This window comes from Streptomyces sp. NBC_01268, from assembly GCF_036240795.1.
Lineage (GTDB): Bacteria > Actinomycetota > Actinomycetes > Streptomycetales > Streptomycetaceae > Streptomyces.
Map to the genome: position 1 here is coordinate 5,901,303 of NZ_CP108454.1, position 115,343 is coordinate 6,016,645.

Genomic DNA, 115,343 nt, shown 5'->3' on the forward strand with positions numbered 1-115,343 from the left:
GGTGCTGGCCCTCCACTTCCGCCGCTCCCACATCAACCGCTCGGCGATCAACACCGCCATCGCGGCCCTCGCGCTCACCGTGCTGTGCGACGCCCTGTTCACCTCACCGCTGCTGCGCGAGCACTACAGCTCCGGCCAGATCCTCGACGCCGGCTGGTTCGCCGGCTCCCTGCTGCTCGCCTACGCGCCCTGGGGCGCCCGCCGCACCGTGGACCCGGCCGCCGCCCGCGCCCGGCATCCGCACAGCCGCCCCCTCGCCGGGTCGCTCGCCGCCCTCACGCCGTACCTCGCGGCGGCGGTCTGCACGCTCGGCATCCTGTACAACGTCGTCGAGGGACGCAGAGTGGACCGCGTGGTCGTCCTCACCGGCTGCACGGTCGTGCTCGCCCTGGTCCTGCGGCAGGGCATCATGCTGCTCGACAACATCGCCCTCACCCACGAACTGGCCCAGAAGGAGAACCACTTCAGGTCCCTCGTGCAGGGCTCCAGCGACGTCATCATGATCGCCGCGCCCACCGGGATACTCCGCTACGTCAGCCCCGCCGCCTCCGGGGTGTACGGCCGCGAGGCGGAGGAGCTGATCGGCTCCGAGCTGGCCTCCCTCATCCACCCCGAGGACCTCGGCGGCGTCGTCCACGAAGTGCGCCGCTTCCTCGCCGCACCGCCCTCCGAGGAGCCCACCACCCGGATCGAGTGCCGCTTCCGCTCCGGCCGCGGCGACTGGCTCAACGTCGAGTCCACCGTCAACCGGCACCAGGGCGGTCTGATCTTCAACAGCCGGGACGTGACCGACCGCGTCCGCCTCCAGGCCCAGCTCCGGCACAACGCCGAGCACGACCCGCTGACCGACCTGCCCAACCGCGCGCTGTTCACCGAGCGGGTCCGCGGAGCCCTCAGCGGCCGCCGCGCCTCCGACCCCGGCACCGCCGTGCTCTTCATCGACCTCGACGGCTTCAAGGGCGTCAACGACCGCCTCGGCCACCAGGCCGGCGACGAGCTCCTGGTGCAGGCCGCCCGTCGCCTCCAGGACTCCGTACGGGCCGGCGACACCGCCGCCCGGCTCGGCGGCGACGAGTTCGCCGCGCTCATCCTCGGCGACGGCAACCGGGACCGGGCCGCCCGCGAGTGCCAGGTGCACGAGATCGCCGACCGGCTGCGCCTCACGCTCTCCCAGCCGTACCGCGTCGACGCCGCCAACGAGGTGCGGGTCGCCGCCTCCATCGGCGTCGCCTTCGCCGAGCCCGGCATCGGCGCCGGCGACCTGCTGCGCAACGCCGACCTCGCCATGTACCGCGCCAAGGCCGCCGGCAAGAACCGCGTCGAGCTCTACGCCCCGCAGATGCAGGCCGAGGTCGTCCGCCGCACCGAGCTCGCCGCCCGGCTGCGCACCGCGCTGCACGACGGCGAGTTCGCGCTGCTGCACCAGCCCGTCGTGGACCTCGGCACCGGCCGGATCGCGGCCGTCGCCGCCCAGGCCCGCTGGCGCTCCGCCCAGGGCATCCTGTTCACCCCGGCCGAGTTCCTGCGCGTCTCCGACGGCAGCGAGCGCAGCGCCGAACTCGGTCGCTGGCTCCTCGAAGAAGCCGTCGAGCAGGCCGCCGAACGCGCGGGCATCGGACACCGCACCCCCGTCACCGTCCGGCTCTCCGCACGCCGGCTGCTCGACCGCTCCCTGCCGCTCGGCTCCGTCGAGGCCCTGCTGACCCGGCACGGGCTGCCCTCCGGCTCCCTCGTCATCGAGCTGGCCGAGAGCGACCCCCGGGACCCCCGGGTCAACTTCGACGAGCTGGAGCAGCGCCTCGCCGCCCTGCGCCGCCTCGGCGTGAAGATCGCCCTGGACGGATTCGGCAGCGGACACGCCGCCATCAACGCCCTGCGCCGCCTCCCCGTCGACATACTGAAGCTGGACCGGGGCCTGGTCGAAGGCATCGTGGAATCGGCCAGGCTGCGCAAGATCACCAGCGGGCTGCTGCGGATCGCCGGCGACCTCGGCATGCAGTCCGTGGCCGAGGGCGTGGACGTGCCCGAGCAGGTGCTCGCCCTGCGCTCGATGGGCTGCACCCATGGTCAGGGCATGGCCTTCGCGGGCCCGCTGGACGAGTACCGGCTGCGCCGGGCCCTGGTGCGGGACGAGTACCCGCTGCCCGGACCCGTCCCGGTGAGTGTCGGAAACCGTCCCCCGATCCGGTCACATACTGAGACGCCCGTCCCACCCACTTGACAGTGACTGTGCGTCGGGGAGAGGGTCAGTGCCATGCGCACCCGAATTCTCGTACTTGGAAAGCGCGTCGGCTGAGGCAGGGCCAGAGAAGGCCCGCCTGTAAACGCACCCGACGCGCTCCCCTCGCTTGCCTCCCGGCACGAGGGGTTTTTTGTTGCACCGACTCCCCCCGAAGTCGTAACGAACCCCCGCAAAACGCCTCGCACACCACCTCGCACCAACCCTCTGCTTCGAGAAGAGAATGCTGATGACCGAGCAGGCCACCGGGCACCATCCGCAGCCGCGGCCCCGTAACGGCGCGCAGCCCGCCACCACCGTCGAGCACGTCACGGGTGCGCAGTCCCTCATCCGCTCTCTCGAGGAAGTGGGCGCCGACACCGTCTTCGGCATTCCGGGCGGAGCGATCCTCCCCGCGTACGACCCGATGATGGACTCGAAGCGGGTGCGACACGTCTTGGTCCGGCACGAGCAGGGCGCGGGCCACGCCGCCACCGGTTACGCGCAGGCCACCGGCCGGGTCGGCGTCTGCATGGCGACCTCGGGCCCCGGTGCCACCAACCTGGTCACGCCGATCGCCGACGCCCACATGGACTCCGTCCCGCTGGTCGCGATCACCGGCCAGGTCTCCTCCAAGGCGATCGGCACGGACGCCTTCCAGGAGGCGGACATCTGCGGCATCACGATGCCGATCACCAAGCACAACTTCCTGGTCACCAAGGCCGAGGACATCCCGCGGACGATCGCCGAGGCCTTCCACATCGCCTCCACCGGCCGCCCGGGCCCGGTCCTGGTCGACATCGCCAAGGACGCCCTCCAGGCGAAGACCACCTTCAGCTGGCCGCCCACCACGGACCTGCCCGGCTACCGCCCGGTGACCAAGCCGCACGCCAAGCAGATCCGCGAGGCCGCCAAGCTGATCACCAGCGCCAAGCGCCCCGTCCTCTACGTCGGCGGCGGCGTCCTGAAGGCCGGCGCCACCGCCGAGCTGAAGGTCCTCGCGGAGCTCACCGGCGCCCCGGTCACCACCACCCTGATGGCGCTGGGCGCGTTCCCCGACAGCCACCCGCTGCACGTGGGCATGCCGGGCATGCACGGTGCGGTCACCGCCGTCACCGCGCTGCAGAAGGCCGACCTGATCGTCGCCCTCGGTGCCCGCTTCGACGACCGCGTCACCGGCAAGCTGGACAGCTTCGCCCCGTACGCCAAGATCGTCCACGCCGACATCGACCCGGCCGAGATCGGCAAGAACCGCGTCGCCGACGTCCCGATCGTCGGTGACGCCCGCGAGGTCATCGCCGACCTGGTCCAGGCCGTCCAGGCCGAGCACAGCGAGGGCCACCGCGGCGACTACACCGCCTGGTGGAGCGACCTCAACCGCTGGCGCGAGACCTACCCGCTCGGCTACGACCTGCCGGACGACGGCAGCCTCTCGCCGCAGCAGGTCATCCAGCGCATCGGCGAGCTCGCCCCCGCCGACACCATCTACGCGGCCGGCGTCGGCCAGCACCAGATGTGGGCCGCCCACTTCATCAACTACGAGCGCCCGGCCACCTGGCTGAACTCCGGCGGCGCCGGGACGATGGGCTACGCGGTCCCGGCCGCGATGGGCGCCAAGGCGGGCATGCCGGACCGTCCGGTCTGGGCGATCGACGGCGACGGCTGCTTCCAGATGACCAACCAGGAACTGGTCACCTGCGCGCTGAACAACATCCCGATCAAGGTCGCCATCATCAACAACGGCGCCCTCGGCATGGTCCGCCAGTGGCAGACCCTGTTCTACAACCAGCGCTACTCCAACACGGTGCTGCACTCCGGCCCGGACGACGTCAACCCGGGGGCGCGGGGCACCCGCATCCCGGACTTCGTCAAGCTGTCCGAGGCCATGGGCTGTGTCGCGCTGCGCTGCGAGGACCCTGCCGACCTGGACAAGGTCATCGAGCAGGCCAACGCCATCAACGACCGCCCGGTCGTGGTCGACTTCATCGTCCACGAGGACGCCCAGGTCTGGCCGATGGTCGCCGCCGGCACCTCCAACGACGAGGTCATGGCCGCCCGGGGCGTCCGCCCCGACTTCGGCGACGGCGAAGACGACTGACGAGCGAAGAGCTGAAGAGCCAAGGGAAGTGACCCACACCATGTCCACCAAGCACACGCTCTCCGTCCTGGTCGAGAACACGCCCGGCATCCTCGCCCGGATCGCCGCCCTGTTCTCCCGCCGCGGCTTCAACATCGACTCGCTCGCCGTCGGTGTCACCGAGCACCCCGACATCTCCCGCATCACCATCGTGGTCAATGTCGAGGACCTGCCCCTGGAGCAGGTGACCAAGCAGCTCAACAAGCTGGTCAACGTCCTGAAGATCGTCGAACTCGAGCCCAGCGCCGCGATCCAGCGCGAGCTCGTCCTGGTGAAGGTCCGCGCCGACAACGAGACCCGCTCCCAGATCGTCGAGATCGTCCAGCTCTTCCGCGCGAAGACGGTCGACGTCTCGCCGGAGGCGGTCACCATCGAGGCCACCGGTTCGAGTGACAAGCTGGAAGCGATGCTCAAGATGCTGGAGCAGTTCGGCATCAAGGAGCTCGTGCAGTCCGGCACCATCGCCATAGGGCGTGGCGCCCGGTCCATCACGGACCGGTCCCTGCGGGCCCTCGACCGCAGCGCGTGACACTCCCGACCGTCAACGGGCGCTGACCGCCGGTCCATCCGGCGGTCCGCCTGGCGAGACCCGAAATCCTTCCTCCCGCACCCCGCCGTACGGTGGGACGCAACACCAGCACCTCAAGGAGATACCCAGTGGCCGAGCTGTTCTACGACGCCGACGCCGACCTGTCCATCATCCAGGGCCGCAAGGTCGCCGTGATCGGGTACGGCAGCCAGGGCCACGCCCACGCGCTGTCGCTCCGCGACTCGGGTGTCGACGTCCGTGTCGGTCTGCACGAGGGCTCCAAGTCCAAGGCCAAGGCCGAGGAGCAGGGCCTGCGCGTCGTCACCCCGGCCGAGGCCGCGGCCGAGGCCGACGTCATCATGATCCTGATCCCGGACCCGATCCAGGCCCAGGTCTACGAGGAGTCCATCAAGGACAACCTGAAGGACGGCGACGCGCTGTTCTTCGCCCACGGCTTCAACGTCCGCTTCGGCTTCATCAAGCCCCCGGCCGCCGTGGACGTCGCCCTGGTCGCCCCGAAGGGCCCGGGCCACCTGGTCCGCCGTCAGTACGAGGAGGGCCGCGGCGTCCCCGCGATCGCCGCGGTCGAGCAGGACGCGACGGGCAACGCCTTCGCGCTGGCGCTCTCCTACGCCAAGGCCATCGGCGGCACCCGCGCCGGTGTCATCAAGACGACCTTCACCGAGGAGACCGAGACCGACCTCTTCGGCGAGCAGGCCGTCCTCTGCGGTGGCGCCTCCGCGCTCGTCAAGGCGGGCTTCGAGACCCTGGTCGAGGCCGGCTACCAGCCGGAGATCGCCTACTTCGAGTGCCTCCACGAGCTGAAGCTGATCGTCGACCTCATGTACGAGGGCGGCCTGGAGAAGATGCGCTGGTCCGTCTCCGAGACCGCCGAGTGGGGCGACTACATCACCGGCCCGCGGATCATCACCGCGGACACCAAGGCCGAGATGAAGAAGGTCCTCACGGACATCCAGGACGGCACCTTCGCCAAGAACTGGATGGACGAGTACCACGGCGGTCTGAAGAAGTACAACGAGTACAAGACCCAGGACGAGCAGCACCTCCTGGAGACCACCGGCAAGGAGCTGCGGAAGCTCATGAGCTGGGTGAACGACGAGGAGGCGTAAGCCCCTCGGTGCGGGGCCGGACAGGGTGTCCGGCCCCGTGCCACATCGTTGGACACCCCGTCCAACCACGGACGGGTGATCCTTCCAACGAGGCGTATGAGCTGCGCCGACGCACCACTACACTGCTCAACAACATACGCGTCAGGCCCACAGCGTCGTGCGCTTTCACGCGGCAAGCCCCCTCCACGCCTGCGGCCGTCGGGACGGCCGTCCGCACTGGATCTGTGAGGACTCACGTGAGCTCGAAACCTGTCGTACTCATCGCTGAAGAGCTGTCGCCCGCCACCGTCGACGCGCTGGGCCCGGACTTCGAGATCCGGCACTGCAACGGCGCCGACCGCGCCGAGCTGATCCCCGCGATCGCCGACGTCGACGCCATCCTGATCCGTTCCGCGACCAAGGTCGACGCGGAGGCCATCGCCGCCGCGAAGAAGCTCCGGGTCGTCGCCCGCGCCGGTGTGGGCCTGGACAACGTGGACGTCTCCGCCGCCACCAAGGCCGGCGTGATGGTCGTGAACGCCCCGACCTCGAACATCGTCACGGCCGCCGAGCTCGCCTGCGGCCTCCTGGTCGCCACCGCGCGCAACATCCCGCAGGCCAACACGGCGCTGAAGAACGGCGAGTGGAAGCGCTCGAAGTACACGGGCGTCGAGCTGAGCGAGAAGACCCTCGGTGTCGTCGGCCTCGGCCGCATCGGCGTCCTGGTCGCCCAGCGCATGTCCGCCTTCGGCATGAAGATCGTCGCGTACGACCCCTACGTGCAGCCGGCCCGTGCCGCCCAGATGGGGGTGAAGCTGCTGGCCCTGGACGAGCTCCTGGAGGTCGCCGACTTCATCACCGTCCACCTGCCCAAGACCCCGGAGACCGCCGGTCTCATCGGTGACGAGGCGCTGCACAAGGTCAAGCCCTCGGTCCGGATCGTCAACGCCGCGCGCGGCGGGATCGTGGACGAGGCGGCGCTGTACTCGGCACTGAAGGAGGGCCGGGTCGCCGGCGCGGGCCTCGACGTGTACGCGAAGGAGCCCTGCACCGACTCGCCGCTCTTCGAGCTCGACGAGGTCGTCTGCACCCCGCACCTGGGCGCCTCCACCGACGAGGCCCAGGAGAAGGCCGGCATCGCGGTGGCCCGTTCGGTGCGCCTGGCGCTCGCCGGCGAGCTCGTCCCGGACGCGGTCAACGTGCAGGGCGGCGTCATCGCCGAGGACGTGAAGCCCGGTCTGCCGCTGGCCGAGAAGCTGGGCCGGATCTTCACGGCGCTGGCCGGCGAGGTCGCGGTGCGGCTGGACGTCGAGGTGTACGGCGAGATCACCCAGCACGACGTGAAGGTGCTCGAACTCTCGGCGCTCAAGGGCGTGTTCGAGGACGTGGTCGACGAGACCGTGTCCTACGTGAACGCCCCGCTGTTCGCGCAGGAGCGCGGTGTCGAGGTCCGCCTCACCACCAGCTCCGAGTCGCCCGACCACCGCAACGTGGTCACCGTGCGCGGCACCCTCTCGGACGGCCAGGAGGTCTCGGTCTCCGGCACGCTGGCGGGCCCCAAGCACCTGCAGAAGATCGTCGCGGTCGGCGACTACGACGTGGACCTGGCGCTCGCCGACCACATGGTGGTGCTGCGCTACGAGGACCGTCCGGGCGTCGTCGGCACGGTCGGCCGGATCCTCGGCGAGGCCGGTCTGAACATCGCGGGCATGCAGGTCTCCCGTACGGAGGAGGGCGGCGAGGCGCTCGTCGTGCTCACCGTGGACGACACGGTCCCGGCGGCCGTGATCGCCGAGATCTCGGAGGAGATCGGCGCCACCTCGGCCCGCTCGGTCGACCTGGTCTGACGCGCGGGTCCGCTCGGACGCGTTCCCCGTACCCGGTCGATAGACGCTCGTCTTACACGGATGTCTATCGGCCGGGTACAGTGCTGTCCATGGGACACAAGGAAGACCTGCTCGAAGGTGCCAAGCGCTGCCTCCTGGAGAAGGGCTACGCCCGCACCACCGCCCGCGACGTCGTGGCGGCCTCGGGTACCAACCTCGCCTCCATCGGCTACCACTACGGCTCCAAGGACGCCCTGCTCCAGCAGGCCTTCCTGGCTCTCACCGAGGAGTGGGGCCAGCGGGTCGGCGGGGCGGACTCCGAGGGCGGCGGGGAGCCGCCCGCCGATCCCTACGAGCGCTTCCGCGCCGTCTGGGAGCCCCTGATCGGGGCCGCCGAGGGCAGCCGCCCGGTCTGGAAGCTGCAGACCGAGGTCGTCACCCGGCTGGACGACGACGAGAAGCTGCGCGAGGCGATCAAGGAGCCGCAGCGCGAGGGCCGGCTCGGCATGGCCGAGGGCATGCTCGGCCTCGACCCCGAGGCGGACCCCGAGAAGGCCCGCGTCGCCGGGCTCCTCCTCCAGGCGCTCGCGACCGGTGTGATGATCCAGTGGGTGGTCGACCCGGAGACCGCACCGAGCGCCGACGACCTCACCGCGGGGCTCAAGGTGCTGATGGGGGAGCGGGACTGACGTTCCGTCCGTCCGGTAACGGTCACCGGCCGCGCGGAGCCGTCGTCTCCGGCGCTCGGGTCACGGCGGAGCCCGTCGGGGCCTGAGCTCCGCCGCCGCTACAGCTTCGCCGCCTTCAGAGCCATGTGCAGCAGCAGCCGGTCCTCGCCCGCGTCCAGGTCGAGGCCGGTGAGCTGCTCGACGCGGGAGAGGCGGTAGTAGAGGGTCTGGCGGTGGATGCCGAGCGCGGTGGCCGTGCGGCCCGCCTGGCCCGCGTGGTCGAGGAACACCTCGGCGGTGCGGGCCAGTTCGGCGTGGGACGGGGCCAGCAGGGTGCGGACCACCGGGTCGGGTTCGGTCGGCGGGAGCGCGGTCAGCAGCCGGTACGGGCCGATCGCGGACCACTCCGCCAGCGGGCCGAGGTGCGGCTGGGCGGTCGCCGCGCGGGCGGCCGAGCCGGCCTCGCGCCAGGACACGTCGAGGTCCGCGAGCCCCCGGCGGGGCGTGCCGACCCCCGCGACGGCCGCCGGGCCCGCCGTGCCGCGCAGCCGGCCGGCCGCGGTGACGGCGGGGGAGAGGTTGTCGGCCGAGCGGAGCCGGACGAGCGCGGCGAGCGCGCGGGGGACGGCGCCGGGGACACCGGCCGGTGGCGCCGCGGGCCGCCACGGCACCGTGCACAGGGCCGCCGCGCCCGGCACCGTACGCGGCGACGGGGAGTCCTCCGCGGGCCAGGGCGCCAGGCAGACCAGGGCGTGCAGGCCGTCCGCGTCCGGTCCGAGCGCCGTGCGCAGGGCGGCGAGCGCCATGTCGTACTGCCAGCCGCGCTCGGCCGACAGGGCGGCCCGCAGCTCCCGGGAGAGGTCCGCCCCGGCCCGCTCCTCGTCGGCGAGCAGGTCGCCGATCCGGGCGGCGACCTCCATGGCGGCGGTGAGCTGGGCGTGTGAGGGGCCGGGCTCGGCGTCGAGCAGCCAGACGTAGCCGAGGACGACACCCCGATGGCGTACCGGCAGGCAGATCCGGTCCCGGAAGACGCCCGCGTCGGGGGCGGCCGGGATGCGGACCGGGCCGGTCGCCCGGGTGATGCCGAAGCCCTCGAACCAGGCCCGCACGGCGGGGGTGGACTTCCGGGTCAGGATCGACCGGGTGCGGACCGGGTCCATCGCCTCGTCGTCGTCACTGTCGTGCGCGCCGAAGGCGATCAGCCCGAAATCCCGGTTCTCCAGGGTCGCGGGGGCGCCGAGCAGCGCCGAGATCTCGTCCACCAGCTCCTGGTAATCGCCCTTCACGGCGCCATTCTCGCACCGCCCGCGCCTTCCTTCAGACAGATGTCTGAGAGCGTGGCCACGGATGCGTGACAGCTGTAGATGGCGGACGATCGGAGCGGTCCTTAGGTTTCACGGTGGTTCTTCGTGCTGTTCCCGATTGCTTACGAAAGTTCGGGTAGAGCACCTTTCGTCACCCTGCCCTCTGGAGGTACCCGTGCTGGGTCCCGTGATCCTCGCCGCGTCGCGCAGCGACAAGATGCGCCGTTTCGTGTCGGCCGCCCCCGGGACCAAGCAGGTCGTGGCACGCTTCATCGCCGGCGAGTCCGTCCATGACGTCGTCCCGATCGTGCAGGACCTGGCGGCCCGCGGCCTGGAGGTCACCCTCGACGTGGTCGGTGAGGACATCACCACCGTCGAGCAGTCCCACGCCGCCCGCGACGCCTACCTGGAGCTCATCGGGCGTCTCAAGGAGCTGGGTCTGGGCGCCCGCGCCGAGATGTCCGTGAAGCTGTCGATGTTCGGCCAGTCGCTGGAGAACGGCCACGAGCTGGCCCTCGCGAACGTGCGCCCCGTCGTCGCGGCCGCCGCCGAGATCGGCACCACGGTCACCCTGGACGCCGAGGACCACACCACCCTCGACTCGATGTTCGCCATCCACGAGGAGCTGCGGAAGGACTTCCCGCAGACCGGCTGCGTCATCCAGGCCTACCTCTTCCGCACCGAGGAGGACGCCCGCCGCCTCGCCGCCGACGGCTCGCGCGTGCGGATCGTGAAGGGCGCCTACAAGGAGCCCGCCGAGGTCGCCATCCAGGACAAGCCGGAGATCGACAAGGCGTACGTCCGGATCATGAAGATCCTGATGGAGGGCGAGGGCTACCCGATGATCGGGTCCCACGACCCCCGCCTGATCGCCGTCGGCCAGGAGCTCGCCCGCCGCGCCGGGCGCAAGCTGGACGAGTACGAGTTCCAGATGCTGTACGGCATCCGCAGCGAGGAGCAGAACCGGCTCGCGGCCGAGGGCCACCGGATGCGCGTCTACACCGCCTACGGCACCGACTGGTACGGCTACTTCATGCGCCGCCTCGCGGAGAAGCCGGCCAACCTGCTCTTCTTCGTCCGCTCCATCCTCACCAAGGGCTGAGCCCCACCTCTCAAGAAGGAGTCCCGCGACCCATGGACGCTGTCACCCAGGTCCCCGCTCCGGTCAACGAGCCGGTGCACGGCTACGCCCCCGGTTCCCCCGAGCGCGCCCGTCTGGAGGTCAAGCTCAAGGAGCTGGCCGACAACCCGCGCGAGCTGCCGATGACCATCGGTGGCGTCAAGCGCATGGGCGGCGGCGAGCGCGTCGACGTCGTGCAGCCGCACAACCACAAGTCCGTCATCGGCACCTTCGCCGGCGCCACCCAGCAGGACGCCCAGGACGCGATCGACGCCGCCCTGGCCGCCGCCCCGGCCTGGCGCGCGATGGCCTTCGACGACCGCGCGGCGATCATCCTGCGCGCCGCCGAGCTGCTCGCCGGCCCGTGGCGCGAGACCCTGGCCGCCTCCACGATGCTCGGCCAGTCCAAGACCGCCCAGCAGGCCGAGATCGACACCCCGTGCGAGCTCGTCGACTTCTGGCGCTTCAACGTGGCCTACGCCCGCCAGATCCTGGCCGAGCAGCCGCCGGCCAACTCCCCGGGCGTGTGGAACCGACTGGACCACCGCCCGCTGGAGGGCTTCGTCTACGCGATCACGCCGTTCAACTTCACGGCCATCGCGGGCAACCTGCCCACCGCGCCCGCCCTCATGGGCAACGTGGTGGTCTGGAAGCCGTCCCCGACCCAGACCCACTCCGCCGTGCTCCTCATGGAGCTCCTGGAGGAGGCCGGTCTGCCGAAGGGCGTCATCAACCTGGTGACCGGCGACGGCATCGCCGTCTCCGAGGTGGCCCTGAACCACCGCGACCTGGCCGGCATCCACTTCACCGGCTCGACCAAGACCTTCCAGCACCTGTGGAAGACGGTCGGCAACAACATCGAGACGTACCGCTCCTACCCGCGGATCGTCGGCGAGACCGGTGGCAAGGACTTCGTCGTCGCGCACCCCAGCGCCGACCGCGCCATCCTGAAGACCGCGCTGACCCGTGGCTCCTTCGAGTTCCAGGGCCAGAAGTGCTCCGCGTCCTCTCGTGCGTACGTCCCGGCCTCCATCTGGAACGACGGGTTCAAGGAGGAGTTCGCGGCCGAGGTCGACGGCATCACCATGGGTGACGTCACCGACCTGTCGAACTTCATCGGCGCCGTCATCGACGACCGCTCGTTCGCCAAGAACAAGGCCGCGATCGACCGCGCGAAGGCCGACGCCTCCTGCACGATCGTCGCCGGCGGCACGTACGACGACTCGGAGGGCTACTTCGTCCGCCCGACCGTCATCGAGTGCAGCGACCCGGAGAACGAGGTCTTCACGACCGAGTACTTCGGCCCGATCCTCGCCGTGTACGTCTACGACGACGCGAAGTACGACGAGATGCTGACCCAGATGGAGTCGGTCTCGGACTACGCGCTCACCGGCTCGGTCATCTCCGGTGACCGCGCGGCCGCCGCGTACACGATGGAGAAGCTCCGCTTCGCCGCGGGCAACTTCTACATCAACGACAAGTCGACCGGCGCCGTCGTCGGCCAGCAGCCCTTCGGCGGCGGCCGTGCCTCCGGCACCAACGACAAGGCCGGCGCCCCGCAGAACCTGATGCGCTGGACGCTGACCCGCGCCATCAAGGAGACGCTGGTCCCGCCGACCGAGTACGGCTACCCCCACATGGGCTGACGCCCCCGCCTCCCCGGAGGCCCCTGATCACCGCCCCCCTCCTCGGTCCCCCAACTGAGGACGGGGGCGGTTCTCATTCCCCCTTCACCACGCGCCGCGTCAGGAAGTCGTCGATCAGCGACGCGATCCGCGGGGCGTGGGTCTCCAGGGCGAAGTGGCCGGTGGGCAGGAGGTGGACCTCGGCGTCCGGGAGGTCGCGGCGGAAGGCCTCGGCGCCGGCCGGGACGAAGACCTCGTCGCCCTCGCCCCAGACGGCCAGGAGGGGGACCCGGGAGGTGCGGAAGTACTCCTGGAAGGCCGGGTAGAGGGCGAAGTTGGCGCCGTAGTCGGCGATCAGGCCGAGCTGGATCGCGTCCTGCCCCTCGCGGGACATGAGGGCGGCGTCGTGGTGCCAGGCGTCCGGGCTGAGGAGCTCGCGGAACTCGGCGGGGACGCCCGTCTCGTACTGCCAGCGGATGCCGTCCAGGGAGCGGATCGCGCGGACCGGCTCCTCGGTCTCGGGGGTCCGCTCGGCGATCAGGGCGAGGACCGGGGCCCAGGCGTCGGCGCCGAGGCCCTCCTCGTAGGCGTTGCCGTTCTGGCTGACGATCGCGGTGATCCGCTCGGGGTGGGCGAGGGCGAGGCGCAGGCCGATGGGGGAGCCGTAGTCCTGGATGTAGAGGGCGAACCGGTCGAGGCCGATGGTCTCGGTGAACTCGGACGTCAGCGCGGCCAGTTCGGCGAAGGTGTAGGGGAAGTCGGCGGCGTCCGGGGCCGCGCTGCGGCCGAAGCCCAGGTGGTCGGGGGCGATCAGGCGGTAGCGGTCGGCGAGCCGGGGGATCAGGTCGCGGAACATGTGCGAGCTGGTCGGGAAGCCGTGCAGCAGGAGCAGCGCGGGGGCGTCGGCGGGGCCCGCCTCCCGGTAGAAGATCTCGTGGCCGCGGACGGTGACGGTGCGGTGGTGGACGGGCAGCACGGACATCTCTTCTAACCCCTCTTCGCGCTCTGAATGGTTACGAGGAGAGTCAAGCCGTTGTGCGGCTAACCTGTCAATGCGCGCTGAGGGGTTAGGTGAGGGTCGGGGTGCCGCCGGTCACTCCGCGGCGCCCTCCGGGGCCGCCGCGTTCTTCGCCGCGACCTTGCCCCGGTCCGTCTCCAGCTTGGCGGTGTACACGGCCGACAGGGCCCCGCCCAGGGCGACCAGCATCGCGAGGGCCGGCAGTCCGAGCGACAGGTAGCCGGCGCCGCAGGCCACGGCCCAGACCGCGAGCAGCGCCCTGGCCCGGCGGCTCAGGAACAGGCGCTTCTCCGGCATGGCGGGCACCGACCCCAGGGCTCCCGCGGGGCCGGTGGTCGCCGCCTTGGGGCGCTTGAAGTAGCCGTACACCAGCCACTCGCCGCACAGCTCCCAGCCCTCCGGGTCCAGCCCGTCGAGCACCTTCGCGCGACGCCGGCCGCTGATCACCTCGCGCCGGTACTCCCAGGCGAGCGGCGCACCGGGCGCCCGGCGGCAGACGAAGCGGCCCAGCGAGTCGAGGTGCTCGACCTCCCAGCCCTGGTCGCCGTGGACCGCCAGCATCCGGCGGTCGTTGAAGAGGTCGGCCGTCCAGGTCCATCGCTCGGCCGCCCGGTCCGGTTCCCCGGGCGCCGGCGCGAGCCCGCCGAGCGAGGCCGCGAAGCGCGCGGCCGGGCCGAACTCCTCCTCCGGCGCGGTGCCCGACTCCGCGAGGTGCCCGCGCAGCTCGTCGGCCGTCCGGGTGATCTGCTCCTCGGGCACCCCGGCGGCGCGCAGCGCGCCGCTGAGTTCGGCGAAGTAGGAGTCGGTGCTCATCGTGTGGTTCCCCCTGCGTGCAGCTTGGTCCCTACGGCCCGGTGGAACTGCGTCCAGGCCTCGCTCTCGGCCGCGAGATGGGTCCGCCCGGTGTCCGTGAGCCGGTAGTAGCGGCGTCCGGGGCCCCGTTCGGCGGCCCGGAACTCGGCCTCGACGAGGCCGGCCTCCTCCAGGCGGTTCAGCACGGGATACAGCGTCCCGCCCTTGATCTCGCCGAGTCCCGCCCCGGCGAGCGCCTTGGCGATCTCGTACCCGTAACTCTCACCGTCGGTCAGGCAGGAGAGGACGAGCAGGTCGAGGACTCCCTTGAGCCAGCTGGATCTGCGGTCTGCGGCCATGACAGCATTCCATCACTACCTAGGTAGGAATGCAATCTAGGTAGCCGGTCGAGTGCCGTCTCAGATAGTAGGAAGTCCGAGTAATTGTGGAGACAGTTCGGGTGAGCTGTCCTAGCTTTGTAGGAGCCGAACGTCCCGCTCCATCGAGCGCAGGGCGGTCGAGAGCGTCACGCCCCGAGCAGGCAACCCCTGCGGCGACGCTCCCCGCCCCTTCCGGCGCCTTCGATCACCACCGATCTCGCATCACCGTGGATCTCGGATCAACGCTGATCTCAAGGAGTCGATCTCTCATGGCCGCTCAGACCGCCCGCCGCGTCCGCCACTCCGCCGCCCGCCCCAGCGACGACGCCCGCAAGAACGCCGCCGCCGCCCTCCAGCGCGCCCTCGACCGCCGGGACAACGGCGGCGAGACCGGTCACTGACCCGACCGCGTCCACCGGGTGAGACGCCCGCGGTCCGCCGCCCGCCGCATCGGCGGGCCGGCCCGCCCGCGGGCTCCCTCCCCGGCGCGCCTTCCCCGCCGCCCGGGAGGATCGTCCGCATCCTGGACATGATGTGTCAGACGATGGGACGAAGAGTAGGGTGCCGACATGTCTCACAGCATCGATCTCGCAGTCATCCCCGGCGACGGCATCGGCCAGGAGGTCGTGGCCGAGGGCCTCAAGGTCCTCGCGGCCGTCCTTCCCCAGGATGTGAAGCTGGAGACCAAGGAGTACGACTTCGGCGCCCAGCGCTACCACGCCACCGGTGAGACCCTCACCGACGCCGACCTCGACGCCCTCAAGGGCCACGACGCGATCCTGCTCGGCGCGATCGGCGACCCGTCGGTCCCGTCCGGCGTCCTGGAGCGGGGCTTCCTGCTGAAGCTGCGCTTCGCCTTCGACCACCACGTCAACCTGCGTCCCTCGAAGCTGCTCCCCGGTGTCGCGACCCCGCTCGCCGGCCAGCCCGAGATCGACTTCGTCGTCGTGCGCGAGGGCACCGAGGGCCCGTACACGGGCAACGGCGGCACCATCCGCAAGGGCACCCCGCACGAGGTCGCCACCGAGGTCTCCGTCAACACCGCCTACGGTGTCGAGCGCGTGGTCCGGGACGCCTTCGCCCGCGCCCAGGCCCGCCCCCGCAAGAAGCTCACGCTGGTCCACAAGAACAACGTGCTGACCTTCGCGGGCCACCTGTGGACGAACATCTTCACCAAGGTCGCGGCCGAGTTCCCCGAGGTCACCACCGACTACCTGCACGTCGACGCCGCGACGATCTTCCTCGTCACCGACCCGGCCCGCTTCGACGTCATCGTCACCGACAACCTCTTCGGCGACATCATCACCGACCTCGCCGCCGCCGTCTCCGGCGGGATCGGCGTCGCCGCCTCCGGGAACATCAACCCGGGCGGCGAGTTCCCGTCCATGTTCGAGCCGGTCCACGGCTCCGCACCGGACATCGCGGGCCAGGGCAAGGCCGACCCCACGGCCACCGTGCTCTCCGTCGCGCTGCTGCTGCGCCACCTCGGCTACGAGGCCGAGGCCGCCCGCATCGAGGAGGCGGTCGCCGCCGACCTCACCGAGCGCGGTGACACGCCCCGTACGACGGCCGAGATCGGCGACGCGCTCGCGGTACGCGTAGCGAGCTGACCCGCCGCTGACCGTTCCACCCCAGCCGCCGGGTCGCACTCCGCACCCGGCGGCTGTACCTATGCGGTCGCAGGGTGCCACCATCGAACCCTGGACCGCATCACACCGTTTTCGTGCAGCGGCCCCCACGAGCGATAATCGAACGTGGGGCCGCGGCATGCGGGAAAGCTCGGACGTCCTAGCAGTACTGCGGAGCGGCGTGAGCGCGGTCCGACACACACAACCGGTGAAGGACAAGCACTCATGACGACGCCCACCATCGAGCTCAAGCCCTCCTCCAGCCCGCTGTCCGACGCGGAGCGCGAGGCGATCCTGGCCAACCCGGGATTCGGCCGCCACTTCACCGACCACATGGTCACCATCCGCTGGACGGAGGGGCGGGGCTGGCACGACGGGCAGCTGGTGCCCTACGGCCCGCTCTCCCTCGACCCGGCGACGAGCGTCCTCCACTACGCCCAGGAGATCTTCGAGGGCCTGAAGGCCTACCGCCGTCCCGACGGTTCGGTCGCCACCTTCCGCCCCGACGCCAACGGCCGCCGCTTCCAGTTCTCCGCGCACCGCCTCGGCATGCCGGAGCTCCCGGTCGAGACCTTCATCGAGGCCTGTGACGCCCTGGTCCGCCAGGACGCGGCGTGGGTGCCGGCGCACGGGGGCGAGGAGTCCCTCTACCTGCGTCCGTTCATGATCGCCACGGAGGTCGGCCTCGGCGTCCGGCCGGCCAACGAGTACCTCTTCGTCGTCATCGCCTCCCCGGCGGGCGCCTACTTCCCGGACGGCGTCAAGCCGGTCGCGATCTGGGCCTCCGAGGACCGCGTCCGCGCCGTCCCCGGCGGCGTCGGCGACGCCAAGACCGGCGGCAACTACGCCGCCTCCCTGCTCGCCCAGGCCGAGGCCGCCGAGAAGGGCTGCATCCAGGTCGCCTACCTCGACGCCGTCGAGCACAAGTGGGTCGAGGAACTGGGCGGCATGAACCTGTACTTCGTGTACGGGAACAAGATCGTCACCCCGACCCTCACCGGCTCGCTGCTCGCGGGCATCACCCGCGACTCGCTGCTCCAGGTCGCCCGCGACCTGGGCTACGAGTCGGAGGAGGCCCGCGTCTCCATCGACCAGTGGCAGGCGGACGCCGCGGACGGCAGCCTCACCGAGGTCTTCGCCTGCGGCACCGCCGCCGTCATCACCCCCGTCGGCACGGTCAAGTCCGCCCGCGGCGAGTGGCACCACTCGGGCGGCGAGCCCGGCGAGGTCACCATGAAGCTGCGCGAGGCCCTGCTCGCGATCCAGACCGGCAAGGCCGAGGACACCCACGGCTGGGTCCACGAGCTGGGCAAGTAGGCGGCGGGGAAGACCGGCTAGGACTCCGAGTCCACCAGGACGCCCGGGACGGTCTCCGTCCCGGGCGTCCGCCGTGCCGGGGACGGCGTCAGCACCGCGTACAACGCGCCGCCGACGATCCCCGAGAAGACGAAGCTGCAGTCGATCCCGCCGGTCAGCGCGAGCAGCGGGCCCTCGTAGAGCGGCGTGGACACCGCCGCCAGGCCGACCGCCGCGCCGATCGCCCAGGAGGCGGTGGCGCGCGGGTGCCAGCCGGCCGCGTACCAGTAGACGCCGCCGCGCGAGCGCCGGTTGTAGACCTGGAGCGCCTCCGCGTCGTACCGGCCCCCGCAGCGCACGTGCCCGATCAGGGTGATCACCGCCCAGGGCGTGCCGATCGCGGTGAGCAGCAGCACGAACGAGGTCATCGCGGTCTGCGCGTCCGAGGCGAAGTGGCCGAGGAAGACGAAGGCGGTGGCCACCGCCGCCACGACCAGCGTGGCCCGGGCCCGGGTCGCCCTCGGCAGGATCGCGTCGAGGTCCAGGCCCATCGAGTAGAGCATGAGACCGGCGTTGCCGACCGAGCCGGCGGTCGCCGCGATCAGCAGCGGGACCAGGTACCAGACAGGCGAGGCCGCGACCAGCGGCCCGGCGTACTCCACGCCGCCGCGGGCCGCCAGCGCCGTGTACGTGCCGAAGAGCTGAGGGATCAGCAGGCCGACGACGAGGCCCAGGCAGGTGGCGCGCCAGACCTTCTTCGGGCTGTGCTTCGCGGGCGAGATGTAGCGGGTGTAGTCGCCGAGCAGGGTGATGAACGCGACCGGCCCGCTGAGCCCGGCCGCGACCGCGGCGAGCAGCCAGGTCGGCCAGAACGAGCCCAGCAGATACGGGGTCTCCGGCACCGCGGCGGTGGTGAAGTCACCGGCGTACGCGACGAGTCCGAGCCCGAGCAGCAGGGTCATGCCGATGGCGAGGGCCTGGCTCAGCTTCAGCAGCAGGCGGTAGCCGTAGACCGCGCCGACCACGGTGAGCGCGGCGAGCAGGGCGTACACGAGGGTGTGCGCCAGACCGCCGGTCGGCAGGCCGACCAGGCGCTCCAGGGTGCCCACCATCACGTCGCCGCCGATCCACAGGGTCAGCGCCGTGTAGCCGAGCGACAGCAGCAGGCCCACCACCGAGCCGACGAGCCGGCCGCGGACGCCGAAGAAGGCGCCGGAGGAGGTGGAGAGGTTGGTGGCGGTGCGCAGCGAGATCAGCGCGAGCGGGGCGGTGACGGCCACGCCGACGAGCGTGCCGGTGACGACCGAGGTGACCGAGGCCCACAGGCCGAGCCCGAAGGACACCGGCAGCCAGCCGAAGACGATCACGCCGAGGCAGAGGTTGGAGCCGAGCAGGATCGAGACGAGGTCGCGCGGACCGCTGGTGCGTTCCGCTTCGGGGATGGTGTCGACTCCGCGCTGTTCTATCGCCATGGGGTCTCCTGGGGGAGGGGCGGGGCAGGGGGGGCGTGGGGGGTGAATTTAGAGCGACGCTCAATGTGACCCACGTGAACTACGGACGTCAATGTTTGGAACCTGTGGTTCCAGCATTTAGAGTGTCGCTCAAACAGGAGGTGTTTGGCACGTGCGACTGACCCCCACGGAACGCGACCGGCTGCTGCTCTTCGGTGCCGCCGAGCTCGCCCGCGCCCGCCGGGCGCGGGGTCTGCGGCTCAATGTCCCCGAGGCGACCGCGCTCATCGCGGACACCGTCTGCGAGGCGGCCCGCGACGGCAAGCGACTCGCCGAGGCGATCGAGGCGGCCCGATGCGTCCTCGGCCCCGAGGACGTCCTGCCGGGCGTCGCGGACGTCGTCACGGAGGTCCACGTCGAGGCCGTCTTCGACGACGGTTCACGGCTCGCGGTGGTCTCCGCGCCCATCGGCGGCGGCTCCCTCGGGGAGCGGGCGCCGGGCGCGCTGCTGCCGGGGCCCGAGCACGCCGACCGCGAGCCCGACCTGCTGCTCCGGGTCCGCAACACGGCGGCGGTGCCGGTCAGCGTGACCTCGCACTTCCATTTCTTCGAGGCGAATCCGCGTCTCGCGTTCGACCGTGCGGCGGCGTACGGGATGCGGCTGGCGATTCCGGCGGGTGCGTCGTTCCGTTTCGACCCGGGTGGCGAGGCCGAGGTGGGTCTGGTCCCGATCGGGGGTGCGCGGGTGGCGATCGGTTTCGCGGGTCTGGTCGACGGTCCGCTCGACGCCCCGGGGGCGAAGGAGGAGGCCCTGCGCAGGGCCGCGGCCTGCGGCTACCTGGGCGCCGGACCCGGTGCGCCGGGCACGCCGGACGGCCCCGGCACGTCCGCCGCCCCGGGCGCGCCTGGTGCGTCCGGCACGTCCGCCGACCCCGGCACGCCCGGTGACGCGTCCACCGAGGAGGAGAGCTGATGGATCCCTACGAGTACGCCTCCGTGCACGGACCCCGTGCCGGCGACCGGGTCGTCCTGGGCGACTCCGGCCTCGTCGTCCGGGTCGAGTCCGACTCCCAGAGGCCCGGCGACGAGTTCCTGGCCGGCTTCGGCAAGACCGCCCGCGACGGACTCCTCCTGAAGGCCGCCGCGGTCCGCGAGACCTGCGACGTCGTCATCAGCAACGTGCTGGTGATCGACGCCGTCCTGGGCATCCGCAAGGTGTCCATCGGCATCCGCGAGGGACGCATCCACGCGATCGGCCGGGCCGGCAACCCCGACACCCTCGACGGCGTCGACGTCGTCGTCGGCACCGGCACCTCGATCGTCTCCGGCGAGGGCCTGATCGCCACCGCCGGTGCCGTGGACACCCATGTGCACCTGCTGTCGCCGCGGATCATGGAGGCCTCGCTCGCCAGCGGCGTCACCACCATCATCGGCCAGGAGTTCGGCCCCGTCTGGGGCGTGGGCGTCAACTCCCCCTGGGCGCTGCGGCACGCCTTCAGCGCCTTCGACGCCTGGCCGGTCAACATCGGCTTCCTCGCGCGGGGTTCGTCCTCGGACCCGGCCCCGCTGGTGGAGGCCCTTGCCGAGGGCGGCGCGTCCGGTTTCAAGGTGCACGAGGACATGGGCGCCCACACCCGGGCCCTGGACACCGCCCTGCGGGTCGCCGAGGAACACGACGTGCAGGTCGCGCTCCACAGTGACGGGTTGAACGAGTGCCTGTCGGTCGAGGACACCCTGAGCGTCCTGGAGGGGCGCACGATCCACGCCTTCCACATCGAGGGCTGCGGCGGCGGACACGTACCGAACGTCCTGAAGATGGCGGGCGTGCCGAACGTCATCGGCTCCTCCACCAACCCCACGCTCCCCTTCGGACGCGACGCGGTCGCCGAGCACTACGGCATGATCGTCTCCGTCCACGACCTGAAGACCGACCTGCCCGGCGACGCCGCCATGGCACGCGACCGGATCAGGGCCGGGACGATGGGCGCGGAGGACGTCCTGCACGACCTCGGCGCCATCGGCATCACCTCCTCCGACGCCCAGGGCATGGGCCGCGCCGGCGAGACCGTCCGACGCACCTTCGCCATGGCCGGCAAGATGAAGGCCGAGCTCGGCCCCCTCGAAGGCGACGGCGCGCACGACGACAACGCGCGCGTGCTCCGCTACATGGCCAAGCTGACCATCAACCCGGCGATCGCCCACGGCCTCTCCCACGAGATCGGCTCCATCGAGGTCGGCAAGATGGCCGACCTCGTGCTGTGGCGGCCCGAGTACTTCGGCGCCAAGCCCCAGATGGTGCTCAAGTCCGGCTTCCCCGCGTGGGGCGTCACCGGCGACCCGAACGCCGCCACCGACACCTGCCAGCCGCTCGTCCTCGGCCCGCTGTTCGGCGCCCACGGAGCGACCCCGGCCGACATCTCGGTCGCCTTCGTCGCCCAGGCCGCCGTCGACCTCGGCTCCGACCGGATGCCGACCCGCCGCCGCCGCGTCCCCGTGCGCGGCACGCGCGGCATCGGCCCGGGGAACCTGCTGCTCAACTCCCGGATCGGCGACGTCCAGGTCGACGGCCACAGCGGCCTCGTCTCGCTGGACGGCTCCCCGATCCGCTCCGAGGCGGCCGAGTCCGTCTCCCTCAACCGCCTCTACTTCCTCTGACCCGCTAGGACCGCAGCCCATGACGTACCGCATGCCCGCCGAGTGGACCCGCCACGAGCGCACCTGGATGGCCTGGCCCAGCCCCAACCCGACCTTCACCGACGCCGAGGAGCTCGCCGAGGCGCGGACCGCCTGGGCCTCCGTGGCCCGCGCCGTGCGCCGCTTCGAGCCGGTCACCGTGGTGGTCGGCCGAGGCGACGCCGACTCCGCCCGCGCCCTCCTCGGCGCGGACGTCGACCTCGTCGAGCGCGAGCTGGACGACGCCTGGATGCGCGACATCGGTCCGACCTTCGTCACCGACGGCACCCGCCTGGCCGCGGTCGACTGGGTGTTCAACGGCTGGGGCGGCCAGGACTGGGCGCGCTGGGAGCACGACTCCAAGATCGCCCGCCATGTCGCCGACGCGGCCGGCGTCCCGGTCCTGTCCTCCCCGCTCGTCAACGAGGGCGGCGCGATCCACGTCGACGGCGAGGGCACGGTCCTCCTCACCGACACCGTCCAGCTCGGCCCGGGCCGCAACCCCCAGTGGACCCGCCTCCAGGTCGAGGAGGAGATCCACGCGAAGCTGGGCACCACCAAGGCGATCTGGCTCCCGCACGGCCTGGCCGGCGACTACGGCCTGTACGGCACCCAGGGCCACGTCGACATCGTCGCCGCGTTCGCCCGCCCCGGCACCGTCCTGGTCCACAGCCAGCAGGACCCGGCCCACCCGGACCACGGGCGCTCCCGGCTCTACGTCGACCTCCTGCGCGGCCAGACCGACGCCCAGGGCCGCCCCCTGGAGGTCATCGAGGTCCCGGCCCCGACCGTCCTGAAGGACGAGGAGGGCGACTGGGTCGACTACTCGTACATCAACCACTACCTGTGCAACGACGGCGTGGTCCTCTGCGCCTTCGACGACCCGCACGACGAGGTCGCGGCGGAGATCTTCCGCGGTCTCTTCCCGGAGCGGGAGGTCGTGCTGGTGGACGCGCGCACGATCTTCGCGGGTGGTGGGGGCATCCACTGCATCACGCAGCAGCAGCCGGCGGTCTGAGCGGTCCGGCGCCCGGCCCGCCCCCGCGGAAAACGGGTGGTGCGGGCCCGGTCGGGCGCCCTAGGATGATCGTCAAGGGCGGGGTCGTAGCACAGAGGTAATGCGCCGCGATGGCATCTCGGAGGACGCCGGTTCGAATCCGGTCGCCCCGCCCCCTTCTCTCCCCGGCCGGTCCGCCTTCGGGCACGGACCCCTCGGCCGGATCATGTAGAACGTACGAGTGAGTCAGAGCAACGACCCGACCCCCCACCCCCGCCGCCGCAACCAGGCCGCCCCGCCCCGCGAGGACGTGCTCGCCGCCGCCATGGACACCATCGCCGAGCGCGGGCTCGACGGGCTGACCATGGCCGGGCTCGGGCGCCAGGTCGGGATGAGCAGCGGGCACCTGCTCTACTACTTCCGCACCAAGGACGAGCTGCTGCTGCGCACCCTGGAGTGGAGCGAGGGGCGGCTCGGCGCCGAGCGCAGCGCGCTGCTGTCCGGACCGGGGACCGCACGGGAGCGGCTCGACGGCTACGTGGACGTGTACGTGCCGGTGGGGCCGCGCGACCCGCACTGGACGCTGTGGCTGGAGGTCTGGAACCGGTCGCAGAACGCCGACGACGACGCCCGGGCCCGGCAGGCCGCCATCGAGGGCGCCTGGCACCGGGACCTGGTGGCGATCCTGGCCGAGGGCGTCTCGCGCGGTGAGTTCCGGGCCGTCGACCCGGACCGCTTCGCGCACCGGATGCGGGCCCTCCTGGACGGCTTCAGCGTCCACGTCGCGGTCGGCATCCCCGGCACCGGACGGGAGCAAGTCCTGGGCCACGTAAGGGAGTTCGTCGAGCAAACCCTGATCGCGCGATCTTAAGGCACGTAAGTACTCCCGATCGTTGTGCGGTGCGGCCTTGTTGGCGACGCGCTTCCTCCGGCACGGTTCCTGCCCATGGGACGAGAGCACTGGAAGAAGATCTGGGTCGGTTCTGCGGGCAACATGGTCGAGTGGTTCGACTGGTTCGTCTACGCCAGCTTCGCGACCTACTTCGCGGGGGCGTTCTTCCCCGAGGGCAACGACACCGCCAAGCTGATGAACACCGCCGGCATCTTCGCCGTCGGCTTCTTCATGCGCCCGGTCGGCGGCTGGCTCCTCGGCCGGGTCGCCGACCGCAAGGGCCGCAAGACCGCGCTGACCCTCACGGTGACGCTGATGTCCGCCTCGGCCGTCCTCATCGCCGTCGCCCCCACCTACGCCGTCGCCGGATACGGCGGCGCGGCCGTCCTCCTCGTCGCCCGCCTGCTCCAGGGGCTCTCCGTCGGCGGTGAGTACGCCGCCAGCGCCACCTACCTCACCGAGGCCTCCGCCCCGGAGCACCGCGGCTTCGCCTCCAGCTTCCAGTACGTGTCGATGACGGCCGGCCAGATCGTCGGCCTGGGGCTCCAGATCGTCCTCCAGCGCACCATGTCCGCCGAGGCCCTGCACAGCTGGGGCTGGCGCATCCCCTTCATCGTCGGCGCCCTCGGCGCGGGCGTCGTCTTCTACCTGCGCCGCACCATGCTGGAGACCGAGGTGTACGAGGAGTCCGCCGACTCCGGGGTCGCCCGCGGCGAACAGGGCACCCTCAAGGCGCTGTGGGCGCACCGGCGCGAGGCCTTCCTGGTCGTCGCGCTCACCATGGGCGGCACCGTGGCGTACTACACGTACACCACCTATCTGACGAAGTACCTGTCCAACTCCGCCGGGCTGCCCAAGCAGACCGCCACCCTGGTCTCCTTCTGCGCGCTGATCGTCTTCGCCTGCCTCCAGCCGCTCGCCGGCCGCCTCTCCGACCGGATCGGGCGCCGCCCGCTGCTCATCACCTTCGCGGTCGGCTCCACCCTCCTGACCGTCCCGATCATGACGATGCTCCGGCACGCGGGCTCCTTCTGGCCGGCCCTCGGCCTCTCCCTGCTCGCGCTCGTCGTGGTCACCGGCTACACCTCGATCAACGCCTGTGTGAAGGCCGAACTCTTCCCGACCGGCATCCGCGCCCTCGGCGTCGCCCTGCCGTACGCGATCGCCAACGCCCTCTTCGGCGGCACGGCCGAGTACGTGGCGCTCTGGTTCAAGGACGCCGGGATCGAATCCGGCTTCTTCTGGTACGTGGCGGGCTGCGCGGCGGTCTCGCTGGTCGTCTACCTCACGATGCGCGAGACCCGCGACATCGACCTGGGCCGGGTGGGCGGCGCCGTGCCGTCCCAGCGGGCCGACGGACCGGAGAAGGCGTCCGCCGCGGCGTCCTGAGCCGACGGCCCGGGCGCGCCGCCCGGCGCGCGGCCGCGACGTCGCGGCCCGGGCCGGCTCTCCGAGCCGGCCCGTGGACCGGTCGCCCGCATGCTGAGATCCCGCCCCGTTCGGCCACCGGGCTGTGGCAGACTGCGGGCGTGCTCGCTACCACCATGATTATCGGCAGCAGCGCGCCGGTCCGCAGTGGCCGCTGACGCGTGGAACAACCCCCACGCAGGCGGACACCGTGCCCCAGACCCGCGCGCAGACCTCTCGCACCCGCGAGGGGTTTTTTCGTTTTCCGGCCCCACCACCGCCGAAAACGGACCGCGCGTGAGAATGGGGGCAAGTGGATCCAGACTTCCGGAGCCACATCCGACAGGAGCCATCACAGTCATGACCACGGAGAACGGCGAGAGCCCGCGCCTCGACGACAGCTTCCATGTCTTCGACACCACGCTGCGCGACGGCGCCCAGCGCGAAGGAATCAACCTCACCGTCGCGGACAAGCTGACGATCGCGCGGCACCTCGACGACTTCGGCGTCGGCTTCATCGAGGGCGGCTGGCCCGGCGCCAACCCGCGTGACACCGAGTTCTTCGCCCGCGCCCGGCAGGAGATCGCGTTCAAGAACGCGCAGCTCGTCGCCTTCGGCGCCACCCGCAGGGCCGGCGGCAGCGCCGCCGAGGACCCGCAGGTCAAGGCGCTGCTCGACTCCGGCGCCCCGGTGATCACCCTCGTCGCCAAGTCGCACGACCGGCACGTCGAGCTCGCCCTGCGCACCACCCTCGAAGAGAACCTGGAGATGGTCCGCGACACCGTCTCCCACCTGCGCGCCCAGGGCCGCCGGGTCTTCGTCGACTGCGAGCACTTCTTCGACGGCTACAAGGCCAACCCCGGCTACGCCAAGGACGTCGTCCGCACCGCGCACGAGGCCGGCGCCGACGTCGTCATCCTCTGCGACACCAACGGCGGCATGCTGCCCGCCCAGGTCCAGGCCGTCGTCGCCACCGTCCTCGCCGACACCGGCGCCCGGCTCGGCATCCACGCCCAGGACGACACCGGCTGCGCCGTCGCCAACACCCTCGCCGCGGTCGACGCGGGCGCCACCCACGTCCAGTGCACCGCCAACGGCTACGGCGAGCGGGTCGGCAACGCCAACCTCTTCCCCGTCGTCGCGGCCCTGGAGCTGAAGTACGGCAAGACGGTGCTGCCCGAGGGCTCCCTCCCCGAGATGACCCGGATCTCGCACGCCATCGCCGAGGTCGTCAACCTCACCCCCTCCACCCACCAGCCGTACGTGGGCGTCTCCGCCTTCGCCCACAAGGCGGGCCTGCACGCCTCCGCCATCAAGGTGGACCCCGACCTCTACCAGCACATCGATCCCGAGCTCGTCGGCAACACCATGCGGATGCTCGTCTCCGACATGGCCGGCCGCGCCTCGATCGAGCTCAAGGGCAAGGAGCTCGGCGTCGACCTGGGCGGCGACCGCGCGCTGGTCGCCCGGGTCGTCGAGCGGGTCAAGGAGCGCGAGCTCAAGGGCTACACGTACGAGGCCGCCGACGCCTCCTTCGAGCTGCTGCTCCGCGAGGAGGTCGAGGGCCGGCCGCGCCGCTACTTCCGCACCGAGTCCTGGCGCGCCATCGTCGAGGACCGCCCGGACGGCACCCACGCCAACGAGGCCACCGTGAAGCTGTGGGCCAAGGGCGAGCGGATCGTCGCCACCGCCGAGGGCAACGGCCCCGTCAACGCCCTCGACCGGGCCATCCGGGTCGCCCTGGAGCGGATCTACCCGCCGCTGGCCAAGTTCGGCCTCGTCGACTACAAGGTGCGCATCCTGGAGGGCCGCCACGGCACCGAGTCCACGACCCGGGTCCTGGTCACCACCAGCGACGGCAACACCGAGTGGGCGACCGTCGGCGTCGGCGGCAACGTCATCGCCGCCTCCTGGCACGCCCTGGAGGACGCCTTCACCTACGGGCTGCTCCGGGCGGGCATCGACCCGGCCGAATAGCCCCTCTATGTCCTGTTCGGTGCCGTTCGGGTAGCGTCGAACCATGAGGACCAGGGCGATACCCGTATGGTCGGCCCTCGCCGGGCTGACGCTTCTGCTGCTCCTGGTCCTGGCCCCCTCCGCGGGGGCCAGGGCCACGGGCCTCTCCGACGCCGCCGCCGCCCTGAAACAGGGCCCGGTGTACGTGGACCCCGCGGCCGCCGCCCAGCTGTCGAAGGCCGACGCGGACGCCCTCGCGAAGAAGATCAAGGACGCGGACAAACCGCTGTTCGTGGCGGTGCTCCCGGCGAACGCCCAGTTCCCGCCGGAGAACCTGCTGCGCAACCTGCGCACCGAGACCGGCGTGACCGGGCTCTACGCCGTACGCCTCGGCGACGGCTTCAACGCGGCCGCCGACCGCTCCGTGATGTCCCGCGACGCCGTGGGCAACCTCGTCACCGACGTACGGCAGCCCGGCGTCGACGCGAAGACCGAGCTGAACAACTTCGTCGACCAGGCCCTGCCCACGATGCGCGGCTCCGCCCCCGCCACCTGGGGCGCCACCGGCTCGGGCTCCGGCGGCGGCGTCCCGGTCGGCGGGCTGATCGCCCTCGGCGCGGTCGTCGTGGCCGGCGGTGCCGGCCTGTACGCGGTGTCCCGCCGCAAGCGGCTCCGCAAGGAGGCCGAGGAGCGCGCCGCCCTCGACCGGCTGCGGGTCGTCGTCGACGAGGACATCACCGCCTTCGGCGAGGAGCTGGAGCGGCTCGACTTCCACCCGGCCGAGGCCGGCGCCGACGACACCATGCGCGGCGACTACGAGCGCGCCCTCGACTCCTACGACCGGGCCAAGTCCCAGATGGACGCGGCCACCCGCCCGCACGAGGTGCGCGGGGTCACCCAGGCCCTGGAGGACGGGCGCTACTCGCTCGCCGTTCTCGCCGCCCGCCGCGAGGGGCGGGCGCTGCCCGAGCGCCGCCCGCCCTGCTTCTTCGACCCGCGCCACGGCCCCTCCACCGAGGACCGCACCTGGACCCCGGCCGGCGGCGGCGCCCGCGAGGTCCCGGTCTGCGCCGCCGACGCGGCCCGCCTGGACGACGGGCTCGACCCGCAGGCCCGCACGGTCGAGACCGACGGCGGGCGCCGCCCCTACTGGGAGGCGGGACCCGCGTACGGCCCCTGGGCGGGCGGCTACTTCGGCGGCGGCATGCTGCCCGGCCTGCTCGTCGGCACCATGCTCGGCTCCATGCTCGCCACCCCGGCCTACGCCGCCGAGTACGGCGGCGGCGACTTCCAGGGCGGGGACTTCTCCGGGGCCGACTTCGGCTCCGGCGACTTCGGGTCGAGCGACTTCGGTGGCTTCGACGGCGGCGGTGGCGGCTTCGACGGGGGCGGCGGTTTCTGACCGTCCGGACCGCTCCGGCGACGGACCGCCCCCGCGTCCGCCGCTGCCCCGCCCCCGTCAGACCAGCGGCTTCACCGACATCAGCAGATGCCGGTGGGTCCCGCCCTCCCCGTCCGTGATCAGCGCCCGCTGGCCGGGGCCGAGCAGCTGGAGGCGCAGCTCCGTGGCGTCGAAGGAGCTCAGGGCGTCGAGCAGATAGCCCGGGTTGAAGGCGACCGTCAGCGACTCCGCGCCGGTGAGCGTGGCCGAAAGCCGCTGGGAGGCGATGTCGTCCTCGTACCCCGCCTGGAGGTGGACGCCGGTCGCGTCGAAGGTCAGCTGGACCGGGCTGTCGCCCTCGGCCACCACCGCGACCCGCTTCACCGCCTCGACCAGCGGCGCCCGCCCGGTGACGGCCACCGCGTGCTCGCCGAGCGTGAACAGCTTGTCGTGCCGGGGGAGCCGCCCGTCCAGGAGCCGGGTGGTGGTCCGCATGCCGCCGCTCTCGAAGCCGATCGAGCCGTGGTCGAGGGCGAGCCGGAGCGGCCCCGCGCCCGCGAGGGAGCGGGCGATCTCGGTGAGCCGGCGCGCCGGGACCACCACGTCGGCGGCCTCGGCGCCGGCCGAGGGCGCCTCCTCCGGCGTCCACTCCAGGGTGCGCACCGCGTACCGGTAGCGGTCCGTGGCGGCCAGGGTCATCGTCGTGCCGTCCAGGCCGAGCCGTATCCCCGTGAGCACCGGCAGCGCGTCGTCCCGCCCGGCCGCCACCGCCACGTGTCCGACGGCCGCCGCGAAGGCGTCCGCGTCCACCGTGCCGCGCAGCGCGGGCAGCGCGGGCGGGGCCGGGTGGTCGTCCAGGGGCAGCAGCGAGAGCCCGAACCGGGCGTCGCCGCCGGTCACCGAGAGCCGGGCCCCCTCGACCGCGCAGCCCACCGTCCCGGCCGGCAGCACCTTGCAGATGTCGAGCAGCCTGCGCCCGAGCACCAGGGCGCGCCCGTCCCGCAGGGTGTCGGCGTCCACCTCGATCCGGGCGGACGCCTCGTAGTCCAGCCCGGAGACGCGCAGCCGGCCGTCGGCGGCCTCCAGGAGCAGGCCGCCGAGGACGGGGACGGGGGAGCGGGCGGGCAGCACCCGGGCCGCCCAGGCGACGGCGTCGGTCAACAGGCCGCTGTCGATACGGAATTCCATGCGGCCGACGCTATCGCCGGGCACTGACAACGGCGGGAATCCCGCCCGGACCTTGATCGTTCTGTCCTGTGCAGGCGATGCGGAGCGGTCCATCGCGCCATGACGAGGGGGAGAGTGCGATGAGCGAGGTCCACGGCGAGGTCCACGGCACGGTGGCGCCCGGATTCGAGTCCGTACGGGAGGAGTTCGCCGGCGTCGTCGCCGACGAGGCGCGGGACGGCGGCGCCCAGCTCGCGGTCTACCACCGCGGCCGGCGGGTGGTGGACCTGTGGGGCGGCGACGGGGTCGACGGCGACTCGCTGCTCGCCCTGTACTCGTCCAGCAAGGGCGCCACCGCCCTGGTCACCGCCCTCCTCGTGCAGGAGGGCGCGCTCGAACTCGACCGCGAAGTGGCCTCCTGGTGGCCGGAGTTCGCCGCCGAGGGCAAGGGCGGAGTCACCCTGCGGGAGCTCCTCGCGCACCGGTCCGGCTCGATCGGTGTCGACGGCGGCTTCACCCTGGACGAGCTCGCCGACGACCGGGTGGTCGCCGCCCGGCTCGCCGCCCACCGCCCGTACTGGGAGCCCGGCACCGGGCACGGCTACCACAGCCTCACCTTCGGCGCGCTGGTCGGCGAGGTCGTGCTGCGGGCCACGGGTCGCACGGTCCGGGAGCACTACGAGGAGCGGATCCGCGTCCCGTACGGGGTGGACTACCACCTCGGTCTGCCCGAGGCGCTCGAAGCGCGCTTCCGCACGGCCCTGCCGATGCTGCCCACCCCGGACCAGCAGGACTTCCTCGACGCGCATCCGACCGTCCCCGACAGCCTGATGGGCATCGCGTTCGGCCTGCACGCCGATCCGCCGCTCGACCTCGTCGCGTACGGCAACTCCCGGGCCGTGCTGGCCGGGGCGCCGCTCTCCGGCGGCGGCGTCGGCAGCGCGCGCGGGCTCGCACGGATGTACGCGGCGGTGGCCGGCGAGCTCGACGGCCGGGCGCCGCTCCTGAAGCCCGACACCCTCGACGTGTTCTCGCGCGTCCACTCCAGCGGCACGGACCTGGTCCTCGGGGTCCCCCACGACTTCGCCCTCGGCTTCGCCCCGCTCGCCACCCGCCACCCGGAGCTCGGCGCGACCGCGGTGGGTCACAGCGGCGCCCCCGGCTCCCAGTCCTTCGCCGACCCGAGCCGGGCCCTCGCGTACAGCTACACCCGCCGCCGCTTCGCCTTCCAGGGCGGCCCCGGCGCGCCCGAGAACGCCCGTCTGGTCACCGCGGTGGCCGCGGCGGCCGACCGGCAGGGGTCCTAGACCGCGAGACCGCGAGACCGCGAGACCGCGAGACCGCGAGACCGCGAGACCGCGAGACCGCGAGGCCCCGGGCCCAGGGGCCCGGCCCCCGCCCGCAAGGCCCCCGGAAACGCCGAGCGCCCGCCTTCCGCAACAGCGGAGAGGCGGGCGCGCTCGTTGTCCGGGCCGGACGGCGGGTGACGGGCCGGACGGCGGTGCGGGGGCGGAGCCCCGGGGATCAGGCGGCGTTCTTGATGGCGGAGATGTCGAAGTTCAGCTTGACCTTGTCGCTGACCATGACGCCACCGGTCTCCAGGGCCGCGTTCCAGGTCAGGCCCCAGTCGGAGCGCAGGATCTCGGCGTTGCCCTCGAAGCCGACCCGCTCGTTGCCGTAGACGTCGGTCGCGGTGCCGTTGAACTCCAGGTCGATGGCGAGCGGCTTGGTGACGTCCTTGATGGTCAGCTCACCGGTGACGCGGTACTTGTCGCCGCCCAGCTGCTGGGCCTGCGTGGAGCGGAAGCTCATCAGCGGGAACTGCTCGGCGTCGAAGAAGTCGCCGCTGCGCAGGTGCCCGTCACGGTCGGCGATGCCGGTGTCGATGGAGGCGATCTTGACGTCGATGGCGGCGGTGGAGGAGGCCGGGTCCGAGCCGTTCAGCTTCAGCGCGCCCTCGTGCTCCGCGAAGCTGCCGCGGACGTTGGTGACCATGGCGTGGCGGACGGTGAAACCGATGCTGCTGTGGGCCGGGTCGATCGTGTAGTCGCCGGTCAGGGCGGCGAGGGCCGGGTCCACGGGGAGGGTGGCGGTGGCGGTGGTGGCGGTCTCGTTGTTCCTGCGGCCGAAGATGCCCATGACGTGCTCCTTGATCAGATTTCCCGGCGGGGGTGGGGCCGGATCCCGTGTTGTTGAACCTTCAACGAGAACGACGATAGACCTATTCCGTTCAACTTTCAACATCTCCGGAAAGTGTTCACCCGCACGACCCCGACGCCCTCTGGCGGACGCGCGTAGAACTGCGGCACCATCTCCCTGCGCGCCCAGCGCCACCGCACCACCTGCACAGCCGTCCCCAACCGTCACGGTCATCAGCAGGAGGCACCCCGCATGCAGCCCGTCACGCAGCCCCGTACGCCGTCCCGCAGGACGTACCGCTCCGTCCTCACCGCTCTCGCGCTGCTCCTCGGCGCCCTCTTCGCCCCCGGCTTCGGCGCCCTGTCCACCGCCGGCGACGCCCACGCCGCGGTCACGGTCACCAAGATCAGCCACGCGACCGCGACCTCGATGTTCCGCTCCTCCGGGATCACCTGGTCCTCGTCCGGCGGCTGCTCGGACCGCTCCAACCCCACCTGCACGTCCTTCGAGCAGCTCAACCTCGCCACCGCCCAGGGCGCCCAGACCCTGAAGAGCGCCAGCGGCTGCGCCCTGAACATCACCGGCGGCACCGAGACCGGCCACGCGAGCGGCACCTACTCGCACTGGAACGGCTACAAGCTGGACCTGGCCAAGGCCACCTGCGTCACCAACTACGTCAAGAACACGTTCACCTACATCGGCCTGCGCGGTGACGGCGCCCCGCAGTGGAAGTCCGGCGCCGGCAACGTCTACGCCGACGAGGGCAACCACTGGGACGTGACCTTCTACAACTGCGGCGGCTGCTGAGCCACCGGCTCCACTTGGACTAACCGGAGGGGGTTGTTGGACTGGCGGGGCCGTCGGCGGACGATCTCGTTGACGCTGCTCCGCCACCCGGGCCAACTGGTGCGCATGTCGCACCCACACCCTCCCTCCGCCGCGCGGCGGCTGCGCACGATCTGTGCGCTGGCCGCCGCCACCTCCGCCGTCCTCGCCCTGGCCGGACCTGCCCGCGCCGGCACCGAGGACCCGCGGGCGACGGCCGCCACCGCGCTCATCGGGTCCGCCCGGCTCTCCGTCGCCGTCGCCGAGGACTTCCCGCGCGTCCTCTCGTACACGGACCGCGCCACCGGCGCCCGGCTGCTCGGCAGCACCGCCCCCGTCACCCAGGTCGTCCTCAACGGCACCGCGTACGCCGTCCGGACCACCGGCGCGCCGGTCCTGACCCGTGACTCCGCCGCGTACACGCTCGGCTTCCCCGACCTGCCCGGGGTCGAGATCGACGCCCGGCTGAGCGTCGACGGCCGGGCCACCACCTTCCGGGTCACCGCGGTCCGCGACACCGAGGCCTTCCGGGTCGGCACCCTCGACATCCCCGGCCACGACCTGGTCTCCGTCGGCTCCGCCGACCCCGGCGCGGAGACCGCGTTCACCCGGCTCGACCCCGACTCCACCCGCACCGCCGACGTCTTCGCGAAGGTCACCGACGCCACTCCGGCCGAGCCGGGCGCCGTCGGCGCCACGTACGCGATCGTCAACACCGGGCGGCTCGCCGCCGCCGTCGAGTCCAACTCCTCCTACGACAAGCCCTCCGGCGCCTCCGCCCGCGACGGCGCCCGCCTCTGGCACCAGGCCCGCAGGACCGGCAGCGAGACCCGGGTCGGCGTCTGGTCCGGCCAGTGGACCTACCGCGGCGCCGGCGCCCCCGCGCCCGAGAGCGGCGACGCCCTGCCCTGGGCGAAGGTCGTCGTCACCCCCGACGCCAACGGCGACGGGCGCACCGACTGGCAGGACGGCGCCGTCGCCTTCCGCACGATCGGCACCAAGGCCGCGGGCAGCGAAGGGACCCCCGACCGGGTGGTCGCCCACATCCCGTTCAACTTCGCCTCCCAGGCCACCCACCCCTTCCTGCGCACCCTCGACGACGTCAAGCGGATCTCGCTGTCCACGGACGGGCTGGGCCAGTTCGCCCTGCTCAAGGGATACGGCTCCGAGGGCCACGACTCCGCCCACCCGGACTACGGCGGCAACTACAACAAGCGCGCCGGCGGCCTCGCCGACCTCAACACCCTGCTGCGGGAGGGCCGGAAGTGGGGCGCGGGCTTCGGCGTCCACATCAACGCCACCGAGTCGTACCCCGAGGCGAAGAACTTCAGCGAGACCCTCGTCGACGCGTCCAAGCCCGGCTGGAACTGGCTCAACCAGAGCTACTACATCGACCAGCGCCGGGACGTGAACAGCGGCGACCTCGCCCGCCGCCTCCAGCAGCTCCGCGACGAGACCGACCCCAACCTGTCGGCCCTCTACCTCGACGTCTACTACACGCACGGCTGGATCGCCGACAAGACGATGCAGGCCGTGCGGGCCCAGGGCTGGAACGTCGCCACCGAGTGGTCCGAGAAGTTCGAGCGGGACTCCCTCTGGTCCCACTGGGCCAACGACCTCGACTACGGCGGCGCCACCAACAAGGGCCTCAACTCCCGGATCATCCGCTTCATCCGCAACGGCGAGAAGGACGTCTGGAACGACCACCCGGTCCTCGGCCAGACCGCCCTCGTCGACTTCGAGGGCTGGACCGGCGAGACCGACTACTCCGCCTTCACGGCCAACATCTGGCAGCGCAACCTGCCCGCCAAGTACCTCCAGCACCAGCGGATCACCCGCTGGGACGGCGACGACATCACCTTCACCGGCGGGGTGCGCGGCACCCTGGAGAACGGCCGCCGCACCTTCTACGACGACGGCCGCAAGGTCCTCGACGGCGACGCCTACCTGCTGCCCTGGTCCGGCGGGAGCAAGCTGTACCACTACAACAAGACCGGCGGGACCACGCGGTGGGCCGTCCCCGGCACCGGCTCGTACACCGTCTACCGGCTCACCGACAACGGGCGCGTGAAGACCGGCACCGTCCGGCCGGTCGACGGGCACGTCACCCTGGACGCGGCCGCCGGGCAGCCCTACGTCCTCTACCCGGACCGGGCGCCCGGGCAGCGCGCCCCCCGCTGGGGCCAGGGCACCCCCGTCGAGGACCCCGGCTTCAACGACGCCGGGCTGCGCTCCTGGACGAAGACCGGCACCGTCGCCCGGGACACCGACGCCCAGGGCCGCACCAGCGCCCGGCTCACCGGCGCCGCCACCGCCTCCGTACGCCAGCGGGTCGGCGGCCTCACACCCGGCGCCCGCTACACCGCCTCCGCCCTGATCGAGGTCGAGGCCGGGAAGACCCGGCCCACCACGCTCTCCGTCGGCGGCCGGTCCGTCACCGTCGAACGCTCGGTCCTGGAGGACCGGGTCGCCGCCTCGGACTGGAACGGCACCCGCCTCCAGCGCGCCAAGGTCACCTTCACCGCCCCCGCCACCGGTGCCGCCGCCCTCGCGATCGAGGCGGCCGGCGGCTCGCCGGCCACGGTCCGCGTCGACGACGTCCGGATCGTGGCCAACGCTCCCGCGAGCCGGGCGGGAGCCCTCGTGTACGAGGACTTCGAGGCCGTCGACCAGGGCTGGGGACCCTTCCTCAAGGGCGACGCGGGCGGCACCACCGACCCGCGCACCCACATCGCCCAGCTGCACGCCCCGTACACGCAGGCGGGCTGGAACGGGAAGCTCGTCGACGACGTGCTCGACGCGACCGCCGGCGCCGAGTCCCTCAAGTCGCACGACGAGAACAGCGGCCTGGTCTACCGGACCGCCCCCTGGACCGTGCCGATGAAGGACGGGCACAGCTACCGCGTCGCCTTCGCCTACCAGTCCAGCCACGCCGGCGCCTACGAGTGGGTCACCGGCTACGACCGCACGAGCGGACCGGGCGCCCCCGTCGAGACCCGCAGGACGCCGATCGGGCAGCAGAGGACGACCGGGCACTTCGCCGAGACCGTCACCGCCGGCTGCGGCGACACCTGGACCGGCCTGCGCAAGCGCGCCGACGCCCCCGACGGCGCCGACTTCGTGCTCGACGGCTTCACCGTGACCGACCTCGGCCCGGCCGCCGAACGCCCCGCCTGCGGCACCCTCGGCGTCACCGCGCCCGAGACGCTGGAGCCGGGCCGCGCGAACACCGTCACCGTCACCTTCGGCAACGACGAGGCCGCCGAGGTCTCCGGAGCCCTCGCCGCGCTCACCCTCCCCGACGGCTGGACCGCCGAGCCCGCCGGGCCCGTCGCCCTCGCCCCGGTCGCCCCGGGCGCGCGGACCACCGCCACCTGGCGGGTCACCCCGCCGGTGGACGCCCCCTACCGGCCGTACGAGCTCAACGCGAGCGTCGCGTACGAGACCGGCGGCGGGCCCCGGAGGCTCACCGCGGCCACCACCGTGCGCACCCTGCCGCCGCCGCCCACCGCCGACAGCTGGGCCAGCGACCTCGACTGGACCTCCGCGAGCAACGGCTGGGGCCCCGTCGAGAAGGACCTCTCCAACGGCGAGACCGGCACCGGCGACGGCAGCCCGCTGCGCGTCGGGGGAGTGGCCTACGCCAAGGGCCTGGGCAGCCACGCCCCGGCCACCGTCCGCTACTACCTGGGCGGCCGGTGCACCTCCTTCACCGCCGAGGTCGGCGTGGACGACGTCCAGACCAGCCGCGGCTCGGTCCGCTTCTCGGTGCTCGCCGACGGGACGGAGAAGGCGGCTTCCCCGGTCCTCAGGGCGGCCGACCCCGCCTGGGCGCTCACCGCCGACGTCACCGGGGCCGCCTACGTCGACCTGGTCGTCGGGGACGGCGGCGACGGCAACGGCAACGACCACGCCGACTGGGGGAGCGCGCGGTTCCACTGCGGCGGCTGAACCCGCACAGGCCCGACAGGCCAACGTAGAAAGCGTTTGCTGTGCTCGTTGATTGCGTCGGGCGACGGGTGTTACACCAGGCGCCAACCGGTCCCCACCTCTTCCCCCGGGAGGCTCCCGTGCCCGTCCCCTCCGCAAGCGGCTGGACCCGCCGCACCTTCCTCGGCGCCACCTCCGGCGCCGCGGCCGCCCTCGCCCTCGCGCCCCACGCCCAGGCCGCCGAGACGGCCGAGGGCGAGTTCGAGGCCCTGCGGCTCCGCTGGCTCGACCTCCAGCTCGGCTCCGGCTACGACGCCGGGGCCGAGCCCTACGCCTCCCGGCTCGCCGAGACCGGCACCCTCGCGCGCGGCTTCCGCGCCGCCATGGCGCCCGCCGCGAACTCCCTCTGGCCCGACGCCCCCTTCGACCCGCCCGCCGGCATCACCCAGGGCTACGGGCGGCTGTGGACGATGACCCAGGCGTACCTCCAGGACGGCACCGGCTCCACCGGCGACCCGGGCCTCCTCGCCGACGTCCTGCGCGGCCTCGACCACCTCTCCGAGCGCGTCTACCACTCCGGCACCACCCGCTACGGCAACTGGTGGGAGTGGCAGATAGGCGCCCCGCGGCTCCTCATGGACATCGTCGCCGCCCTCCACCCGCTGCTCGGCGCCGACCGGATCGCCGCCGCCTGCGCCGCCGTCGACCACTTCGTCCCCGACTCCGCGATCGGCGCCTACACCGGCACCTCCACCGGCGCCAACCGGGTCGACCTGTGCCGCTCGGTCGCCCTGCGCGGCGTGCTCGGCGCGAACCCCGCCAAGCTGGCCCTCGCCCGCGACGCCCTCTCGCCCGTCTTCCCGTACGTCACGAAGGGTGACGGCCTCTACGCCGACGGCTCCTTCGTCCAGCACACCTGGGTCGCCTACTCCGGCACCTACGGCCAGGTCATGCTCGACGGCCTCGGCCGGCTCTTCACCCTGCTCGCCGGCTCCAGCTGGGAGGTCACCGACCCCCACCGGCAGATCATCCTCGACAGCGTCGAGCACGCCTACGCGCCCCTCATCCTCGACGGCCTGATGATGGACAGCGTCAACGGGCGGGCCGTCAGCCGCGGCTACCTGAAGAGCGACGAGCGGCGGATCATGCGCTCCGACCACTTCCACGGGCAGGGCCTCATCGCCGCCATCGCCCTGCTCGCCGGCGGCGCGAGCCCCGCCGAGCGGACCCGCTGGCACGCCCGCGTGAAGGGCTGGATCGAGCGCGACACCGTCTCCCCGGTCCTGGCCGCCCGCCAGTTCGGCGTCGCCGACCTCGCCCGGCTGCACGCCATCGCCGCCGCCCCCGCCCCGGCCGCGCCCGAACCCACCGGGCACCGCCTGTTCGCCGCCATGGACCGGGCCGTGCACCGGCGCCCCGGCTGGGCCGCCAACATCGCCATGGCCTCCGAGCGCATCGCGTACTACGAGTGCGGCAACGGCGAGAACCCGCGCGGCTGGCACACCGGGGCCGGGATGCTCTCCTGGTGGACCCCGGGCCGGGGCGACCAGTACACCGACTGGTTCTGGCCCACCGTCGACCCCTACCGGCTGCCCGGCACCACCGTCTCCACCAAGCGCCTCGCCGACCGCGCCGGCGGCGAGTGGGGCGCCGCCCGGCCGGCCGTGAAGTGGGTCGGCGGAGCCACCGACGGGGAGTTCGCGGCCGTGGGCCAGCACCTCAAGGGCCTCGGCTCCACCCTGGAGGCCCGCAAGTCCTGGTTCTGCGCCGCCGACACCGTCATCTGCCTGGGCGCCGGGATCACCGCGCGCGACGGCGTCCCCGTCGAGACCGTCGTGGACAACCGCCTGCTCGGCGAGGGGGGCGCCCCTCCCGCCGAGGACCGCGGGGCAGGCACCCAGGCCCTCACCACCGGCGACGGCTGGGCCCACCTCGAAGGCCACGGCGGCTGGGTCTTCCCGGGCGGCACCGGGGAGCTGCGCACCCTGCGCGAGGACCGCACCGGTGCCTGGAGCGACATCAACACCACCAGCTCCACCGAGCGCCGCACCCGCCGCTACCAGACCCTCTGGCTCGACCACGGCACCGACCCGACGGGCGCCTCGTACGCCTACCTCCTGATGCCGGGGGCCTCGCCGCGCACCCTCGCCGCCCGCGCCGCCGACCCCGGCTGGCTGCGGATCCTCGCCAACGACGCCGCCCGGCAGGCCGTCGCCGTGCCGTCCCTCGGACTGACGGCGGCCTCCTTCTGGCAGGCCGGTACGGTGGACCGGCTCACCGTGTCCGCCCCCGCGAGCCTGCTGCTGCGGCGGCGCCGTTCCACGGTGACGCTGCGGGTGAGCGAGCCGGTGCGCTCGGGGCAGCCGTTCGAGCTGGTCTGGGACCGCCCGGTGCGCGCGGTGCTCACCCACGACGCCGCGGTCGAGGTGCTCGCCACCGGTGCGGCGCTGCGCTTGCGGATCACCCCCGGTACCGCGGGAGCCACCCACCGTTGCGATGTGCTTGTGTAGAAAACCTACAATCACCTGGGGTGTCTGGCTGTTGACTCGGCCTGGTGGGGTCACGGTTCTGTCAGGCCCCGCCAGGAATCGACACGCGAGACTGTACGGAGTCGACGGCGGGGTTTCCTTGGAAGAGTTCGTAGGGTCGGTACATGACCGTTGTGGACCAGATCCCGAGCGAGCCCGCTGACGCCCGTGGCCGTGTGGCCGAGCTGCACGAGCTGCGCGAGCAGGCTCGGCGTGGCCCGAGTGACCGAGCGACCGAGGCCCAGCACGCCAAGGGCAAGCTGACCGCTCGTGAGCGCATCGAGCTGCTGCTCGACGCCGGTTCCTTCCAGGAGGTCGAGCAGCTCCGCCGGCACCGCGCCAGCGGCTTCGGCCTGGAGACCAAGAAGCCGTACACCGACGGTGTCATCACCGGCTGGGGCACGGTCGACGGCCGCACGGTCTTCGTCTACGCGCACGACTTCCGGATCTTCGGCGGCGCCCTCGGCGAGGCCCACGCCACCAAGATCCACAAGATCATGGACATGGCCATCGCGGCCGGTGCCCCGCTGGTCTCCCTGAACGACGGCGCCGGCGCCCGCATCCAGGAGGGCGTCTCCGCCCTCGCCGGCTACGGCGGCATCTTCCAGCGCAACACCCGCGCCTCGGGCGTCATCCCGCAGATCTCGGTGATGCTCGGCCCGTGCGCCGGCGGCGCGGCCTACAGCCCCGCCCTCACCGACTTCGTCTTCATGGTCCGCGAGACCTCGCAGATGTTCATCACCGGCCCGGACGTCGTCAAGGCGGTCACCGGCGAGGAGATCACCCAGAACGGCCTCGGCGGCGCGGACGTGCACGCCGAGACCTCCGGCGTCGCGCACTTCGCGTACGACGACGAGGAGACCTGCATCGCCGAGGTGCGCTACCTCCTGTCGATGCTCCCGCAGAACAACCGCGAGAACCCGCCGACCGTCGCCTCCGAGGACCCGGCCGACCGCCGCTCGGACGTGCTGCTCGACCTCGTGCCCGCCGACGGCAACCGCCCGTACGACATGCACAAGGTCATCGAGGAGCTCGTCGACGACGGCGACTACCTGGAGATCCACGAGCGCTGGGCCCGCAACATCATCTGCGCCCTCGCCCGGCTCGACGGCCAGGTCGTCGGCATCGTCGCCAACCAGCCCCAGTCGCTGGCCGGCGTGCTCGACATCGAGGCCTCCGAGAAGGCCGCCCGCTTCGTGCAGATGTGCGACGCGTTCAACATCCCGATCATCACTCTTCTGGACGTACCCGGCTTCCTGCCCGGCGTCGACCAGGAGCACGGTGGAATCATCCGCCACGGCGCGAAGCTGCTCTACGCGTACTGCAACGCGACCGTGCCCCGGATCTCACTGATCCTGCGCAAGGCGTACGGCGGCGCCTACATCGTCATGGACTCCCAGTCCATCGGCGCCGACCTGACGTACGCCTGGCCCACCAACGAAATCGCGGTGATGGGTGCCGAAGGCGCCGCCAACGTGATCTTCCGCAAGCAGATCGCGGAGGCCGCGGACCCCGAGGCCATGCGCGCGCGCATGGTCAAGGAGTACAAGGCCGAGCTCATGCACCCGTACTACGCCGCGGAGCGCGGCCTGGTCGACGACGTCATCGACCCCGCCGAGACCCGCGAGGTACTCGCCAAGTCCCTCGCGATGCTCCGCACCAAGCACGCCGACCTGCCGTCCCGCAAGCACGGCAACCCGCCTCAGTAAGAGGAGCCCACCGAAGTGACCACGCCTGCCACAGCCAACCTTCTCCGCGTCGAGAAGGGCCACGCCGAGCCCGAGGAGCTGGCCGCGATCACCGCGGTCCTGCTGGCCCGTGCCGCCGCCCAGCCCGACGAGCACGCGACCTCCGCCCACCACGGCCGCTCCACGGCCGGCTGGCGCCGCCTGGAGCGCGAGAACGGCTTCCGCGCCCCGCACAGCTGGCGCTGACCATCGCACACCGAAAGGGCCCCCGGGAGACCGGGGGCCCTTTCCGTGTACCCGGACACGGCGAAGGCCCCGGACACGGACTCGCGCCGGACACGGCGAAGCCCCGTACACCGCGAACGGCGTACGGGGCCCGCATACCTTCTCGGCCCGTCGGGACGGTTACCGCAGGCGCGCCATGAGGGCGTGCTCGACCAGCGTGATGAGCGCGCTCTTGGCGTCCGCGCGGTGGCGGGCGTCGGTGGTGATGATCGGGGTGTCGGGACCGATCTGGAGGGCCTCGCGGACCTCCTCCGGGTTGTACGGCTGGTGTCCGTCGAAGCCGTTGAGGGCGATGACGAAGGGGAGGCCCGAGTTCTCGAAGTAGTCGACCGCGGGGAAGCAGTCGGCGAGTCGCCGGGTGTCGACGAGGACGACGGCGCCGATGGCGCCGCGGACGAGGTCGTCCCACATGAACCAGAAGCGGTCCTGGCCGGGCGTACCGAAGAGGTACAGGATCAGGTCCTGGTCCAGCGTGATGCGGCCGAAGTCCATGGCGACAGTCGTCGTCGTCTTGTCGCCGGTGTGGGTGAGGTCGTCGATGCCCGCGGAAGCGGACGTCATGACGGCCTCGGTTCGCAGCGGGTTGATCTCCGAGACCGCGCCGACGAACGTGGTCTTGCCCACGCCGAAGCCACCCGCCACCACGATCTTCGCGCTGGTGGTTGAACGGGCCGCGCCGCCGTTAGAGCTTGCGAAGTCCACTGAGCACCCTTTCGAGCAGTGTCACGTCTGGCTGACCGCCGGCGGCCTCGTCGCCGCCGGGCTGGTGGATGGCGACAAGTCCGGCCTCCGCCAGGTCGGCGACGAGAATCCGGGCAACGCCGAGGGGGATGGAGAGAAGGGCCGAGATCTCCGCGACCGACTTGATCTCGAAGCACAGTCGGCAGATCCGCTGGTGCTCGGGCAACTGCCCCTGCAGCCGGGACGGATCGGCCGTCGTGCTGACCAGTGCCTCGATGGCGAGCTGGTAACGCGGCCGGGTCCGGCCGCCGGTCATCGCATACGGACGTACGAGCGGGTTGTGCCCGCCCGAGCCGCCCTGACCACCCGACCGGTGGCCCGGCGCGGTGGACGCGCTCGGGCTGCCGGCGGCGGAGGGCTGAGGCTGCGGCTGCTGCTGGTAGGGCTGAGGTACGCCCTGTCTGCTCGGCGTGGAGGGAAAGTTGAACCGGTTCTGCGCAGGGTCGCCCAGCGGCGCGCGGTGCGCGTCGAAACCGTTGTAGGGGCTACTGCCCGGGGGTGTTCCCACGTCTCCTCCTCCGACTGCCTCGCGGCTCCATGTCCCTTGGAACCGCGCCACCGCACCCTACGGTGCGGTGACGAGAAACGCACTGTCTGTCTGTTAGTTGAGAAGACTTCCCTGAAGCTCCGCCCGGAGGTCAGGAGTCAGGACGCTTCCCGCACGGTCGACCAGCAGTGCCATCTCGTAGCCCACCAGACCGATGTCGGCCTCCGGGTGGGCGAGCACGGCCAGCGAGGAACCGTCGGAGACCGACATGATGAAGAGGAAGCCGCGCTCCATCTCCACCACGGTCTGGTTGACCGCGCCGCCCTCGAAGATGCGGGACGCGCCCGCGGTCAGCGAGGTCAGTCCGGAGGCGACGGCCGCCAGCTGGTCGGCACGGTCCCGGGGGAACCCCTCGGACATCGCCAGCAGGAGTCCGTCGGCGGAGACCACCACCGTGTGGGACACCCCGGGGGTGTTGTCCACGAAGTTGGTGATCAACCAGTTCAGATTCTGCGCCGCCTGGCTCATCGGGCTCACACTAACGCTCCTGGTTGTAGGTACTACCCGGGCCGAGGCCCGATCCGTTCGTGTCCGTCCCCGCGTTGCGTCCCTGCTGGACACCGCGGCGCAGGTTGCTCAACCTGCCCCGCACGTCCTCGGGTGCGCGGGAGACCTGGGGGCCGCCCTGCGGGGTGTGCTCCGCCGATCCTTCGACCAGGTTGGCCTTGGGGACCCGCCGGGGAAGACCGGAGGGGGTGACCCCGCCCGCCTTCGGATCGCGGAGCTTCTCGGCCCGGGACCAGCGCTCGTCATTGGCGGAGCGCCAGTCCTCGGTGCCTTCTGCTTGGTCGGCGGCCGGCTGCGCGGGCTGGGCCGGCGCCGCGGGCTGCTGCGTCGCCCGCGGGGTCTGCGGCGCCTGCGGGGCGACGCTGCCGCGGCGCGGCAGACCGGCGTCGGTCAGTGCGTGGCCGGCGTCCGGGGTGGGACTCTGCGTGGGACCCGGACGGTCGAAGCCTACGCGCTCGGGGGCCTGTTCGGGAGCGGCCTGGACAGATTCCGATTCGGTCCCGAACTGCTGCGCGTAACCGTTCTGGTAGGCCGTCTGCTGAGCCCAGTCACCCTGGTGGGGCTGGGGTTCGTAGCTGTTCTCGTACGCCGTCCGGCCACCGGCCTGACCGTCGTACGCGGCTTCCGCATACGCCTGGTCCTGGTAGCCGTCGACCGGCTGTGCGTAGCCCTGCTGGGACTGCTGGCCCTCGTAACCCTGCGGGGCGTAGCCGAAGCCGTTCTGCTCCTGCGGGTACTCGGCGGGGTAGCCGGCGTTCGGGTACTCGGCGTTCGGGTACTCCGCGGCGTACGGCTGGGCCTGCGCCTGCGCCTGCTCCTGCGGCGCGAAGCCCTGCTGCGCGGCGGCGTCGGCCTCGTCCCGGTACAGCGGGTGGTCCCCGCCCTGCACCTGGGCCTCCAGCGTCGCGCGGCGCTCCTCGCGCTGCAGCGAGCGGTTCACCGGGTCGAGCTGGTGCTCGTCGGCCGGCTCCTCGTAGCGGGAGTCGTCGAAGCCGAGCTCGGCGGCGGTCCGCATCGGCTGCAGCTGCTGCTGCGGCGCCTCGAAGGCCGAGTGCTGCTGCTGCGGGATCATCTGCGAGACGGTGAAGTCGTCCTGCAGCGGCTGCTCGCCGCCACCACCGTGCGTGATCGCGTCCGGCAGCATGACCAGCGAGGTCGTGCCGGCCTGCTCGCCCGAGGGGCGGAGCTGGACGCGGATGCCGTGCCGGTCGGCGAGGCGGCCGACCACGAAGAGGCCCATGCGCTGCGAGACGGCGGCGTCCACGGTCGGCGGGTTGGCCAGCTTGTGGTTGATGTCCGCGAAGTCCTCGGCGGTGAGGCCGATGCCCTTGTCGTGGATCTCGACCATCACGCGGCCGTCGGGCAGCCGGGTGGCGGTGACGCGGACCTTGGTCTGCGGGGAGGAGAAGGTGGTGGCGTTCTCCAGGAGCTCGGCGAGCAGGTGCACGAGGTCGGTCACGGCCTGGCCGTGGATCTCGGCGTCCGGCACGCCGGCCAGCTCGATGCGCTCGTACTGCTCCACCTCGGAGGAGGCGGCGCGCATGACGTCGACCAGCGGGACCGGCTGGTCCCAGCGGCGGCCGGGCTCCTCGCCGGCGAGGACCAGGAGGTTCTCGCCGTTGCGGCGCATACGGGTGGCCAGGTGGTCCAGCTTGAAGAGGTTCTCCAGCTGGTCCGGGTCGGCCTCGTTGTTCTCCAGGTCGGTGATGAGGGTCAGCTGGCCCTCGATGAGCGACTGGTTGCGGCGCGACAGGTTGGTGAAGATCGCGTTGACGTTGCCCCGGAGCATGGCCTGCTCGGCGGCGAGCCGGACGGCCTCGCGGTGCACCTGGTCGAAGGCGCGGGCGACCTCGCCGATCTCGTCCTGGGAGTCGATCGGGATGGGCTGCACGCGGGTGTCGACCCGGCCGGGCTCGGTACGGGACAGCTGGTCGACCAGCATCGGCAGGCGCTGCTCGGCGATGCCGAAGGCCGCGGTGCGCAGCTCGCGCATCGAGCGGCTCATCTGCCGGGCCATCATCCCGGCCAGGATGAAGGCGGCGAGCAGGGCGATCACGACGATGCCACCGTTGACGTACGCGTCGGTCTGGGCGTCGTCGGAGATGTCGGCGGCCTCCGTCACGGCCTTGTCGACGAGCTCCTTCTCGACCTCGGTGTAGCCGTCGAACTTGCCGGTGGAGACGGCCAGCCAGGTCTCGGGCGTGATGCCCTGGCCCTTGAGGTCGGCGAGCGCCTCGGGGTCCTTGGCGGAGCCGATCAGCTGGGCGACGCCGGTGTAGACGGAGTCGTCCTTGCCCTTGGGCAGCTCGATGCCGGCGCCCGCCATCTTCTTGGCGCCGTCGGCGGCCTTGCCCGCCATGACCTGCTTCAGCCGCTCGACGTCGGCCTCGGTGCCACCGGACTGGAACTCGCCCAGGGCGATCTGCTCCAGATAGTTGTACGAGTTGAACGCAACCGACTGCTGCGCGAAGACGTCGTCCTTCTTGCTGGGACGCACGAGGAGCTGGGTGCCGATCGACCGCTGGAGCGACTCGGCGGCCTTCGCGAGCTGGATCGCGTAGACCGTACGGCCGTAGCTGGTGATGTTGCCGGTGCCCAGACCGAGCTCGTTGGAGAACTCCATCAGGTAGTGCTGGATGCCGGTGTAGCCGAGCTGGGTGTTCACCGGGTCGAGGGAGCGCGTGTAGGCGATCTTGCGCAGCCCCTCCAGCTTGGGCTCGGAGTCCCGGAACAGCTTGAGGCGCCGCTCCAGGCCCTGCCCGCTGGGCATGTTCTTGACGGCCTCGTCGAACTTGACCTTGGCGGCGTCGGTGGCGGCGTACGTCTGGGCGACCTCGTCGCTCTGACGGTCCTCGGCGGTCTTGGCGCTGAGCAGGGGAGCGGCGGTGAGGTCACGCTCGTTGAGCAGCGCCTGGCCGTACTCCGAGGCGGCGCGCACGATGAGCGCCGTCTTCTCGGCGTCCTGCGCCTCCTGCCAGGTGTCGATGGACGCCTTCACCTGGAAGCCGCCCATGACCAGGCCGACGAGGACGGGTATGAGCAGGATCGCGTTCAGCCTGGTGGGCACACGCCAGTTCCGCGGGGACAGCTTGCTGGTGCTGCCCTTGCGGCTCGGGGCCGGGGGCGTCACGGGCTCGTCCGCGGGCGACATCGCCGCGCGCGACGGCGGCGTGAAGTTGCCCCGCGTCTGCTGCTCCGCGGAGCTTTCCTTGCTTCGCCTCACTCGACCAACAACCTCTCGGCGTCGGCACCTACGTTGTGCCGGTGTTTCGTTCAGGGCCGTACTACTCGGGAGTTCATGAATTGCAGCACGTGAAGGGGGTCCCTTCCAAACAGTGCGAAGCAGCCGGTTTTTGGGCCTCACGCCAGAGATAAAACGGGCATAAAGAGCGAGCCCCGCCAAAAGGCGGGGCTCATGTGAGCGCAGCGGCACCGATCGGATGCGTCGGGTGTCCGAGGCGCCCCAATTCTCTGTCGAAATGTTATGAACTCGGGGGTGGCCGTGTCGAAGGACACAGACCGCCCCCAAAACCTCTACGACAACTTCCGTATATCGACTTCTACTTGAGGTGTACTACTTCAGCCGGGCCATGAGGGCGTGCTCGACCAGCGTGATGAGCGCGCTCTTGGCGTCCGCGCGGTGGCGGGCGTCGGTCGTGATGATGGGAGTGTCGGGACCGATCTGGAGGGCCTCGCGGACCTCCTCCGGGTTGTACGGCTGGTGTCCGTCGAAGCCGTTGAGGGCGATGACGAAGGGGAGGCCCGAGTTCTCGAAGTAGTCGACCGCGGGGAAGCAGTCGGCGAGTCGCCGGGTGTCGACGAGGACGACGGCGCCGATGGCGCCGCGGACGAGGTCGTCCCACATGAACCAGAAGCGGTCCTGGCCGGGCGTACCGAAGAGGTACAGGATCAGGTCCTGGTCCAGGGTGATGCGGCCGAAGTCCATCGCCACCGTCGTGGTGGTCTTGCCCCCGGTGTGGGTGAGGTCGTCGATGCCCGCGGAAGCGGACGTCATGACGGCCTCGGTTCGCAGCGGGTTGATCTCGGAGACCGCGCCGACGAACGTGGTCTTGCCCACGCCGAAGCCACCCGCCACCACGATCTTCGCGCTGGTGGTCGAGCGGGCCGCGCCGCCGCCGTTAGAGCTTGCGAAGTCCACTGAGCACCCTTTCCAGGAGCGTCACGTCCGGCGTGCCGCCGGCCTCTCCGTTGCCCGGCTGGTGGATCGCCACCATGCCCGCCTCCGCCAGGTCGGCGACGAGGATGCGGGCCACACCGAGCGGCATCGACAGGAGCGCCGAGACCTCGGCCACCGACTTCACCTCGCGGCACAGGTGGCAGATCCGCTGGTGCTCGGGGAGCAGGGTGGCCAGATGCGCCGGGTCGGCCGTGGTGCTGACCAGGGCCTCGATGGCGAGCTGGTAGCGCGGCCGGGTCCGGCCGCCGGTCATCGCGTAGGGGCGGACCAGCGGCTGGTCGCCTTCAGCTCCGTACCCCTCGTCGAGCGAGGCGCCATACGGATCGTGAGAGGCGGGGGGCGGGGTCATGAATCCTCCGGGCGTGACAGCAGAAGGTTCTGCCGTCTGATGGGGCCGGTGGGGGGCCGGGTGGGGCGGCCGGACGATGAACGGTCCGGGGGCGGCGCGGAGGGGCGCGCCGCCCTGCGGTCGGTCTTGTACGGAGTGCGAGGTCGGTACCCGCTCAGTGGAGCAGGCTGCCCTGGAGCTCGGCACGCAGGTCCGGGGTGAGGACCGTGCCGGCCCGGTCCACGAGGAGCGCCATCTCGTAGCCCACGAGGCCGATGTCGCACTCGGGGTGCGCGAGCACGGCCAGCGAGGAACCGTCGGAGACGGACATGAGGAAGAGGAAGCCGCGCTCCATCTCCACCACCGTCTGGGCGACGGGGCCCCCCTCGAAGATCCGGGACGCTCCCGCGGTCAGCGAGGTCAGTCCGGACGCGACCGCCGCCAGCTGGTCGGCGCGGTCACGGGGGAAACCTTCGGACATGGCAAGGAGCAGACCGTCGGCGGAGACCACCACTGTGTGGGACACCCCGGGGGTGTTGTCCACGAAGTTGGTGATCAACCAGTTCAGATTCTGCGCCGCCTGGCTCATCGCGCTCAACTAACGCTCCTGCTGGTGGGTCGGACCGACGTGGTGGGAACCCGTGGTCGAGTTGCCTGCCTGTCGGCCCTGCTGGATACCGCGGCGCAGATTCGTGAGCCGGCCGCGGACGTCGTCGGGTGCACGGGAGACCTGGGGGCCGGCCGACTGGGCCTGCTCCTGGGCGGTCCCGGGCACGAGGTTGGCACGCGGCACCCGCCGCGGCAGCCCGGAATCGGTGACACCGCCGGCCGCGGGCTTGCGCACCCGCTCGGCCTGGCGCACCAGTTCGTCGTTGGGCGAGGTGCGCCACGCACCGCCGCCGCGCTGCTGCTGTGCCTGCTGCTGCGTCGGCTGCGGACCCTGCTGCTGCGGGGCCGCGGTGACGGGCTGCTGGGGTACGGCCGGGGCCTGCTGCAGGGGCTGCGCGGGCGCCTGGCCCGGTGCCTGACCCTGCGGCTGGCCCGGGACCTGGCCCTGCTCCTGGCGGAACCAGTTGGTCTCCAGCGTGTCGTACAGCGGGGTACGCCCGTCACCGGAGCTCGGCGCCGGCGGCAGGGCCTCCGGCTGGCGCGGCTGCTGGAGCTGCGGCTGCTGGGGCCGGCCCTGCTGCTGGTCCTGCGGCTGCCGGTGCGGGGCCGGGGCCTGCGGGGCCTGCTGCTGGTGCCGGCCCGGCGGGACCTGCTGCGGGGCCTGGGCCTGCGGGACGAACGGCTGCTGGCCGTACGCCTGCTGCTGCGGCCGGCCCTGGGGGGCCTGCTGCTGCGGGGCACCGAAGTCGGGGCGCGGGAACTGCGCGGTGGACGCCGGGTCCTGGGCACCGCCCTGGTAGCCCTGCGGCACCTGGTGCTGCGGGGCCTGCGGCTGCGGGGCACCGAAGTCGGGGCGCGGGAACTGGCCCGTGGAGCCGGGGCCCTGCGGGGCGCCGGGCTGCGCGTAGCGGCCCGTGTTCTCCGGCTCCTCGTGACCGCGCGGCGCGTCGAGCGGCGTCATGTCCTGCTGCGGCCTGCGGACCGGCTGCGCCGGGTCGTTGCCCCAGCTGGTGGTCTGCGGGCGCTGCGGCTGCGGGTTGCCGCCCGGCAGCTCGGCGCGCGGGAAGCCGTTCTGTCCCGGCTGGGGCTCCTGCGGAGCCTGCTGCTGGGGAGCCTGGCCGGTCGGCTGGCCGCCCCAGACGTCCGTACGGGACGGGATCGCGCTCTGCGCGCCGCCGACGAAACCGCCGGGGGCGCCCTGGCCCGGACGCTGCTGCGGCTCGGGCCGCTGCGGCTCCTGCGGGACCTGGGGCAGCTGCGCCGTCTGCGGGCCCTGCGCCTGCGCGGGCAGCGGGCTGCGCTCCTGGAACAGGTTCGGACCCTGCGGACCGCCCTGGCCCTGCGGACCGTTGGGGCGCTGGGCGCCGTCCCGGCCGGGCAGCGCGGTGCGCGGTCCGGCTCCGGCGTTGAGCCGCCCGCCGGGAGCGCCCGGGGCACCGCCCGGACGACCGCCGGGGGCACCGGGGCCACCGGCCGCGCCGGGACCGCCGGTCAGCAGACCGCCGGGGGCGGACTGGCCCTGCGGCATGGCGCCCTGGCCGCCGGGGCCGGGCTTCGGCGCGGGCTTCTTGCCGCCGTGGGCGACGTCGACCGGGAGCATGACGAGCGCGGTGGTGCCGCCCGAGTCGGACGGGCGCAGCTGGATCCGGATGCCGTGTCGCAGGGACAGGCGGCCGACCACGAACAGACCCATGCGGCGGGAGACCGAGACGTCCACGGTGGGCGGCGAGGCGAGCCGCTCGTTGATCGCGGCGAGGTCCTCGGGGGAGAGGCCGATGCCGGTGTCGTGGATCTCGACGAGCACCCGGCCGTCGGGCAGGGCGTGACCGGTGACCTTGACCTTGGTCTGCGGGGAGGAGAACGAGGTGGCGTTCTCCAGCAGCTCGGCGAGGAGGTGCACGAGGTCGTTGACGACCCGGCCGGCGACCTCGGTCGCGGGGACCGAGGCCAGTTCGATGCGCTCGTACTGCTCCACCTCGGACGCGGCGGCGCGCAGGACGTCGACGAGCGGGACCGGGCGGGTCCAGCGACGCCCCGGCTCCTCGCCGGCGAGGACGAGGAGGTTCTCGCCGTTCCGGCGCATACGGGTCGCGAGGTGGTCCAGCTTGAAGAGCGAGGACAGCTGGTCCGGGTCGGCCTCGCGGGACTCCAGCTCGGAGATGAGCGAGAGCTGACGCTGGATGAGGCCCTGGGAACGGCGCGAGAGGTTGGTGAACATCGCGTTGACGTTGCCCCGGAGGAGGGCCTGCTCGGCGGCGAGGCGGACTGCCTCGCGGTGCACGTCGTCGAAGGCCGCGGCCACCTGGCCGATCTCGTCCCGGGAGTGCACACCGACGGACTCGACGGAGGTGTCGACGTCCTGCGGGTCCGACTCGGAGAGCTGCTTGACCAGCTCGGGCAGGCGTTCCTGGGCGACCTTGGTCGCGGTGTCCTGGAGCCGGCGCAGCGAGCGGATCATGGACCGGGCCACGACGAAGGCGCCGACGAGGGAGACGCCGAGGACGAGGAGGATCAGCGCACCGTTGATGATGGCGTCGCGCTGCGACTCCTGGCGCAGCTCACGGGCCTTGCTCTCCATCTCGCCCAGCAGCGTGGCCTCGATGGTGTTCATGGCCTGGATCTTCGTGCCGTACTCGTCGGTGAAGTTCAGGTGACCGCGCTTGACGCGGTCGGACATCCCGCGGTCCGACTGAAGCACCCGCTCGGTGTACTTGTCGGCCGCCTCGATGGACGGGTTGCCGCTGGTCAGGGAGCCGGTCAGCTCGTCCGCGTTCCCGCCGGTCGACTCGTAGATCGACTGGAAGGTCTTGAGCTCGACGCCCTCACTGTTGAGGGCGGCTTCGCCGTAGAGGCGGTCGCCGAGCTGGAGGCTGCCGGACTTGCTGTCGCTGGAGGGCAGCGCGGCGGCGATGATCGCCTGCTGGATGGAGGCGTACTCCTTGGCGGACGAGAACGCGGCGAGCGCACGGGTCCGCTTGATCATCTCCGGGTTGCTGGTCGCCTGCGCCATGTCCTGGGACAGGCTGAGCAGCGAGCGGATGAGGCGGCTGTAGGCCTCGACCGTCACCGAGTGGGCGATGTTCTTCTCGTACGCGGAGGTACGGATCGCACCGAGCTGGCTGACCTGCGAGGCGATCTGGCTGACGTTCTGCCGGATGCTGCGCAGCGACTCGTCGTCCTCGGTGGCCGGGATGTCGTTGGTCGCGTCGAGGAACGCCTTGTACGCGCGGTCGGTCGCCTTGCGCGGGTTGGAGATCTGGTAGTCGCTGACGGACTTGCCGTTGGCCAGCGGACCCGCCGACAGGTCGCGCTCGGCCTGCAGGGCCTGCGCGAAGTCGGTGGCCTCCTTGGTCAGCTTGGTGAGCAGCTGCATGTGGTCGAGCTGCTGCATGTCCTCGAGGGACTCGCTGATACGGATGCCGCCGAGGCTGGTGGCCGCGACCACGGGGAGGGTCAGCAGCGCCACCAGGCGGGTGGAGATGCGCCAGTTGCGCAGGGCTATTCGGGGCCCGACCTCGTTCTCCGTGCCCGCCTTGGGCAGCACGGTCTGCTCGGCGGACGGATCGGCGGCACCGCGCGCGGCGGTGTCGCTCTCGCCCTGTCCCGGGTTCGGGGAGTGCGGGGCGGTGGAGCCGTGCTGGGCTCCGGCACGCGGCTCCTGCTCCGCCGGAGCTTCCCCTCGGCCCTGCCGGGCCTGGGAAGAGCCCGTGCCATCCCTCTTGAAACGTCCCTGCACTAGCGTCGCAACCTCTGGACCAGGCGTCCTTCCGGGTGAACGGAGAGGACGGTGTCGGCTTCGTGGGGCGCAGGCGCGCCCCAGTGGTGGTCGTCGGTGACCGGCGCAGATCCCCCTTTCCCGCCACTCGGCCGGCGCTGCGTTGCGCCCTCCTGCGCGCCGGCTTGAAAACCCGTGGCGGTGCCGGAATTCCAGCACAGTGCCGGATCTCCAACAAGGGCTGTGGGGCGTGGCGCGAAGGGGATGACAACGTGTGAACGACGTGTCACCCCACGTAGAAGATGATCGGGGAGGAATCGGGCGTATCGCAGCGAAGGGGTGAGGTGGACGGGGTGTCCCAGTCGCCATGATCAGGAGCGGAATGGATCATTCAATGGCGGAATGTCCGTTTCGGTGACGACGTGTGGCGGTGCGTAATGCACCTTTTGCTCCCGTAGTGGTGAGCAAACTCACACGTAGTTCGTTGGATCCACCAGGCATTCGCAGGGAATTGCATGTTTAGCCTGACGCTTTACAAAATGGGTGCTCCACCCCGCCACTCCCCAGACAAGGGTCCGACACCGCGATGAACACGACGCCCGTACTCCGCACCACGGCCAACCCCCGCCGCGCCACCCTCGCCCACCTCGAGGACGCCGCCGAGCTCGGCCGCGGCGCCCAGCCCGAGTACGCCGTCCAGCTCCCGGGTCAGACGGCCAACCCGCGCCGCACCATCCTGATGACCGCCCCGGAGCCGTACCGCCCGGAGCGCTAGTCACCGGCCGGCCCGGCGGGAAACCCGCAGGGTGCGCCCCCTCGCCGCGTTAGCCTGGAGCGTCAGACTCCAGCCAGTAGCAAGTGAGGGGCGACAGCACTCGTGCGCATCGCCAGATTCTCCATCGACGGCAACGTCGCCTTCGGCGCGGTCGAGGGCGAAGGGACCGTCGAGTCCGGCGGCCTGGTCCTCGACATCATCAAGGGCATCCCGTACACCGACTTCGAGCTGAGCGGCACCAAGGTCCCGCTCAGCAAGGTGCGGCTGCTGCCGCCCGTGCTCCCCAACAAGGTCGTGGCCATCGGCCGCAACTACGCGGAGCACGCCAAGGAGCTCGGCAACGAGGTCCCCGAGGTTCCGGTGACCTTCTTCAAGCCCACCACCTCGGTCATCGGCCCCGGTGACGCCATCGAGTACCCCTCCTTCTCCGACGAGCTGCACCACGAGGCCGAACTGGCCGTGGTCATCGGCCGCATGTGCCGCGAGGTTCCCCGCGAGCGCGTCAAGGACGTCATCTTCGGCTACACCTGCGCCAACGACGTCACCGCCCGCGACGTCCAGAAGCGCGAGGCCCAGTGGGCCCGCGCCAAGGGCTTCGACACCTCCTGCCCGCTGGGCCCCTGGGTGGAGACCGACCTGACCCCGGCCGCCGCCGGCGACCTGACCGTCCAGGCCACCGTCAACGGCGAACAGCGCCAGCTCGGCCGCACGAGCGACATGATCCGCTCCATCGAGGACCTGGTCGTCCACATCACCGAGGCCATGACGCTGCTCCCGGGCGACGTCATCCTCACCGGCACTCCCGCCGGGGTCGGCCCCCTCAACGTCGGCGACGAGGTCGCCGTCACCATCGAAGGCATCGGCACTCTCACCAACAAGGTGATCAAGCGTGGCTAACGCGATCCGCGTCCGTTTCTGTCCCTCCCCGACCGGCAACCCCCACGTGGGCCTGGTCCGCACCGCCCTCTTCAACTGGGCCTTCGCCCGGCACAACCAGGGCACGTTCGTCTTCCGCATCGAGGACACCGACGCCGCGCGCGACTCCGAGGAGTCGTACCAGCAGCTGCTCGACTCGATGCGCTGGCTCGGCTTCACCTGGGACGAGGGCCCGGAGATCGGCGGCCCGCACGCCCCGTACCGCCAGTCCCAGCGCATGGACGTCTACCGCGACGTCGCCGAGCGGCTGATCGCCGGCGGCTACGCGTACGACTGCTACTGCACGGCCGAGGAGCTCGACGAGCGCCGCGAGGCCGCCCGCGCGGCCGGCCGCCCCTCCGGCTACGACGGTCACTGCCGCGACCTGACCGCCGAGCAGAAGCAGGCCTACGAGGCCGAGGGCCGCAGCCACATCGTCCGCTTCCGGATGCCGGACGAGGCGACCACGTTCACGGACCTGGTCCGCGGCGAGATCACCGTCCAGGCGGAGAACGTCACCGACTACGGCATCGTGCGCGCCAACGGCGCCCCGCTGTACACGCTGGTCAACCCGGTCGACGACGCCCTGATGGAGATCACCCACGTCCTGCGCGGCGAGGACCTGCTCTCCTCCACCCCGCGCCAGATCGCGCTCTACAAGGCGCTGATCGAGCTGGGCGTCGCCAAGGAGATCCCCGCCTTCGGTCACCTGCCGTACGTCATGGGCGAGGGCAACAAGAAGCTCTCCAAGCGCGACCCGCAGGCCTCCCTCAACCTCTACCGGGAGCGCGGCTTCCTCCCGGAGGGCCTGCTGAACTACCTGTCGCTCCTCGGCTGGTCCTTCTCGGCCGACCAGGACGTCTTCTCGATCGAGGACATGGTCGAGAAGTTCGACATCGCGGACGTCAACGCGAACCCGGCCCGCTTCGACCTGAAGAAGGCCGAGTCGATCAACGCGGACCACATCCGCATGCTCGACGTGAAGGACTTCGCCGAGGCCTGCGAGCCCTGGCTGGCGGCCCCGCACGCCAACTGGGCCCCCGAGGACTTCGACCGGACCGCCTGGGAGGCCATCGCGCCGTACGCCCAGACCCGGGTGACCGTCCTGTCGGACATCACGGCCAACGTCGACTTCCTCTTCCTCAAGGAGCCGGTCCTCGACGAGGCCAGCTGGGCCAAGGCCATGAAGGAGGGCTCCGACGCCCTCCTCGTGACCGCCCGCGAGAAGCTGGACGCGGCCGACTGGAGCGACCCCGAGTCCCTCAAGAACGCCGTCCTGACCGCCGGCGAGGCGCACGGCCTCAAGCTGGGCAAGGCGCAGGCCCCGGTCCGCGTCGCCGTCACCGGCCGCACGGTCGGCCTGCCGCTCTTCGAGTCGCTGCAGATCCTGGGCAAGGACAAGACCCTCGCCCGCGTCGACGCCGCCCTGGCGAAGCTGGCCGGCTGACACCCTTCCGCACGCCCACGGGGGCGGCGCCCGGATCCCCTCCGGCCGCCGCCCCCGCGGCGTTGCCGCACCGGGGGAGCCGAACCCCGCCGTCCGGCGGCCCGCCGGCGGTACGGTCGTCCCTATGGGCATCCGCGCGGTCCTCTGGGACATCGACGACACCCTCTTCGACTACGCCCGCGCCGACCACGACGGCATGAGCGCGCACCTCGCGGCCGAGGGCCTGGCCGGCGGATACGACTCCGTCGACCAGGCCCTCGGGCGTTGGAAGGAGCTCACGGAGCTCCACTGGCGCCGCTTCGAGGCCGGCGGGGTGGACTTCCTCGACCAGCGCCGCGACCGGGTCCGGGACTTCCTCGCGCTGCCGGGTCTGAGCTCCGCCGAGGCCGACGCCTGGTTCGAGCGGTACGTGGCCCACTACGAGGCCGCCTGGGGACTCTTCCCGGACGCCCTGCCCGTGCTCGACCTGCTCGCGGGGGAGTACCGGCAGGCGGTCCTGTCGAACTCCAGCATCCACAACCAGGAGCGCAAGCTGCGCCTGCTGGGCGTGCGCCACCGTTTCGAGGCCGTCCTGTGCGCCGCGGAGCTCGGTGTCGCCAAGCCGGCCGCCGAGGCCTTCCACGCCGCGTGCACGGCCCTCGGCCTGCCGCCGGGACAGGTCGCGTACGTCGGGGACCAGCCCGACATCGACGCCCGGGGCGCGGTCGAGGCGGGGCTGCGGGGCATCTGGCTGGACCGCGCGGACGCCGGCGGGAGACCCGAGCTGACCCGCATCACCGACCTCCACCAGCTCTCCCGCGTCCTGGGTGGGGATACGCGTTTTGGAGCACCGTCCACCTTCGGGTAATGTTCTTCCTGCGCCGAGGGAAACGGGCCGAAAGGCCGGAAAGCCCCGGAAGCGCAAGCCGAGCAAGATCCCCCCTCGGAGGGATCGCGCCCCGGTGGCCTATGGTGTAATTGGCAGCACGACTGATTCTGGTTCAGTTAGTCTTGGTTCGAGTCCAGGTAGGCCAGCTCGCAGAGCTCATCTGCAAACCGTGGATGGCATCCACAAAGCCCCCGTTGTGTAGCGGCCTAGCACGCCGCCCTCTCAAGGCGGTAGCGCCGGTTCGAATCCGGTCGGGGGTACAGATCCTTCCCGCGGGATCACTTGGGTAGCTCCCGGTGAACTCGATGCAGGATCGCTAGGGCCCCCGTTGTGTAGCGGCCTAGCACGCCGCCCTCTCAAGGCGGTAGCGCCGGTTCGAATCCGGTCGGGGGTACGGTGTAACCACCATGGCCTATGGTGTAATTGGCAACACTACGGTTTCTGGTACCGTCATTCTTGGTTCGAGTCCAGGTAGGCCAGCTCGCAGAGCTCATCTGCACCCGCGGACTTGATCCGCAAAGGCCCCCGTTGTGTAGCGGCCTAGCACGCCGCCCTCTCAAGGCGGTAGCGCCGGTTCGAATCCGGTCGGGGGTACAAAGCGAGGAAGCCCTTCCCTTCGGGGGAGGGCTTCTTCGTCGTTCCCTGGCCGAGGGCACCACGCGGACACAACTCCGGCCCACCGCTGCGGCGTTGGAGCGGTGGGCCGGTGACGAACAGATGAAGAGGGAGAGAGGGGCGGCGGGACGGGTCAGCCGTTGCGGCGCAGCGCCTCGGAGAGGCGCGCGGCCGCGTCGATGACCGCCTGGGCGTGCATCCGGCCCGGGTGCCGGGTCAGGCGCTCGATCGGACCGGAGACCGACACGGCGGCCACCACGCGGTTCGACGGGCCGCGGACGGGCGCCGAGACGGACGCGACGCCCGGCTCCCGCTCGCCGATCGACTGGGCCCAGCCGCGACGCCGCACGCCCGACAGGGCCGTCGCCGTGAAGCGGGCGCCCTGCAGGCCGCGGTGCAGCCGCTCGGGCTCCTCCCAGGCCATCAGGATCTGCGCGGACGAGCCGGCCTTCATGGTCAGCGTGGAGCCGACCGGGACGGTGTCCCGAAGTCCGGACAGCCGCTCGGCCGCCGCCACGCAGATGCGCATGTCGCCCTGGCGCCGGTAGAGCTGGGCGCTCTCGCCGGTGACGTCGCGCAGGTGCGTGAGCACCGGCCCGGCCGTCGCGAGGAGACGGTCCTCACCGGCCGCGGCGGCGAGCTCCGCCAGCCGCGGTCCGAGGATGAACCGGCCCTGCATGTCGCGGGCCACCATCCGGTGGTGTTCCAAAGCCACGGCGAGTCGGTGTGCCGTGGGTCGTGCGAGTCCCGTCGCCGCGACCAGACCTGCGAGGGTGGCCGGACCGGACTCCAGGGCGCCCAGGACAAGGGCTGCCTTGTCGAGAACGCCTACGCCGCTAGAGTTGTCCATGCAACGATATTCGCGTCTCACTCTGTGAAACGCAAGTTCAATTTTCCGAGGAACTTGTCACTCTGGTGGGGCGGCCGCACAACGGCCCGCCAAACGGGTCTCTAGTGGTGCCGGCGCAAGCCGCCGGCCGGAGGGAAAGCGATGGGTAGGACACTCGCGGAGAAGGTCTGGGACGACCACGTCGTCCGGCGCGCCGAAGGCGAGCCCGACCTCCTCTTCATCGATCTGCACCTGCTGCACGAGGTGACCAGCCCGCAGGCCTTCGACGGGCTCCGGCAGAACGGCCGGCAGGTGCGGCGCCTCGACCTCACCATCGCGACCGAGGACCACAACACCCCCACCCTCGACATCGACAAGCCGATCGCCGACCCGGTCTCCCGCGCCCAGCTGGAGACCCTGCGGAAGAACTGCGCCGAGTTCGGCGTGCGGCTGCACCCGCTGGGCGACGTCGAGCAGGGCGTCGTCCACGTCGTGGGACCGCAGCTGGGTCTGACCCAGCCGGGCACCACCGTGGTCTGCGGCGACTCGCACACCTCCACGCACGGCGCCTTCGGCGCGCTGGCCTTCGGCATCGGCACCAGCCAGGTCGAGCACGTGCTGGCCACCCAGACGCTGCCGCTGGCCCGCCCCAAGACGATGGCCATCACGGTCGACGGGGACCTGCCCGAGGACGTCACCGCCAAGGACCTGATCCTGGCGATCATCGCGAAGATCGGCACCGGCGGCGGCCAGGGCTACATCCTGGAGTACCGCGGCTCCGCCATCGAGAAGCTCTCGATGGAAGCCCGGATGACCATCTGCAACATGTCCATCGAGGCCGGTGCCCGCGCGGGCATGATCGCCCCCGACGAGACCACCTTCGCCTACCTCCGGGGCCGTGCCCACGCCCCCGAGGGCGAGGACTGGGACGCCGCCGTCGCGTACTGGAAGACGCTGAAGTCGGACGAGGACGCGGTCTTCGACGCCGAGGTCGTCATCGACGCCGCCGACCTGGCCCCCTTCGTGACCTGGGGCACCAACCCGGGCCAGGGCGCGCCGCTTTCGGCGAACGTCCCCGACCCCGCTTCGTACGAAGACGCTTCGGAGCGCCTGGCCGCCGAAAAGGCCCTGGAGTACATGGGGTTGACCGCCGGACAGCCGCTGCGTGACATCAAGGTCGACACCGTCTTCGTAGGCTCCTGCACCAACGGGCGCATCGAGGACCTGCGCAACGCGGCCTCCCTGCTGGAGGGCCGCAAGGTCGCCGACGGCGTCCGCATGCTGGTCGTCCCCGGCTCGGTCCGGGTCGCCCTGCAGGCCGTCGAGGAGGGCCTGGACAAGGTCTTCAAGGAGGCCGGCGCCGAATGGCGGCACGCGGGCTGCTCGATGTGCCTGGGCATGAACCCCGACCAACTGGCCCCCGGTGAGCGCTCCGCGTCCACCTCCAACCGCAACTTCGAGGGCCGGCAGGGCAAGGGCGGGCGCACCCACCTGGTCTCCCCCCAGGTCGCCGCCGCCACCGCCGTCCTGGGCCACCTGGCCTCCCCGGCCGATCTGTCCGACGTCGCCACCACCGCGGGGGTCTGAGGAACCATGGAAGCATTCACCACCCACACCGGCCGCGCCGTCCCGCTGCGCCGCAGCAACGTCGACACCGACCAGATCATCCCGGCGCACTGGCTCAAGAAGGTCACCCGGGACGGCTTCGAGGACGGCCTGTTCGAGGCCTGGCGCAAGGACTCCGAGTTCGTCCTCAACCGCCCCGAGCGGCAGGGCGCCACGGTCCTGGTCGCCGGCCCCGACTTCGGCACCGGCTCCTCCCGTGAGCACGCCGTCTGGGCGCTGCAGAACTACGGCTTCCAGGCCGTCATCTCCGCCCGCTTCGCGGACATCTTCCGCGGCAACTCGCTGAAGAACGGCCTGCTGACCGTCGTCCTCCCGCAGGAGACCGTCGACGCGCTGTGGGAGTTGACCGAGGCCGACCCGACCGTCGAGGTCACCGTCGACCTGGAGGCCCGCAAGGTCCTCGCTCCGGGGATCGACGCCGACTTCGAGCTCGACGAGAACGCCCGCTGGCGTCTGCTGAACGGGCTGGACGACATCAGCCTCACCCTTCAGAACGAAGCGGACATCGCCGCCTACGAGGCCTCCCGACCGGCCTTCAAGCCCCGTACAATTACGGCCTGAGCAGCGCTTTTCCAGGACTGCGCCCCCCACCGCCCGGTGGGGGGCGCAGTCGCTTGTTGGGACCCCGTCGGGCGACAACTCGCCCTAGATGGCACAATCGGTGCATGGAACGCGACAGCCAACTCGAGCTCTACGAGTCAGTCGCCGCCCGATTGAAGGAAGCGCACACAAGAGTGCGCTCACTGCAAGTCCCGGAGGGCGTAAGGATGGCGCTGTCCCGGAAGCTGCTGGTCATCACGGCCGCGGCGAAGCACGATCTCCCGGACGCGGCAACGCGTCTGGACCGGTTGATGAAGGACCTCGACGAGGGCCGATTCCCTGAAGACGACTGACACCAGGAACTCCGCAACGTGCTTCCGCGTTGCGGCAGTAGGGTGATTAGCCCGTTTCGTGTTTGATTTGCGGTATATACATGCCTAACGTGCGAAATAGCTTGAACACTTTCGTTCCGGCAATGTCTCCGAAGGGGAAGACGTGAACAAGGCGCAGCTCGTAGAAGCGATTGCCGACAAGATGGGCGGCCGCCAGCAGGCCGCCGACGCCGTCGACCACGTGCTGGACGCCATCGTGCGTGCCGTGGTCAGCGGGGACCGGGTCTCGGTCACCGGCTTCGGCTCGTTCGAGAAGGTCGACCGTCCGGCCCGCTACGCCCGCAACCCGCAGACGGGTGAGCGCGTGCGGGTCAAGAAGACCTCCGTTCCTCGCTTCCGTGCGGGTCAGGGCTTCAAGGACCTGGTCAGCGGCTCGAAGAAGCTCCCCAAGGGTGGCGAGGTCTCCGTCAAGAAGGCCCCCAAGGGCAGCCTGACCGGTGCCGCCTCCGCGACCGTGAAGAAGGCCGCGGCCAAGAAGGCCACCACCGCCAAGAAGGCCGCCGCGAAGAAGGCGACCCCGGCGAAGAAGACGACGGCCGCCGCGAAGAAGACCACCGCGGCCGCGAAGAAGACCACCACGGCGGCGGCCAAGAAGGCCACCACCACGGTCGCGAAGAAGACGACCGCGGCCGCGAAGAAGGCGACCCCGGCGAAGAAGACGACGGCCGCGGCCAAGAAGACCGTCGCCAAGAAGACCGCGCCGGCGAAGAAGGCCACCGCGAAGAAGGCGCCCGCCAAGAAGACGACGGCGCGCAAGACCACCGCGAAGAAGGCCGCCGCGAAGAAGTAAGGCGGCAGACGCTCACACGCCGGGCCGGGCTCCCCGAGAGGGAGCCCGGCCCGCGGCGCGTCCGGACGGCGCGAAGCCCCGGTCAGAAGGTCTGCAGCGTCACCAGCGTGATCCGCCGGGCATCGCCCTCGCCCGCCGTCTCGATCCGCACCCGCTGCCCCGGGCGGAGCAGTCGCAGCCCGCCCGCCTCGAAGGCCTCGGCCCCGAACTCCACCGGGGTGCCGTCGTCGAGCAGCACACTGCCGCTGCGGGTCTCGGGATCGTACGTGTACGCGGTCGCCTGCATGGACCGCAGCCTATCCGGCCGCGCCCACCCACCGGGCCGCCGTCCGCGGCCCCACGCCCAGGGCCAGCGCCGCCGCCAGATCCTCCCCGGTGTCCACGTCCCGGCGGACGGAATCCACCCCGTCGAGCCGGATTTCCACCGCCCCCGTGGACAAATGCCGCCGCCGCGAAGCTCCTCCGAATGCCGGTTCCAATTCCGTACCGGAGCTCGCCGAGAGGAATGTCGTACCTATTTCGGCGGCATCCGCGAGAAAAGCCCGGGGAAATTGCCCGGCCGCCTCCAGGACCCGGGCCAGCTCCGCGGACCGCAGCGCCGGCAGATCGGCGTTCAGCGCCGCCACCGCCGCACCCGCCCGCGCCGCCCGCACCGCCCGGGCCCCGTGCGCGAGCGCCCCGTTGAGCCCACCGCCCGGAACGTCGGCCAGGATCCGCGCCCCGAGCGCCGCCAGCGCGGCCCCGGCCTCCCGGTCGTCCGTGACGACCACCACATCCCGGACCGCCGCGCAGGCCAGCGCCGCCGCCACGGTGTCCTCGGCGAACGCCAGGGCCAGCCGGGGGCGCAGAGCCCCCGCCGCGGCCGGGGCCAGCCTGCTCTTGGCGCGCGCCAGCGGCTTCAGGGGCACGACCAGGGACCAGCCGTCGGCGGAGGTGTGGCCGGCGTCGCCGGCGGCGGAGTTCCTCATCGGGCCCCATTCTGTCCCGCCCGCGCGAACCCGCCGAGCCCCGGGGCGTACCGTGTCCTCGACAGACCAGGAGCGGGGAGTGACACTTGACCCCCTGCGAACAAGTCCCGGAGAAAGGTGTACGAGTGCCCCGCCGCAGAATCGGCTTCTGGTACCGCCTGGCGGCGGTCATCGCCAAACCCCCACTGGTGGTGCTGTTCAAGCGGGACTGGCGCGGGACGGAACACATTCCGGCCGACGGCGGATTCATCACCGCGGTCAACCACAACTCGTACCTGGACCCGCTGTCGTACGCGCACTACCAGTACAACACCGGCCGGGTGCCCCGCTTCCTCGCCAAGGCGGGCCTCTTCAAGGGCTTCGTCGGCACCATGCTGACCGGCACCGGACAGATCCCGGTCTACCGCGAGACCACCAACGCCCTGGACGCCTTCCGGGCCGCCGTCGACGCCATCGAGCGCGGCGAGTGCGTCGCCTTCTACCCCGAGGGCACCCTCACCCGCGACCCCGACATGTGGCCCATGGCCGGCAAGACCGGCGCCGCCCGCGTCGCGCTGCTCACCAAGGTCCCGGTCGTCCCGGTCGCCCAGTGGGGCGCCAACCTCGCGATGCCGCCGTACGCCAAGGAGGACAAGCTGCGGCTGTGGCCGCGCAAGACCCTGATCGTGCAGGCCGGTCCGCCGGTCGACCTCTCCCGCTTCTACGACCTCGCGCCCACGCCCGACGTGCTGCGCGAGGCCACCGAGGAGATCATGGCGGCCATCACCCGCCTCCTGGAGGAGGTCCGGGGCGAGACGGCGCCGGCCGAGCCGTACGACCACCGCAAGGCCCGGCTGGAGCAGCGGCGCAAGGCCGCGGGGGAAGGCAAGAAGTGACCAAGGCAGCCGTCTTCGGCAACGGATCCTGGGGCACCGCCTTCGCGATGGTGCTCGCCGACGCGGGGTGCGAGGTGAGCCTGTGGGGCCGCCGTGCCGCCCTCGCCGAGACCATCAACAGCACCGGGGTCAACCCCGACTACCTGCCCGGGGTCGAACTCCCCAAGGGCATCACGGCCACCGCCGATCCGGCCGAGGCCGCCCGCGGCGCCGACTTCACCGTCCTCGTCGTGCCCTCGCAGACACTCCGCGAGAACCTGGCCGCCTGGAAGCCGCTGCTCGCCCCCGACACCGTCCTCGTCTCCCTGATGAAGGGCGTCGAACTCGGGACGGCCGAGCGGATGAGCGAGGTCATCCAGGAGGTCGCCGAGGTCCCCGCCGAGCGCGTGGCCGTCCTCACCGGACCCAACCTGGCCAAGGAGATCGCCGCCCGGCAGCCCGCCGCGGCCGTCGTCGCCTGCGTCGACGAGACGGTCGCCCAGCGGTTCCAGGCGGCCTGCATGACCCCGTACTTCCGCCCGTACACCAACACCGACGTGGTGGGCTGCGAGCTCGGCGGAGCGGTCAAGAACGTCATCGGGCTCGCCGTGGGCATCGCCAACGGCATGGGCCTCGGCGACAACTCCAAGGCCACCCTCATCACCCGCGGGCTGGCCGAGACCACCCGCCTCGGCCTCGCCATGGGCGCCGACCCGCTCACCTTCTCCGGCCTCGCGGGCCTCGGCGACCTGGTCGCCACCTGCTCCTCGCCGCTCTCCCGGAACAACACCTTCGGCACCAACCTGGGCCGCGGGATGACGCTGGAGGAGACCATCGCGGCCACCAAGCAGACCGCCGAGGGCGTCAAGTCCTGCGAGTCCGTGCTCGATCTGGCCCGGCGGCACGGCGTCGACATGCCCATCACCGAGACGGTCGTGTCCATCGTCCACGACGGCAAGCCGCCCGTCGTGGCCCTCAAGGAGCTGATGTCCCGCAGCGCGAAGGCGGAACGCCGCTAGCGCGCGGGGCTTGACCCGGACGCGCGCGACGGCAGCGGGGCGCTCAGCAGTTCGGACGTCGCAAGGTACCCTCAACGCGATATGAGCGAGAACACCCAGAGCCCCCGCAAGCCGCGCGTGGCCGTCGTCTTCGGCGGACGCAGCTCGGAGCACGCCATCTCCGTCGTCACCGCCGGCGCCGTCCTGAGCGCCATCGACCGGGACAAGTACGAGGTGCTGCCCATCGGCATCACCACCGACGGGCGCTGGGCGCTGACCGCCGACGCCCCGGAGCGGATGGCCATCACCGACCGCGCCCTGCCGAGCGTGACCGACCTCGCCGAGTCCGAGACGGGCGGCGTGGTCCTCTCCGTCGACCCGGCCAGCCGCGAGGTCGTCTACAACGAGCCCGGTTCCGTCCCGCAGGCGCTCGGCGAGGTCGACGTCGTCTTCCCCATGCTGCACGGCCCGTACGGCGAGGACGGCACCCTCCAGGGCCTGCTGGAGCTCTCCGGCGTCCCGTACGTCGGCGCGGGCGTCCTCGCCTCCGCCGTCGGCCAGGACAAGGAGTACATGAAGCGGGTCTTCGTCTCCTTCGGCCTGCCGGTCGGCCCGTACGAGGTCATCCGGCCGCGCGAGTGGGAGCAGAACCCCGCCGCCGCCCGGAAGAAGATCGTGGAGTTCGCCGCCGACCACGGCTGGCCGCTCTTCGTGAAGCCCGCCCGCGGCGGCTCCTCCATGGGCATCACCAAGGTCGACGACCTCTCCGGCCTCGACGAGGCCGTCGAGGAGGCCCGCCGCCACGACCCGAAGATCATCGTGGAGTCGCTGATCCGCGGCCGCGAGATCGAGTGCGGTGTCCTGGAGTTCGAGGACGGCCCGCGCGCCAGCGTGCCCGCGGAGATCCCGCCGGTCACCGACCACGACTTCTACGACTTCGAGGCCAAGTACATCGACTCGGCCTCCGGCATCGTGCCCGCGCCGATCGGCGACGAGGCCACCGCCGAGATCCAGCGCCTGGCGGTCGCGGCCTACGAGGCCGTCTCCTGCGAGGGCCTGGTGCGCGCCGACTTCTTCCTCACCGAGGACGGCGGCTTCGTCATCAACGAGATCAACACCATGCCCGGCTTCACGCCCATCTCCATGTACCCGCGCATGTGGCAGGAGAGCGGCGTCGGCTACCCGGAGCTCGTCGACCGGCTCATCCAGGCCGCGCTGAACCGCTCCACGGGCCTGCGCTAGGCCCCGGGCCGCCCGCGGGCGGCCCGGAGAACGCCTAGAGGCTGGGGGGAACGGCCTTCTTCACGGGGGCGGCGAGATCCACGAGCGGGCCGACGTCATGCGCGTACCGCTTGTCCAGCGTCACCTCGACGTACGCCTTGCGGTACGTCGTGGTGAAGCGGGGTCCGTCGCCCTCCCGCCGCTCGTAGAGCCAGTTCACGCCGTCGGCGTCGATCCCCTGTGCCTGCGGATCGTTCATCTTTTCGGGTCGGGGGACCCCGCAGCGCAGTACGATCGCGGCATCCCCCCACGCGGCGGTCAGCTCGGAGTCCGGCTCGGTGCCGGAGCGCTCCAGGCCCGCCACGGTGGCGGGCAGCTCCTTCGCGAGCGACCGGCAGACGGCGGCCTCGGCCGCCGCCGGACCGGGGACCGGGACCGACGCCTTCGCGCCCGGAGAGGAACAGCCCGCGACGGCCAGCAGCAGCACGGTCGCGGCGGCGGAAGCGGGCAGGCCGAAGGGCCGGTGGGAAGACTTCACCGGCCTAGGGTAGACGGGGGCTAGATATGCACGACCGGGCAGGTGAGTGTGCGCGTGATTCCTTCCACTTGCTGGACCTTGGCGACCACCATGCGGCCCAGCGCGTCCACGGTGTCGGCCTCCGCACGCACGATCACGTCGTACGGACCGGTCACGTCCTCTGCCTGGATCACCCCCGGGATCTTGGCGATGGTCTCGGCGACGGTCGACGCCTTGCCCACCTCGGTCTGAATAAGGATGTACGCCTGTACCACGGAACCTCCAGGGCGGCCACGAGGATCTTGTGGGAGAAAGAGACGCCACGGTACCGCGTCGCCTCGCGCCGCGGGGAGACCTGCGCGCCCCGAGGCGCTCGCAGTGTGGCGTACGCACGTAAGAAGTTGACGGTCTACTTGACGGTATCCGGCACGGTGACGGCCCGCGACCCGCAGCGCGAGGAACGGCGGAGCGGCGCGGCGGCCGGCACGACGACACGAGGTGAGACGCGGTGAAGGGCACAGTCGGAGAACTGGGCGAGTTCGGGCTCATCAAGGAGCTCACTTCCCGGCTCACCGCCACCCCGGCGGTACGGATCGGACCCGGCGACGACGCCGCGGTCGTCTCCGCCCCCGACCGGCGGGTGGTGGCCAGCACGGACATCCTGCTCGAAGGGCGTCACTTCCGGCGCGACTGGTCGACGGCCTACGACGTCGGCCGCAAGGCCGCGGCGCAGAACCTGGCCGACATCGCGGCCATGGGCGCCGTCCCCACCGCGCTCCTGCTCGGCCTGGTCGTCCCCGCCGAACTCCCGGTCACCTGGCCCACCGAGCTCATGGACGGCCTGCGCGACGAGTGCCAGGTGGCCGGCGCGGCCGTGGTCGGCGGCGACGTGGTCCGCGGCGACACGATCACGGTCGCCATCACCGCCCTCGGCGACCTGCGCAACCAGGACCCGGTGACCCGGGGCGGCGCCCAGCCCGGCGACGTCGTCGCCTACACCGGCTGGCTCGGCTGGTCCGCCGCCGGCTACGCGGTGCTCTCCCGCGGCTTCCGCTCCCCGCGCGCCTTCGTCGAGGCCCACCGGCGCCCCGAGCCGCCGTACCACGCGGGCCCCGCGGCGGCCGGGCTCGGCGCCACCGCCATGTGCGACGTCAGCGACGGCCTGATCGCCGACCTCGGGCACATCGCCGAGGCCAGCAAGGTCCGCATCGACCTGCGCTCCGGCCTCATCGACATTCCCACCCAGATGAACGACATCGGCCAGGCGGTCGGAGTGGACCCGCTCCAGTGGGTGCTCACCGGGGGAGAGGACCACGCGATCGTGGCCACCTTCCCGCCGGACGTGAAGCTGCCCGCCCGCTGGAAGGTCATCGGGGAGGTCCTCAACCCCTCGGCGCTGCCCCAGGTGACCGTCGACGGGGCGCCCTGGCACAGCACGGGCGGCTGGGACCACTTCGGAGAGACCGAGTGACGTCCCGGCCCCCGCTGGTGCTGACCGTCGCCGGATCGGACTCCGGCGGCGGCGCGGGCATCCAGGCCGACCTGAAGACGATGCTCGCGCTCGGCGTGCACGGCATGAGCGTGATCACCGCCGTCACCGCCCAGAACTCGCGGGGCGTCCAGGGAGCCTGGGAGCTGCCCGAGGAGGCCGTACGGGCCCAGTTCCGGGCCGTGGTGGACGACATCGGCGTCCAGGCCGTGAAGACCGGCATGCTGGCCTCCGCCCCGCTCGTGGAGACGGTGGCCGCACTGCTCGCCCCGGTCGGCGTCCCCGTGGTCGTCGACCCGGTCGGCGTCTCCAAGCACGGCGACCCGCTGCTCGCCGCCTCCGCGCTCGACTCCGTCCGCACGAAGCTGCTGCCGGTCGCGACCGTCGCCACCCCGAACCTGGACGAAGTGGCGCAGCTCACAGGCGTCGTGGTCGAGGACGAGCCGGGGATGCGGCGGGCGGCCGACGCGATCCTGGCGTACGGGCCGCGCTGGGCGCTGATCAAGGGCGGGCACCTGCCCTCGGGCGAGGACGCCGTGGACCTGCTCACGGACGGCTCCGAGGAGCACTGGCTGCGCGCGCCGCGGCACGACAACCGGCACACCCACGGCACGGGCTGCACGCTCGCCTCGGCGGTCGCGTCGGGGCTCGCGAAGGGCATGACGGTGCCCTCGGCGGTGCGGGAGGCCAAGGCCTACGTGACCGGGGCGATCGCCGCCGGTTTCTCCCTGGGCGCGGGCATCGGCCCGGTCGACCACGGGTGGCGCCTCCGCGGCTAGATCCTGGTTCCGGGCATGGCAAAAGGCCGGTTCACCGAGGTGAACCGGCCTTTCAAGGCAACCGCAGGGGCTGCGCTACGACGTAGCGTCGCGGGATCATCCCCGCTGACGCGGGGAGCATCCTTTAGCGCGAGACCTTGCCGGCCTTGATGCACGAGGTGCAGACATTGAGGCGCTTCGGCGTCCGACCGACCACGGCACGCACACGCTGGATGTTCGGGTTCCAGCGACGAGACGTACGGCGGTGCGAGTGCGAAATGTTGTTGCCGAAGCCCGGCCCCTTGCCGCAGACGTCGCAGTTGGCAGCCACGGGTCACTCCAAAGACTTCAGATTTACAGTGAAACCGGCGCACCGGAATCAGGAATCTGAAGTGGCTTGCCGGGGAATGGCCCGACGTGTGCCGGGCAACCGAAGCAGCATACAACGACCGCTTCGGTGGAACGAAACTACCACGGTCTCCGCGGCCCCCGCCCCGGGCCTGGGGTGATCACGGGTCTACCCTGCGGTGAACCGACCGCAGCGCACAGGAGGACCACCCGTTGCCGCGAGCTCCGCAGACCCTCGACGCCGAAGCGGTCAGATCCTGGTGCGCAGGGGCGCTGGCGGCGCTCGGCACGGAGCGCGAGGAGATCGACGCCATCAACGTCTATCCCGTCGCGGACGGCGACACCGGCACGAACCTGTACCTGACCGTCGAATCGGCCGCGAAGGCCGTCGACGAGGCCGTCGCCGGAGGGGCTCCCGACGCGGCCGAGGTCATACGGGCCATGGCGCACGGCGCGCTGCTCGGCGCCCGCGGCAACTCCGGGACGATCCTCTCCCAGCTGCTCCGCGGCATGGCCGCCGTGCTCGCCGGGGGGAGCGACGGCGACCACCTGGCCCGCGCCTTCGCCGAAGCCGCCGACGCGGCCCGCCGGGCCGTGGCCCACCCCGTCGAGGGCACCGTCCTCACCGTCGCCTGTGCGGCCGCCGAGGCCTGCGCGGGGGGCGGGGAGCTCGTGACGGTGGCCACGACGGCCTACGAGGGGGCCAGGAGCGCCCTGGAGCGGACCCCGGGCCAACTGGACGTCCTGCGCCGCGCGGGCGTCGTGGACGCCGGAGGCCGCGGTCTGGTGGCCGTGCTCGGGGCGCTCGTGGAGAGCCTCACCGGGGAGGCGCCGGCCCGGCCCGCGCCCCCCGCGCACCGACCGGTCCTCGACCCGGGATGCGACGGCGAGGGCGGGCCCGGCTACGAGGTGATCTACCTCCTGGAGGCCGAGGACCGCGCCGTGGAGCGGCTGCGGACCCGCCTCGACGCGCTGGGGGAGTCCCTGGTCGTCGTCGGCGGCGACGGGCTGTGGAACGTGCACGTCCACGTCGACGACGCGGGCGCGGCCGTCGAGGCCGGAGTCGAGGCGGGGCGCCCCCACCGGATCCGGATCACGCACTTCGAGGGCGCGGCCGCCCAGCCGCGCGAGCCCGTCCAGCGGGCCGTGGTCGCCGTCCTGCCCGGCGAGGGCCTGGCCGGGCTCTGTGCCGAGGCCGGGGCGACCACGCTGCTCGCGCTGCCCGGCGAACCGCCGTCCGGGGCGGAGCTCGCCGAGGCGATCCGGCGGGCCCACGCGCGCGAGGTCGTCCTGCTGCCCAACGACACCGAGCTGCGGCAGGCCGCCGCGGCCGCGGCCGAGCAGGCCCGCGCCGAGGGCATCCGGGTCGCCCTCATCCCCACCCGCGCCGCGGTCCAGGGCATCGCCGCCCTCGCCGTCCACGAGCCGGAGCGGCGCTTCGACGAGGACGTCGTCGCCATGAGCGCGGCGGCCGGCGCGACGCGCTACGCCGAACTCGCCGTCGCCGAACGCCAGTCCTTCACGTCCGCCGGCGTCTGCCAGGCCGGGGACGTCCTCGGCCTCATCGAGGGCGACGTCGCCGTCATCGGCCAGGACCTCACCACCACGGCCCGCACCGTCCTCGACCGGATGCTCTCCGCCGGCGGCGAGCTCGTCACGCTCGTCGTCGCCGCCGACACCCCGCCGGACCTGGCCCCCACCCTGGAACGGCACGTACGGGCCACCTACCTGGCGGTGGACACCACGACGTACGAGGCGGGGGCGGGGGCCCCGGCCCTGCTCATCGGCGTGGAGTAGCCCCCGTCAGCCCTCCGGCGGCGGGGGAGCCGTCGCCGTCCTCGACAGCAGGGTGGTCGCCTCCGCGTGGTGCTCCGGGGAGTCCGCGGACAGGACCGCCCGGGCCAGTTCCGCCGCCGCCCCGGCGTCCCCCAGGTCCAGATGGAGCCAGCCGGCCATCAGGTCCGCGGACAGGCGGGCCTCCCCATCGCCCGCGGCGGCGTAGGCGGCCGCGGCGCGCTCGGCGAACGCGAGCACCTCGGGCAGGTCCGGCTCCTGCGCGCGGGCGAGGAGTTCGGCGGTCTGCCGGCAGGTGTCCGCCAGCTCCCGCGCGTCCTCGCCGCAGGCCTCCGCCGCCGTCGCCATCAGCGCCCGCCCCCGGGAGTCCGGGCCCGCGATCCAGGCCCGCACCCGCAGCGTGCGGACGTACGCCGGGGTGTCGCCGAGGGACCGCCACAGCTCACCGGCCCGCTCGTACGCGGCGGCCGCCTGCTCGTTCAGCTCCGCCCGCCACAGGGCCTGCGCCGCCAGGTTCGCCAGCATCGCGTGGTCCCGCTGGTCCGGCCACGCCGCCGCCAGCTCGGCCGCCCGCAGCCACCGCTCGGCCGCCGACCGGGGCTCCGCCACGCGCATCAGGCAGTCGCCGAGCCACCACAGGGTCTGGACGACCGTCCCGTCCCCGTGCTCGTCGACCGAGAGGTCCGGCAGCACCGCCTCCAGGATCGCCGCCGCCTCCTCGCACCGGCCCTCGCGCAGCAGCCAGCCGCCGAGCAGATGGCGTGCGTACGCCCCCAGGCCGCGGCTCTCGCCCGCCTCGTCCGCCCAGTGCGCCGCCTCCAGGGCCTGCTCGGCCGCCTCGCCGGACCGGCCGGCCGCGCCGAGGACCTCCGCGAGCCCCAGCCGCAGCCGGGCCTGCCCGGCGGGCCCCGCGTACCCGGCGCCGTGCGCCAGGGCCGCCCGTGCCGCCCGCTCGGCCGTCGCGAGGTCGCCCTCGTGCTGCGCGAGCGCCGCCAGCCGCGCCTCGGGCTCCACCGCGTACCAGGGCAGCCCGGCCTCGTGGAACAGCTCCGCCGCCCGCTCGTACCGCTCGGCCGCACGCCCGGTGTCGCCGTCCCGCGCCGCCGCGTCGCCCAGCAGCCACTCGGCCTCGGCGATCCGGTCGGCGACGTCCGGGGCCCCGGCGAAGGCCAGGACCTCCTCGGCCGCCTCCGCCGTGCCGAGCACCCGGGCCCGCAGCAGCAGCGCCCCCGACAGCTGGCGGGCGGTCGCCCCGCCGCCCTCGTGGAGCCCGCGCAGCGCGGCGACCGGCTCCGCGAAGGCCTCGGGCTCGCCGAGCGCGTAGGCGCCCCTGGCCCGGGCCGCCCACGCCTCGCCGGCGGCGCCGGCCGCCTCGTACCCCTCGGCCGCCGACCGGAACAGGGCCGCCGTCTCCGCCGCGTCCGCCGCGAGGGACATCGCGCGGTGGTCGGTCAGCTCGGCCGAGGCCAGGGCGTCGAGCTCCGCGAGGCCCTCCGCCTCCGCCCGTGCGAGCGCCGCCCAGGCCGCGTCCGCCTCCGGCCGCCGCTCCGCCGTCAGCCGCCGCGCCTCGGCCAGCAGGTCCCGCGGGGCGGCCGCCGCCACCGCCACCGGGGCCGGGGCCCCGGCGGGTGCGGACGGGCCCGCGGACCGCACGCCCAGCGGCAGCCGGTCGACCAGCGGCCGCGCCGCCATCTGCTCCCGGACCAGCCGGCTCACCCGGTCCGAGCCGTTGCGCGCGTCGAACCGCGCGGCCAGCTCCTCGGCCCGCTCCCGCGCATGGCGGCCGAGCTCCGCCGCCGTCCACTCCCGCGCCGGGGCTCCCGCGTCCCCGGCCGAGGGGCCCGGCACCCGCCGCCCGCCGAGCCCGCGGGCCACCAGCCGGTCCATCAGCAGCGCCGTCACGGCCAGGAAGTCCATCGCGCTGTCCGGGTCGCCGTGGTCCGTGAGGTACGCCGGGCGCTCCGCGAGCAGCTCCAGGGCCCGTCCCTCGTTGCCGGTCAGCGCGCAGAACTCGATGTGCTGGGCCATCGCGCCGCGCATGCTCTCCATCGGGCGCACCAGCCGGTACCCGCGCAGGTGGTTCGCCCGCGCCTGCTCCGTCCGGCCGAGCCGCAGCAGCGGCAGCAGCGAGGAGGCGAGCACCGCGTGCGGCTCGTGGGCGCAGGAGTGCTCGCCGTCCAGGACCGGCGCCCAGGCCGCGAGCGCGGCCTCGTCGTCGCCGAGTTCGGCCCGCCACAGGCCCTGCCCGTGCAGCTCGCAGGCGTGGCAGTCGGCCATCTCGTCGCGCTCGGCCGCCAGCCACGCCGCGTACGCACGGGCCGCCCGGTCGAGGTCGCCGATGTGCCGGGCGACCCGGAACTCGCCCTGCCGCACCGCCCGTTCGGAGTGTCCGGCGAGCCGGTAGCGGTGCTCCATCTCGCCCAGCCACTTCTCGATCGAGGCGAGCGGGATGTGCGGCTGGTCGAGCATGCCGCTGGAGACCCACTTGAAGACCCAGTGCAGCGTGTACGTCTCCTGGGCGTCGAAGTCGCCCGGGTTCTGGTCCCACATCCGCAGCAGCCGCGAGAAGGGCACGAACATCTTCGCCTTCTCGGAGCTGTAGTTGTAGACCTGCAGCTGGTGGCCGAGCGCCTCGATGACCGCGAGCGGCTCGCCGATCCGCTCGGCGTCCGCCAGCAGCCGCTCCGCCCGGGCGTTGCGCGCCGGGCCCTCGGGCCGGGCGTGGTTGTCCCGCATGGCCTCGCGCAGGGCCTGGAACTCCGGGCTCGTCATGCCTCGCTCCCCCCGTCGGCGCCGCGCGCGGTGCTCCATTCGAGGAGGCCGAGGAAGGTGCGGTTGAGGAGGGCGTTGTCGGCGGGGCGGAGGGGGCGTTGGGCCATGAGGAGGGCCTGTCCGTAGAGGGCTTCGACGGCGGTGGCGGTGAGCCGGGGTTCGTCGAGGGTGGCGATGCGGCGGACGAGGGGGCTCTGGTGGTTGAGGACGAGGCGGGCGCGGGGGGTGCTGCCGCGCAGGGAGCCGAGGATGCCGGCCCACAGGTCGTCGGCCTCGCCCTCCGCCTCCGCCCGCGCCTGCTCGTGGCGGGCCGTCCGGTCGTCCAGGTGCAGCGCCGGGACGGTCACCGGATGGAAGGAACGCAGCGCCACGTCACAGCCCAGGGCGTCCAGGGTGGCCCGCGCGACCGACAGGAAACCGGTCAGGGCGAGCTCCCGCGCCGGGTCGACCGCGTCGAGGTGCGCCGTGACGGTGTCGGCGTCCAGCTCCGCCACCACCGTCCCCGGCCGCACCTCCGGCAGACGCTCCACCAGCTCCGTGTCGTACGTGTATCCGCCGTTGACCACGCCGATGCCCTGGGCGGCGGCGATGGCGGCGACCTGGCGGAACTCCTCGACGGTGCGGGTGAAGTGGACGACCGGGTGGCGGCGGGCGAACTCGTCGAGGGACAGGCGCCCGTCGGTGGTCTCGAACGGCAGCCACGGCAGCATCGCCGCCAGGATCCCGTCGTCGTGCCGCGCCAGCGACTTCACACCCAGGTGGTGCACGGCGAGGAACTGCCCGAGCCGCTCCGGCGATCCGGCCGCCAGACCGGTGAGCCACTCGCGGATCGCGTCCCCGAGCGCGTCCCGCACCCCCGCCAGGGCCTCGTCCTCGTACAGGGACTCGCGGGAGGCGGTGGGGCGCAGGGTGTCGGTGTCCAGGACGCAGCGGACGAAGAACGCCCAGTCCGGCAGCAGCCCGTCGGCCTTCTCGGTGAGCAGCATCCCCTTGAGGTGGACCCGGTGCCCGGCCCGCTGCGCGGGGCTCACCGCCGACGGCAGGACGTACGCCACGCCCCGGATGCCCGCCAACGGCAGGTCCAGGTCGATCGAGTCCAGCGGCCCGAACCCGAACAGGTTCTGACAGTGCGCCGCCAGCGCCACCCGCCGCGCGGCCGGACTCGGATACGTCCGCTCCCACGGCGCCGGCACGTCGGTGACCGGCTCGTCCCCGACGTGGATGGTGTGGGGGAGGAGGGTGCCGTAGTGGCGGGCGAGGGTGAGGACGCGGTCGTGGGTGAGCCAGTCGGTGGTGCCGGGGCGGGCGGTGAGGTGGACGGTGGTGCCGGGTTCGGGGTGTGCGGTGTCGTCGAGGGTGGTGACGGTGTAGGAGCCGTCGTCGTGGGCGCGCCATTCGACGGGGGGTGCCTGGGGGGTGCGGGCGGAGCGGGAGACGACGCGGATCTCGGCGGCGACGACGAAGCAGGCGAGGAGTCCGATGCCGAACTGGCCGAGGAAGTCGGCGCGGGCGGTTTCGAGTCCGTGGGCGGTGTCCAGGCCGTGGGTGGTGTCGCGTTTGGAGCTGTGGCCGATGGTGGCGAGGAGGGTGTGGACGTCGGTCTCGGTCAGGCCGATGCCGGTGTCGGTGATGCGCAGGGTGGTGCCGTCGGCGTGGAGGTGGACCCGGGCGGGTGCGCGGGGGTCGAGGGCGCGTCGGGCGGTGAGGGCGTCCACGGCGTTCTGGAGGAGTTCGCGCAGGTAGACCCGGGGGCTGGAGTAGAGGTGGTGGGAGAGCAGATCCACCAGGCCACGCAGATCGACCTGGAACGTGTGAGGTGTCTGGTCAGCAGTCATCGTCGCTGCGCCGGTGGGGGGACGGGCGACGGCGCGGGTCGGGCGATCCCGGCGTCCGGTGATCGCGGGGGAGGAGCGGAAGAGCGGCCATCCTAGGCGCCGCGACTCCGACGTGACCAACCGGTGGCCACGGCCTGCGCGACGTCTGTCAGTGCGGTGGTGTGCAATGGACCGCGTGCCTGCGCTCGACGAACCACTGAAGAAGCCGCTCGGAGCCGCCACCGCCGCGGCGACCACCGGGGCCGCCGCCCGCCCGCGGGAGGTGCCGTGCAGCTCGCCGACCCGCTGAAGAACCTGCTCGGCGCCGCCACCGCCAAGGTGATGGCGGAGCACATGGACCTCCACACCGTGGGCGACCTGCTCCACCACTACCCCCGGCGGTACGCGGAGCGCGGCGAGCTGACCGCACTGGCCGACCTGCCCCTCGACGAGCACGTCACCGTCGTCGCCCAGGTCGCCGACGCCCGCGTGCACACCTTCAACAAGGGCGGCCGCGGCAAGGGCCAGCGCCTTGAGGTCACCATCACCGACGGCAGCGGACGCATGCAGCTGGTCTTCTTCGGCCGCACCGTCCACTTCCACCAGAAGGAGCTGCTGCCCGGCCGACGCGCCATGTTCGCCGGCAAGGTCGGCCTGTTCAACCGCAGGCTCCAGCTCGCCCACCCCGAGTACAAGCTGCTCGACGCCGACAGCAGCACCGAGACCGTCAAGGCCTTCGCGAGCGAGCTGCTGCCCATCTACCCGGCCTGCAAGCAGCTGGAGTCCTGGACCATCGAGCAGTCCGTGGCCATCGCCCTGGACTCCATGGCCGCCACCGGCTGGGCCGGCCTCGTCGACCCGCTGCCGCCCGCCCTGCGCGAGGGCCGGGGCCTCACCGACCTGGCCGACGCCCTCGCCAAGGTCCACCGCCCGCACACCAAGGCCGACATCGCCGACGCCCGCGACCGCCTCAAGTGGGACGAGGCCTTCGTCCTCCAGGTCGCCCTCGCCCGCCGCCGCCACGCCGACACCCAGCTGCCGGCCGTCCCCCGCAGGCCCACCGAGGGCGGCCTGCTCGACGCCTTCGACGCCAAGCTGCCCTTCACCCTCACCGACGGCCAGCAGAAGGTGACCCGGGAGATCTTCGACGACCTCGCCACCGACCACCCCATGCACCGGCTCCTCCAGGGAGAGGTCGGCAGCGGGAAGACGATGGTCGCCCTGCGGGCGATGCTCGCCGTCGTCGACTCCGGGGGACAGGCCGCCATGCTGGCTCCCACCGAGGTCCTCGCCCAGCAGCACCACCGCTCGGTCACCGAGATGATGGGCGAGCTCGCCGAGGGCGGGATGCTCGGCGGGGCCGAGCACGCCACCAAGGTCGTGCTGCTCACCGGCTCGATGGGCGCCGCCGGACGGCGTCAGGCGCTGCTCGACCTGGTCACCGGCGAGGCCGGGATCGTCATCGGCACCCACGCCCTCATCGAGGACAAGGTGCAGTTCCACGACCTGGGCCTGGTCGTCGTCGACGAGCAGCACCGCTTCGGCGTGGAGCAGCGCGACGCCCTGCGCGGCAAGGGGAAGCAGCCCCCGCACCTGCTCGTGATGACCGCGACGCCGATCCCCCGGACGGTCGCCATGACCGTCTTCGGCGACCTGGAGACCTCCGTCCTCGACCAGCTGCCGGCCGGCCGGTCCCCGATCGCCAGCCACGTGGTGCCCGCCGCCGACAAGCCGCACTTCCTCGCCCGCGCCTGGGAGCGGGTCCGCGAGGAGGTGGAGGGCGGCCACCAGGCGTACGTGGTCTGCCCCCGGATCGGCGACGAGGAGGACCAGAAGCAGAAGCGGAAGGCGAGCCCCGCGGACGAGGCCGAGAAGCGCCCGCCGCTCGCCGTCCTGGAGGTGGCCGAGCAGCTGCGCACCGGGCCGCTCGCCGGTCTGCGCGTCGAGGTGCTGCACGGCAGGATGCACCCCGACGACAAGGACGACGTCATGCGCCGCTTCGCCGCCGCCGAGGTGGACGTGCTGGTCGCCACCACCGTCATCGAGGTCGGCGTCAACGTGCCCAACGCCACCGCCATGGTGATCATGGACGCCGACCGCTTCGGCGTCTCCCAGCTCCACCAGCTCCGCGGCCGCGTCGGCCGGGGCTCCGCCGCCGGCCTGTGCCTGCTGGTCACCGAGATGCCCGAGGCCGCCCCGGCCCGGCAGCGGCTCGGCGCGGTCGCCTCCACCCTCGACGGCTTCGAGCTCTCCCGCATCGACCTCGAACAGCGCCGCGAGGGCGACGTCCTCGGCCAGGCCCAGTCCGGCGTGCGCTCCTCGCTGCGGATGCTCACCGTCATCGACGACGAGGAGGTCATCGCCGCGGCCCGCGAGGAGGCCACCGCCGTCGTCCTCGCCGACCCCGACCTCACCGCCCACCCCGAGCTGCGCACCGCCCTCGACGCGCTGCTCGACAAGGACCGGGAGGAGTACCTGGAGAAGGGCTGAGCGGTGCACGGGCGGCCCGCACCGGCTCCGTCCGCCATAAGCTGGAGCCCACGCAACGCCCTATGGATGACGAGGACCCCAGATGACCCGCGTGATCGCCGGCAGCGCCGGCGGACGCCGACTCGCCGTGCCGCCGGGCACCGGCACCCGCCCCACCTCCGACCGGGCGCGGGAAGGCCTCTTCTCCACCTGGGAGTCGTTCCACGGTCTGGAGGGGGCCAGAGTGGCCGACCTGTACGCGGGCTCCGGCGCCGTCGGCCTGGAGGCGCTCTCCCGCGGCGCCTCGCACGCCCTGCTGGTCGAGGCCGAGCCGCGCGCCGCGAAGACCGTCCGGGACAACATCCGCTCGCTCGCCCTGCCGGGAGCCGAGCTGCGCACCGGCAAAGCGGAGCAGATCGTGACGGGCCCGGCGCCCGCGGAACCGTACGACCTGGTCTTCCTCGACCCCCCGTACGCCGTCGCGGACGCCGATCTTCGCGAGATCCTCCTCACAATGCGCTCGGGGGGCTGGATCGCCGAGGACGCCCTCGTCACCGTGGAGCGCAGCACCCGGGGCGGCGAGTTCGGCTGGCCGGACGGCTTCGCACCACTGCGGGCCCGTCGTTACGGCGAGGGAACGTTTTGGTACGGTCGCGCCGCCTCTACGTGCGAAGACGCACGATGACCGGACCGGAGAGCGAGGGACCCAAGTTGCGCCGCGCCGTCTGTCCGGGGTCATTCGACCCCATCACCAATGGACACCTCGACATCATCGCCCGCGCTTCCAAGCTGTACGACGTCGTGCACGTCGCGGTGATGATCAACCAGTCGAAGAAGGGCCTCTTCACCGTCGACGAGCGGATCGGACTGATCCGCGAGGTCACCGCCGACTTCGGCAACGTCGAGGTGGAGTCCTTCCACGGGCTGCTCGTCGACTTCTGCAAGCAGCGCGACATCCCCGCCATCGTCAAGGGGCTGCGGGCCGTCAGCGACTTCGACTACGAGCTCCAGATGGCACAGATGAACAACGGGCTCTCGGGCGTCGAGACCCTGTTCGTGCCGACCAACCCGACGTACAGCTTCCTGTCGTCCTCGCTGGTCAAGGAGGTCGCGGCCTGGGGCGGCGACGTCTCCCACCTGGTGCCCCCGGCGGTCCTCGGCCGGCTCACCGAGCGGCTCGCCGAGCAGCGCTCCGGGCAGTGACCCGCGGCCACCGCCCCTGACGCTCCGTCACCAGGTCCCGGACGGGGCCCGACTGGCCTTACAGTCGTCCCGTCCGTCTCCATCCAGCTGTAGAGAGTGGCGAGCCCCGGTGGACGTGCAGAAGAAGCTCGACGAGATCGTCACGACGGTCCAGAGCGCCCGGTCCATGCCCATGTCGGCGTCCTGCGTGGTCAACCGGGCCGAGCTGCTCGCCCTGCTCGAAGAGGTGCGCGAGGCCCTGCCCGGCTCGCTCGCCCAGGCGCGGGAGCTGATCGGCGGCCGGGAGCAGATGGTCGAGCAGGCCCGTCAGGAGGCCGAGCGGATCATCGAGGCCGCGCACGCCGAGCGCGGTTCGATCGTCTCCGACAGCCAGGTCGCCCGCCAGTCCCAGGGCGAGGCGGACCGCATCCTCACCGAGGCCCGCCGGGAGGCGGAGGAGATCCGCGCCGAGGCCGACGACTACGTCGACTCCAAGCTGGCCAACTTCGAGGTCGTCCTCAACAAGACCATCGGCTCCGTCGACCGCGGCCGCGAGAAGCTGCTCGGCCGGGGCCCCGGCCTCGACGCGGACGGGTACGCCGACGAGGACGCCCCCGAGTACAGCGCGGACCCGCAGACCCTGATCCACCGCGCCGACGCGTACGTGGACGCCAAGCTGGGCGCCTTCGAGGCCGTGCTCTCCAAGACCCTGGAGGCCGTGGGCCGCGGCCGGCAGAAGCTGCACGGCCGGATCGCCTCCGACGACCTCGCCGAGCACATGGCCGCCCAGGACGCCGCCGGCACCGCCGTGCACACCAGCGACGCCGACTACCTGGCCGGCCTCGCGGAGCTGGCCGACCCCGAGCCCGTGCAGATCCCGCAGCAGCAGGTCCCGCCGCAGCCGCAGCACGACCCGTACGGGTACGCCGCCCAGCAGCAGGTCCCGCAGGCGCAGCCGGTCCCGGTGCAGCAGACCGACCCGTACGGGTACCAGCAGCAGGACCCGTACGCGTACCAGCAGCCGCAGGGCGACCCGTACGGCTACGCCGCCCCGCAGCAGTACGGCTACGAGCAGCAGCCGGCCCAGCCCGCCCACCAGCCGCAGGCCGCCGCGCTCGACGAGACCAGCTTCTTCGACACGAGCATGATCGACCTGGAGCAGCTGCGCCGCTACGAGCAGGGGCACTGACCCGGGAGCCCACCCGGATTGGGTCCTGGGCGAAGCGTCCAGTATCCTGGCTCTTCGGTCGCGCGTATGCCCGCGATCCTTGCTGCCCACGGTCGGCAGCCCCCTCACGATGTGAACGATCCGAAAGCAGGAAGAGCCCTGAGTACGCGCCTCGACCACCGCGACCCCCTCGTGTTCGACACGCACGAGCTGGGGCGGCGTCCTGGCGCCCTCCAGCGGATCTCCCGCACGATCGACGCCCCCAGGGACCTGGGTGTCGCGGGGGTCATCGGAGTGCCCGAGGGCGCACCGGTGGAGATCGAGCTCCGACTCGAGTCGGTCATGGAAGGGGTGCTCGTCACAGGCACCGCCCGTGCATCGGCCGAGGGGGAGTGCGTAAGGTGTCTGGAGTCCGTGGAGCTTGAGCTCGACGCCGACTTCCAGGAGATGTTCTCGTACCCCGACTCCGACGACCGGGGCCGCTCTAGGGCGGCCGCGGACGACGAAGCCGAGGCCGACGAGGACATGATCCCCCTCGAGGACGGCATGTTCGACCTCGAGCCGGTGCTGCGTGATGCGGTGGTGCTCGCACTGCCGATGCAGCCGGTGTGCCGGGAGGACTGTGAAGGTCTGTGTTCCACCTGTGGAATCAACCTGAACGAGAACCCGGACCACCACCACGACGCCGTCGACATTCGTTGGGCGGCACTGCAGGGACTCGCCGGTTCGCAGGGAACCGATGAGAAGGACAACATGAGCGGCTCCTCTGACGGTGACGTCCGAAGCGCCGCCGAGAAGCAGGAGAAGTAGCCGTGGCTGTTCCGAAGCGGAAGATGTCGCGCAGCAACACGCGCCACCGCCGGTCGCAGTGGAAGGCTGCGGTCCCCACCCTGGTTTCGTGTGAGCGTTGCCAGGAGCCGAAGCTGCAGCACATCGCGTGCCCGAGCTGCGGCACCTACAACAAGCGCCAGGTCATCTCGGTCTGAGTGGCTGGTGAGAGGCACGATGTCTGACCACGTCAACACAGCCTCGTCCCACACGCTTCTGGAAGGGCGGCTCGGGTATCAGCTCGAGTCCGCCCTTCTGGTGCGTGCGCTCACCCACCGTTCGTACGCGTACGAGAACGGCGGTCTGCCCACCAACGAGCGTCTCGAGTTCCTCGGGGACTCCGTGCTCGGCCTGGTGGTCACGGACACGCTCTATCGCACCCACCCCGACCTGCCCGAAGGCCAGCTGGCCAAGCTGCGGGCCGCGGTGGTCAACTCGCGTGCGCTGGCGGAAGTGGGCCGCGGCCTCGAACTGGGCTCCTTCATCCGGCTCGGCCGGGGTGAAGAGGGCACGGGCGGCCGGGACAAGGCCTCCATCCTCGCCGACACCCTCGAAGCGGTGATCGGCGCGGTCTATCTCGACCAGGGTCTCGACGCGGCGGGTGAGCTGGTGCACCGGCTCTTCGACCCGCTGATCGAGAAGTCCTCGAACCTCGGCGCAGGCCTGGACTGGAAGACCAGTCTCCAGGAGCTGACCGCGGCCGAGGGCCTGGGTGTGCCGGAGTACCTCGTCAGCGAGGAGGGTCCGGACCACGAGAAGATCTTCACTGCTGCTGCCCGCGTCGGTGGTGTCTCGTACGGCACCGGCACCGGCCGCAGCAAGAAGGAAGCGGAACAGCAGGCGGCAGAGTCCGCGTGGCGCGCGATCCGCGCGGACGCGGACGAGCGCGCGGCGGCGGCGAAGGCCGCTGCCGAGACCGCTTCCGACAACGGTGGGGAAGAGGTCGCCGACCCCTCTTCCGCCGAGGGCCAGGCCCCGGCCTGACCCGCTCGCTTCCCGAAGCCCCCGCCCCCTTCCCGGGGACGGGGGCTTCGTCGTGCCCGGGCGGTTGTAGGCTGCGGACATCACCCGCAGGAACCGTTCCGGAGGAGTCCCGTGCCCGAGTTGCCCGAGGTCGAGGTCGTACGACGCGGTCTTGAGCGGTGGGTCGCCGGACGGACGGTCGCCGAGGTCGAGGTCCTGCACCCCCGGGCCGTACGGCGCCATCCGGCGGGCGGCGCGGACTTCGCGGCCCGGCTGCGGGGAGAGCGGTTCGGCACCGCGCGGCGGCGGGGCAAGTACCTGTGGCTGCCGCTCGCCGACACCGACGCCTCCGTGCTCGGTCACCTCGGCATGAGCGGGCAGCTGCTCGTGCAGCCCGAGGGCGCGGCGGACGAGAAGCACCTGCGGATCCGGGTGCGCTTCGCCGACGCCACCGGCACCGAGCTGCGCTTCGTCGACCAGCGGACCTTCGGCGGGCTCTCGCTGCACGACAACACGCCCGACGGGCTGCCGGACGTCATCGCGCACATCGCGCGCGATCCGCTGGACCCGCTCTTCGACGACGCCGCCTTCCAGGCGGCGCTGCGGCTGCGGCGCACGACGGTCAAGCGCGCTCTGCTCGACCAGTCGCTGATCAGCGGCGTCGGCAACATCTACGCCGACGAGGCGCTGTGGCGCTCGAAGCTGCACTACGACCGGCCGACCGCCACCCTGACCCGGCCGCGTTCGGCCGAGCTCCTCGGGCACGTGCGGGACGTGATGAACGCGGCCCTCGCGGCCGGCGGCACCAGCTTCGACGCGCTGTACGTCAACGTGAACGGCGAGTCCGGTTACTTCGACCGGTCGCTCGACGCGTACGGGCGGGAGGGGGAGCCGTGTCACCGCTGCGGCACGCCGATGCGCCGGCGCGCGTGGATGAACCGGTCCAGCTACTTCTGCCCGCGCTGCCAGCGCCCGCCGCGCGTCACGGCCTGACCGGCCGGACCGACCGGGCGTCCCTCACGGCGCGACCGGCGCCGCGCGCTCCGCGTCGTAGGTCTCGCGGGCCACGAGCACCTGGTCCATCCGACCCTCGACCAGGTGGATGAGGCCCAGCAGCCGCTCGGCGACCTCCTGGCCCAGCGGGGTGAGCCGGTAGTCCACGCGCGGGGGGTTGGTGGGCTGCGCCTCGCGGTGCACCAGGCCGTCGCGCTCCAGCGCGTGCAGCGTCTGGGACAGCATCTTCTCGCTGACGCCGTCCACCCTGCGCCGCAGCTCGTTGAAGCGGAACGTGCCCTCGTGGAGCGCGCCCAGCGTCAGGCTGCCCCAGCGGCCGGTGACGTGCTCCAGCGTGCCGCGGGAGGGACAGGACTTGGCGAAGACATCGAAAGCGAGGTCCGGGTCGTCGGTCATGCTCTCTACCATACTCGCGCACAGCGCTGTGCAGAGGGATGCGCTGCATCGAAGGTTGCGCTATCGAAAAGTTAGTGCTCTACTTCCTGTCGTCACCCCTTGCCGTCCTTCGCCCCGCCGAGGAGCTCTTCCATGACCACGCCCGTCGTCTCCATCGCGTACCACTCCGGCTACGGCCACACCGCCGTCATCGCCGAGGCCGTCCGGAACGGGGCCGCCGACGCCGGCGCCACCGTCCACCTGATCAAGGTCGACGAGATCACCGACGCCCAGTGGGAGCTGCTCGACGCGTCCGACGCGATCGTCTTCGGCTCGCCGACCTACATGGGGACCGCCTCCGGCGCCTTCCACCAGTTCGCCGAGGCGAGCTCGAAGCGCTGGTTCGCCGACGCCTGGCTGGACAAGCTCGCGGCGGGCTTCACCAACTCCGCCTCGAAGAGCGGCGACAAGCTGCACACCCTGCAGTTCTTTCAGACCCTCGCCGGCCAGCACGGCATGACCTGGGTCAACCTGGGTCTGAAGCCCGGCTGGAACAGCAGCACCGCCTCCGAGAACGACATCAACCGTCTCGGCTTCTTCTCCGGCGCCGCCGCCCAGACCCCCAGCGACCTGGGCCCCGAGGCCGTGCACAAGGCCGACGTCGCCACCGCCGAGCACCTCGGCCGCCGCGTCGCCGAGACCGCCCGCACGTTTGCGCTCGGCAAGGCCGCGGCCTGACCCGCGCACCCATGCGAAAGGCCCCGTCACCACAGTGGTGACGGGGCCTTTCGCATGGGTGCGCGGGTGGGCGGGGACGGGGATCCGGGATCAGAAGCCGAAGTCCTGGGTCCACCACGGACCGCCGTCCGCGAAGTGCACCCCCACGCCCAGTGTCGTGTAGTCGCAGTTCAGGATGTTCGCCCGGTGCCCGTCGCTCGCCATCCAGGACTTCATCACCGCGGCCGCGTCCACCTGGCCGCGTGCGATGTTCTCGGCGCCCAGGCCGCTGACGCCCGCCTTCTCGGCACGCACCCACGGGGTCCGGCCGTCCGGGTCCGTGTGGTCGAAGAAGTTCCGCGCGGCCATGTCCGCGCTGAAGGCGCCCGCCAGGGACGCGAGCTGCGCGTCGGAGCGGACCGCGACGCAGCCCACCTTGGCGCGCTCGGCGTTCACCAGCCGGACGACCTCCGCCGCGGCGGCCGTCTCGCGGCCGGCCAGGGAGCGGACGGTGGCCACCGGCTCCGGAGCCTCGGTCGTCGGCGCCTGGGTCGGGCGAGCGGTCTTCGAGGGAGTGGGCGCCGGAGCCTTCGGGCTCGGCGCTGCCGTCGTCTTCGACGGGGTGGGCTTCGGCGAGGGCGTCGCCGGGGTGGCGGCCTTGCCGTTCCCCGTGCCCGTCGTGCGCTTCGGCGCGGTGTCGCCGGCCGGAGTCGCCGAGGCGCCGCCCTGCGTCGTCAGGCTCGGCGCCTGCTGCGCGGCCACGCGCTCCTTGCCGCCCGAGCCCGCGCTGCCCACGGTGAACGTGTCGCCGCCGGGCAGCAGGCCCGAGGTGACCGCGATCGCGCCGATGGCGACCGCGGCGGAGACACCGAGCAGTCCGGTGCGTACCGGCGCGCCGCGTCGCGCGCCCCGATGGCGTCCCATCCGCTGCCTCCTTGAAGAGCGATCTTTGCTGGTGTTTGCTTCTGTGGATGCTGTCGAACGGGACTCGGCCAACCGGGTGACTCCCATTCCGTCGGGACTGTACGCCATGACATGCGGGGCTGACGTGCTCCTTCGGTAATCCGCCCGCTAGCGTGCAGCCATGAACGACGACGTACGGATGACCGCCTGGGTGCGCGGCCGGGTACAGGGAGTGGGCTTCCGCTGGTTCACCAGGGCAAACGCACTGGAGATCGGAGGGCTCGTGGGCTTCGCCCTGAACCTCGACGACGGCCGGGTGCAGGTCGTGGCCGAGGGGCCGAGTGAGAATTGCCACCGTCTGCTGGACTGGCTCCGCTCCGGCGACACGCCCGGGCGCGTGGACGGAGTCACTGAGATATGGGACACGCCCCGCGGCATCTACGAGACCTTCTCGATCCGCTGAACCCGCCCGGCGATCTTGTCCGAACGCCCCCGCGCGACGGTCCGTGAGGGGCGCGCGGGGGGCGCTCACGGCGTACGAAGAAGGGGTGCCGACAGCGGAAACCCCCTGGTGGTTGCCAAGAAGGGCTTGCCGTGCCAGGCTGCGCGAGTAAGGATGATCTCCAGAGCCCCAGGGCACCGAGTTGCGAGGCGCCGCCGCCCTTCCCGCGGCCGCAGACCCCCCGGTAGCCCTTGATACGGGGCGTGATCGTGTTGACCGTCAAACTTTTTGGTGAGACTCTGGAAGCCCCGCGCACCTTAGCTGTCCGACCGTGAGAACCGGCACGACAAAGAGCATGGTCGGGCACCGCGGGTGCGAATCCCTCACGACCCACACCGCTTCGGTCGGTCACTCAGTGTGGAGGACCATCCATCATGGCAAAGGCGCTTCTCGGTTACGTCGGCGGCTCCGACCCGCGACTCCTCGCCGAGATGCGACGGCTTCAGCAGCGCGTCCAGGACCTCGAGTCCGAGCTGGTTCGGATCCAGTCCGAGAACGACGCGCTTGCCGCTGCCGCCGCTCAGCACGGAGAGTCGCTGTTGGACAGCATCGACCTCGACGTTCCCAAGGCGGAGCCTGCGCTCACCTGACGCCCCGTGCCGGGGCACCGGTGAGAAACACTCTCGCTAGCACTGCTAGATATGCAAGGGGCGCCCAGGCGTCCCTTCTTTCTTGCGACACCTCTTTCACGCGCCACCGCGGTCCCCCCGTCCCCGTCCTTGGGGGAGGGTGTGCCCTGCGCGTTCACGGGCGAAACCCGACACCCCGGGTAGAGTCCGCTGGCGTGCATCTCAAGGCCCTGACGCTCCGCGGTTTCAAGTCGTTCGCCTCCGCCACCACGCTGCGGTTCGAACCGGGGATCACCTGCGTCGTCGGCCCCAACGGCTCCGGCAAGTCCAACGTCGTGGACGCGCTCTCCTGGGTCATGGGCGAACAGGGGGCCAAGTCGCTGCGCGGCGGCAAGATGGAGGACGTCATCTTCGCCGGCACGACCGGGCGGCCCCCGCTCGGCCGCGCCGAGGTGTCGCTGACCATCGACAACTCCGACGGCGCGCTCCCCATCGACTACGCCGAGGTCACCCTCACCCGGATCATGTTCCGCGGCGGCAGCAGCGAGTACCAGATCAACGGCGACACCTGCCGGCTGCTCGACATCCAGGACCTGCTCTCCGACTCCGGCATCGGCCGCGAGATGCACGTCATCGTCGGGCAGGGCCAGCTCGACTCCGTCCTGCACGCCGACCCCATGGGGCGACGCGCCTTCATCGAGGAGGCCGCGGGCGTCCTCAAGCACCGCAAGCGCAAGGAGAAGGCGCTGCGGAAGCTGGACGCGATGCAGGCCAACCTCGCCCGCGTCCAGGACCTCACCGACGAACTGCGCCGCCAGCTCAAGCCGCTCGGCCGGCAGGCCGCGGTCGCCCGCCGGGCCGCCGTCATCCAGGCCGACCTGCGCGACGCCCGGCTGCGGCTGCTCTCCGACGACCTCGTACGCCTCAGGGAGGCACTGAAGGCCGAAGTCGCCGACGAGGCCGCGCTGCTCGCCCGCAAGGAGTCCACCGAGGCCGAGCTGAAGGCGGCGCAGGCCGCGGAGGCCGCGCTGGAGGACGAGGTGCGCCGTCTCGCGCCCCGGCTCCAGCGCGCCCAGCAGAGCTGGTACGCGCTCTCGCAGCTGGCCGAACGGGTGCGCGGCACCGTCTCGCTCGCCGATGCCCGCGTGACCAGCGCGACCGGTCAGCCCGTGGAGGAGCGGCGCGGGCGCGACCCGGAGGACATGGAGCGCGAGGCCGCCCGGGTCCGCGAGCAGGAGGCCGAACTGACGGCCGCTCTGGAGGCCGCCGAACGGGCCCTGGAGGACACCGTCGCCCACCGCGCCGAGCTGGAGCGCGCCCTCGCCGTCGAGGAGCGGCGCCTCAAGGACGTGGCCCGGGCCCTCGCCGACCGCCGCGAGGGGCTGGCCCGGCTGCACGGGCAGGTCAACGCGGCCCGCTCCCGCGCCGCCTCCGCGCAGGCCGAGATCGACCGGCTCGCCGCCGCCCGCGACGAGGCGCGTGACCGCGCGGTCGCCGCGCAGGAGGAGTACGAACAGCTGAAGGCCGAGGTGGACGGCCTCGACGCCGGCGACGCGGAGCTGGGGGAGCGGTACGAGGCCGCCCGCCGGGAGCTCGCGGTCGCGGAGTCCGCGCTGGCCGCCGCCCGCGAGGCCGTCGGCACCGCCGAACGCGCCCGCGCCGCGGCGGGTGCCCGGCGCGACGCGCTCGCCCTCGGCCTGCGCCGCAAGGACGGCACGGGCGCGCTCCTCGCCGCCGGGCTCGCCGGTCTGCTCGGCCCGGCGGCGGAGCTGCTCACCGTCGCCCCGGGGTACGAGGTCCCGGTCGCCGCCGCCCTGGGCGCCGCCGCCGACGCCCTCGCCGTCACCGGTCCGACGACGGCGGCCGAGGCCCTCCGCCTGCTCCGCAAGCAGGACGCGGGGCGCGCCTCGCTGCTGCTCGCGGGCGCGGAGGGGCAGCACGAAGACCCGGCAGACCCGGCAGACCCGGCACAGCCGGCGGACCCGGACGGCCGGGTGGACCCCGCCCCGCCGGCGGGCGCGGTGCCCGCCGCCCCGCTCGTCTCCGGTCCGGCCGACCTCCTCGGCGCCGTGCGCCGGCTGCTCCGGGACGTCGTCGTGGTCGACGGGCTCGACGAGGCCGTCGAGGTCGTCCGCGCCCGGCCGGGGCTCACGGCGGTCACCGCCGAAGGGGACCTGCTCGGGGCGCACTTCGCGCAGGGCGGCGCCGCGGGCGCGCCCAGCCTCCTGGAGGTGCGGGCCTCCGTCGACGAGGCGGCGGCGGAACTGGCCGAACTGGACGTGCGCTGCGAGGAGCTGGCGGCCGGGCAGGAGGCCGCCGCCGGACGCGGGCGCGCCGCCGCCCGGCTCGTCGAGGAGCTGGCCGAGCGGCGCCGGGCCGCCGACCGGGAGAAGTCGTCCGTCGCCCAGCAGCTCGGGCGGCTCGCCGGACAGGCCAGGGGCGCCGCCGGGGAGGCCGAGCGGACCGCCGCGGCCGCCGCGCGTGCGGCGGAGGCCCTGGAGAACGCGCTGGCCGAGGCGGAGGAGCTGGCCGAACGGCTGCTCGTCGCCGAGGAGGCGTCCCTCGGGGACGGAGCGGACGAGGAGCCGGACGGGGCGGTCCGCGACCGGCTCGCCATCGACGGCTCCAACGCGCGCCAGACCGAGATGGAGGCCCGCCTCCAGGTCCGTACCCACGAGGAGCGGGTCAAGGGCCTGGCCGGGCGGGCCGACTCCCTGGACCGCGCCGCCCGCGCCGAGCGCGAGGCCAGGACCCGCGCCGAGCAGCGCAGGGCCCGGCTGCGCCACGAGGCGGAGGTCGCCGCGGCCGTCGCCTCGGGCACCCGCCAGCTGCTCGCCCACGTGGAGGTCTCCGTGGTGCGCGCCGAGCGGGAGCGGGCCCTGGCCGAGGCGGCGGAGGGCGCCCGCGAGCAGGGCCTCGGGGCGGCCCGCCACCGGGGCCGCGAGCTGAAGGCGGAGCTCGACAAGCTCACCGACTCGGTGCACCGCGGCGAGGTCCTGGGGGCCGAGAAGCGGTTGCGGATCGAGCAGCTGGAGAGCCGTTCGCTGGAGGAGCTGGGGGTGGAGCCGGCCGCGCTGGTCGACGAGTACGGTCCGCACCGGCCCGTACCGCCGTCGCCGCCGGCCGAGGGTGAGGAGCTGCCGGAGGACCCGGAGCATCCGCGCAACCAGCCGCGGCCCTTCGTCCGTTCGGAGCAGGAGAAGCGGCTGAAGGCCGCCGATCGGGCGTACCAGCAGCTCGGCAAGGTCAATCCGCTCGCCCTCGAGGAGTTCGCGGCCCTGGAGGAGCGCCACCAGTTCCTCTCCGAGCAGTTGGAGGACCTGAAGAAGACCCGGGCCGATCTCCTTCAGGTCGTGAAGGAGGTGGACCTGCGGGTCGAGCAGGTCTTCACGGAGGCGTACCGTGACACGGCCCGCGAGTTCGAGGGCGTGTTCTCCCGGCTCTTCCCCGGCGGCGAGGGCCGGCTGGTGCTCACCGACCCGGACGACATGCTCCGCACCGGCATCGACGTCGAGGCCCGTCCGCCGGGCAAGAAGGTCAAGCGGCTCTCCCTGCTCTCCGGGGGCGAGCGCTCGCTGACGGCCGTGGCGCTGCTCGTCTCCATCTTCAAGGCCAGGCCGAGCCCGTTCTACGTGATGGACGAGGTCGAGGCGGCGCTGGACGACACCAACCTCCAGCGGCTGATCAGGATCATGCAGGAGCTCCAGGAGTCCTCGCAGCTGATCGTCATCACCCACCAGAAACGCACGATGGAGGTCGCCGACGCGCTGTACGGCGTGTCGATGCAGGGCGACGGCGTCTCGAAGGTGATCAGCCAGCGGCTGCGGTGAACGGGCCGGACCGGCCCCACTGCGCCTCAGGTGAGCCGCAGACCCCAACCCGTCGTTCAAAGGTTGAACTCAAGCCACCTTGAGATGCCTATTAAGTCACACGACATCGGCTATTGACTTCGAAACTTGAAGGCATAGTCTCTGACGCGTTGCTTCTACCTTCAAGTGGTCGGCGCCGTGAAGTTGTGCGCCACTTGAAGGGCTCGCCCCCCACCGCACCGGCGACGCTGCCGGAGCCCCGAGGAGTCCTTGTGACCAGCACCGCGCAGGCGCCCACACCGCCGCCGTCCGAAGGGCGTTCAGCCCATCCGGACCACATCGGACACGTCATCTTCATCTCGGCCTCGGCCGCGATGGGCGGCTTCCTCTTCGGCTACGACAGTTCCGTCATCAACGGCGCCGTCGAGGCCATCCGCGACCGGTACGACATCGGCTCCGCGGCCCTGGCCCAGGTCATCGCCATCGCCCTGATCGGCTGCGCCATCGGCGCCGCCACCGCCGGCCGGATCGCCGACCGCATCGGCCGCATCCGCTGCATGCAGATCGCCGCCGTGCTCTTCTCCATCAGCGCCGTCGGCTCCGCACTGCCCTTCGCCCTGTGGGACCTGGCCTTCTGGCGCATCATCGGCGGCTTCGCCATCGGCATGGCCTCGGTGATCGGCCCCGCCTACATCGCCGAGGTCGCCCCCGCCGCGTACCGCGGCCGCCTCGGCTCCTTCCAGCAGGCCGCGATCGTCATCGGCATCGCCATCTCCCAGCTGGTCAACTACGGCATCCTCCAGCTGGCCGACGGCGACCAGCGCGGCGAGATCGGCGGTCTCGAGGCCTGGCAGTGGATGCTCGGCGTGATGGTCGTGCCCGCGCTCCTCTACGGCCTGCTCTCCTTCGCGATCCCCGAGTCCCCCCGCTTCCTCATCTCCGTCGGGCGCGTCGACCGCGCCAAGGAGGTGCTCGCCGAGGTCGAGGGCCACGGCGTCGACCTGGACCACCGGGTCGCCGAGATCGACCACGCCATGCGCAGCGAGCACAAGTCCACCTTCAAGGACCTGATGGTGGCCGGCACGAGGTTCAAGCTGCTGCCGATCGTCTGGGTCGGCATCGGGCTCTCCGTCTTCCAGCAGCTCGTCGGCATCAACGTCGCCTTCTACTACTCGGCGACCCTGTGGCAGTCCGTCGGCATCGACCCGTCGAGCTCGTTCTTCTACTCGTTCACCACGTCGATCATCAACATCGTCGGCACCGTGATCGCGATGGTCCTGGTGGACCGGGTCGGCCGCAAGCCGCTCGCCCTCGTCGGCTCGATCGGCATGGCCATCGCGCTCGCCTTCGAGGCCTGGGCCTTCTCCGCCGACCTCGTCGACGGCAAGCTGCCCACCACCGAGGGCGTCGTGGCGCTCGTCGCCGCCCACGTCTTCGTCCTCTTCTTCGCCCTCTCGTGGGGCGTGGTGGTGTGGGTCTTCCTCGGCGAGATGTTCCCGAACCGGATCCGCGCCGCCGCCCTCGGCGTCGCCGCCTCCGCCCAGTGGATCGCCAACTGGGCCATCACGGCCAGCTTCCCGTCCCTCGCGGACTGGAACCTCTCCGGCACCTACATCATCTACACGGTCTTCGCCGTGCTCTCGATCCCCTTCGTGCTCAGGTACGTCAAGGAGACCAAGGGCAAGGCGTTGGAGGAGATGGGCTAAACCCCGCTGCCCCTCTCCTCGCACACGAGACCGCCCCGGCCCGAGGCCCGACGCCCCGAGCCGGGGCGGTTCGGCTATGCCTTGAGCCGGGGCAGCACGGCGTCGCAGAACAGGCGCACGCTCCGCCAGCCCTCCTCGACCGGCATCCCGCCGCACAGCGGATGCAGCACCAGGCTGTCGAGCTCCCGCCCGAGCGCCACGCACTCCTCGGGCGTCACCACCCGGTAGACCCCCTCCGCGCGCAGCTCCGCCACGCTCCCCGCACCCGAGCGGACCGCCGAGCGGATGTCCTTCGACTGCCAGGACGCGTAGGTGTGCGCCTCGTGCAGGAAATGCTCCCCGAACTCCGCCCAGGTCCGGTCCGGGTCCTCCGACACGTGCAGCAGCGGGGTCTCGCGGGCCGGCATCATCGTCCAGCCCTCCGTGCCGTGCGCGGCGCACTGCTCCCGGTAGTACGTCTCCAGCTCGGGCAGGTGCGCGCTCGGGAAGAAGGGGAGCCCCAGCCGGGCCGCCCGCCGGGCCGCCGCCTTGGACGAGCCGCCGACCAGGAGCAGCGGGTGCGGCTGGGTGAAGGGCCGCGGGGTGATCCGTACCGTACGGCCCTGGTACGTGAAGGGCTCGCCCGACCAGGCCGTCAGCAGGGTCTCCAGGAGCAGGTCCTGCAGCTTGCCGCGGCGGCCCCAGTCGACCCCGCGCTCCTCGTACTCCTCCGGCCGGTAGCCGATCCCGGCGACGGTCACCAGCCGGCCCGCGCTCAGCAGGTCCAGGACGGCGATCTCCTCCGCGAGGCGCAGCGGGTCGTGCAGCGGGCCGATGATCGCGGAGACGGTGACGGCGATCCGCCGGGTGGCGCCGAAGACGGCCCCGGCGAAGGCGAAGGGGGAGGGGAGCCAGTTGTTGACCGCCCCGTGGTGCTCCTCGGTCTGCACGGTGTCGACGCCGTGCGCGTCGGCGTGGGCGGCCATCTCGACGGCCGCCCGGTAGCGGGCCGAGAGGGAGGCCGGGTCCGCGTGCGGATCGACGAGGTTGAACCGTACGACGGTGAACGGCATGGGAAGTCCCCCTCCACGGGTGCGTCGGAGGGGGACGGTATCTGACGTCGCGTCAGATGGAAACGGTCGCGCGCGTCCGGTCGGATTCCTCGCCGGACTCCACGGCCGCCCGCGCCGCCCGCTCGCGGGGGAGCACCGCGTACAGCACGCCCGCCACCACGATCGTCGCCGCCCAGCCGAGACCGTTCCGCCCGATCCAGGACGACGCCAGCGGGCCGGAGAACCAGTCGACCTTGGTGAACAGCAGGCCCACCACCAGCGCCACGCCCCACGCGGCCATCGCCTGCCAGGCGAAGCCGCCCCGGTACCAGTACGCGCTGGTCCGGGTGGTGTCCATCAGCGCCTCGGCGTCGTACGTCCGACGCCGCAGCATGTCCACGCCGAAGACGCCGATCCACGCCGAGAACGCGACCGCGAGCAGGGTCAGGAAGGAGATGAACGAGCCGATGAAGCTGGTCGCCACCACCATCAGCAGGAAGCCGAAGATCAGGCTGATCACCGCGTTCACGCTGACCGCCGCGGCCCGCGGCACCTTGATGCCGAGGGTCTGCGCGGTGAAGCCGGCCGAGTACATCGACATCGAGTTGATCAGCAGCATCCCGATCAGGGCGATGAGCAGGTACGGCACCGAGATCCAGGCCGGCAGCAGCTCGCCGATGAAGGAGACCGGGTCCTGGGCCGAGGCCAGGTCCGGCGTCGAGACCGCCATCACCGCGCCCATCAGGACCATCGGCAGCACCACGATGCCGGCGCCGCCGACGGTCGTGCCGACCAGACCCCTGGAGGAGGCGTCGCGCGGCAGGTAGCGGGTGAAGTCGGGGCCGGACGGCACCCAGCTGATGCCGCCCGCCGCGATGGTGCCGACACCGGCCACCAGCATCGCCGTCGAGCCGGCCGGCTTGGCGAAGACCGCCGACCAGTCCGTGTTCGCCACCAGGTAGACGAGGACCAGGACGGAGAAGGCGCCGAAGAGGTACGTCGACCACTTGCTGCACACCCGCAGCGCGTTGATGCCGAGCCCGGAGACCAGGAAGGTGCAGGAAACGAAGAGCAGCAGCGTCACCACGATGAGCGCCGTGTTGGACTTCACACCGAACAGCAGGTCGAGCACGGTCAGCACCGCGTAGGCACCGGTGACCGCGTTGATGGTCTCCCAGCCCCAGCGGGCCACCCAGATCAGCGCGCCCGGGAACAGGTTCCCGCGCTGCCCGAAGACCGCGCGCGACAGCGCCATGCCGGGCGCCCCGCCGCGCTTGCCCGCGATCGAGATCAGCCCGACGATCCCGTACGACAGGACCGGCGCGGCCACCGCGACGAACAGCACCTGCCAGAAGTTCAGGCCGTTGAACACGATCAGGCCCGCGCCCATGGTGAGCAGCAGCACACTGATGTTGGCGGCGACCCAGGTGGGGAAGAGCTCACCGACCCGGCCGGTCCGCTCGGCGTCGGGGACGGGTTCGAGGCCGCGGCTCTCCAGCGTGCCGCCGCTCGGCGCGCCTTCGGTCTCGGAGGCGTGGGGCATGGGGGTACTCCGTACACATGTGGGGGGACCCACCCAGACTACGTGCTCCTCGAACGGTCCTTCCGTGGCCGATACTGGACGGGTTATGGAACTCATCCTTGCTGTAGTCATCGCTCTGGTCGTCGCGGTCGCCGTGACCAGCGGACTCGTGATCAGCGGTCGCAAGAAGAAGCAGCTGCCGCCCGCCGAGCCGCCGTCCACCACGCCGACCATCACCGCTCCGCCCGCCGAACCGCACGTCGGCGACGAGGCGGAGACGCCGCGGGAAGAACCACGCCGCACCGTCGAAGAGGTCACCCTCCCCGCCACCGAGGCCCCGGAGGCCGTCGCCCCCGTCGAGGAGCCGGTCGCCGAGGTCCCCGGGATCGAGGTGCCCGAGCCGACCGCCGGCCGCCTCGTGCGGCTCCGGGCCCGGCTCGCCCGCTCCCAGAACTCGCTCGGCAAGGGGCTGCTGACGCTCCTGTCCCGCGAGCACCTCGACGAGGACACCTGGGAGGAGATCGAGGAGACCCTCCTGACGGCCGACGTCGGCGTCGCCCCCACCCAGGAACTGGTCGAGCGTCTGCGCGACCGGGTCAAGGTGCTCGGCACCCGCACCCCCGAGGAGCTGCGCGGCCTGCTGCGCGAGGAGCTCGTCGCCCTCCTCGGCGCCGACCTCGACCGCGCGGTCAGGACCGAGAGCCCCGAGAACGTCCCGGGCGTCGTGATGGTCGTCGGTGTCAACGGCACCGGTAAGACCACCACCACCGGCAAGCTGGCCCGGGTGCTCGTCGCCGACGGCAAGTCCGTCGTCCTCGGCGCCGCCGACACCTTCCGCGCCGCCGCCGCCGACCAGCTCCAGACCTGGGGCGAGCGCGTCGGCGCCCGCACCGTGCGCGGCCCGGAGGGCGGCGACCCGGCGTCGATCGCCTACGACGCGGTCAAGGAGGGCATCGCCGAGAAGGCGGACGTCGTCCTCATCGACACCGCCGGCCGGCTGCACACCAAGACCGGTCTCATGGACGAGCTCGGCAAGGTCAAGCGCGTCGTCGAGAAGCACGGCCCGCTCGACGAGATCCTCCTCGTCCTGGACGCCACCACCGGCCAGAACGGTCTGATCCAGGCCCGCGTCTTCGCCGAGGTCGTCGACATCACCGGGATCGTCCTCACCAAGCTGGACGGCACCGCCAAGGGCGGCATCGTCATCGCCGTCCAGCGCGAGCTGGGCGTCCCGGTCAAGCTGATCGGCCTGGGCGAGGGCCCGGACGACCTCGCCCCGTTCGAGCCCGGCGCGTTCGTCGACGCGCTGATCGGCGACTGATCCGCCACCGTACGACGAAGGCCCCTGCCGGATGCGGCGGGGGCCTTCGTCGTCCGTACGGGGGAGGGGGCGCCTCAGAAGTGCGTCCGGTGGCAGATGTACGCCAGCGTGCCGAGCAGCAGCCGGGCCTGCGGCGGCGCTCCCGCCGCGTCCAGAGTCGGCGGGCGCAGCCAGCGCACCGGGCCGAGTCCGCCGAGGTCCGAGGGCGGGGCGGTGACATGGGCGCCCGCGCCCAGGCAGTGCAGGTCCAGGCCGGCGTCGTCCCAGCCCATCCGGTAGAGCAGGTGCGGGAGCTCGGCCGCGGCGCCCGGGGCCACGAAGAACTGCGCCCGGCCGGTCGGGGTGACGCTCACCGGGCCCAGGGGCAGCCCCATGCGCTCCAGCCGGACCAGGGCCCTGCGGCCCGCCGCCTCCGCGACCTCGATGACGTCGAAGGCCCGGCCGACCGGCAGCAGCAGGGCCGCCCCCGGGTACTCGGACCAGGCCTTGGTCGCGTCGTCGAGGCCCGCGCCGGCCGGGACGGGCGCGGCGAAGGAGAGCGGATGCGCCCCCGGTGCCGTACAGCCGAGGTCGCCGCAGGAGCAGCGGCCCGCGACCGCCCTCGCCCCCGGGACCACGTCCCAGCCCCACAGTCCGGTGTACTCGGCCACCGCTGTGCACTCCGTGGTGCGCAGGCGGCGGCGTGAGCCGGACCGCATCTCACGAATGCCGCCGATCGTGAAGCCCATGCCCCCTCCAACGGGTCGGACGCGCCGGTGGTTACGGACCGGGGGGCCACCGTCACGCTCCGCCGCCCCGAGGGGCGGGCGGGGACGCGGGGGGTGGTGCGCACCGCTGCGCGCGCCTCCCCGCGCATCGGTTCACGGACCCTGCTCCGTCGCATGTCAAGTGAATCGCGTTCCGTGCAGGGCGAGTTCATTCGAAGGGGTGGCGAATGGTGGCGTTTCTTGAATCGCCATGCCCGAGCGGGTGATCGTAGGATTACCTTCGGTACACGAACCCGGGGCGGATCGCACGCACGGGTATGCCGGAGGCAAGCCGGTTTTCCGTTCGAAGGAGTACAAACACCGGACGGGGACCGTGAAACAGGGCATCCTGGCAGGGGTTCGCAGGACGGCATTCAGGTGGATGGGGGCGTTCCAGTGGGCGGCAACGGCGCAGACGGTTCGACTGCCGGCAAGCGCCCGAACGAACAGCTGAGTTCGTGGTTCGTGCGCAGTGGCTGGTCGAAGGGCGAGCTGGCACGCCAAGTGAACCGCCGGGCCCGCCAGATGGGCGCGCACCACATCTCCACCGACACCTCGCGGGTGCGCCGCTGGCTCGACGGCGAGCAGCCCCGCGAACCCATCCCGCGCATCCTCTCCGAACTGTTCTCCGAGCGCTTCGGCTCCGTCGTCGCCGTCGAGGACCTCGGGCTGCGCACCGCCCACCAGTCGCCGTCCGTCTCCGGCGTCGACCTGCCCTGGGCGGGCCCCCAGACCGTCGCGCTGCTCAGCGAGTTCTCCCGCAGCGACCTGATGCTCGCCCGCCGCGGCTTCCTCGGCTCCTCCCTCTCGCTCGCCGCCGGCCCCACCCTCATCGAACCGATGCAGCGCTGGCTGGTGCCCACCCCGGCCGGCGAGCCCCTGCCCGCACCCGCCCCCGACGAGCGCCGCGCCCACCGGCTCTCCCCGGTCGAGCTCGACCTGTTGGAGTCCACCACCGCGATGTTCCGCCAGTGGGACGCCCAGTGCGGCGGCGGACTGCGCCGCAAGGCGGTCGTCGGACAGCTCCACGAGGTCACCGACCTGCTCCAGGAGCCGCAGCCCGCCGCCACCGCCCAGCGCCTCTTCACCTGCGCGGCCGAACTGGCCGAACTGGCCGGATGGATGAGCTACGACGTGGGCCTTCAGCCCACCGCCCAGAAGTACTTCGTGCTTGCGCTGCACGCGGCGAAGGAAGCCGGCGACAAGCCCCTCGGCTCGTACATCCTCTCCTCCATGAGCCGCCAGATGATCCACCTCGGCCGGCCCGACGACGCCCTCGAACTCATCCACCTCGCCCAGTACGGCAGTCGGGACTGCGCCACCGCGCGCACCCAGGCCATGCTGTATGCGATGGAGGCCCGCGCCTACGCCAACATGGGCCAGCCCTCCAAGTGCAAGCGGGCCGTGCGGATGGCCGAGGACACCTTCTCCGACGTCGGTCTCGACGGCGAGCCCGAGCCCGACTGGATCCGCTTCTTCTCCGAGGCCGAGCTCAACGGCGAGAACTCGCACTCCTACCGCGACCTGGCCTACGTCGCCGGCCGCTCCCCGACCTACGCCTCGCTCGCCGAGCCCGTCATGGAACGCGCCGTCGAACTCTTCGAGAAGGACCCCGAGCACCAGCGCAGCTACGCCCTCAACCTCATCGGCATGGCCACCGTCCACCTCCTCAAGCGGGAGCCCGAGCAGTCGGTCGTCCTCGCCGAGAAGGCCCTCGGCGTCGCCCGCAAGGTCCGCTCCGAGCGGGTGAACACCCGGCTCCGCAAGACCGTCGACACCGCCGCCCGCGACTTCGGCGACGTCGCCGAGGTCGTCCACCTCACCGACCGGCTCACCGCCCTGCTCCCCGAGGCCGCCGAGGCGGTCTGAGCCCGCACCGCAGGACCCCACCGACCCCGGCCGCGCCGGCCGTCCCGTAAAGCCCGACTCGGCTCCCCCGCCGCAAGGACACACGGACGGCCCGGCGCGGCCGGTCCGTGTGCCCGGAGGCCCGGGGCGCCCGGGGCGGTGCTCCGGGGCCCGCGCGGACCCCGGGGCGGCGTTCCGGGGCCCGCGCGGAGCGTACGCCCGTTACATCGCCGTGACCCCCGCGTTCACGGTCGCGTAACACGCCCCGTCCCTTCGTCACTGCGGCGAAACATCGAGCGGCATCGGCGGAAACCGGCCTGCGCGAATCTCTGGCGCATAACCGGCCACCCCTCACGGCCAAGCCGCTCCGGCCCCGCCCCGCACAGGCCGCATTCGACGACGAGGAGACGCCGATGGCATCAGCCATCACGACCCTGGCAGCAGACGCGCCCGCGCTGTCCGCCGCCAACACCGGGTTCATGCTCATCTGCTCCGCCCTGGTCATGCTGATGACCCCGGCTCTCGCCTTCTTCTACGGAGGCATGGTCCGCGTCAAGTCCACCCTCAACATGCTGATGATGAGCTTCATCAGCCTCGGGATCGTCACGATCCTGTGGGTGCTCTACGGCTTCAGCATCGCCTTCGGCACCGACTCCGCCTCGCTCTTCGGCTGGTCCTCCGACTACGTCGGCCTCAGCGGCATCGGCATCACCGAACTGTGGGACGGCTACACCATCCCGGTGTACGTCTTCGCCGTCTTCCAGCTCATGTTCGCGATCATCACCCCGGCCCTCATCAGCGGCGCCCTCGCCGACCGCGTCAAGTTCTCCGCCTGGGCCCTCTTCATCACCCTGTGGGTCACGATCGTCTACTTCCCCGTCGCCCACTGGGTCTGGGGCACCGGCGGCTGGCTCTTCGAGATGGGCGTCATCGACTTCGCCGGCGGCACCGCCGTCCACATCAACGCCGGCGCGGCAGCCCTCGGCGTCATCCTCGTCATCGGCAAGCGGGTCGGCTTCAAGAAGGACCCGATGCGCCCGCACAGCCTCCCGCTGGTCATGCTCGGCGCCGGTCTCCTCTGGTTCGGCTGGTTCGGCTTCAACGCCGGCTCGTGGCTCGGCAACGACGACGGCGTCGGCGCGGTCATGTTCGTCAACACCCAGGTCGCCACCGCCGCCGCCATGCTCGCCTGGCTCCTCTACGAGAAGCTGCGCCACGGCTCCTTCACCACCCTCGGCGCCGCCTCCGGCGCGGTCGCCGGCCTCGTCGCCATCACCCCCTCCGGCGGCTCCTGCTCCCCGCTCGGCGCGATCGCCATCGGCGCCGTCGCCGGTCTGCTCTGCGCCATGGCCGTCGGCCTCAAGTACAAGTTCGGCTACGACGACTCCCTCGACGTCGTCGGCGTCCACCTCGTCGGCGGAGTCGTCGGCTCCCTCCTCGTCGGCTTCTTCGCCACCGGCGGCGTCCAGTCCGACGCCAAGGGCCTCTTCTACGGCGGCGGCCTCGACCAGCTCGGCAAGCAGGCCATCGGCGTCTTCTCCGTCCTCGCCTACTCTCTGATCGCCTCCGCGGTCCTCGCCCTGATCATCGACAAGACGATGGGGATGCGGGTCGCCGAGGACGACGAGATCTCCGGCATCGACCAGGTCGAGCACGCGGAGACCGCGTACGACTTCAGCGGAGCGGGCGGCGGCAGCTCCTCGCGCAGCACCGCCGTGGCCGCCCCCGCCGCGACGGAGAACAAGAAGGTGGACGCATGAAGCTCATCACCGCGGTCGTGAAGCCGCACCGGCTCGACGAGATCAAGGACGCCCTCCAGGCCTTCGGCGTCCACGGCCTCACCGTCACCGAGGCCAGCGGATACGGCCGCCAGCGCGGCCACACCGAGGTCTACCGGGGCGCCGAGTACACCGTCGACCTCGTCCCCAAGATCCGCATCGAGGTCCTGGTGGAGGACGAGGACGCCGAACAGCTCATCGACGTCGTCGTGAAGGCCGCCCGCACCGGCAAGATCGGTGACGGAAAGGTGTGGAGCGTCCCGGTCGAGACCGCCGTACGGGTCCGCACCGGCGAACGCGGTCCGGACGCCCTGTAGGGCCGTACACCAACGCTGACGCTGACAAGGAGCCGCCGGGTGACGAGCCTCGACGCGAACACGGAATCCGACGACACGGGACCCGGCGGCTACGCGGCGGCCCGGCTGCGCCTCCTCACCGAGAAGGCGCGGTCCGGGCCGCCGCGCCGTGCCGGACTCTCCCGTCTCACCGACCGATGGCTGGCGGGCCTCCTCGACGCCGGACTCGCCGCCGCCGGAAGCCCGCCACGCGGGGTGGCGCTCGTCGCCGTCGGCGGCTACGGGCGCGGCGAACTCTCCCCGCGCAGCGACCTCGACCTGCTCCTCCTGCACGACGGCTCCGCCGACCCGGGCACGATCGCCGCCCTCGCCGACCGCCTCTGGTACCCGGTCTGGGACCTCGGCCTCGACCTCGACCACTCCGTCCGCACCCCCGCCGAGGCCCGCAGGACCGCCGCCGAGGACCTCAAGGTCCAGCTCGGCCTCCTGGACGCCCGGCCCGTCGCGGGCGACGCCGGCCTCGTCACCGCCCTGCGCACCACCGTGCTCGCCGACTGGCGCAACCAGGCCACCCGGCGGCTGCCCGAGCTCGACGCCCTGTGCCGGGACCGCGCCGAACGCAGCGGCGAGCTCCAGTACCTCCTCGAACCCGACCTCAAGGAGGCCCGCGGCGGACTGCGCGACGCCCAGGCCCTGCGCGCCGTCGCCGCCTCCTGGCTCGCCGACGCGCCCCGCGAGGGACTCGACGAGGCCCGCCGTCGCCTCCTCGACGCCCGCGACGCCCTCCACCTCGCCACCGGCCGGGCCACCGACCGCCTCGCCCTCCAGGAGCAGGACGCCGTCGCCGCCGAACTCGGCCTCCTCGACGCCGACACCCTGCTGCGCGAGGTGTACGAGGCCGCCCGGACCGTCTCGTACGCCTCCGACGTCACCTGGCGCGAGGTCAACCGGGTCCTCAAGGCCCGCGCCGCGCGGCCCCGGCTGCGCGGCCTCCTCGGCGGCCGGGCGGGCGCCGGACGGGCCGGCGGGGCGAAACCGCCCGCCGAACGCACCCCGCTCGCCGAGGGCGTCGTCGAGATGGACGGCGAGGCCGTCCTCGCCCTCAGCGCCCGCCCCGAACGCGACCCCGTCCTGCCGCTGCGGGCCGCGGCCGCCGCCGCCCAGGCCGGCCTCCCGCTCTCCCCGCACGCCGTACGCCGCCTCGCCGCCTCCGCCAAGGCCCTGCCCACCCCCTGGCCCGCCGAGGCCCGCGAGGAACTCGTCACCCTCCTCGGCGCGGGCGAATCCACCGTCCCCGTCTGGGAGGCCCTGGAGTCCGAAGGCCTGGTCACCCGGCTGCTGCCCGACTGGGAACGCGTCCGCTGCCGCCCCCAGCGCAACCCCGTCCACACCTGGACCGTCGACCGGCACCTCGTCGAGACCGCCGTCCGCGCCGCCTCCCTCACCCGCCGCGTCCACCGGCCCGACCTGCTCCTCGTCGCCGCCCTCCTGCACGACATCGGCAAGGGCTGGCCCGGCGACCACTCCGTCGCCGGCGAGACCATCGCCCGCGACGTCGCCGCCCGGATCGGCTTCGACAGCGTCGACGTCGGCGTCGTCGCCACCGTCGTCCGCCACCACCTGCTCCTCGTCGAGACCGCCACCCGGCGCGACCTCGACGACCCCGCCACCGTCCAGTCCGTCGCCACCGCCGTCGGCACCCTCGGCGCCCTGGAGCTCCTGCACGCCCTCACCGAGGCCGACGCCCTGGCCACCGGGCCCGCCGCCTGGTCCACCTGGCGCGCCTCCCTGGTGGCCGATCTCGTCAAACGCGTCGCCGGGGTGCTCGCGGGGGAGGAGCCGCCCGACCCGGAGGCCGCCGCGCCCAGCGCCGAACAGGAACGGCTCGCCATCGAGGCGCTGCGCACCGGCGAACCCGTCCTCGCCCTGCACACCGAACCCGTCGTCGCCGGATCCGGGGAACCCGAACCGGTCGGCGTCGAGCTCCTCGTCGCCCTGCCCGAGCGGCCCGGCGTGCTGCCCGCCGTCGCCGGAGTCCTCGCCCTGCACCGGCTCACCGTCCGCGCCGCCGAGCTGCGCGCCGTCGCCCTGCCGGCCGAGCTCGGCAAGGGGCCCGTCCTCGTCCTCGACTGGCGGGTCGCCGCCGCCTACGGCTCGCTGCCCGAGGCCCACCGGCTCCGCGCCGACCTCGTCCGCGCCCTGGACGGCTCGCTCGACGTCCCCGCGCGGCTCGCCGAACGCGACGCCGCCTACCCGCGCCGCCGCGGGGTCACCGCACCACCGCCCCGGGTCACCGTGGCCGCCGCCGGCTCCCGGCTCGCCACCGTCCTGGAGGTCCGCGCCCAGGACGCCCCCGGCCTGCTGCACCGCGTCGGCCGCGCCCTGGAGGGGGCCGAGGTCCGGGTCCGCAGCGCCCACGTCTCCACCCTGGGCGCCAACGCGGTCGACACCCTCTACGTGACCAGGCCGGACGGCAGCCTGCTCTCCTCCGAGGAGGCCGCGGGGCTGGCGAAGACGCTGGAGGAGGCGCTGAGCTGAACGGCCCCGGGCGCCCTGACCCGCGTACGGCCCGGGCGCCCGACCCGTACCGGCCAGGGCGCCACTGACGCCCCTGTCCGCGGGCCGGATACCCTTGGGGGACTGCCCGCCCCGACCCGAGGAATCGCGACCACCGTGTTCGATACGCTTTCCGACCGCCTCAGCGCGACTTTCAAGTCCCTCCGGGGTAAAGGCCGCCTCTCCGAGCAGGACATCGACAGTGCGGCCCGGGAAATCCGTATCGCGCTCCTCGAGGCCGATGTCGCGCTGCCCGTCGTCCGCGCGTTCATCAAGAACGTCAAGGAGCGGGCCGCCGGTGCCGAGGTCTCCAAGGCGCTGAACCCCTCGCAGCAGGTCGTCAAGATCGTCAACGAGGAGCTGGTCGGCATCCTCGGTGGCGAGACCCGCCGCCTGCGGTTCGCCAAGACGGCGCCGACCGTGATCATGCTGGCCGGTCTCCAGGGTGCCGGTAAGACCACCCTCGCCGGAAAGCTGGGTCTCTGGCTCAAGGGCCAGGGCCACTCCCCGCTGCTCGTCGCCTGCGACCTCCAGCGCCCCAACGCCGTCACGCAGCTCTCCGTGGTCGCCGACCGCGCCGGCGTGGCCTTCTACGGCCCGCAGCCGGGCAACGGCGTGGGCGACCCGGTCCAGGTCGCCAAGGACTCCGTCGAGTACGCGCGCGGCAAGCAGTACGACATCGTCATCGTCGACACCGCCGGCCGCCTGGGCATCGACCAGGAGCTGATGCAGCAGGCCGCGGACATCCGCGACGCCGTCAGCCCCGACGAGATCCTCTTCGTCGTCGACGCCATGATCGGTCAGGACGCCGTCAACACCGCGGAGGCCTTCCGCGACGGCGTCGGCTTCGACGGCGTGGTCCTCTCCAAGCTGGACGGCGACGCCCGCGGTGGTGCCGCGCTCTCCATCGCGCACGTCACCGGCAAGCAGATCATGTTCGCCTCCAACGGCGAGAAGCTGGACGACTTCGACGCGTTCCACCCGGACCGCATGGCGTCCCGCATCCTCGGGATGGGCGACATCATGTCGCTCATCGAGAAGGCCGAGCAGACCTTCAGCCAGGAAGAGGCCGCCAAGATGGCCTCCAAGCTGGCGTCCAAGAAGGGCCAGGAGTTCACGCTCGACGACTTCATGGCGCAGATGGAGCAGGTCCGGAAGATGGGCTCCATCTCCAAGCTGCTCGGCATGCTCCCCGGCATGGGCCAGATGAAGGAGCAGATCGCCAACATCGACGAGCGCGAGGTCGACCGCGTCGGTGCCATCATCAAGTCGATGACCCCGGCCGAGCGCCAGGACCCGACGATCATCAACGGCTCCCGCCGCGCCCGTATCGCCAAGGGTTCCGGTGTCGAGGTCAGCGCGGTCAAGGGCCTGGTCGAGCGGTTCTTCGAGGCCCGCAAGATGATGTCCCGCATGGCCCAGGGCGGCGGCATGCCGGGCATGCCCGGGATGCCCGGCATGGGCGGCGGCCCCGGCCGGCAGAAGAAGCAGATCAAGCAGGCCAAGGGCAAGCGCAAGAGCGGCAACCCGATGAAGCGGAAGGCCGACGAGCAGGCCGCCGCGGAGCGTCGCGAGCAGGCGCAGGCCGGCGGCGCCTTCGGGCTGCCTGCGGCGGGCGAGGGCCCGGGCGAGTTCGAGCTGCCCGACGAGTTCAAGAAGTTCATGGGCTGACCCGGGGCGGTCCCGGGGCGAAGCCCGACGGAGAGGGGCCCGTGGCGGTGCGAAACCGCCACGGGCCCCTTTTCACTCCCTCGAACCACCCGTAATGCCGGGAATGTCCAGCTCTTCGATACTGGGGCCACCGCCGCCCCGAGGAGAGCCCGTGGCCAACCCCGTACCCCCGCGCGACCGGACCGACCAGCCCTGGCGCTCGGAAGGGGCCCCGCCGCCCCCGCCGCCCAAGCGGAGGATGCCCGGCGGCTGGGGCGGCCTCATCCTCACCGCGCTCGCGGTCTACCTCATCGCCAACCTGGTGCTCGGCTTCTTCAACGAGGGCGACGGGCCGACCATCTCGTACACCGAGTTCAGCAAGCAGGTCGCGGCCGGCAACGTCACCAAGATCTACTCCAAGGGCGACGCCATCCAGGGGCAGCTGAAGGACAAGCAGCCCGTCCCCGACGGCGACGGCGACTACACCAAGTTCCAGACCCAGCGCCCCGCCTTCGCCGACGACGACCTGTGGGCGCAGCTGACCAAGCAGAACGTCACCGTCACCGCCAAGCCGGTCGTCGCGGAGCGCAGTTTCCTCGCCAACCTGCTGATCTCGCTCGCCCCCATGCTGCTGCTCATCGTCCTGTGGGTGTTCATCGCCCGCCGGATGAGCGCCGGCGTGGGCGGCGCCGGCGGCATGCTCGGCCGCAAGGCACCGCCCAAGCCCGTCGAACTGGAGGGCGCCAAGCGCACCACCTTCGCCGACGTCGCCGGCATCGACGAGGTCGAAGGCGAGCTCAACGACGTCGTCGACTTCCTCAAGAACCCCGACGCCTACCGCGCGATGGGCGCCAGGATGCCCCGCGGCGTGCTGCTCGCCGGACCGCCCGGAACCGGCAAGACGCTCCTCGCCCGGGCCGTCGCGGGCGAGGCGGGGGTGCCCTTCTTCTCCGCCTCCGCCTCCGAGTTCATCGAGATGATCGTGGGCGTCGGCGCCTCCCGCGTCCGCGAACTCTTCGCCGAGGCCCGCAAGGTCGCCCCCGCGATCATCTTCATCGACGAGATCGACACCATCGGCCGGGCCCGCGGCGCAGGCGCCGGCATGGGCGGCCACGACGAGCGGGAGCAGACCCTCAACCAGATCCTCACCGAGATGGACGGCTTCACCGGCTCCGAGGGCGTCATCGTGATCGCCGCCACCAACCGGGCCGACGTCCTCGACCCCGCCCTCACCCGCCCCGGCCGCTTCGACCGGATCGTGCACGTCAACCCGCCCGACCGCGGCGGCCGCGAGGCCATCCTCAAGATCCACACCCGGGAGATCCCGCTCGACAGCAACGTCGACCTGGAACACGTCGCCAAGACCACCCCCGGCATGACCGGCGCCGAACTCGCCAACCTCGCCAACGAGGCCGCGCTGCTCGCCGTCAAGCGCCAGCAGAAGGCCGTCACCCGGTCCGACCTCTCCGACGCCCTGGAGAAGGTCCAGCTCGGCGCCGAACGCCCGCTCGTCATGCCCGAGGAGGAGCGCCGCCGCACCGCCTACCACGAGAGCGGCCACGCCCTGCTCGGCATGCTCCAACCCGGCGCCGACCCCGTCCGCAAGATCACCATCGTGCCCCGCGGGCGCGCCCTCGGCGTCACCCTGTCGACACCCGAGTCCGACAAGTACGCCTACACCGAGGAGTACCTGCGCGGCCGGATCATCGGCGCCCTCGGCGGCATGGCGGCCGAGCAGGTCGTCTTCGGCGTCATCACCACCGGCGCCGAGAGCGACCTGGAACAGGTCACCAACATCGCCCGCGGGATGGCCGGCCGCTGGGGCATGAGCGAACGCGTCGGCCGCCTCACCGCCATCCCCGGCGACGCCCAGCAGGCCTACGGACTCTCCGCCGCCCCCGCCACCCTCGACACCGTCGACTCGGAGATGCGCCGCATCGTCGACGAGTGCTACGAGAGCGCCCTGCGCCAGCTCCAGGAACACCGCGACAAGCTGGACGCCCTCGCCGAGGCCCTCCTCGCCAACGAGACCCTGGAGGAGGACGCGGCCTACCGCGCGGCCGGGATCCCGCGCCTGCGGAAGGAGTAGCCGGGCGTTCCTCCCGGCGACGACACCCGCGCGGAAGGGGCCCGCGGGCGCTCACGTACGGGAAGGTCCACGGCACCCCACGCGGCGGCGGCCGGGCGGGCTCCCCGCGGCACCCGCGCGGAGGGCCGCGGCCGGGCTCCCTACGGCACCCGTGCGATCACGTACCGGAAGACGTTCGGCATCCACACCGTGCCGTCCGCGCGGACGTGCGGCTCCAGCGCCTCCAGGAGCTCCTTCTCCACCTGCTGCGGATCCGTCGCCCGCACCGCCGCGTCGAAGTCGCCCGTCGACAGCAGCCCCCGCACCGCGCTGTCCGCGTCCGCGTAGCCGAACGGGCAGGCCACCCGGCCCGAGCCCTCCCAGCGCAGCCCGGCCGCCGCGAGGACCTCCTCCAGGTCGTCGCGCTCCGCCGGCCCCCAGCCGGTCAGCCGCGCCGCGACCCGCAGCACCGAGGCCGTCGCGCAGCGCTCCGGCGGACCCCAGCCCGCCACCACGACCGCCGCGCCCGGCTGGGCCGGGGGAGTGAACCCGCCCGCCCACGCCGTGATCGGACCCGTCCCGTGGAAGGCGGTGACGACGTCGTACGAGGCGCCCTCCGGCGGCCCCGCCGCACTCACCGTCCCCTCCGGCAGCCGCTCCCTCGCCAGCGCCAGGCGCGCGAGGTCCTCGTCCGCGCCGGCCACCCGCGCGCCCCGCGCCGCCGCCATCAGGAGCGCGAGGCCGGAGCCGCAGCCCAGGCCCAGCACCGAGGACCGGGCGCCCACGCCGAGCCGGTCGTACACCGCCTCGTAGAGGGGCACGAGCATCCGTTCCTGGATCTCGGCCCAGTCGCGCGCGGGGTGGTGCGGGACGAGCGTAGGTGTCATGGAAAGCGCCCCAATCGGTGCCTGGACGACAACCCCCCGTAGTCAGGGAACTGCGCATCCCGGCCCGCGTCCAGTGCTCGCGCCGTACGACTTCCGGACAGCGGGAGCGGCGCTTTCCCGACGGGCGGGGGGCGGTGCCCGACTTCGGGCAGGAGCCCGGTACTGTCCCTCCCACCAGCCCCCGGCGCATGTGCCGACACCGCGCGCCGGGGCGTATGCGCCGCTACGCACCGGCTTGACGGGCAACCAGGGCAACTGACGGGTACGTGCAAAATATTTGGGATGCCCCGGAATGGAACCCGGAGGGGATCCGGCTCGTTGTACCCGACGTGAGCACGACACCCCCTGTTCTCGCCGCAGAGCTGGCACAGGCGTGGGCCGACATTCAGCGGTACCACCCCGAGCTGCCCGACCTTGCCGCGCCCGAGTCCCTGATCGGAGAGTCGTCGTCCGCCTGTGGCGCCGAACTCTCCTTCGAGCGACTGCTCCACGAGGCAGTCCACGGCATCGCCGCCGCCCGAGGAGTCCGCGACACCTCCCGGGCCGGCCGCTACCACAACCGCAGATTCCTCGCGATCGCCGAGGAACTGGGCCTGGACCACCCCGAGGAGCCGCACGCCAGCAGCGGCTTCTCGCTGGTCACGCTGAACGCGGAGGCCAGGCGCCGCTACCGGCCCACCATCGAGCGGCTCCAGCGCGCGCTCAAGGCCCACACGGTCGCGACCGCCGCCGACACCAAGCGCTCCTTCCGCGGACCGGCCGCCCGGCACGGTTCCTCGGGCGGCGGCGTGCGGGTCAAGGCCGTCTGCGACTGCGGGCGCAACGTGCGCGTGGTCCCGTCCGTGCTCGCCCAGGCGCCGATCGTCTGCGGCGGCTGCGGCAAGCCCTTCCGCATCCCCGAGACAGTGGGCGCCGCCAGCTGACCTCGGCGGGTGTGGCACAATGGCTAGCTGTACTCGACAGTCGCATAGGACCCCTCTCTCCTCCGGCTGACGCGTCCTTCGGGCCCCTCGGGTTCCGCAACCCCACGTGGCATCCCGTTGGTGCCCAACCACGTCAAGACCAGGAGACACCACTCCAGTGGCAGTCAAGATCAAGCTCAAGCGCCTCGGCAAGATCCGCCAGCCCCACTACCGCATCGTCGTCGCCGACTCCCGCACCCGTCGGGACGGTCGCGCGATCGAGGAGATCGGCCTCTACCACCCGACGTACAACCCGTCGCGTATCGAGGTCGACTCCGAGCGTGCGCAGTACTGGCTGTCCGTCGGCGCCCAGCCGACCGAGCCGGTTCTCGCCATTCTGAAGCTCACCGGCGACTGGCAGAAGCACAAGGGCCTCCCGGCCCCGGAGAAGCCGCTTCTCGCCCCGGCGACCAAGGAAGCCAAGCGCGCCACGTTCGACGAGTTCGCCAAGGCGCTCGAGGGCGGCGACGCCAAGGGTGAGGCCATCACCCCGAAGGCCAAGAAGGCTGACAAGAAGGCGGACGAGGCCGAGGCCGAGTCCACCGAGTCGACCGAGGCCTGAGCATGCTCGAGGAGGCTCTCGAGCACCTCGTGAAGGGCATCGTCGACAACCCCGACGATGTGCAGGTCGCCTCGCGCAACCTGCGTCGCGGCCGTGTGCTCGAGGTTCGGGTCCATCCCGATGACCTCGGCAAGGTGATCGGCCGTAACGGCCGCACCGCACGTGCGCTGCGTACCGTCGTGGGCGCCATCGGCGGCCGTGGCATCCGCGTCGACCTCGTCGACGTGGACCAGGTGCGCTGAAAAAGAACACCGGCACGGGCCGGGGAGGGCCTAGCGCCCACCCCGGCCCGTTGTCGTACCCACGGGAAAGACAGGAGAGAGTGGAGAAGTGCAGCTGGTAGTCGCGCGGATCGGCCGCGCCCACGGCATCAAGGGCGAGGTCACCGTCGAAGTGCGGACCGACGAGCCCGAGCTCAGGCTCGGCCCCGGAGCAGTCCTGCTCACCGACCCGGCCTCCACCGGGCCGCTCACCATCGAGACCGGCCGGGTGCACAGCGGCCGCCTCCTGCTGCGCTTCGAGGGCGTCAAGGACCGCACCGCGGCCGAGGCCCTGCGCAACACGGTCCTCATCGCCGAGATCGACCCCGAGGAACTGCCGGAGGAGGAGGACGAGTACTACGACCACCAGCTCATGGACCTCGACGTGGTCCTCGCCGACGGCACCGAGATCGGCGTCATCTCCGAGATCTCCCACCTGCCGTCCCAGGACCTCTTCATCGTGGAGCGGCCCGACGGCAGCGAGGTGATGATCCCCTTCGTCTCGGAGATCGTCACCGAGATCGACCTGGAGAACCAGCGGGCCGTGATCGTCCCGCCGCCCGGTCTGATCGACGACCGGGCCGAGATCGCCTCCGCCCGCGAGGACGAGTCCGCCGACTCCGCGGAGCCCTCCGAGGGCGACGACTCCGGGGACCGCGCATGAGGCTCGACGTCGTCACGATCTTCCCCGAGTACCTCGAACCGCTGAACGTGTCGCTGGTCGGCAAGGCCCGTGCCCGCGGCCAGCTCGACGTCCACGTCCACCACCTGCGCGACTGGACCTACGACCGGCACAACACCGTCGACGACACCCCGTACGGCGGCGGCCCCGGCATGGTCATGAAGACCGACCCCTGGGGCGACGCGCTCGACCAGACCCTCGCCGACGGGTTCGAGGCCGGCGCCCACGGCCCGGTCCTCGTCGTCCCCACCCCCAGCGGCCGGCCCTTCACCCAGGAGCTCGCCGTCGAGCTCTCCGAGCGGCCCTGGCTGATCTTCACGCCCGCCCGCTACGAGGGCATCGACCGCAGGGTCATCGACGAGTACGCCACCCGGATGCCGGTCTACGAGGTGTCCATCGGCGACTACGTGCTGGCCGGCGGCGAGGCCGCCGTCCTGGTCGTCACCGAGGCCGTCGCCCGGCTGCTGCCCGGCGTCCTCGGCAACGCCGAGTCGCACCGGGACGACTCCTTCGCCCCCGGCGCCATGGCCAACCTCCTGGAAGGGCCCGTCTACACCAAGCCCCCCGAGTGGCGCGGCCGCGGCATCCCGGACGTCCTGCTCAGCGGGCACCACGGGAAGATCGCGCGCTGGCGGCGCGACGAGGCCTTCCGGCGCACCGCGGCCAACCGGCCGGACCTGATCGAGCGCTGCGACCCCGCCGCCTTCGACAAGAAGGACCGGGAGATCCTCTCCATGATGGGCTGGGCCCCCGAGCCCGGCGGCCGATTTTGGCGCAGGCCCGACGACGTGGAAGAATAGGCCGCTGTCGTACGTCCGGCGCGCGCCCCTGCCACAGGGGGACGACGCCCGCCAGAGACGCACGGCGATCACCGACCATTCGTACGTACCGCTGATGACCTGTGGCATCAGCGAGGAAAGAGACCTCCATGGCCTCCCTGCTCGACCAGGTCAACGCCGGTTCGCTCCGCGCCGACGTCCCGGCCTTCCGCCCCGGCGACACCGTGAACGTCCACGTTCGCGTCATCGAGGGCAACCGCTCCCGTATCCAGCAGTTCAAGGGCGTCGTCATCCGCCGCCAGGGCTCCGGCGTCTCCGAGACCTTCACCGTCCGCAAGGTCTCCTTCTCCGTCGGCGTCGAGCGCACCTTCCCGGTGAACTCCCCGATCTTCGAGAAGATCGAGGTCGTGACCCGCGGTGACGTCCGTCGCGCCAAGCTCTACTACCTCCGTGAGCTGCGCGGCAAGGCCGCGAAGATCAAGGAGAAGCGCGACCGCTAAGCCTCGGTCCACAGGGTGGCGGGATAAGCTCTGCCCCCGATGGACACCGAAGCACAGCACACGGAGCGCGATCGCTCCTCCGACGAGGAGGAGCGGTCGCGCTCCGCGCGCATGTCCGGGGCCCTCGCGGCCGCCGGACCCCTCACCTGGCGCCGTACGGGTCTGATCGGCGTGGCCTGCATGGTCTTCCTGCTGGTCTTCAGCCACTTCGTGCTCCAGCCCTTCCTGGTGCCCAGCGGCTCCATGGAACCCACCCTCCAGGTCGGCGACCGGATCCTGGTCAACAAGCTGGCGTACCGCTTCGGCGACGAGCCGCGCCGGGGCGACGTCGTCGTCTTCGACGGCACCGGCTCCTTCGTCCGGCAGGCGCCGGCCGGCAACCCGGTCACCGGCGCCCTGCACGACGCGGCCGCCGCCCTCGGCCTCGCCGAGCCCGACGAGACCGACTTCGTGAAGCGGGTCGTCGGCACCGGCGGCGACCGGGTGGTCTGCTGCGACAAGGACGGCCGGATCAGCGTCAACGGCGCCCCCGTCCAGGAGCGGTACGTGATGCTGGGCGACCAGCCGTCCAAGGTGCCCTTCGACATCGTCGTGCCGCCCGGCACCCTGTGGGTCATGGGCGACCACCGCAGCCAGTCCAGCGACTCCCGGGACCACCTCGGGCAGCCCGGCGGCGGCATGGTCCCGGTCGACAAGGTCATCGGGCGCGCGGACTGGATCGGCTGGCCCTTCGGCCGCTGGTCCACCGTCCCCGGGACGGAGGCCTTCGCCGCCGTGCCCGACTGGACGGGCGGCGGACACGCCGGGAGCCCCACGAGCCCGGGGAGCGGCGCCGGGCGCGGCCATGGGTAGGCGGGGCAGGACGTCCGACGGGCGCCGCGGAGACGCCGGTGCCGACACCGGCCACGGGCCGGAGGACGGCGGCCGGCCGCGCCCGGGGCGGGCCGAGCGGCGCAGGCTGGCCCGCAAGGTGAAACGGCGCCGGCAGCGCTCCGCGATCAAGGAGATCCCGCTCCTCGTCACCGTGGCCGTGCTGATCGCCCTGGTCCTCAAGACCTTCCTCGTGCAGGCCTTCGTCATCCCGTCCGGCTCGATGGAGCAGACGATCCGGATCGACGACCGGGTGCTGGTCGACAAGCTGACGCCCTGGTTCGGCTCCCGGCCGCAGCGCGGGGACGTCGTCGTCTTCAAGGACCCGGGCGGCTGGCTCCAGCAGGAGACCGCCCCGTCGGCCGACGACCCGGTGGGCGTCAAACAGCTCAAGCAGGCGCTGACCTTCATCGGACTGCTGCCCTCCGCCGACGAACAGGACCTCATCAAGCGGGTGGTGGCGGTCGGCGGGGACACCGTGAAGTGCTGCGGCAAGGACGGGCGGATCACCGTCAACGGCGTACCGTTGGACGAACCGTATCTGCACCCGGGGAACGCGCCTTCGAAGATCCCCTTCGAGGTGAAGGTCCCCCAGGGGAGGATCTTCGTCATGGGCGACCACCGGGCGAACTCCGCCGACTCGCGCTACCACCTGGACGAGAAGGACCACGGCACCGTCTCCGAGGACCAGGTCGTGGGCCGGGCCGTCGTCATCGCCTGGCCGGTGGGTCACTGGCGGCGGCTCGAAGAACGATCGGCCTTCTCCCCGGTGCCCTCGGCGGCCTCGCCGCCCGAAGACGGCGCGGTGGGCGGGGCCGAAGCGCAGGGTGTGTCGCATAGTGTGTCCCAGCGGAATCTGAACGGATTGCCCGGGCTCCCGACCCCTGCGGAACTCCCGCTCGTTATGGGAGTGGTGGGCCTGTCCCTGTTCCGGGACAGGCGATTGCACGGACTGAGGAGTGGATGTGGGGGATTTGGCGGTCGGCGCACGATCCGGACACGACGAGCCCGAGAAGAGGCCCGATCGGCCCGCGCAACAGGCGGCGGCCATGACGGATGACTCCACGGGCCGTCAGGACGGTGACGCGGGCTCCGGCCAGGGCCCGGACCAGGACGCCACCCCGTCCGGCGACACCGGTGACGGCGGCGCGGACACCGGCCGCGGTGCCAGGGGCCAGAAGAAGCAGCGCTCCTTCTGGAAGGAGCTGCCGCTGCTGATCGGCATCGCGCTGATCCTCGCGCTGCTGATCAAGACCTTCCTGGTGCAGGCGTTCTCGATTCCCTCGGACTCGATGATGAACACCCTCCAGCGCGGTGACCGGGTGCTCGTCGACAAGCTCACCCCGTGGTTCGGCTCCGAGCCCGAGCGCGGCGAGGTCGTCGTCTTCCACGACCCGGGCGGCTGGCTGGAGGAGGGCAAGACGCCCGAGCCCAACATCGTGCAGAAGGCCCTGAGCTTCATCGGCCTCATGCCGTCCGCCGAGGAGAAGGACCTGATCAAGCGGGTCATCGCGGTCGGCGGCGACACCGTCTCCTGCAAGGAGGGCGGCAAGGTCACGGTCAACGGCAAGGAGCTGGACGAGACCTCGTACCTGTACCCCGGCTCGGTGCCCTGCGAGCCCGCCTTCGGCCCGATCAAGGTCCCCGAGGGCCGCATCTGGGTCATGGGCGACAACCGGCAGAACTCCCTGGACTCCCGCTACCACCAGGAGCTCGCCGGCGGCGGCACCGTCTCCAACGACGAGGTCGTCGGCCGCGCCGTCGTCATCGCCTGGCCGGTGACCCGCTGGGCCACCCTGCCGGTCCCGTCCACGTTCGACCAGCCCGGCCTCAGCCAGGCGCTGGCCGTCGCCCCCGGGGCGGCGGGCGTCGCCGGTGCGCTTCCGCTGGTGCTGTGGCGCCGGAAGAAGCTGGCCGCACGTCATACCGCCGAGTAGTGACCCGCGGGTAGGGTGCCCTCCCGGACCGTCGCACGGACGGTCCGCGGACCCCTGAGGTGCCCATGAGCGTCAATCCGCGTACCAAGGACGGCCACGGCCGTCTCGGCAGCGTGCTGTCGGGACTCGCCGTGGCCGTCGGCTGTGTGCTCTTCCTCGGCGGCTTCGTCCTCGGGGCCGTGCTCTACCAGCCGTACACGGTGCCCAGCGACTCCATGACGCCGACGCTCGCGGTCGGCTCCAAGGTGCTCGCCGAACGCATCGACGGCACGGACGTCCGGCGCGGCGACGTCGTCGTCTTCACCGACCCGCTCTGGGGCAACGTGACCATGGTCAAGCGGGTGGTGGGCGTCGGCGGCGACACCGTCGCCTGCTGCGGCACGGACGGCCGGCTCCTGATCAACGGCAAGCCGGTCGACGAACCGTATCTGCCGAAGGGCCAGCCCGGCTCGAACTACGTCTTCTCCACCACCCTGCCGGCCGGGAAGCTGTTCCTCCTCGGCGACGAGCGGCGCAACTCGGTGGACTCGCGCGCCCACCTCCAGGACGCCGCCCACGGCGCCGTGTCCGCCTCCTCCGTCGTCGGCCGCGTCGACGCCGTCGCCTGGCCCTCCCCGACCGTCCTCGAACGGCCCGCGAGTTTCGCGGCGCTGCCGGGCGGCATCTCCGGACCCGGACCCGTCGCGCCGCTCTTCTACGCGATCGTCGCCGGGTGTGTACTGATCCTGGCCGGAGCCGCGTACGGGCCGCTGGCCCGGCTCGGCGCCCGCGGGCAGGCGCCGGCGGACGGGAGCGCCAGGGACAGGGTGAGCGCATGACGGAAGCGACCGAGAACCGGCGGGTGGCCCGGGTCGTCCTGCTCGACCCCGACGACCGCATCCTCCTCCTGCACGGCTACGAACCCGACGACCCCGGCCGGACCTGGTGGTTCACCCCCGGCGGCGGCCTGGAGGGCGACGAGAGCCGGGAGGAGGCCGCGCTGCGCGAGCTCGCCGAGGAGACCGGCATCACCGAGGTCGAACTCGGCCCCGTGCTGTGGCGGCGCTCCTGCTCGTTCCCGTTCGACGGGCGCCGCTGGAACCAGGACGAGTGGTACTTCCTCGCCCGTACCACCCAGACGGTGACCGCCCCGGCCGGCCTCACCGAACTGGAGGCCCGCAGCGTCGCCGGCCTGAGGTGGTGGACTTCCGCCGAACTGTCGGCGGCCCGTGAGACGGTGTACCCCGACAGACTCGCCGAGCTGCTGCGCACGCTGCTCGACGAAGGACCTCCCAACGCGCCGCTCGTGCTCGCCCCGGAAATCGTTTAGGGGCCCGTGCGACTGGCGCACAATAGGGGGACGCACGGCTGAAGGGGAACATGCCATGAGCGCCGAGGACCTCGAGAAGTACGAGACCGAGATGGAGCTGAAGCTCTACCGGGAGTACCGCGATGTCGTCGGGCTGTTCAAATACGTGATCGAGACCGAGCGGCGCTTCTACCTCACCAACGACTACGAGATGCAGGTGCACTCGGTCCAGGGCGAGGTCTTCTTCGAGGTCTCGATGGCGGACGCCTGGGTCTGGGACATGTACCGGCCCGCCAGGTTCGTGAAGCAGGTCCGCGTCCTGACCTTCAAGGACGTGAACATCGAGGAGCTCAACAAGAGCGACCTGGAGCTTCCCGGCAGCTGAGCCGCGGCTCCCCGGTGGCTCGGCCGGTCCACCCGCACGGGTGAGCGGGTTTTCCACAGCGCCCCCTCCGTCCACAGCCCCGCACGCGGGACGTGCCCTCTGCGTCACAGTCGGTGACGGAGGTGGTACGAATGAACGCGACCCGAGCCCTCGGGCGGTACGGAGAAGAGCTCGCCGCCCGCCGGCTGACCGCGGCCGGCCTGCACGTCCTCGCCAGGAACTGGCGGTGCGGCCGCACCGGAGAGATCGACATCGTCGCCCGCCAGGGGGACACCCTCGTCGTCTGCGAGGTCAAGACCCGGCGCGAGGGGGCCTTCGAGCACCCGATGGCCGCCGTCACCCCGCGCAAGGCCGAGCGGCTGCGACGCCTCGCCGCCTGCTGGCTCGACCGGCACGGCGGCCCACCCGCCGGGGGAGGCGTCCGCATCGACCTCGTCGGTGTCCTGCTGCCCCGCCGGGGCGCACCCGTCCTCACCCACGCCCAGGGGGTGGCGTGATGGGATTCGCCCGCACCTGCTCCGTCGCCCTGGTCGGCGTCGAAGGCGTCGTCGTCGAGGTCCAGGCCGACCTCGAAGCCGGAGTCGCCGCCTTCACCCTCGTCGGACTCCCCGACAAGAGCCTCAGCGAGAGCCGCGACCGGGTCCGCGCCGCCATCGTCAACTCCCAGGCCGAATGGCCCCAGAAGAAGCTCACCGTCGGCCTCAGCCCCGCCTCCGTGCCCAAGGGAGGTTCGGGATTCGATCTCGCCGTGGCGGCCGCGGTGCTCGGCGCCGCCGAGCGCATCGACCCGCGCAGCATCGCCGACCTCGTCCTCATCGGCGAACTCGGCCTCGACGGGCGCGTCCGGCCCGTCCGCGGCGTCCTGCCCGCCGTGCTCGCCGCGGCCGACGCCGGATACCGGCAGGTCGTCGTCCCCGAACAGACCGCGGGCGAGGCCGCGCTCGTGCCCGGCGTCTCCGTCCTCGGCGTGCGCAGCCTGCGCCAGCTCATCGCCGTCCTCTCCGACGAACCCCTCCCGGACGAACAGCCCTTGGAGGCGGGCCGCCCCGACCCCATGCTCGCCGGACTCCTCGTCCCCGGCGCCGGCGTCGGCACCGGACTCTCCGCCGACCCCGCCGAAGGACCCGACCTCGCCGACGTCGCCGGACAGCACACCGCCCGCCGCGCCCTGGAGATCGCCGCCGCCGGCGGTCACCACCTGCTGCTCTCCGGACCGCCCGGCGCGGGCAAGACCATGCTCGCCGAGCGGCTCCCCGGCATCCTGCC

101 protein-coding genes and 6 tRNA genes (2 of these 107 cut by a window edge) are annotated in these 115,343 nt (G+C 72.1%); 78 read left to right on the plus strand and 29 right to left on the minus strand.

Annotated features, from left to right (window positions below):
* From OG309_RS26715 to OG309_RS26740, 6 genes are all read left to right on the plus strand, one after another.
* On the plus strand, positions 1-2,221 hold the 3' portion of the coding sequence (locus OG309_RS26715) for a putative bifunctional diguanylate cyclase/phosphodiesterase (RefSeq protein ID WP_402546162.1). 539 nt of this gene lie to the left of the window's left edge; the window shows 2,221 of its 2,760 coding nt (coding positions 540-2,760); the start codon falls outside the window, past its left edge; it ends in the stop codon at positions 2,219-2,221.
* A 241-nt stretch (positions 2,222-2,462) separates the two neighbouring features.
* On the plus strand, positions 2,463-4,316 hold the full coding sequence (locus OG309_RS26720) for an acetolactate synthase large subunit (protein ID WP_329424480.1): 1,854 nt from the start codon (positions 2,463-2,465) through the stop codon (positions 4,314-4,316).
* 40 nt (positions 4,317-4,356) lie between these two features.
* On the plus strand, positions 4,357-4,884 hold the full coding sequence (ilvN, locus tag OG309_RS26725; RefSeq protein ID WP_046905405.1) for an acetolactate synthase small subunit: 528 nt from the start codon (positions 4,357-4,359) through the stop codon (positions 4,882-4,884).
* A 128-nt stretch (positions 4,885-5,012) separates the two neighbouring features.
* Positions 5,013-6,014 (plus strand): ketol-acid reductoisomerase, encoded by a 1,002-nt coding sequence (ilvC, locus tag OG309_RS26730; RefSeq protein ID WP_329424483.1) that lies wholly within the window; start codon positions 5,013-5,015, stop codon positions 6,012-6,014.
* A gap of 236 nt (positions 6,015-6,250) precedes the next feature.
* Entirely contained in the window at positions 6,251-7,840 is a 1,590-nt protein-coding gene (gene serA, locus OG309_RS26735) for a phosphoglycerate dehydrogenase (protein ID WP_329424485.1), read from the plus strand.
* Between the two features lie 89 nt (positions 7,841-7,929).
* Positions 7,930-8,508 (plus strand): TetR/AcrR family transcriptional regulator, encoded by a 579-nt coding sequence (locus OG309_RS26740; protein WP_329424487.1) that lies wholly within the window; start codon positions 7,930-7,932, stop codon positions 8,506-8,508.
* 98 nt (positions 8,509-8,606) lie between these two features.
* On the opposite strand, the gene OG309_RS26745 is transcribed toward OG309_RS26740, so the two are convergent.
* Positions 8,607-9,773 carry a PucR family transcriptional regulator gene (locus OG309_RS26745; RefSeq protein ID WP_329424489.1) on the minus strand — a complete coding sequence of 389 codons (1,167 nt, stop codon included), beginning with the start codon at positions 9,771-9,773 and terminating at the stop codon, positions 8,607-8,609.
* A gap of 193 nt (positions 9,774-9,966) precedes the next feature.
* Here OG309_RS26745 and OG309_RS26750 point away from each other — a divergent pair, with 193 nt between their 5' ends.
* Both OG309_RS26750 and pruA read left to right on the plus strand, forming a co-directional pair.
* Positions 9,967-10,893 carry a proline dehydrogenase family protein gene (locus tag OG309_RS26750; RefSeq protein WP_329424491.1) on the plus strand — a complete coding sequence of 309 codons (927 nt, stop codon included), beginning with the start codon at positions 9,967-9,969 and terminating at the stop codon, positions 10,891-10,893.
* Between the two features lie 32 nt (positions 10,894-10,925).
* Positions 10,926-12,557, plus strand: a complete 1,632-nt coding sequence (pruA, locus tag OG309_RS26755) for an L-glutamate gamma-semialdehyde dehydrogenase (RefSeq protein ID WP_329424493.1) — start codon at positions 10,926-10,928, stop codon at positions 12,555-12,557.
* A 73-nt stretch (positions 12,558-12,630) separates the two neighbouring features.
* On the opposite strand, the gene OG309_RS26760 is transcribed toward pruA, so the two are convergent.
* The 3 genes from OG309_RS26760 to OG309_RS26770 form a co-directional block, all read right to left on the minus strand.
* On the minus strand, positions 12,631-13,518 hold the full coding sequence (locus OG309_RS26760) for an alpha/beta fold hydrolase (protein ID WP_329424495.1): 888 nt from the start codon (positions 13,516-13,518) through the stop codon (positions 12,631-12,633).
* A 111-nt stretch (positions 13,519-13,629) separates the two neighbouring features.
* Positions 13,630-14,367 carry a hypothetical protein gene (locus OG309_RS26765; protein ID WP_329424497.1) on the minus strand — a complete coding sequence of 246 codons (738 nt, stop codon included), beginning with the start codon at positions 14,365-14,367 and terminating at the stop codon, positions 13,630-13,632.
* A complete protein-coding gene (locus tag OG309_RS26770; protein ID WP_329424499.1) occupies positions 14,364-14,705 on the minus strand; it encodes a PadR family transcriptional regulator in 342 nt (113 codons plus the stop codon). The genes OG309_RS26765 and OG309_RS26770 overlap by 4 nt, the downstream gene beginning before the upstream one ends.
* A gap of 290 nt (positions 14,706-14,995) precedes the next feature.
* Between OG309_RS26770 and OG309_RS26775 the strand changes: the two genes are divergently transcribed.
* The 3 genes from OG309_RS26775 to OG309_RS26785 all read left to right on the plus strand — a co-directional run bounded on the left by OG309_RS26775 (position 14,996) and on the right by OG309_RS26785 (position 17,671).
* Positions 14,996-15,127, plus strand: a complete 132-nt coding sequence (locus OG309_RS26775) for a hypothetical protein (RefSeq protein ID WP_329424501.1) — start codon at positions 14,996-14,998, stop codon at positions 15,125-15,127.
* Between the two features lie 168 nt (positions 15,128-15,295).
* A complete protein-coding gene (locus tag OG309_RS26780; RefSeq protein ID WP_329424502.1) occupies positions 15,296-16,336 on the plus strand; it encodes a 3-isopropylmalate dehydrogenase in 1,041 nt (346 codons plus the stop codon).
* A gap of 243 nt (positions 16,337-16,579) precedes the next feature.
* Complete coding sequence (locus OG309_RS26785) at positions 16,580-17,671, plus strand: branched-chain amino acid aminotransferase (protein ID WP_329424504.1); 1,092 nt, start codon at positions 16,580-16,582, stop codon at positions 17,669-17,671.
* A gap of 17 nt (positions 17,672-17,688) precedes the next feature.
* Here OG309_RS26785 and OG309_RS26790 read toward each other — a convergent pair whose 3' ends face one another.
* Positions 17,689-19,122: a cytosine permease gene (locus OG309_RS26790; RefSeq protein WP_329424505.1), complete on the minus strand. Its 1,434-nt coding sequence runs from the start codon at positions 19,120-19,122 to the stop codon at positions 17,689-17,691.
* 151 nt (positions 19,123-19,273) lie between these two features.
* Here OG309_RS26790 and ureA point away from each other — a divergent pair, with 151 nt between their 5' ends.
* The 8 genes from ureA to OG309_RS26830 all read left to right on the plus strand — a co-directional run bounded on the left by ureA (position 19,274) and on the right by OG309_RS26830 (position 28,428).
* Positions 19,274-20,074, plus strand: coding sequence for an urease subunit gamma (gene ureA / locus OG309_RS26795; RefSeq protein ID WP_329424507.1), 801 nt, complete (start codon positions 19,274-19,276; stop codon positions 20,072-20,074).
* Positions 20,074-21,756: an urease subunit alpha gene (locus tag OG309_RS26800; RefSeq protein ID WP_329424509.1), complete on the plus strand. Its 1,683-nt coding sequence runs from the start codon at positions 20,074-20,076 to the stop codon at positions 21,754-21,756. Before ureA ends, OG309_RS26800 begins: the two co-directional genes overlap by 1 nt.
* A gap of 19 nt (positions 21,757-21,775) precedes the next feature.
* Positions 21,776-22,792, plus strand: coding sequence for an agmatine deiminase family protein (locus OG309_RS26805; protein ID WP_329424510.1), 1,017 nt, complete (start codon positions 21,776-21,778; stop codon positions 22,790-22,792).
* Positions 22,793-22,870: 78 nt separating this feature from the next.
* Positions 22,871-22,945, plus strand: a tRNA-Ala gene (locus OG309_RS26810).
* A gap of 151 nt (positions 22,946-23,096) precedes the next feature.
* Positions 23,097-23,642, plus strand: a complete 546-nt coding sequence (locus OG309_RS26815; protein WP_329428551.1) for a TetR/AcrR family transcriptional regulator — start codon at positions 23,097-23,099, stop codon at positions 23,640-23,642.
* A gap of 75 nt (positions 23,643-23,717) precedes the next feature.
* Positions 23,718-25,052, plus strand: a complete 1,335-nt coding sequence (locus OG309_RS26820) for an MFS transporter (RefSeq protein WP_329424512.1) — start codon at positions 23,718-23,720, stop codon at positions 25,050-25,052.
* 378 nt (positions 25,053-25,430) lie between these two features.
* On the plus strand, positions 25,431-27,047 hold the full coding sequence (cimA, locus tag OG309_RS26825; protein WP_329424513.1) for a citramalate synthase: 1,617 nt from the start codon (positions 25,431-25,433) through the stop codon (positions 27,045-27,047).
* Between the two features lie 43 nt (positions 27,048-27,090).
* The gene (locus tag OG309_RS26830; protein ID WP_329424515.1) at positions 27,091-28,428 is read left to right on the plus strand and encodes a hypothetical protein; all 1,338 of its coding nucleotides are present in this window, start codon (positions 27,091-27,093) and stop codon (positions 28,426-28,428) included.
* A 57-nt stretch (positions 28,429-28,485) separates the two neighbouring features.
* Here the strand turns inward: OG309_RS26830 and dnaN are convergent, their stop codons facing one another.
* Positions 28,486-29,595 (minus strand): DNA polymerase III subunit beta, encoded by a 1,110-nt coding sequence (dnaN, locus tag OG309_RS26835; RefSeq protein ID WP_329424516.1) that lies wholly within the window; start codon positions 29,593-29,595, stop codon positions 28,486-28,488.
* Positions 29,596-29,714: 119 nt separating this feature from the next.
* Between dnaN and OG309_RS26840 the strand changes: the two genes are divergently transcribed.
* The gene (locus OG309_RS26840; RefSeq protein WP_329424518.1) at positions 29,715-30,881 is read left to right on the plus strand and encodes a serine hydrolase domain-containing protein; all 1,167 of its coding nucleotides are present in this window, start codon (positions 29,715-29,717) and stop codon (positions 30,879-30,881) included.
* Between the two features lie 217 nt (positions 30,882-31,098).
* Here the strand turns inward: OG309_RS26840 and OG309_RS26845 are convergent, their stop codons facing one another.
* Positions 31,099-31,713 carry a YceI family protein gene (locus OG309_RS26845; RefSeq protein ID WP_329424520.1) on the minus strand — a complete coding sequence of 205 codons (615 nt, stop codon included), beginning with the start codon at positions 31,711-31,713 and terminating at the stop codon, positions 31,099-31,101.
* A gap of 252 nt (positions 31,714-31,965) precedes the next feature.
* On the opposite strand from OG309_RS26845, the gene OG309_RS26850 reads away from it, so the two are divergent.
* The 5 genes from OG309_RS26850 to OG309_RS26870 all read left to right on the plus strand — a co-directional run bounded on the left by OG309_RS26850 (position 31,966) and on the right by OG309_RS26870 (position 40,930).
* Positions 31,966-32,520: a hypothetical protein gene (locus OG309_RS26850; protein ID WP_329424522.1), complete on the plus strand. Its 555-nt coding sequence runs from the start codon at positions 31,966-31,968 to the stop codon at positions 32,518-32,520.
* Positions 32,521-32,625: 105 nt separating this feature from the next.
* Positions 32,626-36,489, plus strand: a complete 3,864-nt coding sequence (locus OG309_RS26855; protein WP_329424523.1) for an endo-alpha-N-acetylgalactosaminidase family protein — start codon at positions 32,626-32,628, stop codon at positions 36,487-36,489.
* A gap of 119 nt (positions 36,490-36,608) precedes the next feature.
* Positions 36,609-38,978 carry a polysaccharide lyase 8 family protein gene (locus tag OG309_RS26860; protein ID WP_329424525.1) on the plus strand — a complete coding sequence of 790 codons (2,370 nt, stop codon included), beginning with the start codon at positions 36,609-36,611 and terminating at the stop codon, positions 38,976-38,978.
* 143 nt (positions 38,979-39,121) lie between these two features.
* Entirely contained in the window at positions 39,122-40,705 is a 1,584-nt protein-coding gene (locus OG309_RS26865; RefSeq protein ID WP_329424526.1) for an acyl-CoA carboxylase subunit beta, read from the plus strand.
* A 15-nt stretch (positions 40,706-40,720) separates the two neighbouring features.
* Positions 40,721-40,930, plus strand: a complete 210-nt coding sequence (locus tag OG309_RS26870; protein ID WP_329424528.1) for an acyl-CoA carboxylase subunit epsilon — start codon at positions 40,721-40,723, stop codon at positions 40,928-40,930.
* Positions 40,931-41,089: 159 nt separating this feature from the next.
* Here the strand turns inward: OG309_RS26870 and OG309_RS26875 are convergent, their stop codons facing one another.
* From OG309_RS26875 to OG309_RS26910, 8 genes are all read right to left on the minus strand, one after another.
* Positions 41,090-41,671: a GTP-binding protein gene (locus tag OG309_RS26875; RefSeq protein WP_046905430.1), complete on the minus strand. Its 582-nt coding sequence runs from the start codon at positions 41,669-41,671 to the stop codon at positions 41,090-41,092.
* Positions 41,652-42,218 (minus strand): DUF742 domain-containing protein, encoded by a 567-nt coding sequence (locus tag OG309_RS26880; RefSeq protein ID WP_329424530.1) that lies wholly within the window; start codon positions 42,216-42,218, stop codon positions 41,652-41,654. The genes OG309_RS26875 and OG309_RS26880 overlap by 20 nt, the downstream gene beginning before the upstream one ends.
* A gap of 93 nt (positions 42,219-42,311) precedes the next feature.
* Positions 42,312-42,725, minus strand: a complete 414-nt coding sequence (locus OG309_RS26885; RefSeq protein ID WP_053725133.1) for a roadblock/LC7 domain-containing protein — start codon at positions 42,723-42,725, stop codon at positions 42,312-42,314.
* A gap of 10 nt (positions 42,726-42,735) precedes the next feature.
* Positions 42,736-45,987: a sensor histidine kinase gene (locus tag OG309_RS26890; protein WP_329424532.1), complete on the minus strand. Its 3,252-nt coding sequence runs from the start codon at positions 45,985-45,987 to the stop codon at positions 42,736-42,738.
* Between the two features lie 351 nt (positions 45,988-46,338).
* Entirely contained in the window at positions 46,339-46,923 is a 585-nt protein-coding gene (locus tag OG309_RS26895) for a GTP-binding protein (RefSeq protein WP_329424534.1), read from the minus strand.
* On the minus strand, positions 46,904-47,311 hold the full coding sequence (locus OG309_RS26900; RefSeq protein ID WP_329424536.1) for a DUF742 domain-containing protein: 408 nt from the start codon (positions 47,309-47,311) through the stop codon (positions 46,904-46,906). The genes OG309_RS26895 and OG309_RS26900 overlap by 20 nt, the downstream gene beginning before the upstream one ends.
* A 154-nt stretch (positions 47,312-47,465) precedes the next feature.
* Positions 47,466-47,879, minus strand: a complete 414-nt coding sequence (locus OG309_RS26905) for a roadblock/LC7 domain-containing protein (protein WP_046905435.1) — start codon at positions 47,877-47,879, stop codon at positions 47,466-47,468.
* A 9-nt stretch (positions 47,880-47,888) separates the two neighbouring features.
* The gene (locus OG309_RS26910; RefSeq protein WP_329424539.1) at positions 47,889-51,635 is read right to left on the minus strand and encodes a sensor histidine kinase; all 3,747 of its coding nucleotides are present in this window, start codon (positions 51,633-51,635) and stop codon (positions 47,889-47,891) included.
* A gap of 565 nt (positions 51,636-52,200) precedes the next feature.
* Between OG309_RS26910 and OG309_RS26915 the strand changes: the two genes are divergently transcribed.
* The 9 genes from OG309_RS26915 (at position 52,201) to OG309_RS26955 (ending at position 56,213) form a co-directional block, all read left to right on the plus strand.
* Positions 52,201-52,389 carry a hypothetical protein gene (locus OG309_RS26915; RefSeq protein WP_329424541.1) on the plus strand — a complete coding sequence of 63 codons (189 nt, stop codon included), beginning with the start codon at positions 52,201-52,203 and terminating at the stop codon, positions 52,387-52,389.
* A gap of 102 nt (positions 52,390-52,491) precedes the next feature.
* Positions 52,492-53,286, plus strand: coding sequence for a fumarylacetoacetate hydrolase family protein (locus OG309_RS26920; RefSeq protein WP_329424543.1), 795 nt, complete (start codon positions 52,492-52,494; stop codon positions 53,284-53,286).
* On the plus strand, positions 53,279-54,751 hold the full coding sequence (gltX, locus tag OG309_RS26925) for a glutamate--tRNA ligase (protein ID WP_329424544.1): 1,473 nt from the start codon (positions 53,279-53,281) through the stop codon (positions 54,749-54,751). The genes OG309_RS26920 and gltX overlap by 8 nt, the downstream gene beginning before the upstream one ends.
* Positions 54,752-54,875: 124 nt before the next feature.
* Positions 54,876-55,598 carry an HAD family hydrolase gene (locus OG309_RS26930; protein ID WP_329424546.1) on the plus strand — a complete coding sequence of 241 codons (723 nt, stop codon included), beginning with the start codon at positions 54,876-54,878 and terminating at the stop codon, positions 55,596-55,598.
* 95 nt (positions 55,599-55,693) lie between these two features.
* Positions 55,694-55,765, plus strand: a tRNA-Gln gene (locus tag OG309_RS26935).
* Between the two features lie 41 nt (positions 55,766-55,806).
* Positions 55,807-55,879: transfer RNA gene (locus OG309_RS26940), tRNA-Glu, on the plus strand.
* A gap of 61 nt (positions 55,880-55,940) precedes the next feature.
* A tRNA-Glu gene (locus OG309_RS26945) sits at positions 55,941-56,013 on the plus strand.
* A gap of 14 nt (positions 56,014-56,027) precedes the next feature.
* Positions 56,028-56,099, plus strand: a tRNA-Gln gene (locus OG309_RS26950).
* Between the two features lie 41 nt (positions 56,100-56,140).
* A tRNA-Glu gene (locus OG309_RS26955) sits at positions 56,141-56,213 on the plus strand.
* Positions 56,214-56,367: 154 nt separating this feature from the next.
* On the opposite strand, the gene ndgR is transcribed toward OG309_RS26955, so the two are convergent.
* The gene (gene ndgR / locus OG309_RS26960) at positions 56,368-57,084 is read right to left on the minus strand and encodes an IclR family transcriptional regulator NdgR (protein WP_189981172.1); all 717 of its coding nucleotides are present in this window, start codon (positions 57,082-57,084) and stop codon (positions 56,368-56,370) included.
* 141 nt (positions 57,085-57,225) lie between these two features.
* On the opposite strand from ndgR, the gene leuC reads away from it, so the two are divergent.
* The 4 genes from leuC (at position 57,226) to OG309_RS26980 (ending at position 60,411) form a co-directional block, all read left to right on the plus strand.
* Entirely contained in the window at positions 57,226-58,650 is a 1,425-nt protein-coding gene (leuC, locus tag OG309_RS26965; protein ID WP_329424550.1) for a 3-isopropylmalate dehydratase large subunit, read from the plus strand.
* A 6-nt stretch (positions 58,651-58,656) separates the two neighbouring features.
* A complete protein-coding gene (gene leuD / locus OG309_RS26970; RefSeq protein WP_329424552.1) occupies positions 58,657-59,250 on the plus strand; it encodes a 3-isopropylmalate dehydratase small subunit in 594 nt (197 codons plus the stop codon).
* A 104-nt stretch (positions 59,251-59,354) separates the two neighbouring features.
* Complete coding sequence (locus OG309_RS26975; protein WP_329424553.1) at positions 59,355-59,582, plus strand: hypothetical protein; 228 nt, start codon at positions 59,355-59,357, stop codon at positions 59,580-59,582.
* A 142-nt stretch (positions 59,583-59,724) separates the two neighbouring features.
* Positions 59,725-60,411, plus strand: a complete 687-nt coding sequence (locus tag OG309_RS26980; protein ID WP_329424555.1) for an HU family DNA-binding protein — start codon at positions 59,725-59,727, stop codon at positions 60,409-60,411.
* A gap of 82 nt (positions 60,412-60,493) precedes the next feature.
* On the opposite strand, the gene OG309_RS26985 is transcribed toward OG309_RS26980, so the two are convergent.
* Positions 60,494-60,697 carry a hypothetical protein gene (locus OG309_RS26985; RefSeq protein WP_329424557.1) on the minus strand — a complete coding sequence of 68 codons (204 nt, stop codon included), beginning with the start codon at positions 60,695-60,697 and terminating at the stop codon, positions 60,494-60,496.
* 10 nt (positions 60,698-60,707) lie between these two features.
* On the minus strand, positions 60,708-61,379 hold the full coding sequence (gene cofC / locus OG309_RS26990; protein ID WP_329424558.1) for a 2-phospho-L-lactate guanylyltransferase: 672 nt from the start codon (positions 61,377-61,379) through the stop codon (positions 60,708-60,710).
* 125 nt (positions 61,380-61,504) lie between these two features.
* Here cofC and OG309_RS26995 point away from each other — a divergent pair, with 125 nt between their 5' ends.
* The 3 genes from OG309_RS26995 to OG309_RS27005 all read left to right on the plus strand — a co-directional run bounded on the left by OG309_RS26995 (position 61,505) and on the right by OG309_RS27005 (position 64,473).
* Positions 61,505-62,254, plus strand: a complete 750-nt coding sequence (locus OG309_RS26995) for a lysophospholipid acyltransferase family protein (RefSeq protein ID WP_329424560.1) — start codon at positions 61,505-61,507, stop codon at positions 62,252-62,254.
* A complete protein-coding gene (locus OG309_RS27000; protein ID WP_329424562.1) occupies positions 62,251-63,252 on the plus strand; it encodes an NAD(P)H-dependent glycerol-3-phosphate dehydrogenase in 1,002 nt (333 codons plus the stop codon). The genes OG309_RS26995 and OG309_RS27000 overlap by 4 nt, the downstream gene beginning before the upstream one ends.
* Positions 63,253-63,333: 81 nt before the next feature.
* Complete coding sequence (locus tag OG309_RS27005; RefSeq protein WP_329424564.1) at positions 63,334-64,473, plus strand: D-alanine--D-alanine ligase family protein; 1,140 nt, start codon at positions 63,334-63,336, stop codon at positions 64,471-64,473.
* A 34-nt stretch (positions 64,474-64,507) separates the two neighbouring features.
* Here OG309_RS27005 and OG309_RS27010 read toward each other — a convergent pair whose 3' ends face one another.
* Together OG309_RS27010 and OG309_RS27015 are read right to left on the minus strand one after the other, a co-directional pair.
* A complete protein-coding gene (locus tag OG309_RS27010) occupies positions 64,508-64,990 on the minus strand; it encodes a DUF3515 domain-containing protein (RefSeq protein ID WP_329424565.1) in 483 nt (160 codons plus the stop codon).
* Positions 64,991-65,010: 20 nt separating this feature from the next.
* Positions 65,011-65,244 carry an Lrp/AsnC family transcriptional regulator gene (locus OG309_RS27015; protein WP_046905450.1) on the minus strand — a complete coding sequence of 78 codons (234 nt, stop codon included), beginning with the start codon at positions 65,242-65,244 and terminating at the stop codon, positions 65,011-65,013.
* Between the two features lie 233 nt (positions 65,245-65,477).
* On the opposite strand from OG309_RS27015, the gene OG309_RS27020 reads away from it, so the two are divergent.
* Entirely contained in the window at positions 65,478-66,440 is a 963-nt protein-coding gene (locus OG309_RS27020; protein ID WP_329424568.1) for a thiamine-phosphate kinase, read from the plus strand.
* On the plus strand, positions 66,437-67,237 hold the full coding sequence (gene thiD, locus OG309_RS27025) for a bifunctional hydroxymethylpyrimidine kinase/phosphomethylpyrimidine kinase (RefSeq protein WP_329424570.1): 801 nt from the start codon (positions 66,437-66,439) through the stop codon (positions 67,235-67,237). The genes OG309_RS27020 and thiD overlap by 4 nt, the downstream gene beginning before the upstream one ends.
* 124 nt (positions 67,238-67,361) lie before the next feature.
* Here the strand turns inward: thiD and rpmB are convergent, their stop codons facing one another.
* Positions 67,362-67,547 (minus strand): 50S ribosomal protein L28, encoded by a 186-nt coding sequence (gene rpmB, locus OG309_RS27030; RefSeq protein WP_003957616.1) that lies wholly within the window; start codon positions 67,545-67,547, stop codon positions 67,362-67,364.
* 230 nt (positions 67,548-67,777) lie between these two features.
* Here rpmB and OG309_RS27035 point away from each other — a divergent pair, with 230 nt between their 5' ends.
* Complete coding sequence (locus OG309_RS27035; protein ID WP_329424572.1) at positions 67,778-69,361, plus strand: DAK2 domain-containing protein; 1,584 nt, start codon at positions 67,778-67,780, stop codon at positions 69,359-69,361.
* A 6-nt stretch (positions 69,362-69,367) separates the two neighbouring features.
* Here OG309_RS27035 and OG309_RS27040 read toward each other — a convergent pair whose 3' ends face one another.
* Together OG309_RS27040 and OG309_RS27045 are read right to left on the minus strand one after the other, a co-directional pair.
* On the minus strand, positions 69,368-72,130 hold the full coding sequence (locus tag OG309_RS27040) for a tetratricopeptide repeat protein (protein WP_329424573.1): 2,763 nt from the start codon (positions 72,128-72,130) through the stop codon (positions 69,368-69,370).
* Complete coding sequence (locus OG309_RS27045) at positions 72,127-73,965, minus strand: HSP90 family protein (RefSeq protein ID WP_329424575.1); 1,839 nt, start codon at positions 73,963-73,965, stop codon at positions 72,127-72,129. The genes OG309_RS27040 and OG309_RS27045 overlap by 4 nt, the downstream gene beginning before the upstream one ends.
* 267 nt (positions 73,966-74,232) lie before the next feature.
* Between OG309_RS27045 and recG the strand changes: the two genes are divergently transcribed.
* The 8 genes from recG (at position 74,233) to mutM (ending at position 81,547) form a co-directional block, all read left to right on the plus strand.
* Positions 74,233-76,434: an ATP-dependent DNA helicase RecG gene (recG, locus tag OG309_RS27050; protein ID WP_402546680.1), complete on the plus strand. Its 2,202-nt coding sequence runs from the start codon at positions 74,233-74,235 to the stop codon at positions 76,432-76,434.
* Between the two features lie 82 nt (positions 76,435-76,516).
* Complete coding sequence (gene rsmD / locus OG309_RS27055; RefSeq protein ID WP_329424577.1) at positions 76,517-77,098, plus strand: 16S rRNA (guanine(966)-N(2))-methyltransferase RsmD; 582 nt, start codon at positions 76,517-76,519, stop codon at positions 77,096-77,098.
* A 26-nt stretch (positions 77,099-77,124) separates the two neighbouring features.
* Entirely contained in the window at positions 77,125-77,616 is a 492-nt protein-coding gene (coaD, locus tag OG309_RS27060) for a pantetheine-phosphate adenylyltransferase (RefSeq protein ID WP_329428554.1), read from the plus strand.
* A gap of 109 nt (positions 77,617-77,725) precedes the next feature.
* A complete protein-coding gene (locus tag OG309_RS27065; RefSeq protein ID WP_329424579.1) occupies positions 77,726-78,784 on the plus strand; it encodes a cell division initiation protein in 1,059 nt (352 codons plus the stop codon).
* Between the two features lie 66 nt (positions 78,785-78,850).
* Positions 78,851-79,573: a YceD family protein gene (locus OG309_RS27070; protein ID WP_329424580.1), complete on the plus strand. Its 723-nt coding sequence runs from the start codon at positions 78,851-78,853 to the stop codon at positions 79,571-79,573.
* A 2-nt stretch (positions 79,574-79,575) separates the two neighbouring features.
* Complete coding sequence (rpmF, locus tag OG309_RS27075) at positions 79,576-79,749, plus strand: 50S ribosomal protein L32 (protein ID WP_329424582.1); 174 nt, start codon at positions 79,576-79,578, stop codon at positions 79,747-79,749.
* Positions 79,750-79,768: 19 nt separating this feature from the next.
* Complete coding sequence (gene rnc / locus OG309_RS27080; RefSeq protein ID WP_329424583.1) at positions 79,769-80,575, plus strand: ribonuclease III; 807 nt, start codon at positions 79,769-79,771, stop codon at positions 80,573-80,575.
* 111 nt (positions 80,576-80,686) lie between these two features.
* Positions 80,687-81,547, plus strand: a complete 861-nt coding sequence (gene mutM, locus OG309_RS27085) for a bifunctional DNA-formamidopyrimidine glycosylase/DNA-(apurinic or apyrimidinic site) lyase (RefSeq protein ID WP_329424585.1) — start codon at positions 80,687-80,689, stop codon at positions 81,545-81,547.
* Positions 81,548-81,571: 24 nt separating this feature from the next.
* On the opposite strand, the gene OG309_RS27090 is transcribed toward mutM, so the two are convergent.
* Entirely contained in the window at positions 81,572-81,964 is a 393-nt protein-coding gene (locus OG309_RS27090) for a winged helix-turn-helix transcriptional regulator (protein WP_329424586.1), read from the minus strand.
* Positions 81,965-82,096: 132 nt separating this feature from the next.
* Between OG309_RS27090 and OG309_RS27095 the strand changes: the two genes are divergently transcribed.
* A complete protein-coding gene (locus tag OG309_RS27095) occupies positions 82,097-82,681 on the plus strand; it encodes a flavodoxin family protein (protein WP_329424588.1) in 585 nt (194 codons plus the stop codon).
* Positions 82,682-82,771: 90 nt separating this feature from the next.
* Here OG309_RS27095 and OG309_RS27100 read toward each other — a convergent pair whose 3' ends face one another.
* Complete coding sequence (locus OG309_RS27100) at positions 82,772-83,584, minus strand: CAP domain-containing protein (RefSeq protein WP_329424590.1); 813 nt, start codon at positions 83,582-83,584, stop codon at positions 82,772-82,774.
* Between the two features lie 160 nt (positions 83,585-83,744).
* Here OG309_RS27100 and OG309_RS27105 point away from each other — a divergent pair, with 160 nt between their 5' ends.
* The 4 genes from OG309_RS27105 to OG309_RS27120 all read left to right on the plus strand — a co-directional run bounded on the left by OG309_RS27105 (position 83,745) and on the right by OG309_RS27120 (position 90,149).
* Positions 83,745-84,026, plus strand: coding sequence for an acylphosphatase (locus tag OG309_RS27105; protein WP_329424592.1), 282 nt, complete (start codon positions 83,745-83,747; stop codon positions 84,024-84,026).
* A 413-nt stretch (positions 84,027-84,439) separates the two neighbouring features.
* Positions 84,440-84,655: a hypothetical protein gene (locus tag OG309_RS27110; protein ID WP_329424593.1), complete on the plus strand. Its 216-nt coding sequence runs from the start codon at positions 84,440-84,442 to the stop codon at positions 84,653-84,655.
* 194 nt (positions 84,656-84,849) lie between these two features.
* Positions 84,850-88,464 (plus strand): chromosome segregation protein SMC, encoded by a 3,615-nt coding sequence (smc, locus tag OG309_RS27115; protein WP_329424594.1) that lies wholly within the window; start codon positions 84,850-84,852, stop codon positions 88,462-88,464.
* 251 nt (positions 88,465-88,715) lie between these two features.
* Complete coding sequence (locus OG309_RS27120; protein ID WP_329424596.1) at positions 88,716-90,149, plus strand: sugar porter family MFS transporter; 1,434 nt, start codon at positions 88,716-88,718, stop codon at positions 90,147-90,149.
* Positions 90,150-90,223: 74 nt separating this feature from the next.
* On the opposite strand, the gene OG309_RS27125 is transcribed toward OG309_RS27120, so the two are convergent.
* Both OG309_RS27125 and OG309_RS27130 read right to left on the minus strand, forming a co-directional pair.
* Complete coding sequence (locus OG309_RS27125; protein ID WP_329424598.1) at positions 90,224-91,201, minus strand: LLM class flavin-dependent oxidoreductase; 978 nt, start codon at positions 91,199-91,201, stop codon at positions 90,224-90,226.
* Positions 91,202-91,253: 52 nt separating this feature from the next.
* The gene (locus tag OG309_RS27130) at positions 91,254-92,723 is read right to left on the minus strand and encodes a cytosine permease (RefSeq protein ID WP_329424599.1); all 1,470 of its coding nucleotides are present in this window, start codon (positions 92,721-92,723) and stop codon (positions 91,254-91,256) included.
* A gap of 85 nt (positions 92,724-92,808) precedes the next feature.
* Here OG309_RS27130 and ftsY point away from each other — a divergent pair, with 85 nt between their 5' ends.
* Entirely contained in the window at positions 92,809-94,023 is a 1,215-nt protein-coding gene (gene ftsY / locus OG309_RS27135; protein ID WP_329424600.1) for a signal recognition particle-docking protein FtsY, read from the plus strand.
* A 74-nt stretch (positions 94,024-94,097) separates the two neighbouring features.
* Here the strand turns inward: ftsY and OG309_RS27140 are convergent, their stop codons facing one another.
* Positions 94,098-94,751 (minus strand): bifunctional DNA primase/polymerase, encoded by a 654-nt coding sequence (locus OG309_RS27140; RefSeq protein WP_329424602.1) that lies wholly within the window; start codon positions 94,749-94,751, stop codon positions 94,098-94,100.
* 414 nt (positions 94,752-95,165) lie between these two features.
* Between OG309_RS27140 and nsdA the strand changes: the two genes are divergently transcribed.
* The 6 genes from nsdA to ftsH all read left to right on the plus strand — a co-directional run bounded on the left by nsdA (position 95,166) and on the right by ftsH (position 104,986).
* A complete protein-coding gene (gene nsdA, locus OG309_RS27145) occupies positions 95,166-96,638 on the plus strand; it encodes a transcriptional repressor NsdA (RefSeq protein WP_329424604.1) in 1,473 nt (490 codons plus the stop codon).
* Between the two features lie 392 nt (positions 96,639-97,030).
* Entirely contained in the window at positions 97,031-98,377 is a 1,347-nt protein-coding gene (locus OG309_RS27150) for an ammonium transporter (protein ID WP_329424606.1), read from the plus strand.
* The gene (locus tag OG309_RS27155; protein WP_329424608.1) at positions 98,374-98,712 is read left to right on the plus strand and encodes a P-II family nitrogen regulator; all 339 of its coding nucleotides are present in this window, start codon (positions 98,374-98,376) and stop codon (positions 98,710-98,712) included. Before OG309_RS27150 ends, OG309_RS27155 begins: the two co-directional genes overlap by 4 nt.
* Before the next feature lie 39 nt (positions 98,713-98,751).
* Positions 98,752-101,229, plus strand: a complete 2,478-nt coding sequence (locus OG309_RS27160) for a [protein-PII] uridylyltransferase (RefSeq protein ID WP_329424611.1) — start codon at positions 98,752-98,754, stop codon at positions 101,227-101,229.
* 135 nt (positions 101,230-101,364) lie between these two features.
* The gene (gene ffh, locus OG309_RS27165) at positions 101,365-102,918 is read left to right on the plus strand and encodes a signal recognition particle protein (RefSeq protein ID WP_329424612.1); all 1,554 of its coding nucleotides are present in this window, start codon (positions 101,365-101,367) and stop codon (positions 102,916-102,918) included.
* A gap of 151 nt (positions 102,919-103,069) precedes the next feature.
* Entirely contained in the window at positions 103,070-104,986 is a 1,917-nt protein-coding gene (ftsH, locus tag OG309_RS27170) for an ATP-dependent zinc metalloprotease FtsH (RefSeq protein WP_329424614.1), read from the plus strand.
* Between the two features lie 140 nt (positions 104,987-105,126).
* On the opposite strand, the gene OG309_RS27175 is transcribed toward ftsH, so the two are convergent.
* Positions 105,127-105,852 (minus strand): methyltransferase type 11, encoded by a 726-nt coding sequence (locus OG309_RS27175; protein ID WP_329424616.1) that lies wholly within the window; start codon positions 105,850-105,852, stop codon positions 105,127-105,129.
* A 329-nt stretch (positions 105,853-106,181) separates the two neighbouring features.
* On the opposite strand from OG309_RS27175, the gene OG309_RS27180 reads away from it, so the two are divergent.
* The 14 genes from OG309_RS27180 to OG309_RS27245 all read left to right on the plus strand — a co-directional run.
* Positions 106,182-106,775: a hypothetical protein gene (locus tag OG309_RS27180; RefSeq protein ID WP_329424618.1), complete on the plus strand. Its 594-nt coding sequence runs from the start codon at positions 106,182-106,184 to the stop codon at positions 106,773-106,775.
* A gap of 157 nt (positions 106,776-106,932) precedes the next feature.
* A complete protein-coding gene (gene rpsP / locus OG309_RS27185; RefSeq protein WP_329424620.1) occupies positions 106,933-107,376 on the plus strand; it encodes a 30S ribosomal protein S16 in 444 nt (147 codons plus the stop codon).
* A gap of 2 nt (positions 107,377-107,378) precedes the next feature.
* Positions 107,379-107,618, plus strand: a complete 240-nt coding sequence (locus OG309_RS27190) for an RNA-binding protein (protein ID WP_005311361.1) — start codon at positions 107,379-107,381, stop codon at positions 107,616-107,618.
* Positions 107,619-107,706: 88 nt separating this feature from the next.
* Positions 107,707-108,300, plus strand: coding sequence for a ribosome maturation factor RimM (gene rimM, locus OG309_RS27195; protein WP_329424622.1), 594 nt, complete (start codon positions 107,707-107,709; stop codon positions 108,298-108,300).
* A complete protein-coding gene (gene trmD, locus OG309_RS27200) occupies positions 108,297-109,118 on the plus strand; it encodes a tRNA (guanosine(37)-N1)-methyltransferase TrmD (protein WP_329424624.1) in 822 nt (273 codons plus the stop codon). The genes rimM and trmD overlap by 4 nt, the downstream gene beginning before the upstream one ends.
* Before the next feature lie 128 nt (positions 109,119-109,246).
* Positions 109,247-109,597 (plus strand): 50S ribosomal protein L19, encoded by a 351-nt coding sequence (rplS, locus tag OG309_RS27205; protein WP_329424626.1) that lies wholly within the window; start codon positions 109,247-109,249, stop codon positions 109,595-109,597.
* Positions 109,598-109,636: 39 nt separating this feature from the next.
* On the plus strand, positions 109,637-110,449 hold the full coding sequence (gene lepB / locus OG309_RS27210) for a signal peptidase I (RefSeq protein ID WP_329424627.1): 813 nt from the start codon (positions 109,637-109,639) through the stop codon (positions 110,447-110,449).
* A complete protein-coding gene (gene lepB, locus OG309_RS27215; protein ID WP_329424630.1) occupies positions 110,442-111,527 on the plus strand; it encodes a signal peptidase I in 1,086 nt (361 codons plus the stop codon). The genes lepB (OG309_RS27210) and lepB (OG309_RS27215) overlap by 8 nt, the downstream gene beginning before the upstream one ends.
* Positions 111,442-112,404, plus strand: coding sequence for a signal peptidase I (lepB, locus tag OG309_RS27220; RefSeq protein WP_329428555.1), 963 nt, complete (start codon positions 111,442-111,444; stop codon positions 112,402-112,404). The genes lepB (OG309_RS27215) and lepB (OG309_RS27220) overlap by 86 nt, the downstream gene beginning before the upstream one ends.
* A gap of 65 nt (positions 112,405-112,469) precedes the next feature.
* On the plus strand, positions 112,470-113,222 hold the full coding sequence (lepB, locus tag OG309_RS27225; RefSeq protein WP_329424632.1) for a signal peptidase I: 753 nt from the start codon (positions 112,470-112,472) through the stop codon (positions 113,220-113,222).
* Entirely contained in the window at positions 113,219-113,713 is a 495-nt protein-coding gene (locus tag OG309_RS27230) for an NUDIX hydrolase (RefSeq protein ID WP_329424633.1), read from the plus strand. The genes lepB (OG309_RS27225) and OG309_RS27230 overlap by 4 nt, the downstream gene beginning before the upstream one ends.
* A 55-nt stretch (positions 113,714-113,768) precedes the next feature.
* Positions 113,769-114,077: a DUF2469 domain-containing protein gene (locus OG309_RS27235; protein ID WP_005311352.1), complete on the plus strand. Its 309-nt coding sequence runs from the start codon at positions 113,769-113,771 to the stop codon at positions 114,075-114,077.
* A gap of 131 nt (positions 114,078-114,208) precedes the next feature.
* The gene (locus tag OG309_RS27240) at positions 114,209-114,574 is read left to right on the plus strand and encodes a YraN family protein (RefSeq protein WP_329424634.1); all 366 of its coding nucleotides are present in this window, start codon (positions 114,209-114,211) and stop codon (positions 114,572-114,574) included.
* On the plus strand, positions 114,574-115,343 hold the 5' end (the start) of the coding sequence (locus OG309_RS27245; protein ID WP_329424636.1) for a YifB family Mg chelatase-like AAA ATPase. The gene runs 844 nt beyond the window's last position; the window shows 770 of its 1,614 coding nt (coding positions 1-770); its start codon is at positions 114,574-114,576; the stop codon falls past the right edge of the window. Before OG309_RS27240 ends, OG309_RS27245 begins: the two co-directional genes overlap by 1 nt.

Coding starts and splice junctions, on each gene's coding strand:
- OG309_RS26720 (WP_329424480.1), top strand. CDS start 2,463: ATGCTGATGACCGAGCAGGCCACCGGGCACCATCCGCAGCCGCGGCCC.
- ilvN (WP_046905405.1), top strand. CDS start 4,357: ATGTCCACCAAGCACACGCTCTCCGTCCTGGTCGAGAACACGCCCGGC.
- OG309_RS26740 (WP_329424487.1), top strand. CDS start 7,930: ATGGGACACAAGGAAGACCTGCTCGAAGGTGCCAAGCGCTGCCTCCTG.
- pruA (WP_329424493.1), top strand. CDS start 10,926: ATGGACGCTGTCACCCAGGTCCCCGCTCCGGTCAACGAGCCGGTGCAC.
- OG309_RS26760 (WP_329424495.1), bottom strand. CDS start 13,518: ATGTCCGTGCTGCCCGTCCACCACCGCACCGTCACCGTCCGCGGCCAC.
- OG309_RS26765 (WP_329424497.1), bottom strand. CDS start 14,367: ATGAGCACCGACTCCTACTTCGCCGAACTCAGCGGCGCGCTGCGCGCC.
- OG309_RS26770 (WP_329424499.1), bottom strand. CDS start 14,705: ATGGCCGCAGACCGCAGATCCAGCTGGCTCAAGGGAGTCCTCGACCTG.
- OG309_RS26775 (WP_329424501.1), top strand. CDS start 14,996: ATGGCCGCTCAGACCGCCCGCCGCGTCCGCCACTCCGCCGCCCGCCCC.
- OG309_RS26780 (WP_329424502.1), top strand. CDS start 15,296: ATGTCTCACAGCATCGATCTCGCAGTCATCCCCGGCGACGGCATCGGC.
- OG309_RS26785 (WP_329424504.1), top strand. CDS start 16,580: ATGACGACGCCCACCATCGAGCTCAAGCCCTCCTCCAGCCCGCTGTCC.
- OG309_RS26790 (WP_329424505.1), bottom strand. CDS start 19,122: ATGGCGATAGAACAGCGCGGAGTCGACACCATCCCCGAAGCGGAACGC.
- OG309_RS26800 (WP_329424509.1), top strand. CDS start 20,074: ATGGATCCCTACGAGTACGCCTCCGTGCACGGACCCCGTGCCGGCGAC.
- OG309_RS26805 (WP_329424510.1), top strand. CDS start 21,776: ATGACGTACCGCATGCCCGCCGAGTGGACCCGCCACGAGCGCACCTGG.
- OG309_RS26815 (WP_329428551.1), top strand. CDS start 23,097: ATGGACACCATCGCCGAGCGCGGGCTCGACGGGCTGACCATGGCCGGG.
- OG309_RS26820 (WP_329424512.1), top strand. CDS start 23,718: ATGGGACGAGAGCACTGGAAGAAGATCTGGGTCGGTTCTGCGGGCAAC.
- cimA (WP_329424513.1), top strand. CDS start 25,431: ATGACCACGGAGAACGGCGAGAGCCCGCGCCTCGACGACAGCTTCCAT.
- OG309_RS26830 (WP_329424515.1), top strand. CDS start 27,091: ATGAGGACCAGGGCGATACCCGTATGGTCGGCCCTCGCCGGGCTGACG.
- dnaN (WP_329424516.1), bottom strand. CDS start 29,595: ATGGAATTCCGTATCGACAGCGGCCTGTTGACCGACGCCGTCGCCTGG.
- OG309_RS26840 (WP_329424518.1), top strand. CDS start 29,715: ATGAGCGAGGTCCACGGCGAGGTCCACGGCACGGTGGCGCCCGGATTC.
- OG309_RS26845 (WP_329424520.1), bottom strand. CDS start 31,713: ATGGGCATCTTCGGCCGCAGGAACAACGAGACCGCCACCACCGCCACC.
- OG309_RS26850 (WP_329424522.1), top strand. CDS start 31,966: ATGCAGCCCGTCACGCAGCCCCGTACGCCGTCCCGCAGGACGTACCGC.
- OG309_RS26855 (WP_329424523.1), top strand. CDS start 32,626: ATGTCGCACCCACACCCTCCCTCCGCCGCGCGGCGGCTGCGCACGATC.
- OG309_RS26865 (WP_329424526.1), top strand. CDS start 39,122: ATGACCGTTGTGGACCAGATCCCGAGCGAGCCCGCTGACGCCCGTGGC.
- OG309_RS26885 (WP_053725133.1), bottom strand. CDS start 42,725: ATGAGCCAGGCGGCGCAGAATCTGAACTGGTTGATCACCAACTTCGTG.
- OG309_RS26900 (WP_329424536.1), bottom strand. CDS start 47,311: ATGACCCCGCCCCCCGCCTCTCACGATCCGTATGGCGCCTCGCTCGAC.
- OG309_RS26905 (WP_046905435.1), bottom strand. CDS start 47,879: ATGAGCCAGGCGGCGCAGAATCTGAACTGGTTGATCACCAACTTCGTG.
- OG309_RS26915 (WP_329424541.1), top strand. CDS start 52,201: ATGAACACGACGCCCGTACTCCGCACCACGGCCAACCCCCGCCGCGCC.
- OG309_RS26930 (WP_329424546.1), top strand. CDS start 54,876: ATGGGCATCCGCGCGGTCCTCTGGGACATCGACGACACCCTCTTCGAC.
- ndgR (WP_189981172.1), bottom strand. CDS start 57,084: ATGGACAACTCTAGCGGCGTAGGCGTTCTCGACAAGGCAGCCCTTGTC.
- leuC (WP_329424550.1), top strand. CDS start 57,226: ATGGGTAGGACACTCGCGGAGAAGGTCTGGGACGACCACGTCGTCCGG.
- leuD (WP_329424552.1), top strand. CDS start 58,657: ATGGAAGCATTCACCACCCACACCGGCCGCGCCGTCCCGCTGCGCCGC.
- OG309_RS26975 (WP_329424553.1), top strand. CDS start 59,355: ATGGAACGCGACAGCCAACTCGAGCTCTACGAGTCAGTCGCCGCCCGA.
- OG309_RS26985 (WP_329424557.1), bottom strand. CDS start 60,697: ATGCAGGCGACCGCGTACACGTACGATCCCGAGACCCGCAGCGGCAGT.
- cofC (WP_329424558.1), bottom strand. CDS start 61,379: ATGAGGAACTCCGCCGCCGGCGACGCCGGCCACACCTCCGCCGACGGC.
- OG309_RS27005 (WP_329424564.1), top strand. CDS start 63,334: ATGAGCGAGAACACCCAGAGCCCCCGCAAGCCGCGCGTGGCCGTCGTC.
- OG309_RS27040 (WP_329424573.1), bottom strand. CDS start 72,130: ATGACGAGCCCGGAGTTCCAGGCCCTGCGCGAGGCCATGCGGGACAAC.
- OG309_RS27045 (WP_329424575.1), bottom strand. CDS start 73,965: ATGACTGCTGACCAGACACCTCACACGTTCCAGGTCGATCTGCGTGGC.
- rsmD (WP_329424577.1), top strand. CDS start 76,517: ATGACCCGCGTGATCGCCGGCAGCGCCGGCGGACGCCGACTCGCCGTG.
- OG309_RS27070 (WP_329424580.1), top strand. CDS start 78,851: ATGCCCGCGATCCTTGCTGCCCACGGTCGGCAGCCCCCTCACGATGTG.
- rnc (WP_329424583.1), top strand. CDS start 79,769: ATGTCTGACCACGTCAACACAGCCTCGTCCCACACGCTTCTGGAAGGG.
- OG309_RS27090 (WP_329424586.1), bottom strand. CDS start 81,964: ATGACCGACGACCCGGACCTCGCTTTCGATGTCTTCGCCAAGTCCTGT.
- OG309_RS27095 (WP_329424588.1), top strand. CDS start 82,097: ATGACCACGCCCGTCGTCTCCATCGCGTACCACTCCGGCTACGGCCAC.
- OG309_RS27100 (WP_329424590.1), bottom strand. CDS start 83,584: ATGGGACGCCATCGGGGCGCGCGACGCGGCGCGCCGGTACGCACCGGA.
- OG309_RS27105 (WP_329424592.1), top strand. CDS start 83,745: ATGAACGACGACGTACGGATGACCGCCTGGGTGCGCGGCCGGGTACAG.
- OG309_RS27110 (WP_329424593.1), top strand. CDS start 84,440: ATGGCAAAGGCGCTTCTCGGTTACGTCGGCGGCTCCGACCCGCGACTC.
- OG309_RS27125 (WP_329424598.1), bottom strand. CDS start 91,201: ATGCCGTTCACCGTCGTACGGTTCAACCTCGTCGATCCGCACGCGGAC.
- OG309_RS27130 (WP_329424599.1), bottom strand. CDS start 92,723: ATGCCCCACGCCTCCGAGACCGAAGGCGCGCCGAGCGGCGGCACGCTG.
- ftsY (WP_329424600.1), top strand. CDS start 92,809: ATGGAACTCATCCTTGCTGTAGTCATCGCTCTGGTCGTCGCGGTCGCC.
- OG309_RS27140 (WP_329424602.1), bottom strand. CDS start 94,751: ATGGGCTTCACGATCGGCGGCATTCGTGAGATGCGGTCCGGCTCACGC.
- OG309_RS27150 (WP_329424606.1), top strand. CDS start 97,031: ATGGCATCAGCCATCACGACCCTGGCAGCAGACGCGCCCGCGCTGTCC.
- OG309_RS27155 (WP_329424608.1), top strand. CDS start 98,374: ATGAAGCTCATCACCGCGGTCGTGAAGCCGCACCGGCTCGACGAGATC.
- OG309_RS27175 (WP_329424616.1), bottom strand. CDS start 105,852: ATGACACCTACGCTCGTCCCGCACCACCCCGCGCGCGACTGGGCCGAG.
- OG309_RS27190 (WP_005311361.1), top strand. CDS start 107,379: ATGCTCGAGGAGGCTCTCGAGCACCTCGTGAAGGGCATCGTCGACAAC.
- trmD (WP_329424624.1), top strand. CDS start 108,297: ATGAGGCTCGACGTCGTCACGATCTTCCCCGAGTACCTCGAACCGCTG.
- rplS (WP_329424626.1), top strand. CDS start 109,247: ATGGCCTCCCTGCTCGACCAGGTCAACGCCGGTTCGCTCCGCGCCGAC.
- lepB (WP_329424627.1), top strand. CDS start 109,637: ATGGACACCGAAGCACAGCACACGGAGCGCGATCGCTCCTCCGACGAG.
- lepB (WP_329424630.1), top strand. CDS start 110,442: ATGGGTAGGCGGGGCAGGACGTCCGACGGGCGCCGCGGAGACGCCGGT.
- lepB (WP_329424632.1), top strand. CDS start 112,470: ATGAGCGTCAATCCGCGTACCAAGGACGGCCACGGCCGTCTCGGCAGC.
- OG309_RS27230 (WP_329424633.1), top strand. CDS start 113,219: ATGACGGAAGCGACCGAGAACCGGCGGGTGGCCCGGGTCGTCCTGCTC.
- OG309_RS27235 (WP_005311352.1), top strand. CDS start 113,769: ATGAGCGCCGAGGACCTCGAGAAGTACGAGACCGAGATGGAGCTGAAG.
- OG309_RS27240 (WP_329424634.1), top strand. CDS start 114,209: ATGAACGCGACCCGAGCCCTCGGGCGGTACGGAGAAGAGCTCGCCGCC.